The organism is Lacrimispora xylanisolvens, from assembly GCF_002934545.1.
GTDB classification, from domain to species: Bacteria; Bacillota; Clostridia; order Lachnospirales; family Lachnospiraceae; genus Lacrimispora; species Lacrimispora xylanisolvens.
Window position 1 is genome coordinate 288,358 of the sequence record NZ_PTJA01000003.1, and the last position, 115,343, is coordinate 403,700.

Consider the following 115,343-nt stretch of genomic DNA (forward strand, 5'->3'; position numbering starts at 1 on the left):
CGAACTTTCTATCACTGGAAAAGATATGGAGGTTACAAATGCTGTTACAGGCACCCGTGAGACCTATGGTGAGACCGCTGATTCAAGAACAAATCCGGTGGGATCCGCCTGGATCACAAAGCAGCTTTATCATGCAGTTACCTTTCCAGAGAGGAATGCTGCATATGGAAATAAGGAAAACTTACTTCTTCTTGAAACAAAATCAAAGGATGCTACCAATGGTTATAATGTAGTGCTTGATGGAATCCCGGAAGGCGCAGATATCTACATAAATAACGTCACATTAAAGCCGGTAGTAATCCAGCAGGTGGATGGAGGAAAGTGGGTTGATGCAAAAGAGGCCCCTTATTATCAGACGGCAGAATCTCAATCTGTTTATAAGCGTGATATCAATGGAAATATGATTGAAAAGCCTGGAGTAACTGCGACTGTAAAGGTTCCTTATGAAGCAACTGGAACTGAGGCGGATAAACTTCCGACAGAAAGTACTGCAGTTGCCAGTGATCCGGCAAGGTTTGCCAGTGCATTTACCAATTCAGAAAGCAACGTAAAGTATGTGAAAGCCGAACTGGAGCAGATGATGCGTGATTCACTGCAGATGGAAACTCCGAAAGATGGTGATTATTCCACAATCAATACTCCAGTCTATGATGAAAAGAGGACGGTGAATGGAAAAACCGTCTACGGAAAGCCGGAAATTGTTCTTGAAATTGAAAATGTCACAACCAATAAATCCATTATCGAAGCCATTTTAAATTATTACATCAACGAAAAAGTATTTACTTATGGAGGGCTTCAAAAAATTGAATACAGTGGTGGAAAAGCAATTGTGACAATTGTTGTCGGCATGACTCCGGCCAGGACTTTACTGTATCAGACAAATTCCAGTGGTGATGTGGTTGCCGCTTACTTAACAAAACTGAATACAACCTATGGAAGATATGTCATAAGAAAATACACAGGAGATGAATTAAATGCTGCAAAAGTGGAGGATACAGGCAAATACATAATCAATGTAACGCCAGATTTTGAAGTCGGTGACGATGGAATTCCCACAGACAAAACAATTTATCCCTCAGACAGTGAGAGATACCTTCATTACGCTGCAGGCGAAACCCTTTACGATTACTGGTACTTAAATGGTGATACATATGTTGGCCATGCTCCTGTAACCAGAAAAGTCTGGGAGCCTAATTACAAGGAAGTTACTGTAAATGAGGAGAATGTAAGTTCCTCAAAGATTCCCAAGGTAAACTCCATGGAAGAAGTGACTGACCAGACTGGTAGCACTTATTACTACTATGATCAGGTGGCAAAGCAGTATACCATTCATGTTGGATCCAAGGATATGGATCTTAGAGGGGTTAAATCAGGAAACTTTACTATAGCACTAAATAATGGAAAAAGTGTAATAACCAATGAAGATATAAACACGATTGGCTCCAATAATGTATGGGGGTATGCAGCTGGATCCAGCATATCCAATGCAGAATATGTCATTCGTGTTTCCGGTGCCGGAGCTGGAGCATTTACTTCCGCAGATTTTGATAATAACAAAACTTTCATAAAGAATCAGCGATTGATTAGCAATGGTTATCACGACTTGAATGAGGATGGAAACACAAGAGAAACACCGACTCCAATTGAGGAGCGTATTATTGGGCAGCAAATTAAGGTTACTAAAACCATAGATGAAAAATCATATGAAAATACCAACACCTATGGCGCAGCCCATGAGGACTGGTTTACCAGAACATTTGGCGGGCATTTTGGAAGGAATATGGTGGCCAGGAAGATGGACAACTTCCGGTTTAAGGTGTACTTAAAATCAAACCTGGAACGCTTGCACCGGGATCATGATGGGAATGTCGTATGGCAGGACCGGTTAGGAAATGAAATAAATGTAAATGACAAAAATGAGAGATTTCCAGCCCTGGTAAATAAGGTTTATACGAAAGTCCAGCACCTTACCTCTCCTTTATATAAAAATTCAGAAGATGCAGTTGTAAGCAACGATTCCTTATACAGCTATTCCGATGGTTTCATAAATCAGAGCCAGAATAACGGCTATACTTCCGTACTGGAAACCATATCTGTAAAGGCGGATAACGGTAGCGAAGCAAGAAATATCTCTGTTTATAATTACGATAAGTTTTTTGATGCCATAAATGTGGCCAATGCGGATAAATGGGATCATACAGAAAACAGCAGCACATCCTTTAAGCCTTTTGCTCTAATAAAGAAGCTCCTGTTTGGAACAGGAGGGGCAGAAAATCAATATCCAGCGGGACATAACAATGCAGACATTAAGAATAATATCAACACCTCAGATATAGCTGCAGATAATGCACTCCGCTCAGACAACGTCCGCCAGTTTGCAATTACCTGGTATCTGGATGACGAAGTTGCAAAACTGGTAAAAAAGAATCAGTCTGAGGAAGCAGAAAGTGCTGCAGGAAAGAGTGTGTATTTCGATGAAGTTTATGACAAAGCCCTTTCAGAAGCAATAAAAAAGGCAGAAAACTATTTAAAACCGTTCTTTTCCTATGACCTTGACCGGATTTATTCCATTGAATGGGACAGTGCACAGGAAGGCGGGGCAGATAAGGATCTTACGACACTTTCCGCAGATACATTATTTGGTGATACTGCAGGAAACAGCGATGGTTATTATTTTGCCACATCAAAATATCTGCCATATGGAACCTATGTGGTGGCAGAACAGCAGCCAAAATACAGTAACCTGGGAGATTTAAAGAACAAACATTACCAGATTGACAAGCCAAGAGAAGTCTCGCTCCCCTCTGTATATGCAAATTATGATGGCTCCCAGGCTGTTCCGGAAGTGACTAATCATTATTACAATTATTCTGCCGGAACAACACAGCCTGAGATGGAGAGTAAGTACAGGATCCGCCTCAATGAGGAACATATAAACATTATCAAGGGCAGAAATGCGGATGGCGACTTTGAAGTTTATAAGTATGGCATGGACATTGATAATATTAGAAATGGCATGACTGGAACTGGATCAGGTGATTATTTTGCCCTGAGCCAGAACGGATTCAAGCCCTATAAAAACTACTACAATGAGCAGGATGCCAGGATAAGTGGTGAGGTTCCCTATTATCTGTCAGAGGGCTTAAGTGGTAGAGATGCGGTATCAAAATATTACCGGTTCAGCTCCGTTGCAGAAAACAAAGGGATCGCAAATGATGTCCCATTCCCTGGAGGAACCAGTACAGAAAGTAATGGTGCTGGAATCCAGTACAAAGATAATGTAATGACCATGCAGGGCGCGCGGATTGCCTATGATGGAAATTATGCCCCTATGCTTGTACCGTGGACGGTAGTGGCCTCTGACAATGCAGTTACAGAGGTGGCAGACAGCGCCCTTTCTCCAAATGGGGAGAGCTTATATAAAGGGTTTGGTTATACGAAATTTAATAACAGGTTTTATAAAGCCAGGCTGAGAATCGAAAAATTAGATTCAGAAACAGGTGAAAATATCCTTCACGATGGTGCAATGTTTGCATTGTATGCAGCGTCCAGGGAGGACGGGGCAAATACAGACGGAAAGGTAAACTTCTATGAAACAGATACCTGGATCGAAGGCTCTAAGGAATTTTTAGAAGCAATGGGAGCTGCCGGGATCTCTCAATCAGGTGAGATCTTTAGCGGATTGGTTCCAGCCGGCACCCCGATCTGTGAGGAAGGAGAACAGATATTTCTTTCTGATAAAGAAGGAAGAAGGACCGGTCAGTTTGAAGCCTTTACAACAATGAGAGATGGGTTACAGGCACAGGAAGGGAATCTGGCTTCCACCTCCTATCAGGATCAGAATACAGGATATCTTGTTACACCCCAGCCGTTAGGTGCCGGGACCTATGTTTTATGTGAAATCAAACCACCTGCTGGCTATGTAAGAACAAAGCCGGTAGCCATTGAGATCTATTCCGATCAGACCACCTATTACCAGGACGGAAAGCGGGATGAACGAGTGGCTGCAGCCATTTATGAAAATAAAGCATTAGATGAGGATACCGCAAGGATCTATGTGGGAAATACCCCGATTCGCTTAGAAGTATCCAAGATTAAGGATTCAGCTTCCACCGTTACCTATCAGACCGAAACCAGAGTGGAAGGAACGGAACTGGAATTAAAGCAGAGATACGGGGCGGAAAACCTGGAGTTTGGCTATAAAAACGGAACCTACTTAGGGTATGCCTGGTTTAAAGGAACCTTAGAATCTCTTCAAGCCAGAAAAGAAGCGAGCGAGAATGTCGAGCCAGTTTACTTAAATGGTGTATTTGCCGGGTATGGTCTGGTCTTCAGAACACTGGATACTGCGGATGATAAGAACCGCTATGCAGTTGGGGCAAAAATGGCACTCTACGATGCCATTGAGGTCAAAGAAAACGGAGACAGCGGAGATTACGGATATGACGGCGTGGAAGTGGAGAGAGACCGGAACAATAACGTCCAGTCCATCAAAGTGAAAAAAGGATATGCTGGAAGCACCGTAGAATTTATTAATAAGCAGGATCCGGAAGGAAATCTATCCGGAGAAACTGGGGAAGGTACCTGGACGTATGAGACCATTGACCGGGAGGATACCGACATTCTTTTTTATTCCCTGGCAGATCTTACGGTCACAGAGATCGGAGCAGATGGAGCCGTTTACGGTTATGACAGAAACAGCAATAAGGTATCTGTAAAAAACCGGGAATCCATCTTTGTGTTAAAGGCAGGAAAACCAGTCTTTGAGCTTGAAGGAGGAGATTTAACCAAGGTTCGCTATACAAAAGCAGACAAGCTACTGGCACTACCTTCTGAAACAACACTCTATCACCTGGATTCGGAAGGAAACCGGGATGCATATGTCGACCCGACCACAGGAATGGCTTACACCAAAGAGGAAAATAAGCTCCTGGTATGGCCGGTAAAGATTTCGCAAAATAAGACTGGGGCTGTCATTGCCAGGGAAAAGATTAAAACCTTCCGGATTGCTGCTGTGAATGCAGATACCGATCAGGAGTACACAACCGGGACGTACCAGGGAAAAACTTTTAGAAAGAGCATAAACCCGGTTCTAAATGGTCATGGATTGCCGGAGTATTACCAGAAGTCAGAGGAAACCTATAAAAAGGGTGATCCCATTTACGATATTGACGGGGATTATGTGCGCTATAAATACGATGATTTACTGGAAGCTTATAACCGGGCGGCTTACCGGATTAATGATCATTCCGGAAGAGATGCCATAGGTTCCGAAGAGGATATAACAGACGATCCGGGGCTATACCATCGTCAAGGAGAAGCCTGGGTAATAGAAAACATCTGGATTACTGGAGAAAAATATCCAAATGATCCTTTCCAAACGGTTATGACAGCAGGACAGGCAGATATGTTAAAACGTGTAATTCCAGGGACTTACATCATGGAAGAGGTAACGTCTCCTTCCGGCTACCAGAAAGGGTTTCCACAAGGGATTACCGTAGAAGAAACAAAAGAAGTACAAGCAACCGGCATGGAAGATTTAAAGATTAAGGTGGAAATTACAAAGACTGATGCAGCCAACCAATACCGGATACCAGTTATTAGTGATTACCAAGATGGTCTTGTTGTAACGGAACCCAAAGGCGCTTACAGCTATCAACAGATCACCGGTGCACACCTGGCACTTTACAATGCTAAGAGAGTTTACACCACAGACAGTAACACCTATCCCAAAGGTTATTACCTGGTCAAAGCAGAAAACAAACCGGCTGAATGGACCGTAGAGAGTACCGCAGACAATGCGCCGGTACGGATTGTAGCAGACTGGATAACCGAAGGAAAAGCCAAATATTTTGAAGGTATTCCGGCTGGAGATTATATCCTGGAAGAATCCGAAGCAGCAAGCGGGTATGTAAGAACGTCCATGGAGATTACGGTAAAAGCAGCCGGTGACGTTCAGACCATCAATGTAACCAATGACCATACGAAACTGGAGGTTTATAAGTACTTCTTAGACAGTAAGGGAGTAAAAACTCTTTTGCCAAATGATCATTCGGCTGAACTGGCCTTATATGAGGCAAAGACAGACCAGGACGGAACTATTTTAACGGAAGGAGGAAAGCCCCAGTACGATGAGTCAAAGAAAGTAGATCAGTGGACCACAGATGATTTAACGGAATACACGGAGCTGACAGAAAGGAGTAAGAAGCTTGCGGATCGCTTAAAAGGTTTCCTGGGTCTTACCATTAACAAATCCAGCTTTCTGACAGATTTTGAAGCCGCTTACAGGGAAAAAGGAGAAGGTTTCACCTATCTTACCTGGTACACCAAAGATGGGGAACGGAGTGCAGAACGGACGGAGAGCATATCGACTGAAAAGGGAGAGAATATCACTCAGATCTGGACTACCGATACCGGAGCTGCGATCCGAATCACCATTTACCGAAATGTGACAAACGGTTCCCTTGATACAGACGGTCAGCTGCCTCTGGTTTTTGAATATCAGTTTAACTATAAAGAAAATGGGGGGATCAAAAGCTATGACACCTTAGAGGGAATGCACCGTTTTGATTATCTGCCTTTGAATGTAGAAATGAACGGGAAAAAAATAGGCGCCTATGTCCTGGTGGAAGAAAAGGTCCCGGATGGGTTTGAAGCAGCCGATCCGAAGGCAATTGTCCTGACAGAAACCGGAGATGTGCAAAGAATTAGCCTTGAAAATGAGGAAAAGTACATCAATGTCTTAAAGGTAGTGACAGATGGAACGGCAGAATATGCAGCCACCGGTGCCGAGCTTGCCTTATATCGTTCGGATGCAGAGGGGAATCTTTTAGAAGATGAAACACACTTGGTTGAGACCTGGATATCCGGATCGGACGGGACCTATACGGAAGAGGATCAGTTTAATGGAAATATGCCCGATAAAGCGGGGCACGCTGTCCCGGAAGGGCTTTCTAGAGGAGATTTAAAACCTCATCGAATTGATAAGACCGCTTACGGAATTTACTATATAGTGGAAACAAAAGCACCAGCCTACATGCAGAAAGCAGATCCGGTAAAGATTACGGTTGGAGCTGAAAAGATACCATTTTATAAAGTGGTGAATACCCCTGCCATCGGTAAACTGGAGATAAAAAAGAAAGCCTCCGATACAGGGGGAGGATTGGAACATGCAAGGTTTGAGGTGACAAACGAAGAGACTGGTAAAATTTGGTACATTACTACCAGCACGGATGGCATGGCAGAATTATCCGGGCTTCCAGTAGGAAAGGTCCAGACGGATGGAACCATGAAAGCTTACACCTATACGGTAAAAGAAATTTCTCCGCCCGATTTATATCAGATTACCGAGAGAATCAAGAAATTCCAATTTGACGGGACAGAGAACGTAAATGAAGTGCTCTATCATTATGAGGTTTATAATGACCCAACAAAGATCCTTTTCAAGAAAACAAACTTTGACACCGGCATGGCAGTGGAAGGAGCAGAGATTGCTGTCTACAAGGCGGTAGCGGTGAACGGCGAATATGAAAAGAACGGAGAAGCCATAGCAACAACCATTTCAGGACCCAACGGTTTCACCCTGACAAAGAAGCTATCAGCAGGACAGGTTTATATTATGGATGAGTTAAAAGCTCCAGCCGGATACGTTCTTTCAGCACCGGTGATCTTTACTGTAAATAAGTCAGGAACAGGAATCTTAAATGTATCCAATGATTTCAGTGTTTTAAAACTGGCAAGTGAGAACGGCGCCATAGAAGCCCTTACCATAACCGGAAGAGTTCCGGTAAAAACCTACCTTATCTTAAAGGATTTAGACACCGGGACAGAGCTTCCAGCCTTCATGGGAACAGGAAGCAGCCTTATCTTGACAGCTGATGACGGGATCACGGACGGGCATTTATATGAGATTAACGAGTATACCAGGTATTCAGACGGCCAGACAGAAAAATCCGGAAAAGAAACCAGACGGATCTATCTTAATGAACAGGGAACCTACTCACTGGATTCCAGAACTTATTTAGAGACCAGGCAGGAACTGACCGACTCTGAGGGAAATGTACTGGCAAACTGGATCGTCAGTGATCACACCCACGATTACACCATAACCAATCCGGTAACGAAAGAAAGTCCAATTGCCAAGGTGACAAGCCGCGTTGGGGCAGATCACAGTGCAGTAAAGACAGGAAGCGTTATGAAATACACAATTACCTATACCAATCCATACAGTTATCCGGCAGATATAAAAGTAAAAGCAATTCTCCAAGAGGGCCTTGATTATTTACGCTCCACCTCCTATGGTGTTGAATTAAACGGAAACGTCTCTTGGAATCTAACCAATATAGCAGCCCATGAAAGCGGAACCGTGGATGTGGTAACTGTAGTTAGCGGAGAAAATGGAACGGAAGCCAAAGCAAACTTTATTACGACAGTCGGAGCGGTTACAAAAAGCACGAACCTCTGGAACCCGATTGTCCCGGATGGTTCCATCAGTATCATAAATAAACTGACAGGGACAGGAAAGAGCCAGGCCGATGCATTTACCTATCATGTGAAATTCACAGATCAGGCAGGAACGGCCTTAATTGGATATCAGGCGTTTTCCGGTTCCAAAACAGGAAGAATCAAGGGGGAGGGTGATATCACTCTTACCGGAGATGGATTTATTACCTTTTACGGTCTGCCCTATGGAACCAGATATGAAATCACCAAAGTGGGAGCAGATGGATATGAACCGGGAGAGAAAATCGTAACCGGAGAAATCCAGAAAAACTTCCAAAGTGAAGTGTTTGAAAGCAATTATAATAACAAAGCGATCCGGGAAATCCTGACAGCCGGAGGAAGCTATCAACTTATGGAGACAACCTCTTACAGCGATGGGAACAGCCTCATAAGCGGTGCGTACCGATTTGAAGTAAATGCTTTAGGAATGGTTGATAACGTTGATATGGAAGACCGGACGGTGCGGCTGTATTTTTCCAAGATTGACAGGAATACTGGTAAGGAAATAACCGGAGGCAGCTATCAGCTGATTGATGCAGAGACAAATGAGATGATTTATGAATTTACGAAGGAAGGAGAGAGGGTTCAAATCCCAGCAAAACTTGCAATACCAGGTAAAGAATATATCATTCATGAGGTCAGTTCTCCGGATGGATACGCTTATGAAGATGATATTAGATTTACTGCAGAAAACAGCGGAATTTCTGAGACTATTATCATGGAGGATCAGAAAACAGAAGTGAATTTTTTTAAAATGGATGCAGAATCAGGAGAAATTTTAAGCGGTGGGCGGTTTGCTATCAGGGAAAAGGATACTGGCACATTGATCAAAGAATTTACACCAGCCGGAGAACCAGTTATTTTTACAGGACTTTTAATTGCCGGCAGAATTTATGAACTTTCTGAGGAGGAGCCTCCTGCCGGGTATGCCTGCAGTGAGAGTGTGACATTTACTGTACCAAAAGAAGCGGAAATGATAACCGTCACTATGAGAGATCAAAAAACGGAAGTTGAAATTCAAAAACTGGCCAAATCTTTGACGGAGAGTACTCTTTCTGAAGCAGCACGTCCATTATCCGGAAGTACGCTTCAGATCTTAAATGAGGATAAAACAGCTGCAAAGGCTATATGTGATGGAAATGGTATAATAACCGGTGAGGATTTAATCTTCACAACAGGAAGCCATTTCGAAGTGATAAAAGGGCAGCTGATTGCCGGAAAAAATTACTGGCTTCATGAATTGAGACCAACAGATGGCTATGCTTATGCAAAAGATGTGGCATTTACAGTGAGTTTAAGCGGACAAAGGAATACTGTGATTATGATTGATGACCCGACCCATGTGATCCTTTCTAAAAAGACAATTACGGGCAGCGAAGAACTTCCCGGGAATCGTCTGAGTTTAATAGATAATGAAGGAAATCAGATAGAACAGTGGATATCTGGGGAACAGCCTCATGAAATGATAGGAAAACTAATAGCCGGAGAAACTTACCACTTTAGTGAAGAAAAGCCGGTAGATGGGTATGCCTATGCAAAAGATATTTCCTTTACTGTCAGCAAGACTGGGAGCATTGACCAGGTAGTAATGAGTAATGATACAACCAGAGTCTGTATCAGAAAAGTAGATTCATCTGGTCGTATTTTAAAAGGAGCCACTTTACAGATATTGGATCAGCAAAAAAACGTAGCTGTTCCAGACTTCGTATCAACAGATGAACCGATAGATATCATAGGTGAATTAGTAGCAGGAAGAACTTATTATCTTCATGAGGTAAATGCACCAGCTGGTTACCTTCTATCCTCTGATATAGCCTTTACTACACCCAAAAGTTCCCAACTATTGGAGGTTACTATGACGGATCCCAGTCAGCAAATTCCAGGCTCGGATAAAATGTATCTCTACAAGACTGATGAGGCAACAGGACAGGGGATTAAAGGAGTGGAATTTTCTATTTACCGCCCTAACGGAAACTTATATCTGACTGTAAATACTGGTGAGGATGGATATGCAAAATTTGATATGCCAGAAAATGGTACCTATACTTACAAAGAGACAAAGTCAGCTCCTGGCTACCTTGCAACAGATCATACTTACGCCTTCACTATTAAAAATGGAGAGGTAGCAGAAAACAGTATCGTATCAGTTGTTAATTACCGTTCTCCGGAAGTGATAATCCAAAAGGCAGATACTGAAACAATGGAAAAATTAGCCGGAGCTGAGCTGGAGATCAGAGGTGAAGCTGGAGAGCCGGTATTTAAAGGAATAACAGATAAAAATGGAATCATTTCATTCCGTCCGATTCGTTCTGGACAATATACGGTTCATGAAATAAAAGCTCCGGCAGGGTATAGAAAGATTGATTCCTTCCTGACTATTTGTATAACGGACGACGGAATCGTTACAGGAGAACTTACAATGTTTAATAGTCCGGAGCGTAGAAATAGAAAAGGCATAATAACAGCTAAATATCAATCAGACTTAAATTGTCTTGGAATTATCAGCCATAGAGGAACAGGGTTTTGGAACTGGCTAAGCAAATTACCTGGGACAGGCGATGCAGGTCTTGGAAGTGGGATACTATTGAGTCTGGGTCTGTTGACTCTTGCATGTGGAATTACGATCGTGAGAAGAAAAAAATAAGTAAGGTGAAATGCAAGTATAATATAGTTGCGATGGTCTCAGATGGGATTCGTGGGAATGCAGTCACACCTGTACCAATCCGGGCACAGCAACAGCCGGGCAGAGCATGCAGTCATAAAAAGTTCGGGGATAGAAATTTATATATGCAAAATTGTAAAACTATTTCTTTTGTGATAAAATGTAACTAATTTCCAGATAAAGAAGGAGGAACATCGTAATGAATAAAGAAGTATTAAATTATGTAGTTGAAAAATCACATGAATTAATCAATGCACCATCTTGCAGCAAGGAAGCAAAAGCTGCCGCACAGACATGGCTGGATGCAATTGGGACGGAAGAGGAAGCAGCTGAAACAAAAAGATACATAAAAGAACTGGAGGCAGATATTATACCGATTGATGCTTTAATTGGTTTTGCAGAATCTGATCATGGAATTCAGATTTTTGGAGAGGATACCGCTAAGAATATTGCAGGACATGCAAAAAAAATTAAATCTGAAGGCGCGATCTATTGTGATTGCCCGGCTTGCTCAGCGGCAACAGCAATAGTTGAAAAGAAAGAACTTATTATTGAATAATTAAATTTAAATACTTAAAGTATTAGGAAAAAACCTCGCGGATCGAATGTCACCAGCAAGCTATGCTATTTTGTTTTGCTTATTGGAAATCACATTAAATACGGGAGGTTTTTTATTATCCCGACATCAATGATTATCTGTAATGGAAATGTGCATCTATGCTTTATACCTTGCTATAAAAGCACTAAAGATTTATTTTGAAAAAACATGATATTTTCATGCCGACAGAATTAATTAAAATAAAAAAACCCCGTAAACACGAGGTTTTCCAACAGCTTCCGGGGGGACTCGAACCCCCGACCCACGCATTACGAATGCGTTGCGCTACCAACTGCGCTACGGAAGCAATCCGGCTATTCGGCACAGTGCCGAACCTTTGACAGTATAACAAAAACAGGGTGAAAAATCAACCCCTTTATGAAAAAAATCTTAGATTATGTAATCGTTGCCAAACGTTCCATAAAAAGCTATAATTAACATAAAAGAACAAAATGTAAGCTTTCGTTACAAGGAGTGGGACTGTTATGCATGTGAGGGAAAATATCAGAATTAGAAAATTTGATATGGCAATTCCTGTACTCCTATGGCTGTTTCTGATTATTTGCTGCATCAGCTTTCTTCTTTATATGGTGCAGAAGAATGATATAGAAAATAATAATTATTATAATAGCGTATCCAAGCAAAACCAGTTAACAGTCAAAGGCCGGATAGAAGGGGATATCTACCTGCTTAAAACCATAGCAGCAGGTTTTGGAGGCATGGATTCTGATCATGCCAGACAGCTGCCAGATATAGTCAGCCGTATGAAGCTTTCCATGGAAGGTATGAGGGTGGAATATTCCAAGCAGCTTGACTGGATAAGATTAGACAGAGAAGATTATTATTTAAACGTTTTAATAAAGGGCAATGAAAACCAGCCCCTGGGTTATCTTTACGCAGGAAATGTATGCCATGTACTGAATGAGTTGCTGAATACGCAGATTTATGCAAGTTTAGGAATTTGCGCAGTTTTTGACAACCGCGGAAATTTAATCGCAGCATCAGGTAATAGAAGTGATGAGCTTGCGGGGAGTGATATAAAACATAAAATTTACGATATGATTTCCAGTGGTCAGCAAACTTCTTCCAAATTAAAAATTGGAGTCAGGGGGCAGGAACATGCTGTATTATTACCCCTTGAAATCAATGACTGGTATCTTTTAAATACATTTCCCAGATCCGATTTGGAAATCAGATATATGGAAACGACTGTTGGGATCGGAATTTTGATATTGTTATCCTCCGGATTGTTTTTTATATTTTATTTCAGACAGTACAGAACAATTGCGGCGAACCAGAAAACTCTGGTTAATATTGCCTATACGGATTCACTTACCCGCTGCCATAATTTTTATGCATTTAAAGAAGAAGCGGAACGTATTCTTAAAAATGCGGACATGAAAAGCTATGCGGTATGGTACTGTGACATTAAAAAATTTAAGTTTATTAATGATGTGCTGGGATATGAGGAAGGAGACCGGATTCTTATCACCATTGCCAATTTACTGCAAAAGTGCCCGAAACAGAATTTTCTGTTTTGCAGAGTGTCAGCGGATAATTTTGCAGGACTCTGTCAATATGAATCCAGGGCAGAACTGCAGAACTGGTTTCAGAAACTGGTTCAGGCTTTCCGCCAGCAGGAGTTAACCAATAATAAACGAATTGCAACCGAACTATGTATGGGAGTATATTGCTTGGAAGAGGAAGATCGGAATGTTTCTATCGATAATATTGTGAATCGGGCAAACATTGCGCAAAAATACATAAAAAGCTTACCCGGAGATCAGTTTGGTTTCTATAATAAGGAAATACGGGACAAAGTTGTGGATGAATCTGAACTGGAATCGGAGATGGAAGGAGCCATAGAAAGACAGGAGTTTCGGATTTTTGTCCAGCCTAAGATCTCCATTCAGAATAACAATCGGATTGTGGGAGGAGAAGTCCTGGTCCGATGGGATAATCCTCGTAAAGGAACCATTCTGCCTGGACAGTTTATTTCGATTATGGAACGGGAAGGAAAGATTATCCTGTTGGACCGCTATATGTTTGATCTTTCCTGTAAATGGCTTCATGAATATTTACAGTCTGGAAATCCACCTATAAACCTTGCTGTCAATGTTTCCAAAATGGGCATACTGAGGGAAGATTTTGTAGATTACTATGGCAGTATCAAGGAAAAGTATGAGATTCCCGACGGTTTACTGGAACTGGAATTTACTGAGACAGTGATGCTCTCGGATGATACAGTATTTAACGGTCTGGTGGCAAAACTTCATGAAAGAGGATTTATCTGTTCCCTTGACGATTTTGGAGCAGGTTATTCTTCTTTAAATCTCTTGAAGAATCTTTCCATTGATATTGTTAAGCTGGATATTATGTTCTTTAGAAAAAGTAATGATATCAGGAGAGAGCGAATCGTCATTTCCAACATCATTAATATGGCAAAGGAACTTCATATTAAAACCATTGCAGAAGGTGTGGAGTTTACGGAAACGGTTGAATTTTTAAAATCAGCTGGATGCGATATTATACAGGGATACGTATTTGCCAGACCGATGCCGTTAGAAGATTTTGAACGGCTTCTTGGTGAAACAAAATCACTGTCTCCCACAGATGAAAATAAGGCGGTGAATATATGCACAGAGAAATAATAAGAGAACACATTTATGTCGATGGAAGAGTCCAGGGTGTGGGCTTCCGTTTTCGAACCATGCAATTTGCCACTCAGTTAAAACTGACGGGATGGGTGAGAAATCTTGATGACGGTCGTGTAGAGATGGAAGTACAGGGTGAACGGGAGAAAATTGATCATTTATTTGAGATATTGAGAGGGGAACGTTTTATAGAAATTCATCAGTGCGAGGTGGATTTAATACCTGTAAAGCATGAGTCTGGGTTTCAGGTCAGATGAAATAGAAAATTCTTATAATCCCGGTATTTACAAGGAAACTTGTATTTACCGGGATTTTTGTGTTTCAAGAATGTGTACAGACTATGAACTGCAACATCGGATTTTGAACATGGGATAGACGGATATTGCATTTACGGTCATTCATTTATCCCGTATAATGAACCCATAAACAAGAAATGGGAGGAAACATCTTATGAGGTTAAGAAGAATTGGAGCAATTACACTTGCTGCACTCATGACAGCGGGTACGCTGGCAGGGTGCTCAGGCAAAACAGCAACGACTGAAACAACAAATGCCCAGACGACAGCAGCACCGGAAACAACAGCGGCATCATCTGACACAAAGGCGGCAGGCGGGGAGAAAACCGTGATTAACATCTGGTCGAAGGATCGCCATGATGCATCCTATGTACAGGGAAAGGTTGATCAGTATAACAAAACCAACACAGATAATATTCAGGTAAATTACCAGCTCTACACGGACAACTATGTTCAGGCCATTGATATGGCAGTACAAAGCGGTGAGCTGCCTGATATCATGGTACAGCAGGATCAGATGTTTGATAAATACGTGAATGAAGGTCAGTGGGCAAACCTCTATGACTTTATGGATGAAGATATGAAGACGTATTTCAAGGACGTCATCTTTCCAGGTTATAACGAACTGGATGAAAAGCTTTACTTTATTCCCACCACTGGAACGACCTGCCGCCTCTTCTATAATAAAGAAATATTCGCACGTGTAGGGATTGCAGAGCCTCCAAAAACTCTGGAGGAAATGGTAGCAGATTCCAAACTCATTACTTCCAAGCTGTCTGGTGAGGGAATTTATGGATTTGCTGAAAATATGAAGAGTGCAAGCTCTGGTTTACAGCGGTCCTTATTGATCGGGCTTCAACGTGAAACAGGACTTGTAAATGGATACGACTTTGCAAAGGGAGAATATGATTTTACACCATGGGCAGAATCTCTCAAATTATGGAAAGAACTGCTTTCTGAGGACAGTGCATTCCCAGGATGTGAATCCCTTGATATTGACCCGTTAAGAACGCAGTTTGCAGCAGGAAAAATAGGTATGTACATGTCTTACAGCCATGCAGAGCCAGGAGTATACCAGAATCAGTTCCCTATGGATTCTGATAAGTGGGATTGTGTGCCCATTCCAACCGTTGGAGGCAAAGCAACTGGAAAACAGCTTTTCACCGGGACCGGCGGATATGTTATTAATGCAAAGAGTCCCAATTTAGAGAAGGCATTTAAAGTATATAAAGATATTTTCACAAATGAAGATTATCTGGTTGGCTACTATGAAGGCGGTTACGGTGTGAGTATTCTGCCGAGTGTTATTGCAAAAGCAAAACCAAGTGTTGATTTCCAGAATAAGAAATGGCTGCTGATATCCGATATAGACGCACTTCTTCCAAAGCCACCTCACTCAGCATTTGCTTCCGGCATGGTCGTGGAAGGCGAGGATATGTTTAAGACCTGCGAATCAATTTACTATGGAGATGCAGATCCAGATACTGCATTAAAGGATTTAACTGATCGCTATAACAAGGCCTATCAGGCTGCTATTAAGAATAACACAGGATATGAAGTGAAGATTCCTGGTTATGATCCCATGAATCCTAAATTGCAGTAAATAAGTAAGGGAAAAGAGGGGCCACTTCAAAAAAGAGGCAGCCCCTCTTTCGTTAAGAAAGGAGTACACAGATGAAAGAAACGATAAGCAGGAATCTCAGAATAAAGAAGACTTTAAAACACAACCTGCAGACATATTCTTTTTTGCTGCCAAATCTGGTTCTTTTTACAGCCTGTTCTCTGTATCCGGTTGTATGGACGTTAAAGTATGTATTCTATCAATATGGCGGCTATGGAACCGGAAAGCCGATATTTGTAGGTATTGCTAATTTAGCAAGAGTATTTCGGGATAAAGTGTACTGGGAAAGTGTACTTCATACGTTTACTTACGGATTTGGAAAAGTTCTTATTATTATCCCTCTGGCCTTTTTCCTTGCATTTCTTTTAAATCAGCAGAAACGCGGAAATGGAATCACCCAGAGCATTATGTTTCTTCCTACAATCATGAGTTCTGCCGTCATGGGCCTTGTATTTTACTTGTTGTTTAATGCTTATAACGGTGAAGTTAATAAATATCTACTGGAATCGGGAATCATCAGCCGTCCTGTTAACTGGCTTGGTAAAGATCACGCAATGAAGACACTCATTCTGACAGCCGTCTGGGGCGGTGTCGGAAACTATATGGTTTATTTTATAGCAGGAATCCAGCAGGTATCGGAGGATGCCATTGAAAGCGCCAGAATAGATGGAGCGGGTAAACTTCAGACGATCTGGTATATCATTGTTCCCATGCTGGGACCAATTCTAAAGATCATTATGATGCTTGCAATTACATCTGCCTTCAATGATATAACCAATGTTATGGTACTTACCGAGGGCGGTCCCAATAATGCGACCATGGTCATGTCTCTTTACGGATACCGGTATTTCTTTCCGATTTCAGCTGCGGAAGCAACGGTCCCCCAGTATGGATACGGTGCGGCAGTCAGCGTAGTTTCTGCTGCTATTGCAGGTGTGGTTACGGTGATTTACTTAAAGGTTTCTAGGAAACTGGATGATATTTATTAAGGAGGCAGATTATGACAGAAGCATATGCACCGAATAAGAGAATGAAAAAAGTACATCTGTCTGACAAAGCCCGGGCTGCGTTGATTTTAAAATGGGTCTTTTTGGGGGGTATGATTGTTTTCACCCTGTATCCGGTGATTTATACTGTTCTTGGATCGTTTAAGACCAATGCCGAACTGACCCAGGGAGGCGGTTTCTTTCCCAGTGTCTGGCATTTTGAAAACTATTATAAAGCGTTTATACAGGCTGATTTTACTAAATATACGTTAAACAGCGTTGTGGTCAGCGTATCGGTGACGATTCTCGCAGTGGCTACCACTTCCCTTGCCGGATTTGCTATGGCAAGAAAAGATTTTGCAGGAAAAAAGATTCTGCTTGCACTCTATATGTCCATGATGTTTGTGTCACTGGGCTCCGTTACTCTCTATCCCATTTACGAACTGCTCCGTGCACTGAAAATAAACAAAACCATGTTTGCACTGGTGATTGCACTGACTGGGGGCCAGGCGACCAATGTGTTTCTGGTCATGGGATTTACCAAAGGAATTCCAAGGGAATTAGATGAGGCTGCAATTATTGACGGATGCAGCATATACGGGGTATATTCCCGCATTATTCTTCCGTTGAGTAAGCCCATTCTGGCAGTAGTGGCGTTATTCTCCTTCCGGAACGCCTGGAATGATTACATCACCAGTTTAATCATGACAATTTCCATACCAAAGCTTCAGACTTTGACTGTTGCAGTGGTTCAGCTAAAATATTCCGTTAACTCAGCAGCGGAGTGGCATATTATGCTTGCAGGCGCTTCCATAGCGATTATCCCCATCCTGATCGTATACATGTTTTCCAATAAACAGTTTATTGCAGGGCTGACGGCCGGTGCGGTAAAAGGTTAGTCCTTCCATTTTTAGCCGGAACAGTCTGTGTTCTGGCTATTCGGTCTTCCGGATGTTATGATAGAATAGTACACGTACATATCAGGAAAGGCGATAAAAGAAGAAAAATGATGATAAAAAAAGTATATAAAAACCTGCGGTTTCGAAGCAAGATTATTTTGATATTTGGAATTATGTTCTTTTTAACAACGGCAATCAGTGGTTTTTCTTATTATCGGTATACCTCTCATGACATCGAGGAGAATTTCAGGGTCGGTGCAGAAAGTGTACTGACACAGATTGTGGATACCCTTGATATGCGGCTTGGAGTGATCAGGCAGAGAGCCCAGGGTATGCTGACCAATTATACCTTTGTAGTCAGCTTTTCTGATTATTTAAACAATCCAAATGATTTGAATTTGATAAAAACCATGGGAACCGTATCATCTTTTTTAAAAGATTTGGAGACAGGGGAAAATCTGCTGCATTCCTCCTATATCTATACAGACAAGCGGGAATTTGACAATTTTGTCCGGATGAGAAACTGGCAGTTTCAGTTTAAAGAGTCGGAGTATTATAGTTCCTATATCGGAGGACCGGGGAAAGCCATCCAGTGGTTCCCCACACAAACAGACCAGATCTTTCAGGATACGGATCAGATTATTCCCTGTGTAAGAAGGTTTAGTGTGGAAGGGTATAAGGGCAGTTTATATTTAATCCTTCAGTTAAAGACAAAGGAACTGGAACATTTACTGGCAGGTAAATATGAATTTTTCGACAAGATTATTATTCTGGATCAGGATGGTAATACAATTATCGGCTCAGAAGGTATTGACTCTGCAGAACTGATGAAACTGGTCCCAAAAGAGGGAGAAAAAGGAGCGGTCTTCACCAGTGATTATGAGTATGAAGGAAATACATATTTAGTGACTTACAATCAGCTTTCTGAAAATGGCTGGCAGATCTTTGGATTGAAATCAAGAGAAACTCTGCTGGGCAGCTTACAGAGTTTAAGAAATGTAATTTTAGAGACTTTGGGAGTGATCTTTTTGGTTGGTGTGGCTGCCATCCTGTTGCTATCCTATCAGTTGACCAACTCTTTGAGAAAACTGGAAAAGCGCATGAGCCTGGTTGAAAAAGGCGATTTTAATACCCGCTTTTTTTATCCATACAAAGATGAAGTGGGGAGTCTTGCGAAAAGTTTTAACTATATGATTGGAGAAATCCAAAACCTGGTTAGAAAGCAGGAGGAGACAATCGAAGAATTAAAGTGGGAGCGGGATCATGCAGCCGAAGTACAAAAGCAGAAGAGAAAAGCGGAATTAAAGGCATTGCAGGCTCAGATTAATCCTCATTTTCTCTATAATACGTTAAATGCCATAACATGGCAGGCTGCCGATCAGGGGGCTGAGGAAATCAGCATATTGTCTAATTCTCTCGGGAAATTCTTTCGGATTTCACTGAGTAAAGGTGCGGAAATTATTACCTTAAGGGAAGAAATAGAACATGTCACCAGTTATCTTGATATTCAAAAAATCCGCTATCATTCCAAGTTAAATTACCAGATTGATGTAGAGGAGCAGTGGCTGGACTTAAAAGTAATCAAACTGATTTTACAGCCGTTAGCAGAAAATTCGATTTATCATGGTATCAAAGAGAAGAAGGGAACGGGACTGATACGGATTTACGAGGAATCACAGGGAGAAGGAACACAGAAAATAGTAAAGCTGGTTGTATGGGATAATGGTGCAGGGATTCCAGAAGATAAGTTAAAGATTCTCAATGAAACACTAAAAAAAGGGGTAACGGACCGTTTGGAAGGTTACGGAATTTATAACGTAAATGAAAGGCTCCGCTTATTTTACGGAGAGAATTACGGACTTCAATTTGAGAGTGTAGAAGGTCAGTGGACCAAAGCAATGCTTACACTTCCAGTCACAGATGGGGAGATGGATTCATGTATCGGATCATGATTGTAGATGATGAGGACTATGTTAGGGATATACTTGTAAAAAACATTCGCAGTTCCTCGTTAGCTGTGGAAGTGGTTGCAGTTGCGGGAGATGGAAAAGAAGCTTTAAAATCAGCTCTTCAATTAAAACCGGATATTCTAATCACGGATATATCCATGCCTTTCATGAATGGATTGGAACTGATTAAAGAGATGCAGAAAGCCAGACTTTTAAGCAAATATGTTGTAATCAGCGGATACGATGAATTCGATTATGCCAGACAGGCTATTTCACTTGGTGTAAAGGATTATCTGCTAAAACCGTTTCTGCCCCAGGAGCTTGATGAAGTTTTAGTGAAGATGATAAACGAGTTAGACAGTCAGAAAACTCTTCAGCAAAATATGAGTCTGCTTCGGGAACAGGCGATTATCAGGGAAGGTCTCTACAGGGAAAAAGTATGTAAGGATCTGCTGGAAGGGCGTGAGTGCAGGGAAACGGACTATAAGCAGCTTGGTATGGATTTAACAGGAGACTATTATCTGGCAGGCATACTCCGTCTTGCAGGGGGAACCTGGGATTTTAAAAGTCAGGAAAGTATAGAAGAGTTTCTGCTTTTGATACGGGATGGTTATTTTCCTGCTGACATCAGTCTTTATGGTGTCAGTTTTGATGGAGCCCATCTGGTAATAATCTGGTGCGGGTCAGGAAACGGAAAAGCTGCATTTACCGGTAAAATTAAAACAGGTATGGAAAAGATACAGGTAAGCCTGAAAAAGTATTATCAGATCCAGCTTACTTCTGCCATAGGCTCTCCTTACAAGAGCAGGGAGGGGCTATGTGCTTCTTATCAGGAAGCCATGGCGGTCTGGCGGGGAATGATTAATACAGAACACCCTGTTTTATTTTATGGAGAAGAGCATGAAAAACAGGAGGAGGGCAGCAGCTCGTCAATCAGAGACTGGAAAAATCAGATTCGTCTTTCCGTACGGCTGGGGCAAAAAGATGAAGCACTGTTACAACTGAAAGGGTTAATTAAAAGCTATGCTTCTCTGGCCAACAAAAAAAATGACTACATCAGTGTGTCGGTAAAGGAACTGATTTACGCAATCCAGAATGATATGGAACATGCCGGTTTTGATCGGGAGATTCTGGAGCCTGCAGCCTCTATGCAGGACAGGATTCATTATGGCAGCCTTATGGACATGAAGGAAATGCTGGAAAGCTATATAGAAACCTGCTGCCTGGTGATCTCTGAGTATTCAGAGGAAACAAAAGCCAGTACTGTGGTAAAACAGATAAAGCTGTTACTGGAAAACAATATAAAAGACTGCAAAGTGGACTTAGAGTGGGTTGCTGACAAGGTACATTTTAGTTCCAGCTATGTCCGCCAGATTTTCAAACAGCACACAGGTGAAGGGGTTGGGGAATATCTGATACGGAAACGGATGGAGCATGCCGGAATGCTTCTTCAGAACACCAGTTTAAAAATACAGGAAGTGTCAGAAGAGTGCGGATATGAGAATCAAAGGTATTTTGCAAGCAGTTTTAAGAAATTTTATGGCTGTACGCCAACTGAATTTAAAAAGGCAGTAGAAGAAGAACGGTTATATTAAGGGAGGGATTTTATGATACAGTTTACAAAAGCACAAATTACCCAGCTTCAAAAAAAGGGGGAGCTTTGGCCTGAAGCAATCAGTCAGTTAAAAGAGGAAGTAAGTGAGGTAATGGCAGAGCCGGTTCTTGTTCCTGAAACTGGAATCGCAAACTGGTTTCTCTATTATTACTGTCCCAAATGCTCGGTTCAGCTGGAATTTAACAGAATGGATGGGCATTATCACAAATGCCCGGCCTGTGGTCAGGTATTTACAGGGGAGCCTTACGACAGCACCTGGTGGGGAATCATAAACTCCAGAAACTATACTGCTGCATTTAAAATGGGACTTTTATATCTGGTTACCAAAGAAGAGTGTTATGCAAAAAAAGCAATCTCTATCATGACGGAGTATTCCAAATATTATAAAGATTACGAGGTGCATGGCGATATTCCTTACAATGGTCCTGGGAAATCAGGCGCTCAGACTCTTGATGAGGCCAATTTTCTCAGAAGCTTTGCTATGACCTATGATCTTTTATCCGATGCAATGACGGAGGCAGAGCAGATTTTTATCCGGGATGGTATGCTGCTTCCAGGTGCTGAATTTCTCATGGAACACCGCCATAAACAGTTGCATAACCACGAAGTAATTATTAATTCTGCCATAGCCATTATCGGATTGATTTTTCATGTGGACTCCTATGTAAATTTTTCCGTTTATGAACCGTATGGCCTTCTTTATCAGCTGGAGCATGGAATGCTTCCCAATCATATGTGGTTTGAAGGGGCCTTTGGTTACCATTTTTACGCATTAACCAGTTTTTTTGCATATGAAAAGTTTGCTCTGCATACTCCCCACAGCCATATCAGTCATCCCAATTATAAGGCCATGATGGAGTTGTTAGTGGATTATTTAGAGCCGGATTTTAGGATTCCAATGTTAAATGATACAAACTATGGACATACATCTTCCAGTCTTTATCTCTACGAGTTTGCTTATCGTGAGATGGGAGGGGAGAAACTTTTGTATATTTTAAACCAATTATATAAAAATGAAAAACGGGATAATATGGAAGCCTTTATCTATGGTGTGGATGAGCTGTCCTCATGCAGTCATTTGTTTGAAAATTATCATATAGAAGAAGGTCTCAGTGGTAATACCATTTTAAGAGGTTCCAATGGGCGGTACCTGCTGTTTAAGCATGACAGCTATGGCGGTGAGCACGACCATTACGACCGGCTGGATATTAGTTATCTGGCATATGGTAAGCGAATCTCTCCCGACCTTGGTACCACTGGATATGGTGCCTTAATGCATTACGATTATTATAAAAATACAGGGTCCCACAACACCGTGATGATTGGGGAAGAGAATCAGGCACCGGTAAATGCAGTCTTAAAGCGGTATGAGGAACTGAATGGGGTGATTTATGCAGAGGCAGAAGCAGACTGGACTGCTCCTTATACCATGCCTGACAGCTTTACCATTGTACAGTGGAAGGAAGAACATTACAGATCTGTTAAAATGACAAGAAAAATCGCCTGGACGGATGATTATTTTGCAGAAGTGTTTCTGGTAACAGGAGCAGATCCTGATTTAGCAATTGACTGGGTGATGCATGTTTCAGGAGAGAATGTGTTAACGTTTAACGGCCGGTCAGCAGAAGGCCTTTCGATAAAAAAGCCATTTAAGCATCTTCATTCCGTTCAAGAGACCATAGCAGACGGTTCAATCGTAACTGCTTATCAGGATGGGGAAGTGACAACTCATATATTTGGTTACGGATTTGGTCAGACTGTATTTAGTGCAAAAGGACCGGATAATCCTTCGGTGTCGGATATTAATTACAGGATTGAGCGCTGTTTTGGAGGAGAGGCAATGTTTGCTCATGTGATTACCAGCAGCGACGGAGCCTGTAAAGTGGACGCAGTATCATTTGAAGCGTCAGACGGAATTATGATGATTCATGTAAAGGAGGCAGACGGAGGAGAAAGGAAGTTAATGTTATGATTGACTATGGTATTGAATTCCACAATGTGGATCATTTAGAAGAAGTGGGCGGAATGGGAGGAAAGAAACTTTGTCGCTTTCCCCGTGATTTAAGCCGAAGCCTGGGAGTGGCGGAAAACAGGAACGCAAGATTCCGGGCTGACAGGGCCCACGGTTGTGAACTCCGGTTTGTAACTGAGTCTAAATACTTTGATGTCGCGCTGACAGCGGTGGAACAGGATATTGATGTGCTCATTTATAAAGGAGATTTACTCCATAAAAAAGAAGTACTAAAGGCAGGAGTCTGCACCGTACTTCATGTGGAAGATCCTCCTGTTTATGAGATTGTAAATAAAAATATGATGACAGGAAAACAATTTGCCCCATGGATCTGGCGGATTCAGTTTGGAATGAATGGAGCCATCTATTTTCATTATATTGATACTTATGATAACACACTAAGGCCGCCCAATAAGGAAGAAAAACCAGCTGTTTCATGGGCAGCTTACGGATCATCCATTACGTGCGGAAGTGTGACGAACCTGTATTCCAACAGTTACATAAACCAGGCGGCGGTGACAGCAGGCTGGGATGTGATGAACAAAGGTCTTTCTGGTTCCTGTTTATGCGAAAGGGAGGTGGCTGACTATCTGGCAGAACTTTCAGTGGATGTTCTTTCTTTGGAGATTGGGGTCAATATGGTGCTGTTTTTTGACGAGGAAGAAACCTGTAAGCGTGTGGAATATCTTCTGGAGATTTTAAAGAAAAGCCGGGCCAGAGATATTTTTGTGATTGATATGTTTCCGAACAAAGGACTTATAGCACTGGATCAGGATTCCGCTTATTACCGGCATTACCGCAGCTTTAAGGAAATAGTAAGACAGGCGGCATTAAAAGTAGATGATCACAGATTTCATCTGGTAAAAGGGGAAGAGATATTAAAGGATATCACGTATCTGAGCACGGATCTGCTTCACCCTTCTGATAACGGTCATATACGTATGGGGGCAAATCTGGCAGACCATTTAACAGGAAGAGGAAAAGGAGTTTTGCAGCATGAAAGATCAATATGATGTAATCGTGGCAGGAGGAGGTCCATCAGGCGTGGCAGCGGCTGTAGCTGCCTCCAGAAATGGCTGTAATACATTGATAATCGAGCAGGAAGCCTATTTCGGAGGTATGGCAACCATCGCTGGTGTACCTGCTTTTGGTCCTTTTACAAATGGTGAACAGGATTTAATTGGGGGAATTGGACGGGAAATTTTAGAGGCGTTAAAAAAAGACGGATATAAAAGTCCTTTTTATGACCGGAAGCCAGACCGCATAGAAGGAATAGACTGGTATTCCATCGATCCGGAGCATTTAAAACGTGTCATGGATGATCTGGTATTGGAAAGCGGCTGTGATGTGCTGTTTCACACAACAGTCGCAGAAGTCAGATATAAAGATGGTAAAATCGAAGCAGTCAGAGTCTGTAACAAAGGGGGATTTAAATGGATTGAGGCTGACTACTTTATCGACTGTACGGGAGATGGGGATTTAGCCGCGATGGCTGGAGCGCTGTGGGATTATGGAGATGAGGACGGCAGGGTACAGTCAGGGACACTTTGTTTCCGTGTTGCAAACATCGATGTGAATCGGTTCATGGACTACGTGGATAAAGAAGGGGAAAACGGAAATCTTTCGGTTGCATCGGAAAAGGCAAAAAAAGACGGGCGTTTTCCATTAAATGAGACCAAGGTAGGGGGGATGGCTTTACAGGCAGATGGAATAGCAGGATTGAATTTCGGTCATGTATATGATTTAAAGCCTTTAGACCCATGGAACAAAAGCCAGGCTGAAATGGAAGCCAGAAGAAACTTACCAGAGCTCATAACATTTTTAAGAGAATACGTCCCGGGGATGGAAAAATGTGTGCTGGCTTCAAGTGGTCCCGGTCTGGGAATAAGGGAATCAAGAAGAATAAAGGGTGGCTATACATTGACAAAAGAGGATTATTTAAACAGAGCCGATTTTCCGGATGCAATTGCGTACTATTCCTACCCAATTGACATTCATGCAGCGCTGCCTGAAAAAAGCGGAAAGAATGAGAAACTTTATCAGACTTCCAAGTATGAGAATGGCGAATGCTATGGCATTCCATACCGTTGTTTAATCCCCCAGGGGCTTAAGAATTTAGCTGTTGCAGGACGGATCATCAGTGCAGATCGCATCATGATGTCTTCCATACGTATTATGAGTGCCTGTTTTGCTACCGGGCAGGCAGCAGGTACGGCTGCGGCGCTGGGGATAAAAGCAGGAGGAATTGACCTTTTAGATATTGATACCGATATACTAAGAAAATGGTTAAGGGAACAGAAATTTCCCGGAGAAGAAGGGTTAACTTATTAGAGTACATAGAATGTTACTGTTGATAGTTTACAGGTTTGATGGTATCCTGTTCTATAGACAAACAGATAAGAAATGTATTTAAAATGGAGATGAGTTTATGGAATATTCGCAGATAAGAAAGAACTTTGAGCGGCATGGATTTACAACACAGTTTTTTTCTACAAAGGAAGATGCCTGTTGTTACCTTACCGATCTTTTACAAAATCAAACCATCGGATTTGGTGGAAGTGAAACTTTGAAGGAAATGGGATTGTTTGAGGCCCTGCAACAGAGAAATGCTGTTGTATGGCACAATAAGGTTCCTGGCATGGCAGTGCGAAGACTTGCAAATTGCGCAGACATTTATATATCCAGTGCAAACGCAATAACCGAGACTGGGGAGATAGTAAATATCGACGCTACAGGTAATCGTGTTGCAATGACTGCTTTTGGACCCCAATCCTGTTACATCATTATAGGCAGAAATAAAATTACAGCAAATATTGGTGAAGCTTATTCCCGGTGTAAAAATATAGCGGCCCCCCTGAATGCCAAACGATTGGGAGCAAAAACGCCATGTGCGGTTAAGGGAGATAAATGTTATGATTGTAACAGTCCTAACCGGATTTGCCGTATTATATCGGTAATTGAACGTGTACCATTGAGTATGAAGTGTGAAATTATCTTTGTGGATGAGGAGTTGGGGTATTAATCTAACTGACAGGAAAATTTGTTGAGTAATAAAAAGGAATATGTTACCATAGTGGTATGGAGCAATCGTGTCACTGCAAGGGTGTTGACCTTCCATCATACATAGATGGGAGGTGGTGCGGATGAAATATGACTTTAAAGACCTTATGGCCTTTGGTATGTTCATAATCGCATTACTTACCTTTATTTTCGTAAATTGTAAGTAGCGTTTTCTAAAGTCCCAGAAATGGGCAATAGAAAATCCCCCTTGTATACTTGGCTGGTATCGGGGGATTTCTATCTTCTTATAGGCCAACCCCTTGTATTGGGGCGGTTGTTCCTTTTGTAATTCCAATAAGCATATCTGGAAAAACATTTCAAAGGTTAAAGCAGATAACGGGAATCGGACCCGCCTCCTCAGCTTGGGAAGCTGATGTTCTACCAATGAACTATATCTGCATGCTGTTGTTTGACACATTCCGTATTATACCACAATAGACTTTATTATTTCAATAGGTTTTTCTGAAAATTGGTAAAAAATCCCCCATAAACTTGCCAAAAATGGAAAAACCATTGTATAATGGGTATTGATAATACAAGATGTGGAGGAGTAACATGGCGAAAACGCAGTATAACGCGGACAGTATTACCGTGCTGGAAGGCCTTGAGGCGGTACGGAAACGTCCGGGAATGTATATAGGAAGTGTTGGGACAAAGGGACTGAATCATCTGATTTATGAAATTGTTGATAACGCAGTGGACGAGCATCTGGCAGGTTTCTGTAATCAGATCTGGGTGACACTGGAGGCTGATGGGTCCTGTACAGTCAAAGACTCTGGCCGTGGTATTCCGGTTGAGATGCACAAAAAAGGTGTTTCAGCGGAACGAGTGGTTTTATCTACCCTTCATGCAGGCGGTAAGTTTGACAACGATGCATACAAAACCAGCGGAGGACTTCATGGTGTAGGTTCTTCCGTGGTAAATGCCCTGTCTGATTACATGAGTGTCAAAGTATATAAAGATGGTCTGATTCATTATGACAAATACGAGCGGGGCATACCAACGGTGGAGCTGGTGGATGGCCTGCTTCCTACGTTGGGAAAAACCAGAGAGACAGGAACGGAAATCAATTTCCTACCTGATGAGACTATATTTGAAAAGATACGGTTCAAAGCGGAGTGGCTGAAAAGCCGTCTTCACGAAACGGCATACTTAAATCCCAATCTTCATATCTCTTATACTAACAAGAGAGCAGGAGAACAGGAAAAGGTGGAATTTTATGAGCCAGAAGGAATCGTTGCTTACGTAAAGGAATTAAACGCTGGAAAAGAAGCTGTCCATGACCCGGTTTATTTTAAAGGGATTGTTGATAAAGTGGAAGTGGAAGCAGCCATACAGTTTGTTGATACCTTTGAAGAAAATATACTTGGTTTCTGTAACAACATATTCACCCAGGAGGGCGGTACCCATTTAGCCGGTTTTAAAACCCGTTTTACCCAGTTGATTAACAGTTATGCCAGAGAACTTGGCATATTAAAAGAAAAGGACACGAATTTCACAGGAGCTGACACGAGAAATGGTCTGACTGCAGTGATCGCAGTCAAGCATCCCGATCCAATTTTTGAGGGGCAGACAAAAACAAAGCTTGCCAGCGCAGACGCTACAAAGGCAGTTTTTACTGTGACAGGCGATGAGCTGCAGAGATATTTTGACCGGAACTTGGAAGTGCTTAAATCCGTTATCAGCTGTGCGGAAAAGTCGGCTAAAATCCGTAAAGCAGAAGAAAAGGCCAAAACCAATATGCTCAGCAAGTCAAGATTCTCTTTTGACAGCAACGGCAAGCTGGCTAACTGTGAAAGCAGGGATGCTTCCAAATGTGAAATATTTATTGTCGAGGGAGATTCGGCCGGCGGCTCTGCCAAGACGGCCAGAAACCGTCAGTACCAGGCCATACTGCCCATTCGCGGTAAAATTTTAAATGTGGAAAAGGCTTCCATCGATAAGGTATTGGCCAACGCCGAAATTAAAACAATGATTAATACCTTTGGGTGCGGTTTTTCTGAGGGTTATGGCAATGATTTTGATATTACAAAGCTTCGTTATGATAAAATTATTCTTATGACCGATGCCGATGTGGATGGCAGTCATATTGATACGCTGCTGTTAACATTTTTATACCGGTTTATGCCCGAATTAATTTACGATGGCCATGTTTATATCGCCATGCCGCCACTGTTTAAAGTGATTCCAAAGCGCGGAGAGGAACAGTATCTCTACGATGAAAAAGAGCTGGAACGTTACAGAAGAACACATACCGGCGAATTTACCCTTCAGCGTTATAAAGGTCTTGGAGAGATGGATGCAGAACAGCTTTGGGAAACAACTCTGGATCCGGAACGGCGTGTATTAAAGCAGGTTGAAATTGAAGATGCACGGATGGCCTCAGAAATAACGGAAATGCTTATGGGAAGCGATGTACTTCCCAGAAGACAGTTTATTTATGAGCATGCGGATGAAGCGGAGATCGATGCGTAAGGAGAAGGAATATGGCAGAAAAAATTATTAAGACAGAGTATTCCGAGGAAATGCAGAAAAGCTACATGAACTACTCCATGAGTGTCATTACAGCTCGAGCGATCCCGGATGCAAGAGACGGATTAAAGCCGGTGCAGCGCCGCGTACTTTACGATATGAGCGAACTGCATTTAAATCATGATAAACCACACAGAAAATCAGCACGAATCGTAGGCGATACCATGGGTAAATATCATCCCCATGGTGACAGCTCCATCTACGAGACTCTGGTTGTGATGTCCCAGGTATTTAAAAAAGGAGTTCCCCTGGTAAACGGGCACGGAAATTTCGGCTCCATTGAAGGCGACGGAGCAGCGGCCATGCGATACACCGAAGCAAGACTGGAAAAGTTTGCCGAAGAGGTTTATTTAAAAGACCTGGATAAAACTGTAGAATTCATTCCCAATTATGATGAGACGGAAAAAGAACCGGAAGTTCTTCCGGTTCGGGTTCCCAATCTGCTGATTAATGGTGCGGAAGGAATTGCAGTCGGCATGAGTACCAGCATCCCCCCCCACAATTTAGGCGAAGTGGTGGACGCGGTTCAGGCTTATATAGATAATCCGGATATTTCTGTAAGGGAACTTATGGAATACCTGCCGGGACCTGATTTCCCGACAGGCGGAATTATTGCCAACAAAAGCGATCTTCCCTCGATCTATGAAACAGGAATGGGGAAAATAAAGCTTCGGGGAAAAATTGAAGTAGAGCTTGGTAAGCGAAAGGCAGATAAGGACAAGCTGATCATTACCGAGATTCCATATACCATGGTTGGAGCCGGAATCAATAAATTCCTTATAGATATTGCTGATCTGGTAGAGAATAAAAAGCTTACTGATGTAATTGATATTTCCAATCAGTCCAACAAAGAAGGAATCCGTATCGTCTTAGAACTTCGTAAAGATGCGGATGTAGAGAAAATCCGAAACATTCTTTATAAAAAGACAAAATTGGAAGATACCTATGGCGTCAATATGCTTGCAATAGCGGATGGACGCCCGGAGATCCTGAATTTAAAAGGTATTTTAAAGAATTATCTGGACTTCCAGTACAAAAATGCAACCAGAAAATATCAGGTTCTTCTGGATAAAGAACTGGAAAAGAAGGAAATAAAAGAAGGTCTTATAAAGGCCTGCGACATTATTGATTTAATTATAGCAGTTTTAAGAGGATCGAAGAATTTAAAGGATGCAAAAAACTGTCTGATGACAGGCGACATCTCGAATATCTCTTTCCGCGTCAAGGGCTTTGAAGAAGATGCAAAAAAACTGTGCTTCACTGAAAAGCAGGCAAGTGCGATTCTCGAGATGCGGTTATATAAGCTGATCGGACTGGAGATTCTTCAGTTGGAAAAAGAATTCAAAGAAACACTGGCAAAGATTAAAGAGTATGAGAAAATACTTTCCAGCAGAAAAAATATGGATGAGGTCATTAAAAAGGATCTGGATTATATAAAGGCAGAATACGGTACCCCCAGAAAGACTCTGATTGAAGACGGAAAGGAAGCCGTATACGATGAAGCAGCAGTAACTGTTTCAGAAGTTACCTTTGTAATGGACAGATTTGGCTATTGTAAGATACTGGATAAAAATACTTATGACAGAAATAAAGAAACCATTGAAACCGAGAATCCTTTTGTGGTAAACTGTCTGAATACGGATAAAATCTGTATTTTTACTAATACTGGAAACTTACATCAGATAAAAGTATTGGATATACCAGGTGGAAAGCTTCGCGATAAGGGGACTCCCGTTGATAATTTAAGTAAATATGACGGGGCAAAGGAAGAGATTATTTATTTATCCCATGCAGGCGGATTAAAAGGAAATAAATTTTTGTTTGCAACCAGGCAGGCTTTGATTAAGATGGTTCCAGGAGAGGAATTTGAAACCAATAACCGTACTGTGGCTGCAACCAGACTGGTGGATGACGACATGGTAATTTGTGCACTGCCATATGGGGGACAGACGGATGTAGTCCTTCAGACTTCTTCCGGGGTATTTCTGCGTTTTGCCTCCGATGAGATTCCAGAGATGAAAAAGAATGCCAGAGGAGTTAGAGGAATAAAGCTGTCTCCAGGTGAGAGTCTGGAAGCGGTCTATCTGCTCGGAGATGAACCGGTGATACAATACAAAGAAAAAGAAGTACATTTAAACCGTTTAAAGATTGGCAAAAGAGATGGAAAAGGCAGTAAGGTTCGCCTTTAATGCTTTACTGTAACACACATTTTAAAGAAATGTCTTCCTGACACGCACAAATGTATTTTTCTGACGAATAAATATTGATTTTTTTTTCACTTTGTTATAGGATAGTTAAGAATTTAGCGTATTATAGTATTACAAAATGAAAAGAAATGAGGAGAGTGCGATGGAAAAGAAGTTGCGAGTTGGTATATTGGGAGCTACCGGTATGGTTGGTCAGAGATTTATATCTCTGCTTGAGAATCACCCATGGTATGAGGTGGTGACTGTGGCAGCCAGTCCCCGTTCAGCAGGAAAATCATATGAAGAGGCAGTTGGGGACCGTTGGAAAATGACAACTCCCATGCCGGAAGCAGTAAAACACTTAACAGTCATGAATGTAAATGAAGTTGAGGCAGTTGCAGCTGGCGTGGATTTTGTATTCAGCGCAGTGGATATGACAAAAGATGAGATCAAAGCCATAGAAGAAGCATATGCAAAAACTGAGACACCAGTTGTTTCCAACAACAGCGCCCATAGATGGACACCGGATGTTCCTATGGTCATCCCGGAGATCAATCCAGAGCATTTTGAGATAATAAAAGACCAGAGAAAGCGCCTTGGTACAGAGCATGGATTTATTGCCGTAAAACCCAACTGCTCCATCCAAAGCTATGCACCGGTTCTGACTGCATGGAAAGAGTTTGAACCATACGAGGTGGTAGCTACTACCTATCAGGCGATTTCAGGTGCAGGAAAGACCTTTAAGGACTGGCCGGAGATGGAAGGAAATATTATTCCTTATATCGGCGGTGAGGAAGAGAAAAGCGAGCAGGAGCCCCTTCGTTTATGGGGAACGATTGAAAATGGTGAGATTGTAAAAGCACAGGAGCCGGTAATTACCTGCCAGTGCATTCGTGTTCCCGTTCTCAATGGCCACACTGCAGCAGTTTTCGTTAAATTCCGCAAGCAGCCTACTAAAGAGGAATTAATTGACCGTCTGGTGAACTTTAAGGGGCTTCCCCAGGAACTGGATCTTCCAAGTGCACCAAAGCAGTTTATCCAGTACTTAGAAGAAGATAACCGTCCTCAGGTTGCCCTTGATGTGGATTTTGAAAACGGAATGGGAGTTTCTGTAGGTCGTTTAAGAACAGATTCTGTGTATGATTATAAATTTATTGGTTTGTCTCACAATACAGTTCGCGGGGCAGCCGGCGGCGCAGTACTCTCTGCAGAGCTTTTGACTGCGAAAGGGTATATCAAAGCCAGAGATTAACTGGATTATGAGGCTCTCTCTGTCCAGGAGAGAGCCTTTATAAAATAGGTATATGGAGGAAGTAAGATGGCATACAAAAAAGAACTTTGGGGAAACATGCCGGATGGCAGAGAGGTGTATTTATATACACTGGTAAATGAAAATAAAGTATCTGCTTCATTTACAAATCTGGGTGCAGTTTGGGTAACCATGAATGTGCCTGATCGGAACGGAAAGGAAACGGATGTGGTATTAGGGTATGATAGTGTATCGGATTATCTGCTCAACCCGCCTCACTTTGGTGCTCCCATTGGAAGAAATGCCAACCGTATTGCCGGTGCAAAGTTTATGTTGAATGGGAAAGAATATAAGCTTACAGCGAATAACAGCACCAATAATTTACACAGCGGTCCCGATCTTTACCAATCACGTCTTTGGGACAGTGAGGTAGAAGAAAATGATATGGGAACCAGTGTGAGTTTTTCCCTGTTTTCACCAGATGGAGATCAGGGATATCCCGGCAATGCCAATATTACCATAACATATACTCTCACACCAGACGACGGCTTAAAGATCGATTATCACATGATCTGTGATGAGGATACGGTTGCAAACTTTACCAACCACAGCTATTTTAATCTGAATGGCCATGATAGCGGAAGTGCATTAGATCAGAAAGTATGGATTGATGCCGATACATATACCAGGGCTGATGAAATTTCAATTCCAACAGGCGAATTTACACCGGTAAAAGGAACACCCATGGACTTCACTGTTATGAAGACAATCGGGCAGGATATCAATGAAGATTATGAAGCACTTGTTTTTGGAAGCGGCTATGACCATAACTGGGTCTTAAATCATCCGTCAAAAGAACTGGCTTTATGCGCAGCTTCAGAGTCTGATAAGACAGGTATCAGAATGGAAGTGTATACCGATCTTCCGGGAATGCAGTTCTATACTGCAAACTTTTTAAATGACCAGATGCCAGGCAAGGGCGGTGCAGTTTACAGCAAACGCTGCTGTTATTGCTTTGAAACCCAGTACTATCCCAATGCGGTGAATACTCCTGAATTCCCTTCCCCTGTATTAAAAGCGGGACAGGAATATCAGACAACCACAATATATAAGTTTTCAACAATTTAGAGAAGCATTGATATAAATTCAGGGACGCAGACTATTGCGCCCCTGAACGCTTGTGAAAGGACATAATTGCATACTTATGAATAAAACGAATGAAAAAGGGATAAAAGCACTGTCAGTTATGGGACTGATTATCACCACGGTAATTTGGGGAAGTGCTTTTGTGGTAATGAAAAATTCAGTGGATGTCATATCACCAACCTATCTGCTGGCACTGAGGTTTACCATTGCTTTTGCAGCACTTACAGTGGTATTTTGGAAGCGCTTGAAGAGGGTGGGAAAGACAGATATTATCTGCGGCCTGGTTTTGGGATTTTTTCTGTTTATCAGTTATTTCTTTCAGACCTATGGATTGAAGTATACCACTGCCAGTAAAAATGCTTTTATTACTACATTATACGTCATTCTTGTTCCTTTTTTGCACTGGTTTTTTAATAGGAAAAAACCGTCAAAGAACAATGTGGGAGCAGCAGTTATCGCAGTCATTGGTCTGGGATTTATTTCCCTGGAGGGTGACTTGAGAGTGAACATTGGTGATTTTATGACTCTTATCTGTGGTATATTTTTTGCTTTTCATATTGTATTTGTTGACCGTTATACAGAAACCCATGATCCTATTATACTAACGGTGATGCAGATGGCAGTTGCGGCCGGATTAAGCTGGGTGGTTGCTCCGTTTTTAGAGGGAGGACTGGATCTGTCTGTAATTGATTACTCTATGACGGTCAGCCTTCTTTATCTTGGCATTTTCAGCACAATGATCTGTTTTCTGCTTCAGAATATGGGACAAAAGCATTTAAGCCCCAACACTTCTTCCATTATTCTGTCTTTTGAATCCGTATTTGGTCTGCTGTTCTCCGTTTTTTTGCTGGGAGAGCCGGTAACTTTAAAATTACTCACAGGCTGTGCTTTGTTGTTTCTGTCGGTTATATTATCAGAATTCAAAAAACAAACTCCCGCTGCTTAAATCCAGCGGGAGTTATGTTTTAAAAAAAGCTGTAGATCGCCTCCCATATGATATATCCATATCCTGCTCTCAGTATGATTAGCAGACAATCTGAAATGATCAATGGAATAATACTTTTTCTTGAAAAATAGTATAAGTAATAGCAATAAAGAACTGTTGTAATAAATGCTCCATACATATTTAATCCATTAAAGCTTAAAGTCTTAGACAGATTCATAACATAAATAAGTAAGAAACTGATAAGAATGACAGCCCATTTAGAAGAAAGCAGCTGATTTAATTTTGTGAAAATGTATCCTCTGAATATGACTTCATCAGTAATTTTATTAATAAATGAAAGGAAGAGAAGGGTGTATAAATAAGGCATTTCACTAAATGGTAGAGGGCGATTAGCAGTTACGGACATATTTGTAAATAACTCGACCGGAACGGTATAAAGAAGGTAAAGAATAACGCCCAGAACTACACCATGTACAATATCCATAATAGAAACGTTTCGCAACCCAATACTGCCAAGCGGCTCTCCATCCACTTTTCCCGTTATGTAGCAAATCATTGCAATCTCAAAAATACTGATAAAGATTATGATCCATTGATAATGGTTATTTGTTTCGTAATTTCTCAATAGAAAACCCATCAGTAACACAAAAATATAAATAGATGCAATCTGTAATGTTATTTTGTTTTTTGCTGTCATAAAAAATCCCCCCGGTTTTATTTTCTTATATTAATTGGAAACTTCAACACCTTTACACACATCAACCCATTCTTTCGCCTGGGCAAATAAAAACAGTTCTTCGTTGGTCAGTTCGATGGCTGAATTAGAACTGCCGGCTGCCGGAAAAACAGAAGAGAATCTTTGAAGAGACACATCTAAGTAAGTAGCGGCACAGTCAGGATTGGCAAAGGGGCATACGCCTCCGATTTCATGACCAGTGAAGGCAGATACTTCGCCGGCGGACAGCATTTTTGATTTAATCCCGAATGTTTTTTTGAACTTTGCATTGTCGATTTTCATATCTCCGGCCGTAACCACCAGGATACAGCTGTTTTCTTCACTACCGTGAAAAGACATGGTTTTAGCAATCCTTGCCGGAATCACATCAAGGGCTTTTGCTGCTAATTCTACGGTTGCACTGGAAACAGGAAACTCCATAACCTGGCAGTCCCGGCCAGATTCTTTGAAGTATTCTTTTACTTTTTGTACAGACATAAGAAAAACACTCCTTTGTATTCATGTAATGGAATTTTAAGTAAATTGTTAATTATTGTACCATTGATATTAAAATTTATCAATGTTATAATAAAATTTGATATGCCTTTTGGTGAGAGTTGTCAGAAATATTTGCTATTCATGAAGTTTAATGGTATAATAGAACGGTTACTATCACAAAGCAGTAGGGAGTTATATGTCGAAATCGTTATACATTGCAGAAAAACCAAGTGTGGCTCAGGAGTTCGCAAATGCGCTTAAGATTAACGCAAAACGCAGCAACGGATACATAGAAGCAGATCAGGTGATTATTACCTGGTGCGTGGGACATCTGGTTACGATGAGCTATCCGGAAAGCTATGATCCCAGATATAAGCGATGGAGCTTAGCCACCCTGCCGTTTCTTCCAAAAGAATTTAAATATGAAGTAATTCCAAGTGCAGCCAGACAGTTTGAAGTTGTAAGCAGTCTGCTAAACCGTCCTGACGTGGATACAATCTATGTTTGTACTGACTCCGGAAGAGAAGGAGAATACATATACAGGCTGGTTGCCCAGATGGCGGGGGTAAGTGATAAAAAGCAGAAGAGAGTCTGGATTGATTCCCAAACGGAAGAGGAAATTTTAAGAGGCATACGGGAAGCAAAAGACGAGGCGGAATATGATAATCTTTCGGCTTCTGCGTATCTGCGTGCAAAAGAAGATTATCTTATGGGAATTAATTTTTCCCGTTTGCTTACACTAAGATATGGACAGAATATTTCAAATTATTTAAAGAGCGGGAAGAATACTGTTATTTCCGTAGGCCGGGTCATGACCTGTGTAATGGGAATGGTGGTGCGGAGAGAACGGGAAGTCAGGGACTTTGTAAAGACGCCGTTTTACCGGGTTATCGGTACATTTACCAGAGAAGATCTGGATTTTGACGGTGAATGGAAAAGCGCTCCGGGGTCTAAGTTTTATGAATCACCATACCTCTATAAAGAGAATGGATTTAAAGAAAGAAAGCATGCCGAAGAGCTGATTGGAATACTTTCTGCATCAGATCCCATGGAAGCAGTTGTAGCATCAATTGAGAAAAAGAAGGAAACGAAGAATCCGCCGCTGCTTTACAATCTGGCTGAACTTCAAAATGACTGTTCTAAGATGTTTAAGATCAGTCCTGATGAGACTCTCAAGGTAGTTCAGGAGCTTTATGAGAAGAAGATGGTCACTTATCCCAGAACAGATGCCAGAGTTCTTTCCACAGCAGTAGCAAAGGAAATCTATAAGAACATCAGTGGTCTGAAAGGCTTTGAGCCTTTAAAGGACGCAGCAGAGGAAGTATTAAACATAGGATCCTACAAATCAATTGATAAAACAAGATATGTCAATGATAAGCAGATTACGGACCATTATGCCATCGTACCCACTGGTCAGGGTCTTTCCTCGTTAAGAGGCTTAACACCTCTTGCCGCTAAGGTTTATGAAGTGGTTGCAAGAAGGTTTTTAAGTATTTTTTATCCGCCGGCCATTTATCAGAAATATGCACTTGAGCTGGTTGAAGAAAAAGAACACTTTTATTCCAACTTCCGGGTAATGCTGGAAGAGGGGTATTTAAAAGTGGCAGATGTTTCCGGCAGCAGAAAAAAAACAGAGGAAAAGACGGAAGAACCTCTCCCTGACAGTGAAAATCAGGATGAGAATAGTTCTGAAACATCACAGAAGCAAATGGACAATCCAGCTTTTATTGCCATGCTTGGTTCATTGAAAAAGGGAATGCAGCTGCCTGTGAAAAAGCTGATTATCAAAGAAGGTGAGACTTCTCCGCCGAAGCGCTATACATCAGGATCCATGATTCTTGCTATGGAGAATGCAGGTCAGTTAATTGAAGATGAAGAACTCCGTGCCCAGATTAAGGGGAGTGGTATTGGAACCAGTGCCACAAGAGCAGAGATATTAAAAAAGCTTTTTAATATAGAATATCTCTCTTTGAATACGAAGACCCAGGTGATTGTGCCTACGCTGTTAGGAGAGATGATCTATGATGTAGTGAATGCCTCCATAAAACAGCTGCTTAATCCGGAACTGACAGCCAGCTGGGAAAAGGGATTAACTTATGTCTCAGAGGGAAGCATAACCTCAGAAGAATATATGCAGAAACTGGAGAATTTTGTTGCCGGACGTACCGCTTGGGTACTGAAGCTGAATAATCATTATGATTTGCGTAATGTATTTGATGCTGCGGCAGCTAATTATAAAAAACAAAAATAGGAGATTATTAACATGAAAAAAGAAGATATGACAAACCAGGACTTATTTGATACCAATCATACAGTGGCCAAATTATTATTTGAACAGACCACCTATCCGTGGGAAATTCTTCCTAAGATCAGCGAATTTATCGTTTCTCTTGGAGAGCGTCTTCCAAAAGATGAATATGTTCATGTGGGAAAAGCAGTATGGATTCATAAGTCTGTAAATCTTCCGCCAACAGCTTGTATGGGCGAGCATGTAATTATCTGCAAGAATGCACAGATCCGTCATTGCGCATTTATCAGAGGCAACGCGATTATCGGCGAAGGTGCAGTAGTTGGAAACTCCTCAGAAGTAAAGAATTCTATTCTTTTTGATGGCGTACAGGTTCCTCACTTCAACTATGTTGGAGATTCCATTTTAGGATATAAGTCTCACATGGGTGCATCCTCCATTGCTTCCAATGTTAAAACAGATAAATCCCTTGTTACCGTACATGCAGAAGATGGAGATATTGAAACAGGGCTTAAGAAGTTTGGCGCAATCCTGGGTGATTTCGCAGAAATCGGCTGTGGAGCTATTTTAAATCCTGGTACCGTGATCGGACCGAAAGCAGATATTTATCCGCTTTCCTGTGTCAGAGGCTGCGTAGAGGGGAATTCCATCTACAAAAAGCAGGGAGAAATCGTAGAAAAGAAAATTACTGAGGAATAAATAAAACATGAGCGAAAGTAAACATGCCCAGGCAGGAAACGGAAAATTCGGTTCAAGAATTGGATTCATTCTGGCTTCTGTTGGTTCCGCAGTTGGTATGGGAAACATCTGGATGTTTCCCTATCGGCTGGGACAATATGGAGGAGCCGCTTTTTTACTGGTGTATTTTGGTTTTGTATTTTTATTTGGTCTGGTTGGTTTGTCCGGAGAGTTTGCTTTTGGCAGGCTCACCGGTACAGGTCCCATTGGCTCCTATGATTATGCTCTAAAAACAAGAGGAAAAAAAGGCGGTTCCTTTCTGGGCGCCATTCCTCTGATTGGTTCCTTTGGTATTGCAATTGGATATGCAATTATAGTGGGCTGGGTTTTAAGATACATATGGGGCGCCTTATCAGGGGCTATGCTGAAGGAAGAGGCTGCAGAATATTTTTCCCAGGCAACCGGACATTTTGGAAGTGTACCATGGCATCTGCTTGTTGTTATATTAACGGTTGTTATATTGGCAGGCGGAGTCTTAAAAGGCATTGAAAAAGTAAATGCAATTATGATGCCTGCATTTTTCATTTTGTTTTTGTTAATTGCAGTTCGTGTATTCTTTCTTCCCGGAGCATTGGAAGGATATAAATATCTGCTGGTGCCAAGGTGGGAGTTTCTGCTGAAGCCGGAAACCTGGGTCATGGCGATGGGACAGGCTTTCTTTTCACTTTCCATTACAGGCTCCGGTATGGTAATTTATGGAAGTTATCTGGATAAGAATGAGGATATACCAAAAGCTGCGGTTACAACGGCTCTGTTAGACACAGTTGCTGCTCTTTTGGCAGGATTTGCTATTATTCCTGCTGTGTTCGCTTTTCAGATGGATCCGGCAAGCGGACCCCCACTGATGTTTATAACACTGCCTAAGGTATTTGCGCAGATCCCGGCAGGCCGAGTGATTGCAGTGTTGTTTTTCCTGTCAGTATTATTTGCAGGGGTAACCTCTCTGGTTAATATGTTTGAAGTTTGTGCGGAAGCGCTTCAGACACATCTGCATTTTCCGAGAAAGGCCGCTGTTGCTTTTGTAGGCGCTGTTGTCTTCCTTGCAGGTCTTTTTATCGAATACGAACCATATATGGGAGCCTGGATGGATTATATTACCATCTATGTGGTACCATTCGGTGCAGTTTTATGCGCTGTTATGATCTATTGGGTATTAAAGAAAGAGGAGATTCTCAAAGAATTAAACCGTGGCCGTAAGAAACCCCTTGGCTCTTATTTCATATTTACAGCCAAGTATCTCTATGTTTTTCTGGCAGCATTGGTATTAATATTAAGTATTGTATATAAAGGAATTGGCTGATTGAAGTTCAGCAGTGAAACAACCCGGTATTTCCATGTCATAGACAGGAGATACCGGGTTGTTTTGATTTATTACTTGTTTTATTTAGTACCGAATATACGGTCGCCAGCGTCGCCAAGACCTGGACAGATATACGCATTTTCATTCAACTGACGATCCAAATGTCCTACATAGATCTGAATATCCGGATGTGCCTCGTGAAGCCGTTTTAAACCTTCTGGAGCCGCAATGATGGCCATGAACTTAATGTGCTTTCCGCCGTACTGCTTAATAAAATCAACGGCTGCAGTTGCAGAACCGCCGGTAGCCAGCATGGGGTCGGTAACAACAATGGTTCTCTGCTCAATGGGACTTGGAAGTTTGCAGTAATATTCATGGGGCTCATGAGTTTTTTCATCCCGATATAAACCAATATGTCCTACCTTGGCAGATGGTACAAGTGCCAGAATTCCGTTAACCATACCAAGTCCTGCTCTGAGGATCGGAACAACTGCCATTTTTTTACCGGCAATCATGGGAGTCATACAGGTCTCAATTGGGGTTTCAACCTCTACATCCTGTAAGGGAAGATCCCTTAATGCTTCAAATCCCATCAGCATGGCAATTTCTTCTATGAGCGCGCGGAATTCATTGGTTCCGGTTCTCTTGTCTCGTAAGATTGAAATTTTGTGCTGAATCAGCGGGTGGGTAAAAACAGTTACATTGTCCATTAATAAATCCATAATAGTTTTAATCCTTTCTTAATCTCTTGCTGTATCAGGGGTTTCAGGCAGTATCAGGTTCATAAAGACACCTATGATAACAGCGATGAAAAGACCTGAAATGTTTAATGTGATAGTTCCGATTGTGACATTAAGTCCGCCAACCTGGGCAAATCCAAGACCGAATACCAGGATCAATCCGACGATGCTTAAGTTTCTGCTGTGTGTAAAGTCCAGGTTTGACTCAGCCAGGGAACGAATGCCGACAGCAGCAATCATACCGAAAAGCATGATTTCTACCCCTCCCTTTACAGGTCCGGGAATTGTCTGGAGAATTGCGCCAACTTTACCGAAGAGCCCGAGGATAACAGCAAATACGGCAGTGATACGAAGAAGCTTCGGATTGTAGTTCTTGGTAGTTGCCAGAACGCCTGTATTCTCTGCATAAGTAGTATTGGCAGGACCACCCATAAAACCTGCAAGTAATGTGGCAAGACCGTCGCCCATTAGTGTGCGGTGAAGACCGGGATCTTTTAAGAAGTCCTTTCCTACAACAGTTCCGTTGGTGGTGATGTCTCCAATATGCTCCATAAATGTAACACAGGCAATGGGGGCGATAGAAAGAATGGCACCCAAGCTGAATTGTGGAACAGACATAAATGGTACATTATTAAGATCCTTTGTTACAAAAGGGATATTAATCCATGCAGCAGATACGATAGCTGAGTAATCCATATGGAAGATACCGAATGCCCCTAATATGATACACAGAAGATAACCGGCAGATATTCCAATCAGGATCGGAACCAGCTTGAAAAATCCATGAGCAAAAATTGAACACAGAATAACTACGAATAATGTAAATATCGCAATTCCCAGATTCAGGGCAATGTCAGGTGTTACACCATCGGCAAGGCTTAAATTGCCGGTAGCATCGTTAATTGCAGTGCCAGCCAGATTAATTCCGATGACCACGATTACCGGACCGGTTACAACTGGAGGAAAAATCTTTTTGATTTTCTCTGCACCAATACGATAAGCGATGAACGCGAAGATCAGATACACCAGACCGGCAAAAATAATTCCACCCTGTGCTAAAGGTACGTTCTCAGGGATCACGGTTCCTTCCGGTCGGATAATTGCGGTAACCGCGGCCAGAAAAGCGAAGGAGGAACCGAGAAACACAGGAACCTTAAATTTAGTACAGCAGTGGAATATTAAGGTGCCAACGCCTGCAGAGAATAATGCCAGCGATGGATTGAGACCTGTCAGTAAGGGTACCAGCACGGTTGCGCCGAACATGGCGAAGAGATGCTGAATGCTGAGCAGATAGTCTCGGGTTGTCAATTTTGCGTTGTTACTCATGAGAATACCCCGTTTCTTTTTATTTTTCCGTCCTATTTTATCAGAGAAAGGGATAAATGGCAACTCTTTTTGTTATTTTGTCTCAGGAGTATATTCAATTAACGCAAAATCCCCCAAAGCATGAGCAACAGGTATGGAGACAATAATGACTCCCTGATCCTCATAGCTAAAGGATTCCGGAAATTCTGAGGCCCCTTTTTCCAGCTGTTTTGATGAAAAATCTGCATTTTGAAAAATGTCGGTATATGTCTGTTCATCCATATCGGTCCGCGCGCTCATCAAAGCTTCCTTAAGCTCGGGAGATGTGTTGTAAAATTTACACTGATCAGACAGTACATATTGAGCCAGCAGTTTTGGATCGACGTAATCCGTCAGCCTGATGTTCTTCCCGGTCTTTAAGTCAATAACGCTGGTGTAATAAACATTGGTGGGATGTGCAGCCCCCTCAGAAGAAAGCACGCCTGTATAGGCGACGCTGATCCTGTTCCTGTCAGCTGAAATGATGTCAGCACTGACAGTAAGAGTATCCTTCAATGGATCAATGGAATAAGCATTGATAATTTCCAGTGCATTGTCTTTTAACAGACTGTTGACGGCTTCTAATTTCGATTCATCAGATAATTGTTTAAGAACCGGATATTCAATGGTCACCTTGTCATTCTTATAAACGTATATCGAAGCGGCTGTTTTTGATTCGGGATCTGTACTTAAACTGCCGGAGCTCTCAGATTCATTCTGAACTTCTATCACAGACGTTTCGGCGGAGGCAGTTGTTTCTTTGATATTTGTTGTCTGAATGTCTGACAAATCTGGTTTTACATAATTTCGGTGACCGCAACCATTAAGAGACAGAGATAGAAGTGCAGCCATGAAAAGAATATGACGTTTCGTAAAATCACCTCGGATCTGATTTGTTTTTTCTGAAGTTAGTATATCATAATACCAACTGGTTTTCCTAGATCATTATGTAAAATTAAGGGAATTGTAGGAAAAATATGAAGACATAGAGAAAAGACTCCCCAAAGTCAGAATAAATCCGCTTTGGGAAGTCTTGCTCCCTGCCAAGGGTGTAGTGCCGGCAGTGGGACTTGAACCCACACGATGTTGCCATCAACGGATTTTGAGTCCGCCTCGTCTGCCATTCCGACATGCCGGCTTGCACTTACAACGTTCATTATTCTATCACAGGATTTTCCATTTGGCAAGTATTTAAATTGAAAATCGGCAAAATAAATTCCCGTCAATGGGAAAGCAGTAAAAGGATTCTCCCTGTCTGTGTAATTGAGTATGAAAACATCAGGCAGGGAGAAGAGAGGTTATAAACATTTATTATACTGTTCAATAATATATTCGGCCCGCTGTTTGTAGGTATGGTTCTGTACGCTCAGCGCCGCATTTTTTCGTATGTTCATCCATTCATCTTTGTTTTTCTTATAGTATTCCACCAGTTCCAGGGTCTGTTCGGGGGAAGAGGATACAACCAGATCACGTCCCGGAGTAAACAGGTTTCTGATCTCAGCATTGTCGGATGACAGAACAAAACCGCCGGAACCCAGTATCTCAAAGGTACGCTTGGTTATGGTCTGCTGGTGATTTTGCGTTACAAGATTGATAAAACTGCTGTTATATGCTGCGCAGGTGCGGTCATAGGCCATACCCCCATGATAATGGATCTGAGGTGTATCCATGGCTAATATTTGTTTGATAAGGGGCAAATAGCCCGGGTCTCCGTAAAGCTGTATCTGGTATCCGTTTTCCAGAAGCGGTTTTAAGAGTATCTGCAGTGATTTATAGCGGTAGTGTTCCGGATGGAACGGGTATATCATTGCGTAAGAATTGCCGATCAAATTAATAAATTCATCTTTTGTATTAAGGCCTTCCATTGGATGATGAACGACCGGACAGTAGGCGTAATACATCATCTCGCAGGGGAACCCCTTTTTCATAATAAACTGGCGCATTTCCGGACACATGGTAAGCACCAGATCAGGTTTTGATGCATAAATGATATCCATCTCAATACCGTCTCCTGTTTTTGAAAGGAAATAGGTACTGGATATGCCATCGGTGTCCCAGTGTATATGCTTCAGAGACTTAGGGCGGTTATTTCCCAGATATGACATGACATCATGTTTGAGTTCCAGAGGTGCTCCCAGAGTGATAATGAGGTCAGCGTCACAATTTGTTAAAATCTGCTCCATCTGATTCACGGTGTTAGCCGTGAGGACGGAGGCTTCGTAGCCTGCCTGCTTAAATCCCCACTGCATATCGTACGAAAATAGTCTGTTTCCAAGAATGAGTACTTTCATTTATTTATTCAGTCCTTCCTGATAACGGGTTAAAAAATATTGTTTGTGCCAGGGACTGCCGTGCAATTCGCTTAAAGCTTTGAGTCCCATGGTGCCGTATTGCTTTACCAGGCCGTCATAATTGTCTGCGGATTTACCGCCTGCTGTCATCCTCTGACCGGCGATTTCGTGATATACCACGGAATTATAATTGACTTTTGGATACCAGCCCCGTTTAGTTCCATAATAGTAGTAGTAGCCAAGAAGCATACTGTCATCTTCAAAGCATTGGCGTCCCTTTAAAAACGCTGCGTTATAGCCGCCTGTTTTCTTAAGTATTTCAGAAACGTGAATACATGGATTCGTAAATCCCTGAACTACGCTGTCAGTTCGCAATCCCAAAAGAAAGTCATCGTATTGTGATAACTGTTCAGGCAGAACAGCGGTTTTATTTAAAAAGGGCATCGCCCCTTTTTTATCCACAATGCCGCAGCTGATCAGAGGTTCTTCATTATTCTCAAGATAGGTGACCAGTGGAGTCTCCCAGTTTGGAGAGAAGACCATGTCTAAATGCAGTTCGCTGATATATAGTGTATCCGGTATATTTTTCCAAATGTATTCAAAACATTTCTGCCGACCAACTGTTGTACCTACATTTGTGCCGTCCCCAATAATGTGACAGTCAAGTTTGAAATTTTCTTTTAAAAAATTTTTCAAATTATCATTGGTCAGGTCTCCCTGATTGTAGACGACAATTGTTTTGTAGGTGCTTTTTTCCAGAGATTTTAAACAGCTGAGGGCGAATTTCATATCCTGTCCCTGTCTTAACATAAAAAGCAGAGTGTGTACAAGACTCATTTTATTCACCTCATATAGTTTTTTTCCATATATTCTGATTGATAATTTTGGTGTAGCTTTCAATGATTTTGACTACTTTACAGGAAACATTGGTATCTGTATAGTCGGGAATCGGAGCAATAGATTCCTTATTGGTTCCCATGGATACAGACAACGCCAGAGCCTGAAGGATGTCTTTTTCGTTTGTTCCCCCTATAATGACAGAGCCTTTGTCAAGGGCCTCGGGCCTTTCCGTGGAAGTTCGAAGAAGTACTGCGGGAAAACCGAGAATCGCGCTTTCTTCGCAAAGAGTTCCACTGTCGGACAATACACAAAAAGAGTTTTTTTGCAGCTGGCAATAATCCAGAAAGCCGAAGGGTTCCATGCATCGTACAAGCGGATCAAAGACAAAGCCGTAATCTTTAATTTTTTTCTGACTTCTGGGATGCACCGAAAAAATCACAGGCATCCGGTAAGTCATTGCGGCCGCATTGACAGCCTGCATAAGTGGAATAAATGTGCCTTCTGCATCAACGTTTTCTTCTCTGTGAGCGGATACTACAAGATACCGGTTCTGTTCCAGCATGAGCCTGCTCAGTATGCTGCTTTGGTCGATTTTCTGCCTGCAACTTTCAAGTACCTCAGTCATGGGAGAACCAGTGACAAAGATATGCTCTTTTGTAATCCCTTCAGACAGAAGGTACCGCCTGGCATGCTCTGTATAGGCCAGGTTTATATCAGATACGTGATCCACAATCTTGCGATTGATTTCCTCAGGCACATTTAAGTCAAAGCAGCGGTTGCCCGCTTCCATGTGGAAGATGGGTATCTTAAGGCGCTTGGCGGAGATGACTGACAGTGCTGAATTGGTATCTCCCAGCACAAGCAGGGCGTCGGGTTTTTCCTTTTGTAAAATCCGGTAGGATTCTGCAATAATATTGCCAATGGTATCCCCAAGAGTTTCACCAGGGCATGAAAGGCAGTAATCAGGCGTACGGATTTCAAGATCATCGAAAAAAACATCATTTAAGGATTTCGCCCAATTCTGCCCGGTATGAACCAGAATATGATCAAAATACTGGTCGAAAGCTTTGATACAGGCGGACAGCCTGATGATTTCCGGTCTGGTTCCCAGTATGGTCATCAATTTGAGTTTCTTCATTGCTTACTCCTTTTTCCATGAATTATCATTAATTTCAGCAGGATACGTATCCGGATGCACAGGGTCGTAAAGCTGGCTGGCCCAGATCAGTAACACCAGGTCACTGCTGCCTGTATTGGTTACATCATGGATATAGCCGGGCGGAATGTCGACTACCTCCAGTTTTTCTGATGATATGGGATACTTAAGGATATCCCCACCGCCCAGTTTCTGAAAGCGCAGGAGGCCACAACCGTTTACGGCGATGAATTTCTCTGTCTTGGTATGGTGCCAGTGACCGCCCTTTGTCATGCCGGGTCTTGTAATATTTACGGAGATCTGGCCCCCTGCTGCTGATTTAAGGCATTCAGCAAAAGCGCCCCTCTGATCCCGGTGTTCCTTAAGCGCATAGCAGAATTTGTCATCAGGCAGATAGCTTAAATAGGTGCTGTACAGTTTCCGGGTCAGTGGTTCTGCCATGTCCGCCAGCTCAAGGTTCTGCCTGCTATCCCGAAAACCCCTGATGGTTTGTTCCAGCTCCCTGACCGTAGTGTGATGAACGGGCTTTACCTGACAAAACCCGTTCTGTTTCGTGATATCACCCTGCAATGCCGCTGTAAATCCCTGGAGCACATCATCGATATAGACCAGTGAAATTTCTGCATCGGGATCATCCATGCGTACGGGTAAATCACGGGCGATGTTGTGACAGAAGGTAGCCACTACACTGTTATAGTTAGGTGCGCACCATTTGCCGAAAACCCCGGGCAGGCGGAAGATATAAATATTGGCTCCTGTTTCATGGGCATATGCCTTTACCAGATCCTCTGCTTTCCGTTTGCTTCGGCCATAAGGATTATCAAGCTGCGCCTGTATAGAGGATGACATGAGCACAGGCGTATTTTTACCGCTATTTCTCAAAGCCTTTAACAGCTTACTGGTAAACTTATAGTTTTCCTCAAACTCTGAGGGATTCTCCGGTCTGTTAACGCCGGCCAGGTGAAAAACAAAATCACAGTCTGCTGCATAGCGTTCTAAAAGCTCCGGGCTGGTCTGTATGTCGTATTTAGAGAGTTGGCAGTCTCCCAGGGCTTCCAGCTGGACACACAAATTTTTTCCGATAAATCCGCCTGAACCTGTAACCAGTATTTTCATAGATGGTTCCACTCCTTTAATTCATTTGCCACATAACTGCAGCCTGACAACGTTTCTTTCAGTTCTTCCGGGGTCAGCCGGTGGGTATTACTTGAGTTGTACTCCTGTATGGTTCCAATATCCCGGTTCCCATCGCTAAAATATTTTGCATAGTTTAAGTCGCTTTCATCTGCGGGAATGCAAAAATAATCTCCCATATCCATTGCTGATGCCATTTCCTCCCGGGTAAGCAGCGTTTCGTGCATCTTTTCCCCCATTCTTATGCCGATGTTTTGAATTTCGTTATCGGCATGGAACAGGACCTTGAGTGCCTGAGCAAGATCACCAACGGTAGCCGCCGGGGATTTTTTCACCATCCGGTCCCCGGACTTTCCGTTTTCAAATGCGTAAAGCACCAGTTCAATGGCATCGTCCAGATTCATCAGAAACCGGGTCATATCCGGATCCGTAACCGTGAGCGGCTGTCCGTTTTTTATCTGCTCAATAAACAGAGGTATCACGGAACCCCGGGATGCCATGACGTTGCCGTACCTGGTACCGCAGATCACTATATTTTCAGCTGTTCTGGCTTTGGAGATAAAGGTTTTTTCCATCAGGGCCTTGGACATGCCCATTGCATTTATTGGATAAACGGCTTTGTCGGTTGATAAGCAGACCACTTTCTTAACGCCTGCTTCCACGGCAGCACTCAGTACATTTTCTGTGCCTAAAATATTGGTTTTGACCGTTTCTAACGGAAAGAATTCACAACTTGGGACCTGTTTGAGGGCGGCTGCATGGAAAATATAGTCCACTCCCCGCACGCAGTTTTTTACGCTGGTAATATCCCTTACATCACCAATTAAAAACTTAATTTTTTTGTTATTATATTTTTTTCTCATATCATCCTGTTTTTTTTCATCTCGTGAAAATATTCTGATTTCTCCTATATCTGTATCGAGGAGCCGATTAAGCATGGCATTCCCGAAGGAACCGGTCCCTCCTGTTATGAGCAGAGTCTTGTCTTTAAACATAAGTCTCGTAGATCTCCAATCTAAAGTTAAGTCAGTTATAGTATATGTCTGTTAATCTGGATTTGTTTTTTTTGATGGTGTGCAATGACGGGCACCTTAGAAATCATCTGGTATTTAAATTGAAAATCGGTAAAATATATTGTATGATAGTAAAAAGCTATGGTTAAGGAGGTGTCTGGGCGATGACATGTAAGGAAGCAGAACGTCTGGTCATTCCATATATAAATGATGAACTGACAGATGAAGAACTGAAAGAATTTTTGGAACATACGCAGACCTGTTCAGATTGTATGGAAGAACTGGAAATATATTTCACCATAGAAGCAGGAATCATGCAGTTGGATTCTGAAACAGGGAATTATAATATCAAGGGGGCACTGGAGGCGGCTCTGGAACAGTCCAGACAAAGACTTCAGTTCATTCAGCTGATAAAAATAGCAAGATATGCGGTATCCACCGTGTGCGTCATGGCACTTGTCATTACAGTCCTTCTTCAGTGCAGAATCTGGCTGCAGTTGGGCTTGCTTGGATAGGAGAACAGATGAACAGAAAAAAAACAGTACTGATTGACGGAACCAGCATGCTGAAAGAGGTTTATTATGCAGTTCCAGCCAATTGTGTAAAAGGAATACGCAATGTGGTGGTTCGTATTATAGAAGAAAAACAAACGGATTATATTGCAGCGGTATTTGGCGGTATGAACGAGAATGGGATAGCAGCCCGGGATTTGATTGAAAATGAAACCAGATTAAAGGAAGCACTGGCTTCTTTAAAAATTCCTGTTTTTGAAAAAGAGGGGGTCCGTTCTCTGGATCTTATTTGTTCTCTTGCAAAAAACTGTGAGTCGGATGAAAAAGATGTTTCCGTACTGACTGCTGATGAGAACTTTTTAATGGCGGTAAGCGAGCATATCTCTGCCTTGATTCCTGGCATGGGAGAAGAAGGGGCAGAGTTAATAACCTGGACAGTGGAGGCTGTAAGGAAGGAGTTTGGTCTTGAACCGGAACAGTTAAAAGAGGTGTTTTCATTGGAACGCGGTGCAGGCATTGGCCGAAAAACTGCATGCCGTCTTATTTCTCAGTATGGTTCCCTGCAGGCAGTCTATGGGCAGAAAGAGGTAATTGAGTCTGATCAGATCCGGGAAGCATTAACGGAGTATGAACAGAAGATCGACAAAGAAGCGCAATTTCTTTGTCTGAAAACAGATTATGATGTTCATCTCGATGAGGTCAAAACCATTGCAGAATCAGAAATTGCAGAAATTATGGATATGGATTTTGAACCTGCAGGTTTCCCGGATGAAGTGGAAGAGATTTCCTCTGATGGCTGGATGGGCAAAATAATTACAGAGCTTGCTGATGCAGAGGCAGTTTTTTCAAGATGTGCTGCTGGTACAAGCCTGGGTCTGCAGGTGACAGGAACAGATAAAAAAATCACAGCTCTGGCTTTATGTCTGTCAAAAGAGGAGTGCTGGTGTTTGATTGCCCAGGGGAATTTAACGTCAGAATATCTGAAAGAAAAGGCAGAAGAAGTGATAAGCCACAGAGAAAATGTTATGGTTCTGGATCTGAAGAGCCAGCTTCCATTTTTGAACGTGGCTGATGAAAAAACAGTGCTTGATGCTTCCCTGGCAGCTTATTTAATTGATCCGTTAAAAAGCTCCTATGAATACAATGATCTGGCCCAGGATTATCTCCAGTTACCCCTTCCTTCCAAAACAGAGTTGTTGGGAAAACGTACGTTAATCCAGGCACTTTCAGAAAATCAATCTCAGGCAGTAACCTGTATGTGTTCTATGGCTTATGTTGCTTTTATGTGCGGAAGCATTTTAAAAGAAGAACTCAAAACAGCTGAGATGGAACGGCTGTTTTATGAGATTGAGATGCCTCTCGTATATAGTTTATTTACTATGGAAGAAACAGGAATCCGTGTGGAGAGAGACAGGCTGAAAGAATACGGGGACAGATTAAAGATTGGGATTAAGGAAACAGAACAGAAAATATATGAACAGACAGGAGAAACCTTTAATATTAATTCGCCCAAACAGCTGGGTGAAATCCTGTTTGAAAAGATGAAACTGCCAGGTGGAAAAAAAACGAAAACCGGCTATTCCACGGCTGCTGATGTACTTGAAAAGCTGGCGCCTGATTATCCGGTCATAGAACAGATACTGGATTACAGACAGCTGACTAAGTTAAATTCCACCTACGCTGATGGACTGGCTGCCTATATTGGTTCCGATGAACGGATTCACGGCACCTTTAATCAGACAATTACTGCAACCGGCAGAATCAGCAGTACAGAGCCTAATTTACAGAATATTCCCATCCGTATGGAGCTGGGAAGAGAGATCCGGAAAGTTTTTGTTCCACAGGAAGGCTGCATTTTTATAGACGCCGATTATTCCCAGATTGAACTGAGGGTTCTGGCTCACATGTCGGGAGATGAAAGGCTGATCGGTGCCTATCAGCAGGCTGAGGATATTCACGCAATCACTGCTTCAGAGGTTTTTCATGTACCTTTGACGGAAGTAACCTCCCTGCAGCGACGCAATGCCAAGGCGGTCAATTTCGGGATTGTATATGGAATCAGTTCATTTGGTTTAAGTGAAGGCTTAAGTATTACCAGAAAAGAAGCGACCGAATATATTGATAAGTATTTTGAAACCTATCCAGGGGTAAAGCTGTTTCTGGATAAACTGGTGACAGACGCAAAAGAAACCGGGTATGCAGTCAGCATGTTTGGAAGGCGCCGTCCCGTGCCTGAACTGAAATCATCTAATTTTATGCAGCGTTCCTTTGGGGAACGTGTAGCGATGAATTCTCCGATTCAGGGAACGGCGGCAGATATCATGAAGATTGCCATGATTCGGGTTGACCGTGCCCTTAAAAAACAGGGTCTGCAATCGAAAATTGTTCTTCAGGTTCATGATGAACTTTTAATTGAGGCCCGGTTGGAAGAACTTGATCAGGTGAAAAAACTGTTGGTGGAAGAGATGAAGAGTGCAGCCAGTCTTGCTGTGCCGCTGGAAGTTGATGCCAATGTTGGGGAATCCTGGTTCGATGCCAAATAATAGGATGGTGGATCGTATGAAAGTAATTGGACTTACTGGCGGAGTGGGGGCTGGTAAAAGTCTGGTTCTCACCATATTAAAAACAAAATATAATGCAGAAGTGATGGAAGCGGACAAAGTTGCCCATGAACTCATGGAACCGGGAGAAGAAGGATATCTGGGGATAAAAGAAACTTTTGGTGAAGCCATTCTTAATTCAGACGGCACCATTAACCGTACTGCACTGGGAAAAGTGATTTTTGACAACGAATCTGCCAGAGAACAGATTAATTCAATGATTCATCCCCTGGTGTGGAAAAGAATCAGACAAAAAATTTCCGCTTCCCAAGCCGGGCTTATTGTGGTAGAATTTGCAATTATGGGTGAAGAAGCGGAAGACATCTATGATGAGATGTGGTATGTACATGCATCGGAAGAAGTCAGAATGAGACGGCTTTTAAAAAACAGGGGCTACTCAAAGGAACGTTCGGAAAAAATGATCAGAAGCCAGGCGTCGGAACAGGAATATGCAAGGCGCTGCGACCGGATAATCGAAAACCATGGTTCTGTTAAGGATTTAGAGGATCAATTGGCGGAAATATTAAAAAGCAGGGGATAGAAAACGATGAGACTGGTAAGCATTGCTAGCGGGAGCAGCGGAAACTGCATTTATGTAGGTTCTGACACGACTCATGTTCTGGTAGATGCCGGAATAAGCAATAAAAGAATTGAACAGGGATTAAACGAAATTGGATTAAAGGGCAGCGAACTCACAGGAATTGTAATCACTCATGAACACTCGGACCATACCAAAGGGCTTGGAGTGCTGGCAAGAAAGTATGGCGTTCCCATCTATGGAACAAGGGAGACGCTTGAGGAGATTTCCAAGCAGAAGTATCTGGGAGAATATCCCCGGGAATTGTTTTGTGCCATTCGCCCGGATGTGGATTTTTTCCTTGGAGATTTAGAGGTCAAACCGTTTTCCATTGACCATGATGCGGCAAATCCGGTTGCATACCGGATACAGCATGAACATAAATCGGTTGCAGTAGCAACAGATATGGGGCATTACAATCAGTACATTATCGAGCATCTCCAGGGACTGGATGCTGTTTTATTAGAATCCAACCATGATGTGAATATGCTTCAGGCAGGACCATATCCTTATTATTTAAAGCGAAGAATATTGGGAGATCATGGTCATTTATCCAATGAAAATGCAGGACGGCTGCTGTGCTGCATTCTTCACGAGAACTTAAAGAAGATTCTGCTGGGCCATTTAAGCAAGGAAAATAATTACGAAGAGCTTGCTTATGAAACCGTAAAGCTTGAAATCTCAGAGGGAGATAATCCATTTAAGGCATCTGATTTTTCCATAGCCGTTGCAAAACGGGATCAGATGTCGGAAATTATCACTATATAAAGAGGAGATGCATGATGAATAAGACGATTATTACAGTAGTTGGCAAGGACACAGTAGGGATTATAGCAAAGATTTGCACTTATCTGGCAAATAACCAGGTAAACATATTAGATATTTCCCAGACCATTGTACAGGGATATTTTAATATGATGATGATTGTTGACATCAATGAAGCAGCGAAGCCTTTTGGAGAGCTTGCGGATGAACTGGAACAAATTGGAGACGAGATTGGTGTAAAGGTAAAATGCCAGAGAGAAGAAATTTTTACTAAAATGCATCGGATCTGATTACTGCAGTGAGGCTTAAGAAAAGGATGGGTTATCGATATGTTGAATATGTTTGAAGTAAATGAGACCAATAAGATGATCGAGCAGGAATTGCTGGATGTGCGCACTATCACCATGGGTATCAGTCTCCTTGACTGCTGCGACAGTGATTTAAAAGCGGTGAATGAAAAGATATACAACAAGATCACCACGGTTGCTAAAAATCTGGTATCTGTAGGAAAAGAGATAGAGAAAGATTTTGCAATTCCCATTGTAAATAAACGTATTTCCGTAACCCCGATAGCAATGGTAGGAGCTGCTGCCTGCAAAACTCCTGATGACTTTGTTACCATAGCACAGACCCTTGACCGCGCAGCAAAAGAAGTTGGTGTTAATTTCATTGGCGGATATTCTGCACTTGTCAGCAAGGGAATGACAACGGCTGATAAAAATCTGATCTGCTCTATTCCAAAAGCTCTGGCCTGTACAGACCGTGTCTGCAGTTCTGTTAATGTAGGTTCTACTAAGACAGGAATTAATATGGATGCAGTAGCTCTTATGGGCAAGATTGTTCTGGAAACAGCAGAAGAGACCAAAGATAATGATTCCCTTGGCTGCGCAAAACTGGTAATATTCTGCAATGCGCCGGATGATAATCCATTTATGGCTGGTGCATTCCACGGTGTTACAGAAGCAGATGCAATTATTAACGTAGGTGTCAGCGGTCCGGGTGTAGTAAAACGGGCGATTGAGGCTGCAAGAGGAAAGGACTTTGAAGTTCTTTGCGAGACCATTAAGAAAACTGCATTTAAGATTACCCGAGTTGGACAGCTGGTTGCTCAGGAAGCATCCAAAAGACTTAACATACCATTTGGAATCATAGATTTGTCTCTGGCTCCCACACCTGCAATCGGTGACAGTGTAGCTGAAATCTTAGAAGAGATTGGTCTGGAACGGGTTGGTGCTCCAGGCACAACGGCTGCCCTGGCTCTGCTCAATGACCAGGTAAAAAAGGGAGGAGTTATGGCTTCATCCTATGTAGGCGGTTTAAGCGGTGCGTTTATTCCGGTCAGTGAAGATCAGGGAATGATTGATGCAGTCGCCATGGGTGCATTAAACCTTGAAAAACTGGAAGCAATGACCTGTGTCTGCTCCGTTGGTCTGGACATGATTGCCATTCCAGGTGATACTCCTGCCTCTACCATTTCCGGAATCATTGCTGATGAATCTGCAATCGGTATGATAAACCAGAAGACAACAGCAGTTCGTATTATTCCGGTTATCGGTAAGTCTGTCGGTGAAACCGTGGAATTCGGCGGCCTTTTAGGATACGCTCCTGTTATGCCAGTTAATCAATACTCCTGTGAAAAGTTTGTAAACCGCGGAGGAAGAATTCCTGCGCCTATTCACAGCTTTAAGAATTAGCCATGGAACAGAACGATAAAAGAGAAGTGACGGATGCACTCAGGGAATTTCTTGATGAATATCTGATTCGTATGATTATCAGCAATCCGGTTGAGAAACAGGGAATGTCCAAAGTGAAAATTCGTCCTCTTAAGCAAAAGGATTTATTGCTGTTTCAGGCCGAAGAGTTGGTTGGAAACCAGGCATTTCATAAAAACCTGACAAAAGAGGAATGTGCAGACTATGCAGCAGATTTACTGGCTGGATCATTTCGGCAGCTGGAACTGGAATCAGCAAAAGGCCAGGTCAGAATTCTGATCAGCAAAAAAGGAGTTCCTGGTATTAAATTGAAACGTATACCGCAAAAAATTACAGCTCTTCCTGTAGTGACGGATCACAACAGACAAAAAAATTATATTTTAAAAGAAGGAACCCCCATACCATTTTTAGTTGATTTGGGAGTCATGTCGGAAAATGGAACCATCATAAAATCAAGATATGACAAATTCCGCCAGATTAACCGGTTTCTTGAATTTATTGAAGATATACTGCCCAGACTTCACAAAGACAGAGAAAATGTGATTATTGATTTCGGCTGTGGCAAATCCTATTTAACATTTGCCATGTATTATTATCTTCATGTGCAGAAGGGGTACTCCATCCGCATTATTGGTCTTGATTTAAAACAGACGGTGATTGATAACTGCAACCGGTTAAGTGAAAGCTATGGGTACGAAAAACTCAGATTCTATCACGGAGATATTGCATCATACGAAGGCGTCAGTCAGGTGGATATGGTGGTTACACTTCACGCCTGTGATACAGCCACTGATTTTGCTCTGGCAAAAGCCGTTTCGTGGGGGGCATCAGTCATTTTATCCGTACCATGCTGTCAGCATGAACTTAACAAACACATAGAGAACAGTCTGATGGCGCCTGTTTTTCAGTATGGTCTGATAAAGGAACGAATGGCAGCTCTGTATACAGATGCCCTTAGGGCGGAGATACTGGAAAACCAGGGATACCGAACCCAGATTCTGGAATTTATTGATATGGAGCATACACCGAAGAACATATTAATCCGTGCTGTTAAGCAGGGAGAAAAGAAAAATAACCGAAATCAAATTGATGAAATTCTGGAATTTCTTCATGGAAATCTGACTCTTTATGATTTGTTTTACAAAGAATAAACTAATATAAAATAATGAGTGAAATATGCTGTCATATATGTTATGATATAAGCAATAATTAAAGGAGGAAAGTCCATGCCTTTTATTAATTCAAAAGTAAATGTTGCGTTATCCGAAGAAGAGAAAGAACTGATAAAGGATAAACTTGGCCAGGCAATCAGTCTGATTCAGGGAAAGTCAGAAAGCTGGCTGATGGTTGGTTTTGAAGATAACTATTCTCTTTATTTCAAAGGAAAGAACAATACGAAGCTTGCTTTTATAGAAGTTAAGATTTTCGGGCATGCTTCTGACCGTGATTTGGATCACTTAACTGCTGAGATTTCCAGAATTTTTAAAGAAGTACTTGGAATTGCCCAGGATAAGATCTATATTAAATACGAAGAAGCAGAGCACTGGGGCTGGAATGGAGCAAACTTCTAAATTTAACTGTTGACACGTCAGACAGGGGAGCGGCTTATGGAGCTTTGGGATATCTTCGATGAAAACAGAGCGGCAACAGGAAGGACTCATGTCCGGGGAGTTCCGCTGGAAAAAGGGGAATATCATCTGATCGCTGATATCTGGACCGTAAATCACAGCAATCTGATTCTACTGACCAGACGGCATCCGGATAAGCCTTACGGATTAATGTGGGAGTGTACCGGCGGTTCGGTTCTTGCCGGTGAGACCACGGTGGAAGGGGCTATAAGAGAACTTTGGGAAGAAGCCGGAATTCATGCAGAAAAAGAGGATTTAACACTGATTCACAGCATCCGGCAAAGGGAACGGTTTGTTGATACTTATATCAACAGGCAGAATATTACCAAAGACGATCTTAAGTTACAGGCAGAGGAAGTTGTGGATGCAAAGTTTGTGACTTTTGAGGAACTTCTTGATCTGTGGAAGCAGGGAATTGTAGTTCCCAAATCCCGGTTTCTTCTATATAAAGACAGGATCAGAGAATTTATCAATCCGCCGTCATAATATGACGACGGATTGTGTAAATTCATTTTTGATTTTTATACCATATTTAGCTTGTAATACTGTCTGATAAATGTGAGAAGAATAGAAATCATGCCGGAGCATAGCGGCAGCTGCTCCCGTTAAATTGGTTTCTGCGCCGGCAGTTTTAGCGATGAGAGGGATGCTCCCTCTCTTTTTTATTTCTCCCATCAGGGATACGGATTCTTTTTTGAATCCCAGTATTCTGGCATAAGGAGCATAGCCTGCCCGCCGGGCATCTTCCGTCAGCTGGCAGGTTGTCCCCAGCAGAATGTGGAGTAAAGCACGGCTCACTCTTGTATAGGTATATTGTCTGGTTTTTAACTGGTTGATCTTTTCTTCAAATGAATGATAATCAGGAAGCTGCTTTGTAATTCTTGCAGCCAGTTCATCTGACACATCGGAAAAATTATTAAATGGGATTCCTTCCATAGACAGCCTTAGGAGAGCAGCGTTTAAAAGGAGACTGAAATCGTCGCAGTAAAGAGGTTTGCTTTCCTGTATTTTTAATTTTACCGGATCTGGTACATAATCGAAGACTGTGTTCTCCGTCTCATTGTAATGTTCTCCCGATTCCCTTAATGCCTTTCTAAGTCCGGTTGCAGAGCAGAAACGATCGGGCATAAGCAGAGGATCGTGATAGCCGCTTCCATTTCTTGCTATGGTCAAAGGTGTTAAAGAAGCGTTTTGCCGGTAGATGGCCTTTAAATATTCAATTCCCAAAATGTTGTTGGGAGAGGCCAGAATCGAGGCATCTTCTTTTCCTACAGCTCCGCTGGTGACAAGAGCGGTGTTCCTTGCTTCTGGAAAAGTAGCCCCCTTTTTCAGTTCTTTACGCAACTCATCTGAATAAACAGCAGGTTCGTTGGCGAGAATAGTAGCAATAGCGGAAAGTTTTTCCATATCCCCGCTTTCACTGCCAAAACACACAGTATCAACTGCCCCCAGACCGTTCAGCAATGCCACAGAGGAGGATGCAAAGTCTTCTGCGCTTCCGGAAGCAAAAACAGATGGAATTTCCAAAACCAGATCGGCTCCACAGGAAAGTGCCATGGCAGTCCTTGTATACTTATCATAGATAGCAGGAGCTCCCCGCTGTACAAAATCTCCACTCATGACTACCACAGCATATTCTGCATTTGACAGTTCTTTCGCTTTTCTGATATGATAGGCGTGGCCGTTGTGAAAGGGGTTGTATTCAGCGATAATACCTACAGCATGCAAATTTTTCTCTTTTATCATAAAAAACGTCCTTTTTCTTTTTTTCAACCTATATTATGCTATTGTTTCGCAAAAAATGCAAATTATTTTGCCACAACACTTGAAAATTTTCAGGAATGCTCATAGAATAGAGTGAGAATCAAGAAGAAGCATTGATCAATTAGAACAGGAGAATAGATAAGTATGAATTTTATCGTTGAAACATCAGCTCGTCATGTACATTTATCTCAGGAACATCTTGAGATTTTATTTGGACAGGGATATGAATTAACCAAGAAGAAAGAATTATCCCAGCCAGGTCAGTTTGCTTGCGAGGAGAGAGTTACTGTTGTGGGATCAAAAGGTGAGTTCAAAGGAGTTTCCATTTTGGGACCAGTCAGAAAATCTACTCAGGTGGAACTTTCTCTGACAGATGCCCGTTCTGCAGGAATCGCCGCACCAGTAAGAGAATCCGGAGATATTGCAGGCAGCGGACCATGTAAGATTGTCGGACCGGCAGGTGAGATTGATATCACAGAAGGTGTAATTGCAGCAAAGCGTCATATTCATGCAACGCCTGCAGATGCACAAAATCTGGGAGTTGAAAACGGCGAAATCGTTTCTGTGAAAATTGATACCAATGGCAGAAGTCTTGTTTTCGGAGATGTAGTTGTACGTGTAAGCGAGTCCTATGCTCTGGCTATGCACATTGATACGGATGAATCTAACGCAGCAGGCTGCGGCAGAGAACAGTACGGCGAAATTGTAAAATAATTGAAGGAGAATTTAGTTTTATGAAAATTTTAGTTATCAACTGCGGAAGCTCTTCCTTAAAGTATCAGTTAATTGATATGGAAAATGAGGGAGTTTTAGCAATAGGTTTATGCGAAAGAATTGGTATTAACGGATCCAAACTGACTCACAAAGCAGAAGGAAAAGGCAAATTTGAATTAGAAGAAGAGATGCCTAACCACACTGTAGCAATCAAGCTGGTTATGGATGCCCTGGTTAATCCTGAGCATGGAGTAATCAAAGATACCAGTGAAATTTCTGCAGTAGGACACCGTGTTCTCCATGCCGGTACTATTTACAGTGATTCCATCGTTGTAAATGAAGATGTTAAAAAAGTGATCCGTGACTGTTTCGATTTAGGACCTCTGCATAACCCTGCAAACTTAATGGGTATTGAGGCATGTGAAGCAGCTATGCCAGGAACACCAAACGTAGCTGTTTTTGATACTGCATTTGGTATGGGTATGCCGGAGAAGGCTTCTCTTTACGCAATTCCTATGGAATATTATGAAAAATACAGCATTCGCCGTTACGGCTTCCATGGAACAAGCCACAGCTTTGTTTCCAAAGAAGCACTGGGCTTTTGTGATCTGGATTCCAACAATGGTAAGGTTATTGTCTGCCATTTAGGAAACGGCGCAAGCATCTCTGCTTCCATCGGAGGCAAGTGCGTGGATACAAGTATGGGTCTTACTCCTCTTGAGGGTCTTATTATGGGAACCAGAAGTGGTGATATTGATCCGGCTGTGATTCAGTTTATCTGCAACAAAGAAGGAAAGACAGTCAACGAAGTGCTGGATATCTTAAATAAAAAATCCGGTATTCTTGGTATGTCCGGCGGAGTCTCCAGCGATTTCCGTGATGTTCAGAAAGCACAGGCTGAGGGAAATCACCTGGCTGATACAGCAATTAATGCATATATCTATCGTGTTGCAAAATACATCGGCGCTTATACTGCAGCTATGAACGGAGTAGATGCCATCGTATTTACAGCAGGTGTAGGCGAGAATGACAAGCCGATCCGTGCAGGAATCTGTTCTTATTTATCCTACCTTGGCGTAGAAATTGATGCAGAAGCTAACAGCCACAGAGGCGAACGCATGATTATTTCCACACCTGATTCCAAGGTAAAAGTATGTGTAATTCCTACAAATGAAGAGCTTGCAATTGCAAGAGAGACAAAAGCTTTGGTATAATTCCTTAAATATTAGCACATTATAGTTTTTATAATGTGAAATATGGAAATATTTTGTTGACAAATAGTGCGCCCCTATGTATAATTACATAGGTGCGTATTAGGAGACTATAATATGCTTATTAATTTAACCGAGTTGTTTACCCTGGAAGGGAAAGAGAAAACCTACACACTTGATATAGAGATGAAGACTTATCATGGACCCTACGGAGATTATGAGATAGCAGATGCCAAACCGGTAGTGCTGCGGATCATGAATCTGGGTGGAAAGAAACTGGAGCTGGAAGGAAAAGTGGAACTCACTTTACTGATTCCCTGTGATCGTTGTCTGGAGCCTGTCCCCAATGAGCTGAGTTTTGATGTCATTCGAATGGTTGATTTAAGTGAAACCAGAGATGAGAGTGAAGAGGATCTCGAAGAACAGCCATATGTAATTGGTTATTGTCTGGATGTAGACCAGTTGGTTTGTGATGAACTCATACTGAATCTGCCTATGAAGGTTCTCTGCAGTGAAGACTGTAAGGGAATTTGTAATAGATGTGGAACAAATCTCAATCATGAGACTTGTGACTGCGATGTTAGGTCGCTTGACCCGAGAATGGCAGTCATCCAGGATATTTTTAAACAGTTTAAGGAGGTGTAACCATGTCTATCTGTCCAAAGAATAAATCTTCTAAAGCTAGAAGAGACAAACGTAGAGCAAACTGGAAGATGAGCGCTCCGAACTTAGTGAAATGCAGCAAGTGCGGTGAGCTTATGATGCCACACAGAGTATGCAAAGCTTGCGGTTCTTATAACAAGAAAGAAATCATTTCTGTTGCTGAATAATTTCAGTATGGAAATAGCTCAAAACATAAAAAGGCAAGGAATCTGATTATTCAGGTCCTTGTCTTTTCTTGTTGTGGGGAAAAGGTGAGCTATACAGCTAATATTGATAATAAGGACGCAAGTATTTTGTTTTTAATCATCCGGTTCTATGCTATACTGAAAGAAAAATGACCAGCTTATGGGGGTATAATATGGCACAGATAAAATTACCGGAAATATTTCAGAACGGAATGATCATTCAGCGGAATAAGACGATTAAAATATGGGGAGAGGCTGAGGGGACGGACAAGCTGAGAATCACCTTCTGCGGTGACAGCATTTCTGCAGATATAAAAGAAGGGAAGTTTTATTGCGAATTAGCGGCAAAGGAAGCGGCATATGGGCAAAAATTAGAGATTTTCGCTGGTGAAAAAGAAGAACCTGATGTGGTTCTGAAGGATGTCTGCATTGGTGATGTCTACATAGCAGCCGGTCAGTCCAACATGGAATATTTTTTAAGATACGATGCCCACTGGAATGAGATAAAGCAGTGGGAGCAAAACGATATGATCCGCATGTTTAACTGCAAAAGGATTGCTTTTAACGGCCAAAACAGAGATCTTCCTGAATGCGGCAGCTGGTTTAAAGAACAGGAATATCAGTGGGAGAGTTTCTCTGCTCCAGGCTATTGTTTTGCCAGATCCATTCAGCCGGTGATTGGTGTTCCAGTTGGTATTATAGGCTGTAACTGGGGCGGAACTCCGGCCTGTGCATGGATGGAAGCTTCGTATTTAAATGATCCGCCTCTGTCTGTATTTATAAAAGAATATGAGGATGCTGCAGGGGCTGTTGATGAGGATGAAATGAGACGGCTCAGCCTTGAGGCCTGGGAGTATGAAGATTCCTACCTTCATCAGGTTGCCTGGAGAGCAATGATGTACGGCATGAACCAGCAGGATCAGGAGCGCTGGATGGATGAAACTGCGAATGCACCGGTTCTTCCTATGGGGCCTTATCATCACTACCGGCCTTCCGGATTGTATGAAATGATGCTGAAAAAGCTTGCACCCTTTTCTGTGAAGGGAGTTTTATGGTATCAGGGAGAATCAGATGCAGGCCATGGGGAGATATATGATAAAACCTTTGCTTCTCTAATCCGCTGCTGGAGAGACTTGTGGCAGGATGAACTGCCATTTCTCTATGTTCAGCTGGCGCCGTTTGGTAAATGGCTTGGAATCGGAGGAGAGGATTATCCGGTTGTAAGGGAGAGTCAGGAACGGGTATTAAAAAACGTACCCGGTACAGGTATGATCTCTATTATGGATCTGGGAATGTATGAGGATATCCACCCGAAAAGAAAGAAGGAAGTAGGGGAACGTCTGGCACTTCTGGCAAGAGGATTGATCTACGGGGAAGACATCTTATGTGAATCTCCGGAATTTACAGGAGGAGAGCGGGAAGGAAACCAGATTCGTCTGCATTTTTCCCATACCGGATCAAAATTACACGTAAACGGGAACGTTATTAATAGCCTGTATGTAGAACAGGGCGGTAATTTAATTGGAGTAAAGGATTTTCAATTGGATCAGGGTTTGTTGCTGAATTTTGAAACGCTGACAGAAGAACCGGTTGAAATCAGGTTTGCAAAAGAGGGATACTGTGAAGTTAATCTGTTTAACGAGGCAGATCTTCCTGTAAGGCCATTTTCCGCTGTGGTTATTTAGGAGGCTGCCATGGTAAAAATAATCAATCCAATACAAAAAGGCTTTTATCCTGATCCATCCATATGCAGAGTTTCTGATGATTACTACATGGTTCATTCTACCTTTGCATATGCACCTGGTATCCCTGTATTCAAAAGCCGTGATTTAAAGAACTGGACTTTAATCGGACAAGTTCTGGAACGGAAAGAACAGCTTCAGCTTACCGGAGCCAGAGTTTCCCAAGGTATTTATGCGCCCACAATCAGGTACCACAATGGATTATTTTATGTAATTGCCACCAATGTATCTGCAGGCGGGAATTTCTATGTGACTGCCACAGATCCAAAAGGCCCATGGTCAGACCCGGTTTTTCTTGAGAATGCGCCAGGAATTGATCCAAGTCTGTATTTCGAAGAAGATACCTGCTATTATATCGGACAGCGTACAAAGGAACATCCGGCTTATTACGGGGATTGTGAGATATGGATTCAGGAGCTTGACATAAAAGAGAAGAAGCTGGTGAAACAACCAGTTGTATTATTTGATGGAAGCATGAAACGTACGATATGGGCGGAAGGACCTCATCTGTACAAAATTCGCGGCATGTATTATCTTCTTCTTGCAGAGGGAGGGACGGAGTTTAATCACAGTGTAACCGTTGCCCGGAGCCAAAGTCTTTTTGGCCCCTATGAAGCATGCCCCAATAATCCCATTTTAACCCACCGACACCTGGGACATAATTATCCGGTGCAGTGTATCGGGCATGGAGATCTGATTGAGACTCCTTGTAATGAATGGTTTATGGTGATGCTTGGTACAAGACCTTTCAATGGCTGTGCTGAATTAGGCAGAGAGACATTTCTTGCAGAGGTTATATGGGAAGATGGCTGGCCGGTAGTGAGTCCCGGTCTGGGTAAAGTTCCTGAGTGCCTGGAGTTTTCCACTTTGGAGAAAGAGCAGGAGGTCTTACCGTCTGAGCCCGATATTCAGTGGACAGATCCCCTTGACACGCGCTTAATTGGTTTAAGAGATCACCCTTCCCGGCTGCCTATAAAAATCACCGGGGATGGCAGTCTGCAACTTCCTTATCTTCCTGAAACCATAGAAGATTTGTCCGTTCCTGCCTATGTAGGGACCCGGCTTTTATCCAGAACTTTCCATATCCGGGTATTGATCGAGTCCGAGCCGAAAGGGGCGGAGGAAGCAGGACTTGTCTATTTTTACAATGAAACCCATTATGTAAAAGTTGTCATTTGTGAAAGAGATGGACAGCTGGAAGCGGTAACAACCATTCGAAAAGGAGAGGACTGGGAAGAGAAAAGCAGAATAGAAGTCACCGGCAAAATTCATGAAATTAAGCTGTTGGGGCATGACCAGGCACTGTCTGTTGAGATTGATAATCGCACCACAGGGCAGCCCTTCCATATAGGTGATCTCTGCTCACAAAAAGCCGGTGGATTCACCGGCTGTACTGTAGGGGTATATGCTTCTGCCGTACATGAGGCTTCTGACCGTTTTGCAGTCTTTGGACCGCTTCATGTCCGCTTTTTTGATTAATCCTGGATATACATCTGGCGAAATTCTGTAGGTGTACAGGATTTAATGATCTTAAACATACGTATAAAGGCGGAGGGGCTGGAAAAGCCGGAGCGCAATGCCACTTCAGTAACAGAAAGCTGAGGGTTAATGAGCAGGGTTTCGGCAACAGCTATCCGCTTTTTATTGACATATTTATAAAATGAAATATTAGCAAATTGTTTGAACAGCCTGGAAAAATGATATTTGCTGAATCCAAGGAGAGATGCAACTTCCTCTAAGGTTAATTCTTCTGTGCAATGGCTGCTGATATAATTGCAGATGTAAATGAATTTCTCTGCATATTTTTTCTGCTGAATGTTGCCTATATCCAGAGAACTGACCTGCTGGGTGTGGTTGCGCCCAATCAGAGCAAACATTTCCAGAAGCCTTGAGTAGATCTTTGTTTCTGTGAGAGGCATGTCTTTCCTGTATTCTTCAAAAATTTCCAGCATATACTGATGGAGCTGGTCATGGATAGATGGATAAAGTTCCGGCGTAACAAGGAACGTAGGATTTAAAAGCGTAAGTATGGATTCCAGCTCTTTGATTTCATGAAACATGGGAAGTTCAGCCTGAAAAATAATCCGCCGTCCTGATTTCGGCGCTTTTAAGGCGTGAATGACTCCCGGACAGATCAAAATAATATCGCCTGGTTTTAATTCAATGGTGTGAGTGCTTAAAACGATGGTGTATTTGCCGGTAAGAGGCATAATGATTTCAAGGGGAGTATGCCAGTGAGAAGGATAGTCTTCCGCCTGGGTGTTGTCATACAGGCGGATATTGGTATATTCTTTATAATTTACAGTCTCATGAGTACCTTTCAGATTTTCAATCAAAGTAAAACCTCCCCATAATATTAATGATAATGAATAATTGCTTTTGTTGTTTGTAAAAATTATAAAATATACTCCAATAAATATCAACATAAAATAGTAAAAAAGGCATATTTTAATTTTTGGTAGTTAAATAACACAAATAAACCATGATTTAAAAAGTGTATTATGTATATTACGTTTAAAACAAAAGTATGTACAAAATTTACAAATAGCAATATTTGATAATAGACAGGCAATAATTATAAAGAAAAACCGAGAAAATTCTGATACAGTTAATACATATCATAATTGCTTCAAATAATGTGAAGATTGTTAAGGAGGAAAGGTATGGTAAAGAGATTTGTTTCGGGTTTTTTGGCAGCTGCACTTGTATTGGGGTCACTTTCTGGATGTTCAGTATCTACAGATACTGGCGGAGGTGCAGGATCATCAGGCGCCACCACAGAGACTACTTCCGGATCTGTTACTGCAACGGGGAAAGAAGAGCAGATTACATGGATGTTCTGGGATGATTTAAATGCCACCGAAGATTTAGTCAGCAAGGGGTACAAGCAGGTTATAGACCGGTTTAATGAACAGTATAAGGGGAAATATTACTGTAATGTTGTCACTACCAATCTGGAGGAATACCCGACAAAATTAAATGCTTTGGTTACTTCAGGCAATACACCCGATGTATTTATCTGTAATCCAGGGCCTAATTTAACTCAATATGTGGAATCTGGTGCAGCAGCAGATTTGACCGATATTTTGAAAAACCAGGAGTCACAGTGGTATGGTAATTTTACAGATGGTATCTTTGAGCGTATTACATATGACGGAAAGATAATGGCAATTCCTACTAACTTTGCAGCTGCCTGCGTATTCTATAATACAGACATCTTTAAAAAGGCAGGAGTTGAGGTGCCAAAGACCTATGATGAACTGCTTGCAGCATGTAAAAAAATCAAAGAAGCTGGTTATACACCAATTTCCTGTTCTGCAGGTACTGCATGGTGTCTTTCCATGATAGCCGGTTATCTCTGTGACCGTGAAGGCGGACCGGATAATCTGGTTGATGTAAATGCAGGAAAGATTGAATGGACCAGTAAAACATTTGTTGATGCAGCAACCAAGTTAAAAGAACTTTCCCAGTATTTCCAGGACACTGCAGCTGGAGATTCCAATGATCAGGCAACTGCAAACTTCTACAATGGAGACGCAGCCATGCTGGTACAGGGTTCCTGGGCAATTGCTCAGATCAACGGAAATAATCCGGAATTTGAAGACAAATGCGGCGTATTCCAGTTCCCGGCTATTGAGGGTGGCTCAGATCCAAACCGTATGATCGTAAAAACAGATAATCTCGTTATGAGTTCAACCACAAAGCATAAAGAAGCAGCCCTTGCACTTATGAAGATGTTCACCGATGACACTGCTCAGAAATATACGGCTGAAGTAGCTGGCAAGATTCCGGTTACCAAAGTGTCAATTGACTATGACAAAGCTCCAAAGCAGTTTGCTTATATCAACGATATCTTAAAGAACGTAACCGGTACATTAGGATTTTATAATGAATCACTGGCAAGCGTAGAAGCAGGAGATACCTTTGATGCAGCCATGGTAGATGTATTCCTCGGTAATGCAGAACCACAGCAGGCACTTCAGAAAGTACAGGATTTCTATAATAAAAACGTCTGGAAAAAATAATTGACAGAATGATGAGGGTATGCGAAGCATAAACGCCTTTGCATACCCTCATTATAGAAAGAGAGGCAGCCATATGAACAGGCTATTGGAGGATAGAAAAGCGGCTTTTATATTTATTGCGCCGGCATTCCTTTTATTTACTCTGATTTTATTTGTTCCGATTATCCAGGTTATCTACTATTCCCTGTGTAATTATACGGGACTGACGAAACCGGATTTTGTCGGATTAAAAAATTATATTGATTTATTCACCAGTGATGAGACCATGAAAATCGCTTTGAAAAACTCCATATTTTTTATGCTCTTCTCTGGTGTGACTCAGCAGATCACCGGTTTATTCCTGGCGGTTCTACTGACCAATATTAAGGCAGGCAGGAACTTATTTAAAAATATTTACTACCTTCCCTGTGTACTTTCATCAGCTGCGCTTGGACTTTTATGGGCGTTTCTTTTTAATCCTAAAATAGGTATTAATAATCTTTTGGGTTCATTTGGTATCCAGGGACCCAACTGGCTTTTTGACACCAAAGGATTTATCCCTCTTCCTATGTGGGTGATCGGTTGTGTTGCTTTATGGCAGTACGTCGGTCAGAATATGATGCTTTATATGGCTCAGATCAGTGGGATATCCAGAGATATCTATGAAGCTTCCTATATTGACGGGGCCTCCAAAGGACAGTCGTTTCGTTTTATAACCTTACCGTTAATCAAGCCTATGCTGATTACCACTCTTTCTTTGAACTGCATTGGTTCTCTTAAATTTTTTGACCTGATTTATAATATGACTCAGGGAGGACCAAACCATCGTACGGATGTGCTGGCAACCCATTTATATACCCAGGGATTCAAGTATTATAAATACGGTTATGCAAGTGCGATTTCTATGATATTACTCATTTTATGCCTTTTTACCACATTCCTCATCAGTAAATGCATAAAAGTTGAAACGTACGAGTCTTAGAGGGAGGAAAATAATGAGAATAGAAGATAACCAGAAAAAAAAGAAAAAGATCACTGTAACCGGTGTGCTTTTATATGCATTGCTGATTGCCCTTGCTCTTGTTTATTTACTTCCGCTGGTCTGGATGCTCAGCGTTTCTCTGAAATCCAACAGGGAAGTACTGACTTCACCATTTTCACCTCCCAGTGTTCTGCAGCTGGGCAACTACATATTTGCATGGGTCAACGGACAGTTAGGAGTGGCAACTTTAAACTCTGTAATAGTGTGTACTACCGCATTGGTAATCAGTTTACTGATCGGAGCTATGGCGGCATTTGCCATCGCCAGAATGAGACTGAGCTTTCTTAAATACATGATGCAGTATTTTCTCATTGGAATGATGATACCGGTACATTGTGTTCTGATCCCGCTTTTCGTCCGGTTTTCCAACTGGCATCTGACCAATCAGCTCATTGGACTGATTATCCCATATATTACGTTTTCTCTTCCAATGACCATATTTTTAATGACAGGATTCTTTAAAAGCATGCCAGGAGAGATTTTTGAAGCAGCGTGTATTGACGGCTGTTCCATTTATGGCTGCTTTATCAGAATTGCATTACCTCTCTCCAGAGTGGGGATGTTCGTGGCAGGTATTATGACGTTTGTCGGCAACTGGAATGAGCTGCTGCTGGCGATGGTATTTATATCTGACGTAGCTAAAAAAACACTTCCCGTTACTCTGACTTATTTCGTAGGTCCCTATGCTACAAACTATGTACAGATGTTTGCGGCAATTATCATAGCAATTGCACCCACAGTTATCGTTTACAGCATTTTCAGCAACCAGATTGTAGACGGACTTACCACAGGAGCAGTAAAGGGATAAGACATCATTTTTCAGGAGGAAAGACAAGTGAATCGGAAAGAAGCGCGAAAAAGAGCGGAACAGTTAGTAGCAAACATGACATTAGAAGAGAAGGCAAGCCAGTTGCGATATGATGCGCCGCCTATACGCAGACTTAATATACCAGCTTATAACTGGTGGAATGAAGCGCTTCATGGTGTGGCAAGAGCCGGGACAGCAACCAGCTTTCCTCAGGCCATTGGTTTAGCAGCTGCTTTTGATGAAGAACTGGTGCATGAAATTGCAGAGGTCATAGCAGAAGAAGGAAGAGCCAAATACAATGCATTTACAAAACAGGATGACAGGGATATCTATAAAGGACTGACATTCTGGTCCCCAAACGTAAATATATTCCGGGACCCCAGATGGGGCAGAGGACAGGAAACCTACGGGGAAGATCCTTATTTAAGCAGCAGGCTGGGTGTTTCCTATATAAAAGGACTTCAGGGTGAGAGTGAGACCATGAAGGCAGCTGCCTGTGTGAAACATTTTGCTGTTCATTCAGGTCCGGAAGCTCTGCGTCATGAATTTAATGCAGAAGTTTCCCCGAAGGATTTAAGAGAAACTTATCTGCCTGCATTTGAAGCTGCAGTAAAAGAAGGAAAATCGGAAGCGGTTATGGGAGCTTATAACCGGACCAATGGAGAACCCTGTTGTGCCAGCAAAACCCTGATGCAGGATATTTTAAGAGGGGAATGGGGATTTGAGGGACATTACGTTTCTGACTGCTGGGCAATCCGTGATTTTCATGAACGCCATTTAATCAGTCCTGATGCAAAAACATCTGCAGCAATGGCATTAAATGCTGGCTGTGATTTAAACTGCGGCAATACCTATCTTCATATATTAAACGCCTACCAACATGGGCTGGTAACTGAGGAAGCGATAACAGAATCCTGTACAAGACTGTTCACAACCAGATATTTGCTGGGATTGTTTGATGACAATGAATTTGATTCCATTCCTTATGAGAAAGTGGAGTGTAAGAAGCATCTGGAACTTTCAGAACGAGCTGCCAGGGAAAGTATGGTTCTGTTAAAAAATAACGGGATTCTTCCTCTGGATAAAGAAGCGGTTAAAACAATCGGAGTGATTGGACCTAACGCAAACAGCAGGGCTGCTCTTATTGGTAATTATCATGGTACTTCCTCAGAATACATTACAATTCTGGAAGGGATAAAAGCGTTTGCGAAAGATGATATCAGGGTTCTCTATTCAGATGGCTGCAATATCAGCCGTCCTAAGACGGAAGCTCTGGCATTTGATCATGACCGCATCTCAGAGGCTGTGATTGTAGCTGAGCATAGCGATGTGGTTGTTCTCTGTCTGGGACTCAATGAACTCCTGGAAGGCGAAGAAGGCGATCAGGGCAATCAGTATGCTTCTGGAGATAAGGAGTCATTGCTGCTTCCTGAGTCTCAGAGAAAATTAATGGAGGCATTGTCTCATACCGGTACTCCGGTTGTGCTGTGTATGATGGCAGGCAGTGATATTGATTTAAGCATTGCAAAAGAGAATTATGACGCTATTATACAGGCATGGTATCCGGGAGCAAGAGGAGGAAAGGCATTTACAGAGCTTTTATTCGGTCTTTATTCTCCATCAGGAAAATTATGTGTAACGTTTTATGATCCGGAATGTGATCTGCCTGATTTTACGGATTATTCCATGAAGAACAGAACCTACCGTTATTTGGAAAGTAAGCCACAGTATCCTTTTGGGTTTGGTTTGACTTATGGCCAGGCCAAAATGTGTGATGCTTATTTAGCCATGGACGAGATGGAGATTGAGGCTGTCGTTGAGAATATCGGAGACAGAGCGGTTGAAGAGGTTATTCAGGTTTATGTAAAAGTTATGGATTCAGAATTTGCCCCCCTGCATCCAAGACTTTGCGGTTTTAAAAGGGTGGCACTGAATTGCGGGGAGAAAAAGAGTGTAAAAATAAAGTTGGATCAGCGGGCTTTTATGGTTGTAAATGAAAATGGGGAGTATATCAAAGACGGAAACCACGTCGAATTATATGCAGGCTTTAGCCAACCAGATGAAACAAGCATACAGCTTATGGGATGTAAGCCGGTGAAGTTGACGGCAGAGATCTAGATTCCACGGGCAAATACGGACTATCCGCTTCTTTTGATAGTCCGTATTTGTGTTTTAGCTTTATTGTTTGAATTTTATAGAAAGCCTTTACTTTATAAGGTTTTTATGTTAATATCATACATGTAACCGGTTACATAAGGAGAGCTTGAAATGAACATACGGGATATAGCAAGAAAAGCAGGCGTTTCTTCCGCAACTGTTTCCAGAGTCATTAATGAATCCGGATATGTGAAAGAGGAAACAAAGCGCAAAGTATTAGAGGCAATAGAAGAGGCTGATTACGTACCCAATGCCATAGCCAGAAGTCTCAGTATACGTGATTCTTCCAGTATTGGAGTGATTGTTCCGGATATTGCCAATGAGTTTTTTTCAGGCATCATAAGCGGAATAGGCGAAAGAGCTGCCAATAATCAGTACAATATCGTTTTGTTTGATACTGGTGAACTTCTGGAGAGAGAACATCAATGCCTTATGATGGCAGAAAGCCAGCGTCTGTCAGGGCTTTTAATCACTCCTATTTCAGAGCTTGATGAGGTGACAAGGGATAAGCTGATCCAATTTGAAAACAAAGGGATTCCAGTTGTATTAGTTGACCGCAACATCAGAAATTCCAGTCTGGATGGTGTATTTGTAGAGAACCATGATGCTGCCTACAAGGCCGTTGAGGCTCTGATTCAGAATGGACATCAAAAGATTGCAGTGATTACAGGACCCAACACCTCCATGCCTGGAAAGGACCGTCTGAAGGGCTACAAGTCAGCTCTTAGGGATTACGGGATTAGTCTGAGAGAAGATTATATGGTATCAGGCGATTTTAAGATCATGAAGGCTTATGAACGGACAAAGGAATTACTGGAACTTCCGGACCCGCCAACTGCTATATTTGCTTCCAACAACCAGACCAGCCTGGGTGTACTCAAATATTTAACAGAGCATAAGCTGAAAATTGGCAGGGATATTTCCATAGTAGGCTTTGATCAGATTGAGTCTCTTAAAATCATTGATTACAGTCTTTCAACCATTGACCGGGATGCAAGAAAGCAGGGATATCAGGCAATGGAAATGCTGATCGACAAACTGACCCGTAAGGAAAGTCAAAGCTCTGGCCGCAAGGTTTTTGTTCCATATCAGATGGTGCTTCGCGGTTCAGAAAAGATAAATAAGCTGCAGTAAGGCAGTTTATTTTTACCCTAACATGTAACCGGTTACATATTGAGAATTATAATGGAGGATGGATATGAGTATAGCAAACATGATTGACCATACAATGCTGAAGGCAGATGCCGGGGCGGAAATTATCAGGAGATATTGCCAGGAGGCAAAGGAATATGAATTTGCGTCAGTCTGTGTAAATTCCTGTAACGTACCTCTGGCAGTTTGGGAATTAAAGGATAGCAGCGTGTCTGTATGTTGTGTAGTAGGTTTCCCATTAGGAGCCATGCTCACATCTGCCAAAGCTTTTGAAGCATCAGAGTCAGTAAAAGCAGGAGCAGATGAAGTGGATATGGTTATTAATATTGGAGCATTAAAAGATAAGAATTATGATCTGGTCAGGGAAGATATCAGAGCGGTAGTTGATGCATGCCAGGGAAAATTAGTGAAAGTAATTCTGGAAAACTGCCTTTTGACAAAGGAAGAGATTGCAAAGGCCTGCCAGCTTTCCATGGAAGCGGGTGCCCAATATGTAAAAACATCCACAGGATTTAGTACCGGTGGAGCAGTAGCAGAAGATGTGGCTCTTATGAAAAAAACGGTGGGAGAAAAATTGAAAGTGAAAGCCAGCGGCGGGATCCGTACCCCAAAGGAGGCTGAGACAATGATTTTAGCAGGAGCAGACCGGATTGGAGCTGGAAACGGAATTGCCCTTCTATAAAAAAGGAGATGCTTATGGGAAAAAAGATAACGGTATTTGGAAGTTTTGTGGTGGATTTAATGGGAAGATGCCCCCATCTGCCGGTTCCGGGGGAAACGGTAAAAGGAAGCCTTTTTAAAATGGGACCGGGGGGGAAGGGGTTTAACCAGGCGGTAGCAGCTCACAAGGCAGGTGCAGACGTAACCATGGTGACGAAGGTTGGTAAGGATGCCTTTGCCGATCTTGCCATTGAAACCATGACCAGACTGGGGATGGATACAAAACGGGTATTTTGCAGTGATCAGGCAGAGACAGGCACCGCATTAATTATGGTAGATGAAAATACCAGTCAGAATGAAATCGCTGTGATCCTGGGCGCATGTGATACGATTTCCGATGAGGAAGTGGAATCGGTTTCCGATCTTCTGGATCAGTCAGATTATCTTCTGATTCAGTTGGAAACCAATGTTTCTTCCGTCAGGAAAGCGGTAGAAATGGCGTATGACAAGGGCGTTAAAATTATTTTAAACACAGCCCCGGTACAGCCTGTCAGTGATAGTATTTTAAGCCGGGTGGAGCTGATAACTCCCAATGAAGTAGAAGCTTCAATATTATCCGGAATACCAGTAACAGATGAAGAAAGTGCCGGAAAAGCAGCGGATTATTTTTTTAATAAGGGAGTAAAAAATGTGCTCATTACAATGGGAAGCAAAGGGGTATATATTGCAACCGGAAAAAGAAGGGGATTATTACCTGCTTACCAGGTAGATGCAGTAGATACCACCGGAGCAGGGGATGCATTTAACGGAGGTCTTGCAGCAGCGTTGGCAGAAGGAAAAGATTTATGGGAAGCAGCAAAATTTGCCAATGCACTGGCAGCGATTTCTGTACAGAGAATTGGAACCACTCCTGCCATGCCTGAACGGTCCGAAATCGATGCATTTATCAAATCCCATGAAATGGAGGAGCAGCCATGTTAAAGACTGGAATTTTACATCCGCAGTTATCAAGAATTATGGCAGAGATCAGACATATGGATATGCTTGTAATAGCAGATGCAGGGCTTCCTGTACCTAAGGGAGTGGAGCGGGTGGACTTAGGCTGGAAACAGGGAAATCCTGGCTATTTAGAGGTGCTGGAAGAAATTGAAAAATATATGATTACGGAGAAGGCGGTATTTGCCCAGGAGGCTCTTGTAGTAAGCGGGGAATTACATAAAGAAGCACTGGCTCTTTTACCGGCAGGAATACCTGTGGAGTATGTCCCCCACACGGAATTAAAGAAAATGACAGAAGAAGCAAAAGCAATTATTCTCACAGGTGAGTTTACAGGTTATACCAATGTAATACTGATCTCAGGCTGTGCATATTAAGACCCGTCGAGGGGAAGGGGAATTTAAATGGGAGGAAGGTTAGTATTAAAACTGGAATCAATCGTTAAGACATTTCCTGGTGTAAAGGCTCTTGACGGAGTTCATCTGGAGCTATATGAAGGCGAGGTTCATGCTCTGTGCGGAGAAAACGGAGCAGGAAAATCCACCCTGATGAAAATTATTGCAGGAGCTCAGCCCTATACATCAGGGGCCATGTACTTAAATGGGGAAAAGGTGGTATTTCACTCTGCCAGGGAAGCAGAAAAATCAGGAATTGCCATGATCTATCAGGAATTTAATATGGTGCCGGAATTAACGGTGGCTGAAAATATGTATCTTGGAAGGCTTCCTGTAAACAGCTTTAAGAAAGTGGATTGGGATAAGCTGTTTGAGGAAGCGCAGGATAATTTAAACCACCTGGGTCTGAAATTCAGTTCAAAGACCAAAGTGAAGAATCTTTCTGTTGCCGAAGTGCAGATGACAGAAATCGCCAAATGCCTTACCATAGGAGCCAGAATTATTATCATGGATGAGCCGACTGCGGCGCTTGCCGAGGAAGAAATAAAAATACTGTTTGGGATTATTGAAGAACTGAAAAAGAAAGGAATTGCCATTATCTATATTTCTCACCGTATGGATGAGATTTTTAAGATCTCAGACCGGCTGACGGTATTCCGGGATGGCAGATATGTGGCTTCCAGACAAATTAATGAGACAGATTATGATGATGTGGTATCCATGATGGTAGGCAGAAACGTTTCTAACCTGTATCCTGTCCGTAATTACAAGGTCCAGGAAGTGGTGCTTGAAGCCAAAGAGATAAACAGCCGGAATGTACATGATGTGAGTCTGAAGCTTCATAAAGGAGAAATACTTGGCATAACCGGACTTCTGGGCTCAGGAACCATTGAATTATCAAAGCTATTATATGGTGCCATACCAATGGAGCGGGGAGAAGTCTTCATACATGGGGTGAAAAAAGACTGCTCAGCACCTGTAAAAGCACTGAAAGCCGGAATTGGTTTTGTATCGGATGACAGGAAACAGGAGGGGCTGGTATTAATAAGAAGCATCCGGGAAAATATTTCCATGTCTTCCTTAAAGAAACTTACAAAAGGAATTCATTTAAATACCAGATTGGAAACAGAACGGGTAAACCAACAGGTTCAGTCACTGAATATCCGGATTAGTTCAGCTTCCCAGCTGGCTGGAAAGCTTAGTGGAGGCAATCAGCAGAAAATTGTTTTTGCAAAGGTGCTGGAAGCAGATTCCGATATTCTCATACTAAACGAACCCACTAGAGGCGTGGATGTGGGGGCGAAGGCAGAAATATATGCAATTATCAACCAGCTGACCCAAAAAGGGAAAAGTATTCTTATGATCTCCACGGATTTACCCGAACTGATCGGAGTCAGTGACCGTGTGATTGTAATGCGGGAAGGCCGTATGGTATTGGAAATTTCAGGCAAGGACATGAACCAGGAACTAATTTTAGCACATGCATCTGGAGGGGTGAGAGAAAATGAATCAAAAAGCTAAGAAACAATTGATCAATCAGATCAATATTTACCGTTCGGTTTTAATACTGCTGATCATATGCCTGTTTGCTGCATTTTTGTCAAAAAGCTTTTTAAATATATCCAATCTTTTTAACGTATTTAAACAGGTAACTGTGGCCGGTATTATTGGCTGCGGAATGACTTTCGTAATTCTGACCGGAGGAATTGACTTATCCGTTGGTTCCATACTTGGACTTTCCGGCGTGGTAGCTTCCGGGGTACTAGCTTCTACCGGAAACACATTCCTGGCTGTAGCGACAGCATTAGCCATTGGCACTGTTTGTGGGACTGCCAACGGATTCTTTATCTCTCACTGCGGAATTCCTCCATTTATTGCAACACTGGGCACCATGACTTTGCTACGGGGCTGTGTTTTGATTTATACGAAGGGTTCGCCTATTCCGGTAAAGTCTGAGGTCTATAAATTTATTGGAAAGGGTTCTTTTATAGGTGTGCCGGTACCTGTGATCATACTCATACTTCTTTTTCTGGCAGCACATTACATATTGACACAAACTCCCTTTGGAAGGAGCATCTATGCTGTTGGAGGAAACCGGGAAGCCGCCCGTCTGTCGGGAATATCAGTTAAAAGAACAGAATGGACCGCTTATATCATGAATGGATTATTAAGCGGAATCGCTGCTGTTGTACTGACTGCCAGGCTTGGATCGGCGCAATCCACCAGCGGGCAGGGAATTGAAATGGATGCAATTGCAGCGGTTATCCTTGGAGGAACCAGCCTAAGCGGAGGGACCGGATTTGTACTTCCTACCGTGGTGGGTGCCATGATTATGGGGATCATTGATAACATCCTTACTTTGATGAATGTCAATCCTCACGCAACCAGCATTGTAAAAGGGTCTGTGGTACTGATTGCAGTTCTGGTGGATAAAAAAGTCAAGGATTTATCCGCAAAAGCGGAATAAATAGAAACTATTTTAATGTATTTGAGAAGGGAAGGGCAGAATTATGATGAAAAAGAGAATTGCAGCTACAATGATGGCAGGATTTGTTGCGGTATCGCTGGCTGGATGCAGTATAAAAACAGCCACGGAGACTGCAAAGGAGACAACCCAGACAGAAACTGCTGTGACAAAATCAGAAGAGACAACAGCAAAAACGGATGCAGGAGCCAGGAAAAAATATGTAATCGGTCTTGCAATGAACACACAGACCAATCCATTTTTTGTGGACGTAAAGGATGGGGTACAAAAAGCCGCTGATGAGCTGGGCGTGGAATTATACATTACAGATGCTCAGGATGATCCGGCTGTCCAGATGAAAGATGTGGAGAACTTAATTACAAAGAAACCAGATTGTATTATTATTGATACCTGTGACTCAGATGCCATTGTCTCATCCATTGAGGACTGCAATAAAGCTGGAATTCCGGTTCTTACCATGGACCGGGAAGCCAGTGGAGGAGAAGTGGTATCTCATATAGGATATGATGCCATTAAATCAGGAAAACTGGCAGGAAAGTTTCTGGCGGATACTCTGGGCGGAAAAGGAACTATAGTAGAACTTCAGGGAATCATGGGCACCAATGTAGCCCAGAACCGTTCCAAAGGATTTAATGAAATCATAAGCCAGAATCCGGATATGAAAATTGTGGCATGCCAGGTGGCGGATTTTGACCGTGCAAAGGGCATGAGTGTAATGGAGAATATTTTACAGGCAAATGATCACATTGACGGATTGTATGCTGCAAATGATGAAATGCTTCTTGGGGCGTTAGAAGCAATTGAAGCAGCCGGACGTTTAGATGAAATCACTATGATCGGCTGTGATGCCATTGATGATACCATTGAGGCAATTAAGGCGGGAAAAGTTGAAGCAACCATTGCAGAGCCCCCATTTTTCCTTGGAAAGGCAATATTAAAAACCGCTTATGACTATCTGGAGGGAAAGAACGTAGAGAAATATGTTATTCTGGATAATGAGCTGGTTACTTCTGAAAATGTAAACGGATTAGTTACAAAAGAATAAATTTTACAGATACAGTCTGCTGCCAGATTCCCTGATGAACCGGTTTCTGGCAGCAGATTTTTTGCAACTGTTTGAAAAGAATCGTGACAAGTGGTTGAGAACATGGTAAAATACGTCTGTGCCGCATGGTAAAGTATGGCAGAATAATAAAACAGCAAAGGGTGAAGGCTTATGGAGACCGACATGACGAGAGGCAATCCGCTTCCCATCATTTTAAAATTTACACTTCCGCTATTAATCGGAAATATTTTTCAGCAGTTTTATAATATGGTGGATACAATTATTGTAGGTCGTTTTGTAGGACCGGATGCATTGGCGGCGGTAGGATCAACAGGTACCATCATGTTTCTGGTAATTGGTTTTTCACAGGGAATGAGTACGGGATTCACTGTTCTTACCAGTCAGAGGTTTGGGGCCGGGGATGAAAACGGGACGAAGCGATCGGTGGCAAATGGAATTTTACTGTCATTGTTTGTTATTGTATTTATGACATTTATCAGTCTGGCATTTATGAGAACACTTTTAAAAATTATGAATACCCCCCAGAATATTATGGAAGATGCGTATACTTATATCTCTATTATTTGCATAGGAATCTTTACAAATGTATTTTATAACCTGTTCTCTTCCTATCTGCGTTCTGTGGGTAACAGCAGGATACCGCTTATATTTTTGGTGCTTTCCGCTTGCTTAAATATCGTGTTGGATTTGGTTTTTGTTATTAATTTTAAGATGGGAGTTGCTGGTGCTGCATGGGCGACCAATGTATCTCAGGGAGTATCTGCTCTTTTATGTATTATTTATATTACAAAAAAAGTACCTGTTCTCACGCCGGAAAAGCATCACTGGAAGCTGCATGGTTATGATACGAAGATCCAGCTGTCTGTGGGGGTTCCCATGGCTCTACAGTTTGGAATCACCGCTTCGGGAACGATGATTATGCAGTCTGCAGTCAATTTATTTGGTTCCGTGGCAGTTGCATCCAATACAGCAGCCAATAAATTTCAGAGTATGGTAATTCAGGGAATGATGGCAATGGGGCAAACCATGGCTACTTATTCGGGACAAAACTATGGGAAAGGTGATATTGGAAGAATCAAACAGGGAGTCCGCCTTGCACTTACAACAGAAGTAATCTATGCCGTTGTATGCTCCGTTATTGTGGTTCTGGGACTTCCGTTTGCCCTGAGGCTGTTCTTCTCCGGTAATGTAGATCTGGCGGATATTCTTCCATGGGCAAAAACCTACAGTTATCTTTGCGCCTCTTTTTACATTCCTCTGGGGACTATTTTTATTTTCCGGAATACCATGCAGGGGTGCGGATATGGATTGCTTCCCATGCTGGGCGGTGTAGTGGAACTGGTAGCCAGACTGGTTACGGCTACGCTTGCAATAAGGTTTGTAAGCTTCCCTCTTGCCTGTGCCTGTGACCCTGCAGCATGGCTGAGCGCTGCATTGTTCACTGGAATATCTTATGTTTACGTTATAAAAAAGGTTGAGAAAAAGCTGATCAGCTAAGGCTGTTTTTTCTGCTTTTAAATTTCTAAATTTATTATTGATTTATAGTATAATATTTAGTATATTATGTAATAGATTATCTTAGGAAACACTTGAAAGGGGAATCATGATGATAAAAGTAGCTGTGGATGCCATGGGCGGTGACTATGCACCAGTACAGACGGTGGCAGGTGCCGTAGAGGCGGTAAACGCGAATAAAGAGATCCGGGTTCTCTTAGTAGGGCAGGAACAGATGATATCTGATGAACTTGCAAAATACACATTTAATAAGGATCAGATACAGATTGTGAATGCGACAGAGGTAATCGAGACGGAAGAACCTCCGGTTAACGCCATACGTAAGAAGAAAGATTCTTCCATCGTTGTGGGAATGAATCTGGTAAAACAAAAAGAGGCGGATGCGTTTGTATCGGCCGGTAGCTCAGGCGCCATACTGGTTGGCGGACAGGTGATAGTCGGACGGATCAAGGGTGTAGAAAGACCACCGCTTGCACCCCTTATTCCAACAGAAAAAGGCGTTTCCCTGCTGATAGACTGCGGCGCTAATGTGGATGCCAGACCCTCTCATCTGGTACAGTTTGCCCAAATGGGCTCCTTATATATGGAGCATGTTGTAGGCATTAAGAATCCAACAGTTGCCATTGTCAACATCGGCGCAGAGGAAGAAAAGGGAAATGCGCTAGTGAAAGAGACATTTCCGCTGTTAAAGGATTGTAAGGATATTCATTTTACCGGAAGCATTGAGGCCAGAGAGATTCCGCATGGCGGTGCAGATGTCATTGTATGTGAGGCATTTGTGGGCAATGTAATCCTGAAGTTGTATGAAGGAGTGGGCGCGACCTTGATTAACAAGGTAAAGAGTGGTATGATGGGTAGCTTCAGGAGCAAAATCGGTGCTCTGCTTGTAAAACCTGCTTTGAAAGAGACTTTAAAATCATTTGATTCATCCCGTTATGGCGGCGCTCCGCTTTTAGGGCTGAATGGTCTGGTGGTAAAGACTCATGGTAACTCAAAAGCAGCAGAAATAAAAAACTCCATACTTCAATGCGTAACCTTCAAAGAACAGGGAATTAATGATAAGATAAGAGAAAGTCTTAAAATGAAAGAAGAAAATCAAGAATAGGAGAGAGGAAGGAAAACAAATGGAATTCGAAAAATTACAGAAAATTATTGCAGAGGTATTAAATATTGAGCCGGAGGAAGTTACTATGAACTCCACATTCGTGGATGACCTGGGTGCTGACTCCCTTGATGTGTTCCAGATCGTTATGGGCATTGAAGAGGAATTTGATATTGAGATTCCAACTGAAGTGGCAGAGAACATTGTAAGTGTCAGCGACGCAGTAGAACAGGTCAAGAATGCATTAAATTAATAGATGTGGGTGCTGCTAGGATCGTTTGGTCTGACCGCAGCACCTTCTTTCATAATAGGGGGTAATCGGGTATCCCTCTATGTCCAAAGTACATGGACAATAATAAGGAACACCAGGAAAGAGGAATGAGATGAGCAGAAGTATGAAAGAACTGGAAGAACGGATCGGTTATCGTTTTTCGGACAAGCATCTTATGACACAGGCCATGACCCACAGCTCCTATGCCAATGAACACCGACTGAATAAAACAGAATGCAATGAGAGACTTGAATTTTTAGGTGATTCGGTTTTGGAAGTGGTATCCAGTGATTGTCTGTATCATAAATATCCACAAAAGCCAGAGGGGGATTTAACAAAAATCCGTGCCAGTATTGTTTGTGAGCCCACCCTTGCTTACTGTGCAGAATTGATAAAGCTTGGGGAATATCTCCTTTTAGGCCGGGGAGAGGAAGCAACAGGGGGAAGAGGGAGAGCTTCAATTGTTTCGGATGCAATGGAAGCACTGATTGGAGCCATTTATCTGGATGGTGGTTTTGCTAATGCAAAAGAGTTTATCCTTCGTTTCATCATGAATGATCTGGAACATAAGCAGCTCTTTTTTGATAGCAAGACTATCTTGCAGGAGATTGTACAAAGCCAGACGGAAGAGGCGTTAACGTATGAGCTCTTAAAAGAAGAAGGCCCGGATCATAATAAGATATTTGAGACCCAGGTAAAAATCGGGGATAAAATTATCGGACAGGGAACTGGAAGAACAAAGAAAGCTGCGGAGCAGGTGGCGGCTTATCACGGAATATTGAAGCTGCGTGGACAATAAGCGGGTATCCCTTTATGTCCAAAGAGCATGGACAATAATATGGTAACACCCTTCGGGTATCCCTCTATGTCCAAAGAGCGTGGACAATAATATGGTAACACCCTTCGGGTATCCCTCTATGTCCAAAGAGCATGGACAATAATATGGTAACACCCTTCGGGTATCCCTTTATGTCCAAAGAGCGTGGACAATAATATGGAAAAGAAAGGGCAGCTGGTGATGGCTGTCAGCGTGGAGTATGTATTTAAAAAGTATAGAGATTCAGGGGTTTAAATCTTTTGCCAACAAAATAGTATTCGAGTTCCACAATGGAATTACAGGCATTGTAGGCCCCAACGGAAGCGGTAAGAGCAATGTTGCCGATGCGGTACGCTGGGTACTGGGTGAACAAAAAGTGAAGCAGTTAAGAAGTTCCAGTATGCAGGATGTTATTTTTTCAGGAACGGAAATGAGAAAACCCCAGGGATTTGCCTACGTAGCCATAACGCTTGACAATTCGGATCACCACTTATCCATTGACTATGATCAGGTGACAGTATCAAGAAGAGTCTACCGGTCTGGCGAAAGCGAGTATATGATCAATGGAAGTGCCTGCCGGTTAAAGGATATTAATGAGCTTTTTTATGATACCGGAATCGGCAAGGAAGGTTATTCCATCATCGGACAGGGTCAGATTGATAAAATTCTAAGCGGAAAACCGGAAGAACGCAGAGAACTTTTTGATGAAGCTGCGGGAATTGTTAAATTTAAACGCCGTAAAGCCATTGCCCAGAAAAAACTGGAGGATGAAAAACAGAATCTGGTTCGTGTCAGTGATATTCTTTCGGAACTGGAAAAACAGGTTGGTCCTTTGGCAAAACAGTCTGAGGCAGCAAAAGAATATTTAAGATTAAAGGAAGAACTGAAAAAGTATGATGTAAATCAGTTCCTGATGGAAACAGAAGGACTGCGCTTTCAGATGAAAGAAGTGGATGAGAAAGAAGTTATCGTCAGCCGTGATCTGGAAGAAGCAAAAGACGCATCAGAGGGTATCAGAGAGCAGTATGAGACCCTTGATACATATTTATCCCAGTTGGATGAATCTATTTTAGTAAGCCGCAATGAAAAAAACAGTTCTGATATCGAGACTGGAAATTTACAGGGACGCATCAATGTTTTAAAAGAGCAGATCAATACAGAACAGATGAATGCGGAACACATTGCAGGCAGGGTGAGGTCCATTCACTCCGAGATAGATATGAAAAAGTCCCAGGCGTCCTCCTATGAAGAAGAACGTTCTGTCATTGCAGAATCAGTAAAGACTGCAATGGAGCAGTTAAAGCAGGGAGAAACGGTACTTGCAGCAGAAGATGAAAAAATTCACCTTCTGGAGCAAAGGATTGAATCTGGTAAGGGGAGCATTATTGAACTTCTCAATGAAAAAGCAACCTTAAATGCCAGACAGCAGCGTTATGAGACCATGCTTGAGCAGGTAAATGTACGAAGATCCGAAGTGCTCCAAAAGCTTCTTAAATATAAAAGTGATGAATCAGAACAGGATCAACAGCTGCTGGTTCTTCAAAAAGAAGCGGATGAAATTGATGCTGGTATTCTTAAGTACAATGAACTCCAGGAACAAAGCGAATGCAGAGCCGGGGAACTGGAGCATGAAGTGAAACGTCTTGGGAAGAATTTAAACGACAGACAGCAGGAATACCACACCAATTCTACCAAGCTGGAATCCCTTCGAAATCTTGCTGAGCGGTATGAAGGATATGGTGGCAGCATACGCCGGGTCATGGAAGTTAAGGACCGGGTACATGGAATTCATGGTGTTGTGGCGGATTTAATTACTGTTTCTAAAAAGTATGAAGTCGCCATTGAAACAGCGCTGGGAGGAAGCATCCAAAATGTTGTTACTGACTCAGACCAGACAGCAAAGCAGCTGATTGAGTATTTAAAGAAAAATAAATACGGAAGAGCCACATTTCTCCCTCTTACCAGTATTGGGAATAAAAACGGTTTCAATCAGGAGAAAGCTCTTAGTGAACCAGGAGTTTTAGGACTTGCAAATTCTCTGGTTGAAGCGGATCCTCAGTACCAGGGACTCTTAAACTATCTCCTTGGCAGAGTGGTTGTTGTGGATACCATTGATCATGCAATCGCACTTGCCAAGAAATTCCAGTATTCTTTAAGAATTGTTACTCTGGAAGGAGAATTGTTAAGTGCTGGCGGTTCTATGACTGGTGGTGCTTTCAAAAACACCAGTAATTTACTGGGACGAAAGCGCGAAATGGAGGAACTGGAAGCAGCCTGTGAAAAGGCGTTGAAAGAAACCGGTCAGATTGAGACAGAGCTGGTCATGAACGAAGGGCTTTTAAGTGAATGTAAAGAAGAGCTTGAAACAATCCGAAGTGAGAAGCAGAAGCTTTATTTAAGACAGAATACGGTTAAAATAAATCTGCGCAGAATTGAAGACAAAAAAGCAGAGATTGTAGAATCCTACGGTGATTTAGAACTGGAAAATACCCAGCTTGAGGTACAGAAAAAAGAGATTGGCGAAAACAGGCAGGATTTAATTCTTGCGGTGGAAAAGCTGGCTGTGCGAAGCCAGGATATAGACGGTGACCTGGAGGGTCTGAATGCTGATCTTGAAAAAGCAAAAGCCGACAGAGAAAAATTCTCCAGAGAATTGTCAGAAGCCCAGCTGGCAGCCTCCAGTCTGAAGCAAAAGGATGATTTTGAGCTGGAAAATATCCGACGGGTAAAAGATGAAATTAGCAGATTGGAAGAGGAACTGTTAAAGCTGTCTCAGGGATCCAGCGGATCTGGTCTGATTATTGAAGAAAAACAAAAGGAAATAGAATCTATCAAGGCCAGAATTGCAGAGATCAGTTCAGCCAGAGAAACACTGGATGAGGCAATTAATGAGAAACTGGCTAAAAAAGAGATGAAATCAAAGGAACAGAAAGAACTGTTCCAAAAACGGGAAGAACTTTCCCAGCGTATCAGTCTGCTGGATAAGGAACTGTTCCGCCTTCAGAGCCAGAAAGAGAAAATGGAAGAGCGTATGGATAATCACGTAAACTATATGTGGAATGAATACGAACTGACATTTTCAAAAGCGGAAGCTTTAAGAAATGAAGAATGGACATCTCTGCCGGACATTAAAAAGATGATCGGTTCCTTAAAAGACGAGATACGCAAGCTTGGCAATGTCAATGTAAATGCAATCGAAGATTATAAAGAAGTTTCAGAGCGGTATGAATTTATGAAGACTCAGCATGATGATCTGATTACTGCTGAGGGAACCTTATTAAAGATTATCGATGAACTTGATACTGGAATGAGAAAACAGTTTGAAGAAAAATTCCGGGAAATCAGAGTGGAGTTTGATAAAGTCTTCAAGGAACTGTTCGGTGGCGGACGTGGTGCACTTGAACTTGTGGAGGATGAGGATATTCTGGAGGCGGGAATACAGATTGTTTCCCAGCCACCTGGCAAAAAGCTTCAGAATATGATGCAGCTCTCCGGTGGAGAAAAGGCACTGACAGCCATAGCACTGCTTTTTGCAATTCAGAATTTAAAGCCATCTCCGTTTTGTCTTCTTGATGAGATTGAGGCCGCGCTGGATGATTCCAATGTGGATCGTTTTGCAAAATATTTGCATAAGTTAACAAAATTTACACAGTTTATTGTTATTACACACAGGCGCGGTACCATGGTGTCTGCGGATCGTCTGTATGGTATCACCATGCAGGAAAAAGGCGTCTCGACGCTTGTATCTGTTAATCTGATTGAAGAAGATTTAGAAAGTTAAGGAGGCCGACAATGGGAGAAAAAAAGGGATTCTTTGGAAAACTGGTAGCTGGACTGCAAAAAACGAGAGATAATATTATCGCAGGTGTGGATTCCATTTTCAACGGTTTTTCGGCCATTGATGATGAGTTTTATGAGGAAATTGAAGAAATTCTGATCATGGGTGATCTGGGTATCCAGACGACTACATCAATTGTGGAAGACTTGAGAAAAAAAGTAAAAGAAAAAAATATCAAGGATCCGTCAGAATGTAAACAGCTTCTTATGGACAGTATCATGGAACAGATGGATTTGGGAGAAAATGCCTATGAATTTGAGAAGCGCCGCTCTGTTTTATTAATAATCGGAGTAAACGGAGTGGGAAAAACCACTTCAGTGGGTAAGCTGGCAGGACAGATGAAAGACGATGGAAAGAAAGTGATCGTTGCAGCTGCCGATACATTCCGAGCAGCTGCAATTGAACAGCTGACCGAATGGGCCAGAAGAGCAAACGTGGATATTATTGCCCAGCAGGAAGGCTCTGACCCGGCGGCAGTAGTATACGATGCAGTTGCTGCAGCAAAATCCAGACAGGCGGATATATTAATCTGTGATACAGCAGGACGTCTCCACAATAAAAAGAACCTGATGGAAGAGTTGAAAAAAATTAACCGGATTATTGACAAAGAATATCCCGAAGCATATCGGGAAACTCTTGTGGTCTTAGATGGAACTACCGGTCAGAACGCTCTTGTACAGGCGAAACAGTTTATGGAAGTGGCGGATATTACCGGAATTATTCTTACTAAGCTGGATGGTACGGCAAAAGGAGGGATTGCGGTAGCAATTCAGTCCGAGCTGGGAATTCCGGTGAAATATATTGGTGTCGGGGAGAAGATTGATGACTTGCAGAAATTCAATGCGAAAGAATTTGTAAATGCATTGTTTCACGTAGAAGAGAAAGAAGAGGCGTAAATTATGTTGACATTGGAAAAGTTTGAGGAAGCATCAGAAGTCGTTAGCAAGGTTACCCTGGAAACAAAGCTTATATACAGTGAGTATTTTTCTGCTCAGACTGGTAATAAGGTGTATTTTAAGCCGGAAAACATGCAATATACAGGGGCCTATAAAGTAAGAGGTGCTTATTATAAAATCAGCACTCTGACAGAGGAAGAAAAATCAAAAGGTTTGATTACCGCCTCTGCCGGCAATCATGCACAGGGTGTAGCCTATGCTGCAAAGCTTGCCGGGATTCCCGCTACCATTGTCATGCCTACAACAACTCCTCTGATGAAGGTTAACCGGACCAAAGGATACGGAGCAGAAGTAATTCTGGAAGGGGATGTTTTTGATGAAGCCTGCAATCATGCTTATAAGCTGGCGGAAGAAAGAGGACTTACCTTTGTACATCCGTTTAATGATTTAGATGTGGCAACCGGACAGGGCACCATAGCAATGGAAATCATCAAAGAACTTCCCACTGTTGATTATATTCTGGTTCCAATCGGAGGAGGCGGTCTTTGCACAGGCGTTTCCGTATTGGCTAAGATGTTAAATCCCAAGATTAAGGTAATTGGTGTGGAGCCTGCTGGTGCTAACTGCATGCAGGAGTCAATTCGCCAGGGAAAAGTCGTATCTCTTCCAACTGTCAATACAATCGCAGACGGTACAGCTGTTAAATGTCCAGGTGACAAACTTTTCCCCTACATCCAGGAAAATGTGGACAGTATTATAACAATTGAAGATTCGGAACTGATCGTAGCATTTTTAGACATGATGGAAAATCATAAGATGGTGGTTGAGAATTCCGGACTTCTTACGGTTGCCGCTTTAAAACATATTGATGTAGATAATAAAAAGATTGTATCCATCTTAAGCGGCGGAAATATGGATGTCATTACAATGGCCTCTATCGTGCAACTGGGATTGATTCAGAGAGACCGGATCTTTACCGTTTCCATTCTGCTTCCGGATAAACCAGGAGAGCTGGCTAAAGTATCTGCGCTTCTTGCAAAAGAGCAGGGGAATGTCATCCGTCTGGAACATAACCAGTTTATCAGCATTAACCGGAATACAGCAGTAGAATTAAGAATTACACTGGAAGCATTTGGTACAGATCATAAGAATGCTATTATGGCTGCCCTTACTTCTCAGGGGTATCGGCCAAAGCTGGTGAAATCGAAAGGAACATATGGGGATTAATAAATGAATCAAAATAAGAAGCAGAAACTGGATTTATCTGGTTTCTGCTTCTTTCATTATAGACATTTTAGTGATTTATGTACTTTAGACAACAACCGAACAGATACAGAATAAGATTCCTTATTATTCATGTACAAAAGTGCCTCATCTCTTGAATATTTAATCACATGCTTCAAATTCACAATTGTGGATCTGTTGCATTGACAAAAATGGGAGTTCAAAGATGCACTCAGCTCTTTAAGAGAACCAGACATCTGACGGAAACCATTTAGTGTATGGATAACTATTTTGTGGTATTCTTCACTTGTAGTTATGGCAACGATATCATCCTGATCCATAACCAGTGAAGCTTTATCAACCTTAATGGATAAGAGACGGTCAGATGAATCTAATTGATTCCGGTATTTTGTTTCCGCATTTCTTATGCAGGAATAGATCTGTTCGGGAAGATCACTTATTTTATCCTTTACTATGAAGTCCATGGCTTCTACTTTGTATTGAAAGGTCAGATATGCCATTTCGCTGTGTGTTGTTACAAAGACAATATATCCACGGGGATCATATTTTCGGATTTCTTCTGCTAATTCAATTCCATTCTTTTTCGCTCTTAAATCAATATCCAGAAAATACAGTCCGGTAATATTAGAATCTTTTCTGACCTTAAGTAAATCATCGGGAGAAGATGCAGTGCAATACAGCAGCGACTCCGTTGAATTCATTAATAAGTATTTTTCTATAATTGATGTCCAGCGTAATAATTGTCTTTTGTCATCTTCGCAAAGATATATATGAATCATACTTGCTCCTTGTTACCATAATGCATCAGAATCAGTTCCTGAGTAAAATATGGTTCTTTATAAACTGTGTTCCACACCACATTATCATAATGATTCAGTACCATGGAAACATTGTACAGACCGACACCTCTGTTCTCCCCTTTTGTTGATATCCCCTGTTCCCGAAGCTCATATAAAGAATAATCAGGAGGGAGAGCAGTATTCTTAATAATAATATAAAGATTATCTTCTTTATAAAACATGCAAAAATGCAACTCTTTTTCATCTGTTTCCCCAGTTGCCTCAATTGCATTATCCAAAAAAATGCCAATGATACGGGATAAATCAAGAGAATCCATATACAAATTTGTAATAGGTTCTGTTAACTCAATTTCTGCTTTTATTCCTGTTTCCATGGAATAAATAAATTTTGAGGAAAGAAGGCTTTTTAAAGCAGTGTCCTTTATATTTGATAGAGTGCCAAGTTTCGTATCTGATTCTGTAAAAGCGTGACTGATCGGAATAATCTTTTCCCCATAATATTCTTTTAATCCCTGCAGATCATTTTCTTCCATAAACCCGGACATTGTTATAAGAATATTCATGTAATCATGCTTGAATTTTCGCATGGTACCGTAAGACATTTCAAGTCGGTCAGTGTAAATTCTAAGATTTTCAAATTGAGACATTCGGTGCTTATAAGCCTGCTCCCCCATAGTTGCTTTATAAATGGAGTACATTAAAAAAACAGTGATTGTAAACAGCAGTAAAAACAGTATCCCGTTCAGGGCAATTACACCATAATTGTATCCTAGTTGCTCACCGTATGAAAAATTAAAAATATAAAAGAAAACTAAAATAAAAAGGTCAGTAAAGATGGCCTTTAAAAGATGACGATTGGTTAAATAATTGGACAAACCCAGCTTTTTATGAAAAAACCAACCCAGCATTTTAGTAGTTACACCGCAAAATATGCAGTAAAGTATGGAAAACATAATTGTCAGATTATCCCGGGCTAATAATTCTGCCATATCCATACGAAGAAAATAACCAGTCAGCCACATAATAATATAATTGAATGTGACTGAATATATGTAACCAAAAAGAATGCAGGAGGAAGCAAAAAAATCAAATTTTGAAAATATCATCGCTATAATCAATATTCCTCCATAAGTTAAAAAAGTGCTGATTTGCCCAAACATTCGATTGAACAGATAAACTGTCATGAATGAGTATAAAAACAAAGTTAATTTCTTATAAACGTTTAGTTTACGAGGAAGTAAATTAACGCATGAAAAATAACTGCAAAGGCTTCCTGTAAGAGAATAAATTAAGTAAGTCATATTATGCCACCTCATCTGCCGGGTACTATTATTCTACAATTCCTGTGATAAAAAGTAAAGTGAAATTGTATTTAAAAGTTAAGAAATTGACGCTCAGGAATAAAAAAACTACGTTAATTGCAAAAACATTTGTAAGTTGGAATTTATGGTAAAATGGCATTGTTTGGTGGTGATAAAGTGATTATTTCGAGATTTTCAGCAACTCTATGTTGTTTGTTAAATAAGATCAATCCCAGAGATGAGGATGATAATATTACAATACAATACGGAGTTGAACTGATATTAGATAATTTATTAAAGCTTTTATTCATTCAATTACTTGGTATTTTATTGGGTAAGGGAGCTGAGACTTTTATTGTTTTATTTGTATTTTGCACTCTGCGCTTACAGGCTGGTGGAATACATGCAAAAACAAATGCAGGCTGCTTTATGGGTATGTTGATAATCTGGTTTTTGTCATTATCAGGAGCGGTTGTTTTAAAATTAAACTTATTAAATGTACTTGCAATTTATTTGTTTAGCCTGGCTATATTTATATGTCTGGTACCTAAAAGCAAAAATATTACTTATTTTACCCGTACAGCAATATTAAAGAAGAAAGTTGTATCAATTATATTGTTGACCCTTTTGGCATTGATCGCTATTTACAATGAGAATCTAAGAGAGTTGATCATTTATCCGGTTACTTTGGAAGTGTTAACCTTACTTCCTCCAAATAAAGATGTTATGAAAGGAGATTACAAAAATGAAGAAGAAAATTGTTGAAGGATTACAAAAGGTATTGCTTACGGTATCTGTTAATTCTGTTGGAAAAAGCATTCCAGCAACTATGTATGAAAGAGAAATACCCAAAGCGGTTCTGAAGAAACATGAAGCCGAGGCAAAGAATAACTAAATTTAAATGTTTCTTTCGTAATTCTATTTATTGGCCTAATATTTATAATCTCATTCATGTGATTTTATTGTCATTAGGCAGGGGAGTATGACCGTAATTATATCATATGAATTGGTCATCTATGAGTGTTTATATAATTGATAGTTGTGTATTAAATGTTTTACTGTGCGTTAGATTGGCTAGGAGAAAGTACAGATGAAAACAAAAATGTTTCGTAAAATTCTTGGGTTGGAATGCGAAATCTCTCATTGTCCTGTTCTCAATGAGGACACGGCGAGGGATAATAAGAGAATGATCATTCCAAGAGAGTATCTGATCGAAGTGATAACAACGATTCCTGAACGACGAGTTGTTATTGAGCATTTAGATATTTATCAAGAATAAAACAACGGATAGTGCAATGGAAAAAGCAGATAAATAAAGAGACAAGCTCTTTATTTATCTGCTTTTTTGCTTAATTATTAATCATTTCTACAAAGATTTTTGGTTCTGCAACCATAGAATAATTTGTATGATAGATGACAAAACCGGGGGCAGCTCCGGCTACTTTTTTGATCTGTTTTTTCTGTATATAATCTATCTCAACCTTATCATTTTCTCGCCCTTTGGAATAATATGCCGCAAGAGAACCTGCCTCTTCAAAGGTCCGGTCGGGAAGCTCTTTTCCTTCTGATTTGACAATGACGTGAGAACCAGGTATTCCTTTGGCATGAAACCACCAGTCATTACCGCTTGCCACCTTAAAGGTAAGCTCTTCATTCTGATAGTTGTTCTTTCCTACATACATATGAAAACCGTCAGAAGAAATATAGTGGAAGGGCTTGCTGGTAACTTTCGGTTTTTTGTCTCCACTTCTGCGATGCTTGACATATCCGTATTCCATAAGTTCTTCTTTGATCTGCACAAGATCTTCTTCCAGCAAAGCAATATCCAGTGCTGCACTGATGGACTCTAAGTGGTCAATTTCCTGCCGGGTTTCGCTGATCTGTCCTGTAACGGCTTCAAAGGTTCGCTTTAATTTATTGTATTTGTCAAAGTATTTCTGGGCATTTTCCCTGGCGGAAAGCTGGTCGTCTAAGGGAATGGTAAGCTCTTCATTGGTATAGTAGTTAAGGCAGGTAAGTTTCTTTTCACCTCCCGTCAGTTCATAACCGTAGGTATTTAAAAGCTCTCCGTATACTTTATACTTATCCTTTTTCTCCGTATCTTTTAACTGCTTTTCCTGGAGATCGTATTTTTTGTAATTACGTTCCAGAGCGGTCTGTACAATCTTCCTTAAATCAACGGATTTCTGACGAATTCTTGTTACTGCATTTTTAGAAGCATAGTAGGTCTCTAAAAGAGTACTGATGGATTCGTAGGTTTTGGCTTCATAATCGCTTCCTTCATAGCAGGTAAGAGGTACAGCTGCAAATTCTACCGGTTCCTCATTCTTATAAATAATATTTGGTTTAAATGATCCTTTTTTGATGTCTTCTATCATAAAAGAGAACATACGGTATAAATGCAAGAGTTCTGTCTCTGACAGCTCATTGGCAGAATGATCTCCATCAATAGAGGCCAGATGACAAAGTTCATGGCCAATGATGGGACTGATACCGGTCAGATTTAAATAGAGACTTTTTTGTACTGGTGCCGCCGCATGTCTGATTGTAGAAATAAACTCCTCTTCGGTAATGGTAAGGGGATCTTTCTTGTCCATGGTCTGGGGAATAAAGTATTTTCTGCCGGGCAATACCTCACGAATGGAACTTACCTGGGCAGAGATGTGTTTAATACTGTCCAGAATCATATCCTCTTCATTGCAGAAGATGATGTTGCTGTGTTTTCCCATAATTTCTATCATGAGTTTTTTCGTCCGTCTGTCGCCCAGTTCATCTAAATGTTCAATTTCCATGCAAAGGATTCGTTCCAGACCAGGCTGACTGATTCTCATGATCCTGCCATTGCCGATATGTTTTCTTAGAAGCATGCAGAAATTAGGAGCAGTCAGAGGACTTTGCTTGTTGTTTTCCGTGAAATAAACCAGTGGTAAGCTGGCACTGGCTGAAATTAAAAGTTTCCATGTATTTTTTTGATTTTTAACAGTAAACAGCAGTTCATCTTTTTCCGGCTGGGCGATTTTAGAGATCTTTCCGCCTTCCAGCCGGTCTTTCATTTCTGCCGTGAGATTTGCCATAACAATTCCATCTAATGCCATTGTTTGTGTCCTCCGGTAAGGTTTATAGATGGAGATAGTATACCACAGAAACACGGTTATGTAAAATTCAAAACCATTTGACTTGTTTTTTATTATGACTTATAATGGTTTATATCTATGGCGAAAGAGAGGCATTTGTAATGATTAAGAGCATGACAGGTTTCGGCAGGTACGAAACCGTCACGGATGAATATAAAATTTCCGTCGAGATGAAGGCTGTCAATCACAGATATTTGGATTTAAGCATAAAGATGCCGAAAAAGTTTAATTTCTTTGAAGCAGGGATCAGGAATCTGTTAAAGAATTATATTCAGCGCGGTAAAGTAGACGTTTTTATCAGTTATGAAGATTATACGGAAAACAAGCTGTGTTTAAAGTATAACAGTGCGCTGGCTGCTGAATACATGGGATATTTTGCAAAGATGGAAGAGCAATTCGGAATTCAGAACGATATCAAGGTTTCTGCACTCGCCAGATGTCCGGAAGTACTTATTATGGAAGAAGTACCGGAAGATGAGGATCAGATGTGGAAGCTTCTTTCGGAAACAGTAGAAGAAGCCGCGAAGCGTTTTGTGGAAACAAGATTAACAGAAGGCGAAAACTTAAAGGCAGATCTTCTTGGTAAACTGAATCTGATGAATGATATTCTTGAATTTATTGAAGAGAGATCTCCAAAGATTCTTGTGGAATACCGGGCAAAGCTGGAAGATAAGGTGAAAGAGCTTCTGGCAGGAGCTGCCATTGATGAAGGCAGAATTGCTGCGGAAGTAACCATTTATGCAGATAAAATCTGTGTGGATGAAGAAACGGTTCGTTTAAGAAGTCACATTGAACATACACGGTCAGAACTGGAAGCTGGAGGAATTGTGGGCAGAAAACTGGATTTCATCGCCCAGGAGATGAATCGGGAAGCCAATACCATTCTTTCAAAGGCCAGTGATTTAGAGGTTTCAGACAAGGCAATTATATTAAAGACTGAAATTGAGAAAGTACGGGAACAGATCCAGAATATTGAGTAGGAGAATCGCAGTATGAACGAACATGGCATGCTGGTAGTTGTATCCGGTTTTTCCGGTGCCGGAAAGGGCACACTTATGAAAGAGCTTCTGAACCGGTATGAGAATTATGCGTTGTCTATTTCCGCAACCACAAGAGCGCCCAGAACGGGTGAAGTGGATGGAAAAGAATATTTTTTTGTTACAGAAGAACATTTTAACGATATGATTGAAAAGGAAGAATTGATTGAATATGCACAGTACGTCAATCATTCTTATGGCACTCCCAAGGAATATGTTTTAAACCAGATGAAAATGGGGAAAGATGTTATTCTTGAAATAGAAATTCAGGGAGCTCTGAAAGTAAAGGAACGGTTTCCGGAAGCAATCCTGCTGTTCGTCATGCCACCTAATGCACAAGAGCTGAAACGCCGTCTGATCGGCAGAGGTACAGAAAGCATGGAGGTAATTAATGCCAGACTTCGCAGAGCTTCGGAAGAAGCACAGGGCATGGAGGCTTATGATTATATTTTAATTAATGATGAGATCGACACATGCGTGGAGGAGATGCATCTTATGATTCAGGTACAGCATAAGCGTGCTTCCAATAATATGGCATTTTTATCCCAGATCCGGGAAGAATTAAAGAATATATAAACTGGTTTGAGAAAGGGGAATGGAAGATGTTACATCCATCTTATTCAGATTTGATTAATGTAGTAAACAGTGAGGTTGAACCGGGAGATGCTCCGGTTGTACAGAGCCGTTATTCTATCGTGATTGCCGCAGCAAAGAGAGCAAGACAGATCATCGGAGGCTCTGACACTGAGATTCCGGGAGCCGGCAAAAAGCCGCTTTCAGTTGCCGTAGAAGAGTTATATGAGGGCAAAGTGAAGATTTTAAGCGAAGCGGACGCAACAGAAGAAGACGATAATTAAGAAGAGGGCCGTCTCCGTTATGGTAGATGGCCTTTTCTTTCAGGAAAAACGAATGACAGGAGTTTAAACATGAAGTTATTATGCATATCACTGGGCTGTGATAAGAATCTGGTTGATACGGAGATGATGTTAGGCCTTTTAAATAGAGACGGTTATACTTTTACGGATGACGAGTATGAGGCAGATGTCATTGTAATCAATACCTGCTGCTTTATCGGCGATGCCAAAGAAGAAAGTGTCAATACCATTTTAGAGATGGCACAGAGAAAAATAGACGGCAACTGTAAAGCGCTGATTGTTACAGGCTGCCTGGCACAGCGTTATAAGCAGGAGATCATTGATGAGATACCGGAAGTAGATGGTATTCTGGGAACATCAACCTATGATGAGATATCCAATGTTTTAAAGAAGGCATTGGGAGGCGAGGGATCTGTATCCTGTTTCCATGAACTGGATTTACTTCCCCAGACAGAAACGGACAGAATCCTTACCACAGGAGGCCATTATGCCTTTTTAAAAATTGCAGAGGGTTGTGACAAGCATTGTACTTACTGTATCATCCCAACTTTAAGAGGTAACTATCGCAGTGTCCCCATGGAAAATCTGATTAAAGAAGCAGAGAAACTGGCTGATAAGGGCGTGAAGGAGCTGATTTTAGTAGCTCAGGAGACCACTTTATACGGTGTGGACTTATATGGTAAAAAATCTCTTCCTGAATTATTAAAGAAGCTTTGCCGCATATCAGGGATTCAGTGGATTCGCATCCAGTACTGTTATCCAGAGGAGATTACAGATGAGCTGATTGCAGTTATGAAAGAAGAAAGTAAAATCTGCCGTTATCTGGATATGCCCATTCAGCATGCAAGCGACCGGATCTTAAAACGCATGGGAAGAAGAACCTCAAAAGAGCAGCTGAAAGACATCATTAACAAGCTTCGCAATGAGATTCCTGATATTGCACTGAGAACCACACTGATCTCCGGATTTCCGGGAGAAACAGAGGAAGATCACGAAGAACTGATGGAATTTGTGGATGAGATGGAGTTTGAACGGCTTGGGGTATTCGCCTATTCAGCAGAGGAAGATACACCGGCTGCAGAATTTCCTGATCAGGTTCCACAGGAGATCAAAGAGGATCGCAGAGATGCAATTATGGAGCTTCAGCAGGAGATTTCCCTTGATCTTTCCCAGTCTATGGTTGGAAAAACACTGGAAGTGATGATTGAGGGAAAAGTTGCTGATGAGAATGCATATGTAGCAAGAACCTATATGGATGGTCCGGGAGTGGATGGAATGATTTTTGTTCAGACAGGTGAGGAACTGATGTCTGGGGATTTTGCAAAAATCCGTGTTACCGGAGCAATGGAGTATGATTTAATAGGAGAGTTGGAAGATGAATTTACCGAATAAACTGACTGTTTTAAGGGTTATCATGATTCCGTTTTTTGTTCTTTTTTTACTGCTTGACGGCGGTACCAATGTGACTTACCGCTATATCGCTGCAGCTGTATTTATTGTTGCAAGCTTTACCGATATGCTGGATGGCAAGATTGCAAGAAAGTATAATCTGGTAACTAATTTTGGGAAATTTATGGATCCTCTTGCGGATAAACTTCTGGTATGCGCAGGTTTGATCTGTTTCACTGCACTTGGACAGCTTCCGGCCTGGATCGTGATTGTAATTATCAGCCGTGAGTTTATTATCAGCGGATTCCGCCTGGTTGCTTCTGATAACGGAGTTGTAATTGCGGCAAGCTATTGGGGGAAATTTAAGACAGCTTCCCAGATGGTGATGTCAGTTCTGCTGATTTTAAACATACCTGCGCTATCGATCGTTACCAATGCCTTTATCTGGATTGCGGCAATACTCACAGTGGTTTCACTTGTTGATTATATAGCAAAAAATTATGGCGTTCTTATGGAAGGGAGTATGTAAACATGGTAGTTGAACTGATTTCAGTCGGAACAGAAATTCTTCTTGGAAACATCGTTAATACAAACACCCAGTATCTCGCGGAAAAATGTGCTCTTTTAGGACTTTCCATGTATCATCAGGTGACGGTTGGGGATAACAGGGAACGGCTCTTTGCAGTACTTGAAACAGCACTGAATCGTTCTGATGTGGTAATTCTTACCGGTGGTCTCGGACCAACAGAAGATGATCTGACTAAGGAAGTATGCGCAGAGGTAATGGGCTTTGATCTGGTTGAAGATGAACATACCAGAGAGCGGATCAGTAAATATTTTAAAAACAATATATATAAAGAAATCCCGGACAATAACTGGAAACAGGCTATGATTCCTCAGGGGGCTACTGTGCTTGATAACAATAACGGAACTGCCCCGGGACTTATTATGGAGAAGGACGGGAAAACTGCGATACTGCTTCCGGGACCTCCTAATGAGTTAAAACCCTTATTTACCGAGCAGGTATTCCCTTACCTGCAAAGCCGCCAGCCGGAAGTAATCCGGTCCCAGATGGTTAAAATATGCGGTTATGGTGAAAGCCAGGTGGAAGATAAGCTGATTGATTTAATTAATACCCAGACCAATCCTACCATTGCCACTTACGCCAAGACAGCAGAGGTTCATTTAAGAGTAACCGCTAAGGCTGCCAATGAGGATGAAGCAAAAACCCTTCTTAAACCTGTTGTAAAAGAGATAAAGAGCCGGTTTGATAATGCTGTATACACAACCAAGGAAGAAGAAACTCTTGAGATGGCAGTTGTACGGCTTTTAAAGAAGCACGAACTGACTGTTACAACGGCGGAATCCTGTACAGGCGGTCTGATTGCTGGCAGGCTGGTTAATGTACCAGGTGCATCAGAGGTTTTCAGAGAAGGCTTTATCACTTATTCCAACAAAGCAAAAAGAAAATATTTAGATGTCAGCAAGGGCACCTTAAAAAAATATGGGGCAGTCAGTGAACAGACAGCCAAAGAGATGGCAACCGGAGGTGTATTTGCTTCCGATGCAGATGCCTGTATCGCAGTTACTGGTATTGCCGGTCCGGACGCAGATGGAGAAAAGCCTGTGGGACTAGTCTATATTGCCTGCTATATGAAGGACAAAGTAAAGGTGGAAGAATACCATTTTAAAGGTAACCGTGAAAAAATCAGGGAGCAGTCCGTTGTAAAGGCCCTTGATTTCCTGAGGAGATCTATTTTATCCAATTATCATTAATACCCCCGAGAGGAGACAACACGTGGAAACCCGTTTGATGAAAAAACAGATGACTGCTGCTTATCAGTATTCTTATGTAAGACTTGTGCTAAACTACTATACAATACTGGAGACTGTTGCAGATGAAGCACCCCAGACCCAGCAGATGACTGATTACTTAAAACGGTTAAACAGCCTGATAGGAGAATGTATTTCCGGAAAGGAAGTAAACAAGGATCTGCTGGCACTGAGGAAGGACATGACTCACGAAGTAGAGGTTCTGACTTCCTATGCCGACTGTTTTCAGATTTTTGAGTATATATTAAACCGCATGGAACGAAAGTTTATTTCTTCCGGCAAAACAAATGACGGAGACGAAGCATTTATAAAACGGCTGATGGGATTTATTACTGACACCAGTGACTCCGCTGTTATGAACGGACGGATCAAACAGATTATCGGGCAGCTCCCGATACGGCTGACAAAACAGAAGTTTTACAGTCTTCTTATGGAGGGACTTTCCGTTTATCTTGGTTCTCCAAGGGAGAATCTACGGGATATGATGTACACCCTCCGGACGGAATCCATGGTTTCACTTCCTGAAGGGATGGATGCTGGTCATAAGGATATTTACGAAATTTTACAGCAGTTTAAGCGTATGGATTACCGGGATATGACCTTTGACAGCTTCGAAGAAGCTTCCGCAAAATTGTCCTATGCAAGTCAGGTTCTTACAGATGAGTCTGGTTTTTATGTGATGCTTCAGGATGTAATTAATGATTTATGTGTATTGATGTTTGCTAAGCAGGACGCTGTCATTGACATCAATGAAGAGGAATTTTACCGATCTGTAATAAGCAGCATACAGGTGAAACTGGATCAGGAAGATTTTACCGTAGGGGAAGATGAATTTCTTGACCAGCTTACCCAGTTAGAAGGCAGGCAGGAAACTTACTACGAACGTTATTTAAAAGTTGAAGTTCTTAAGGAGAACGAAGAGTCTGCTGATGATGGGGACTATATTCGTTCCATGAATGTAGACAGGCTGTTATCTGGAAGCAGCTTTGCTGAACTTATAAAAGAGGAAGGCAGAGAGACACTTTCCGGGGAAGAAAGCGCAATCGTTGATAAGTCTTATTTAAATCAGCAGGCACAAGCTTATATACAGGAGCTGGAAGAACTATTTGCAGATGCGCCAAAACCGGTGGTTCGTGCTGTTATGGCCAAGGTATTATCGGATCTGCCTGTTTATTTTAATTCGATTGATGAAATCCAGGAATACGTAAGAGGCAGTTTTTCAAGCTGCTTAGATCGCGCTGAAAAAGAAACATGCATGGAATTATTAGAAGAGCTGATGGATTATGAAAATAAGCTGGTATAACCGTTTATACGTCGGAGAGAAAGCGAAGAAGAAACGATACCGGATCATTCAGGGAATCAGGAAGGGGAAACCCGGTTTGGATATTTATGTGATTACACCTGCTTCAAATGGGAATAATATACTTGATATCTTTCCAGCTGCTGAAATAATATCTCCATTTTATAAGGAAAAAGAGTTCTTTATCCTTGGTATAGCCTCTGATTACTGGGAGGCAATGGAAGTGGCTGGACGTGTGATTCATGATTTATACCGGAAAACAGAAGGATTTAATCTGTCTGATTTTTTGAAAAGTGACCGGTAAGATGTGAGGTGTTCATGCTTCATGTAATTTTATTTATTTTAAAGCTGTTAGGAATTCTGATCCTGATTCTTTTAGGACTTATTATTCTGGCAGTTCTTCTGGTGCTGTTTGTACCGGTTCGTTACCGTGGAGAAGGATCTTATTTTGAAAAAGTGAAGGGAAATATGAAAATTTCCTGGCTGCTACATATCCTTTCTGTCACGGTTCGGTATGAAGAAGAAGTTGTCATTTCAGTCCGCCTGTTTGGATTTCGAATTATGAGACCAAAGAAAATGGATGAAGAGCTAAAAGAGGCAGAAGAAATCATGGTTCAGGCAATGGAAATAAAAGAGCCGGAAACCATAAAAGAAGCAAGACAATTAGGTCAGGATGTGAAAAAAACTGTCCAGGGAGAACCTCTGTCCCGGCAGCCAGTACAAAAAGAGAGCAGACAGACAGAACAAACACAAACAGAGCATATTTCCTGGCTTCAGAATTTTTATAATAAGATAAAGAAGAAAATAATCCATATTCTGGAAAAAATTAAGTACTTATACCGGAAATTTTGTGATACACTGAAAAACATGAAAGAGAAGAAAGATGAAATACAGGCTTTTCTTTCCAACAGCGAAAATCAGAAGACCGCAAAGCTGCTTTACAGACAGGTAAAACGTCTGATTCGTCATATTTTCCCTGTAAAGGGGCACGGTAACGTGACATTTGGTTTTGAAGACCCGGCACTGACGGGACAGGCACTTATGGCAGCCAGTGTACTGTATCCCTTCATTCATAAATATTGGAATCTATATCCGGTTTTTGATGAATCTGTGTTTACCGCAGAAGGAACTTTTCGGGGAAGAATACGCCTGGGGACAGTCCTGATCATCGGCTTACGGATGCTTCTTGATAAAAATTTCAGAGTTCTGTTAAAGAGATGGCTACGATAAAGGAGGAATTGCGTTCAATGGCAGATAATTATTTTACGTCTACAGTAGAGGCATTGTTTAAAGGTATGGATGCCTTTGTGGCGACAAAAACAGTTGTAGGAGATGCGGTTAAGGTGGATGATACCATTATTCTGCCTTTGGTGGATGTGACCTGTGGAATGGCTGCCGGATCCTTTTCGGAAAATGCCAAGGAAAAGGGTGCGGGAGGTATGCATGCGAAGATGAGCCCAAGCGCCATACTGATTATTCAAAACGGTGTGACAAAGCTGGTCAACATCAAGCAGCAGGATGCAGTGACAAAGATCCTTGACATGGTTCCGGATTTTGTTAATAAGTTTACATCAGGAAACAAGGATGTATCACCGGAAGCGATTAAAATGGCAGAGGAGATGGCTGCGGCGGCAGAGAAAGAAAAAGCAGAAGAATAAGAAAGGGATAAGCCGCATAGGATATTATATAGCCTGAATGGATTGAGGGATGATATGAGAAGAGTATGTGGACTTATGCTGTTCTGTTTTGGAGCAGGTATGGCAATCCTACTGTTTATCCCGGCGACGATCGTTACAATTCTGTTTATAATTGGATGCCTGGTACTGGGATATAATCTGTTTTGCTGCTGACAGCGAAAACTGTTGCTATCATTGAGACCCGATTGAATCAACCGGGTCTCATAATTATAAAAAAAATACTCCTGACTGATATCAGCCAGGAGTTTCCTACGATTAAGCTCTTTCAACTAATCCGGATCTTAAACAGGAAGTACATACGTACATCTTCTTAGCGCCGCCTGTTACTTTAACTTTAACGGACTTTACATTTGCTTTCCACATCTTATTGGATCTTCTATGGGAATGGCTCACTGCGTTGCCAAAGTGAGCAGCCTTTTCACAAATTGCACATTTAGCCATGATTGCACCTCCTTAAAAGTAACTTGGATTTTTTATTGGTTGAAAAATCCACAACAAGTGTATGATAACAGAAATTACAGCGATTTGCAAGTGAAAAATAAAAATTTGTTTCTTTTTTTGGAAAAATCATGTATAATCATTACAGACAGAAAGAACGGAGGTAGAGACTATGAAGGGTTATATCAATAATAAACTGGGCGAGATCCAGGTAAGCCCTGATGTTATCGCTATGTACGCCGGAACCACAGCAGTTGAGTGCTTCGGTATTGTCGGTATGGCGGCTGTCAGCATGAAAGACGGACTCGTTAAGTTATTAAAACGGGAAGGACTGACACATGGAATTAATGTGATGATTCAGGACAACCATATCACCATTGATTTTCATGTAATCGTAGCATATGGAATCAGCATTTCTGCAGTAGCCGATAATCTGATTGAAAATGTAAAATACAAAGTAGAAGAATTCACCGGTATGACGGTAGATAAGATTAACATCTTTGTCGAAGGCGTAAGAGTGATTGATTAAGGAGGAAACTACCTGTGGGTATGAAGTATATAGACGCAAAGATGCTGCAGAAAGCATTTTTAGCAGGTGCAAAAGGACTGGAAGCCAAAAAGGACTGGATTAATGAATTGAATGTATTTCCAGTTCCAGATGGAGATACCGGAACAAACATGACGATGACCATCATGTCAGCGGCAAAAGAAGTGGCTGCCATAGAGAATCCAACCATGGAATCTTTGGCAAAAGCAATTTCTTCCGGTTCTTTAAGAGGCGCAAGAGGAAACTCCGGCGTTATCTTATCCCAGTTATTCCGAGGATTTACAAAAGAGATCGCAAGCGCTGACCAGGTGACCGTTACTATTTTGGCTAATTCCTTTGTGAGAGCCACAGAGACAGCTTATAAGGCAGTCATGAAGCCCAAAGAGGGAACCATTCTGACAGTAGCAAGAGGAATGGCTGAAAAAGCGGCTGAGCTTGTAACTGAAACAGAAGATATTCTTGAATTTTGCAGCCAGGTTGTAGAACAGGGCGATTACGTGTTAAGCCAGACTCCGGAGATGCTTCCGGTATTAAAGCAGGCAGGTGTTGTGGATTCCGGCGGTCAGGGTCTGATGCAGGTGGTGAAGGGTGCTTTTAACTTCCTCTCAGGGAAAGAAGTTGACTTAACCGTAGAAACCGCAGTACGTGTGGAGCCGGTTGTCTCTATGGAAGGAAGTACACTGAAAGAAGCTGATATTAAATTCGGCTACTGTACAGAATTTATTGTTAATTTAGAAAAGCCTTATAACGAAAAAACAGAACAGGAATTTAAAGGATATTTAGAATCCATTGGAGATTCCCTTGTAGTTGTTTCCGATGATGATATTGTGAAAGTTCATGTTCATACCAACGATCCCGGACTTGCCATTCAAAGGGCGCTTACCCTTGGCTCTTTGTCCCGCATGAAGATTGATAATATGAGGGAAGAGCATCAGGAGAGACTGATTAAAGAATCAGAAAAGCTGGCAGCACAGCAGAAGGCAGAAGGAAAGAAATCAGAGCCAAGAAAGGCTTATGGCTTTATCTCTGTATCAGCTGGTGAGGGGCTTGATGAGATCTTTAGCGGTATTGGAGCGGATTATTTAATTCAGGGCGGCCAGACCATGAATCCTAGTACTGAGGACATGTTAAACGCCATTGACCGGGTAAATGCAGATACAATCTACATTCTGCCGAATAACAAGAACATTATTCTGGCTGCAGAGCAGGCCAGAAGTCTGGTAGAGGATAAGAAAGTAATCGTCATTCCTTCCAAGACGATTCCACAGGGTATTACTGCAATTATTAACTTTGCACCTGATTTATCTCCTGAGGAAAATGAAGCAATTATGACGGAAGAGATGAGCCGTGTAAAGACCGGACAGATTACTTATGCAGTCCGTAATACCACCATCGATGATATCGAAATTAAAGAAGGCGATATCATGGCTCTGGGAGACCATGGCATTCTTGCTGTCGGGGAAGAGATTGAAGCAACTGCACTGAAATCACTGGAAGCTATGGTAGAGGAAGAATCAGAACTGATTACCATTTATTATGGTAAGGATGTGAATGAAGAGGATGCCACAGCACTGAAGGAAAAAACAGAAGAACAATTTTTAAACTGTGAAGTGGAGCTTCATTGCGGTAGTCAGCCGATTTATTATTATCTGATTTCCGTGGAATAAAAAGGAGTCGAAGCTGTATGATTCCGGGCAGACGTGACTCTCGTCTGCCCGGTTTTTTAATATTCGGGAAAACAAAATGAAAGGAGGCGGGTGAACGGATGAACCAGAAACCCATTGAATCCCTGAAAGGGATTGGAGAAAAAACCGGGAAACTGTTTCAAAAGATTGGAGTGGACACAATAGAAGATCTTCTGGAATATTATCCAAGGGCATATGATACGTATGAGGACCCCTCACCAATTGCTGAAATTAAACCGGACAGCATTATGACCGTGGCCGGGATGCTTGAGAGAACACCGGATGTAAAACGATACAGTCGTGTACAGGTTGTTACAGCTCTTTTAAGAGATGGATCTGGTACCATGCAGCTGATCTGGTACAATATGCCTTATCTGCATGCTACGTTAAAGGCTGGAATGCGGGCTGTTTTTCGTGGAAAAGTTATTAAGAAAAGCGGCCGTCTTATCATGGAGCAGCCTGAAGTTTATACGGCAGAGGCTTATGGAGAGATCATTCATTCCATGCAGCCTGTTTACGGCCAGACAAAGGGCTTAAGTAATAAGACCATTGTCCGGGCACAAAAGCAGGCACTCAGTGCCCGTCTTATGATCAGGGATTATCTGCCTGCCGATCTGCGAAGGAAGCACGAACTGGCAGAATATAATTTTGCAATTGAACATATCCATTTTCCGTCAGACAGGAAAGAACTTTTGTTTGCCAGAAAACGACTGGTCTTTGATGAATTTTTCCTTTTCTTAATGGCTGTCAGACGTTTAAAGGACAAAAGAGAGAATAAAACCAGCCCGTTTGCAATCCAGTTATCAGAGGAAGTGAAATCATTTCAGGAAAGTTTGCCTTATTCTTTGACAGGTGCCCAGCAAAAAGTACTTCATGAGGTATATGCAGACATGACAGGCGGTCTGGTTATGAACCGGCTGGTGCAGGGAGATGTTGGATCAGGAAAAACAATCATAGCCATACTGGCATTGCTTCAGGCAGCCTGTAACGGTTATCAGGGAGCTCTCATGGTTCCCACGGAGGTTCTTGCCAGACAGCATTATGAATCCATAAATGAGCTGTTCTTAAAATACCAGATTAATAAGGTACCGGTTCTTGTTACCGGATCCATGACTGCTAAGGAAAAAAGAATTGCTTATGAGAAAATAGCAAAACACGAGGCTGATATCATAATAGGAACACATGCACTGATTCAGGAAAAGGTCATTTATGATAAACTGGCTCTGGTCATTACAGATGAACAGCACCGCTTCGGCGTAGGGCAAAGAGAACTGCTGGGAAAAAAAGGAGAAGAACCTCATGTAATGGTAATGAGTGCGACTCCCATACCAAGAACCCTGGCTATCATCATTTACGGAGATCTAGATATTTCCGTGATCGATGAACTTCCTGCCAACCGGCTTCCCATTAAAAACTGCGTGGTGGATACCGGATACCGAAAAAAAGCTTATGATTTTATGAAAAAGGAAGTTGCAGCCGGACGTCAGGCTTACGTGATCTGTCCTATGGTGGAAGCAAGTGAGATGATCGAAGCAGAAAATGTGGTGGATTATACTGCTGCATTAAAAGAAGCACTTCCTGGAATGAGTATTGAATATCTTCATGGGAAAATGAAAGCAAAAGAAAAGAACAGCATTATGGAACGGTTCGCTTCCGGGGAAATTTCAGTTCTTGTTTCTACAACTGTTGTGGAGGTTGGAGTTAACGTACCAAATGCTACCGTTATGATGATAGAAAATGCGGAGCGATTCGGTCTTGCCCAGCTTCATCAGTTAAGAGGCCGGGTCGGGCGTGGCAAATATCAGTCCTACTGCATTTTGGTAAATGGCTCGGATCAGGATGGTACGAAGGAACGGCTGGATATCTTAAACCGGTCTAACGACGGCTTTTTTATTGCCTCGGAAGATTTAAAGCTGAGAGGGCCAGGTGATATATTCGGCATTCGTCAAAGCGGAGAGATGGAATTTAAATTAGGAGATATTTTTACCGATGCCAATTTATTAAAGACGGTATCAGAGGAAGTAAAACACATTTTTTCAGAAGATCCTGATCTGGAAAAAGAAGAGAATACAGAACTGAGCAGAAAGCTTAGTGAATATCTGGAAAAAAGTTACGACAGGCTGAATTTGTAATTGATGAAATTAAACTATTAATCAGGAGGCAGCAGTATGAACAGAGAAGTGTTAAAGGCAGATGCTAAAAATGCCATGAAACAGGCATTAATAAGCCCATATCTGGTTACTGTAATTATGGGAATCATTCTTACGGTTTTATCAGTGATTCAGATGTTTCTGGATAAATGGCAGAAAATACTGGAAGACAGTGGCGCTGGAGCCGATCAGTGGCGGTCCTATATCTTATTTAGTATTGTTTTTTTAATCGTATATTTCATTATTAGTATGCTGTTGGAATTCGGTTATCAGTCTTACTGCTTAAAAGTGTCAAAACGTGACGAATCCATGTCTTATGGTGATTTATTTTCCAGTGCTTCCTATTTTTTTAAAGCATTTGGTCTTTATTTTATGATAGGAGTGTTTGTAACTCTTTGGTCTCTATTGCTCATCATACCAGGTATTATAGCCGCACTAAGGTATTCACAGGCAATCTTCATTATGGTTGAAAATCCGGAAAAAGGGATTTTTCAGTGCATTGAAGAGAGCAAAGATATGATGGATGGGCGGTTATGGGAATATTTTGTTTTGGAATTGTCCTTTATCCTGTGGCATTTACTGGCACTTGTCACCTGTACTCTTGCTTATATTTATGTTTATCCCTATATGACTGTAACCCTGGCAAATTACTATAATGAAATAAAAGAATAAGAACAGATACAGAGAGAAAAACCATTGAATTCATCCGGTCTTTCTGATAAAATAATTTTTGTGTGTACAGAACCAGATTAGTGGAGGATTGCGGAAGATGAATTGTATTATAATAGGAATTGCCGGAGGTACCGGTTCAGGAAAGTCAACATTTACCAACCGGTTGAAAGATGCATTTTGTGAAAATATAGCAGTTCTTTACCATGATAATTATTATAAGCGGCAGGATGGGGTTCCTTTTGAAAAAAGAAAAAAGATGAATTACGATCATCCGGAAGCATTTGAGACAGAACTTTTGCTCAATCAGCTGGCTGCACTGCGAAGCGGAGAGTCAGTGGAGTGTCCGATTTATGATTATTCCAAACACAATCGTTCTGACAAGTTCGTTAAAGTAGAGCCTAAAAAGGTTATTTTAGTCGAAGGAATATTAGTTTTTGCTGATGAGCGCTTACGAGATATGTTTGATATTAAGATTTTTGTTGAGGCGGATGCAGACGAGAGGATTTTACGCCGGGTAATCCGTGACGTAAAAGACAGGGGCAGAGATATTGAAGGAGTTGTGGAACAGTATTTAACCACGGTAAAGCCCATGCATTATCTTTACGTTGAACCAACAAAGCCTCTGGCTGACGTAATTATTAACAGCGGCATGAATGAAGTGGCCTTTCAGCTGGTCAAAACAAATATAGAAAAGATACTAAACGAGGGCTGATTTGCTTTACAGCATCATAAATAACATGAAGTGGTTCATTTTTTTCCTGAAAATAACATTTTACGAAAAACCTTCTAGTGTATTTCACCTTATTAAAGCCATAATAGGAGTGTAGCACAAAACACACCATGAAAAAAGATTTACGAACATGGTGAATAGATGAAAAGGAGGCATTTAATTATGTCAGGAAAATCTAACACTACAAATGTACCAGAAGCAAAAGAAGCAATGGATCGTTTCAAAATGGAAGTAGCAAACGAATTAGGTGTACCGTTAACAAATGGATACAACGGTAACTTAACTTCCGCACAGAATGGTTCCGTAGGCGGATATATGGTTAAGAAAATGATCGAAGCCTATGAAAGACAGATTGCAGGAAAATAATCTGTAACAATTCAAAAGGAGCTACAGCCAGTAATCATTCATTTGATTACAAAGGGGCTGCAGCTCCTTTCTTTTTTTTGTTGTATAATTTCCGTATTCATACTATAATAGTCTGGAAAAATAATGTGAGGAACGTAGTATATGAGAGTAATTGCTGGAAAAGCCAGAAGGCTTATTTTAAAGACCATAGAAGGTCTGGATACAAGACCGACAACCGACCGGATAAAAGAAACACTTTTTAATATGATACATGACAGTCTTTACGACTGCAGCTTTCTGGATTTATTCTCCGGAAGCGGAGCCATTGGAATAGAAGCCTTAAGCAGGGGAGCAAAGCTGGCAGTTTTTGTGGAACAAAACCCAAAAGCGGCAGAATGCATCCGGGAAAACTTAAAGACTACCAAGTTGGAAACCGATGCCGTGGTGATGAACTGCGATGTACTGACTGCAATGAAGCGACTGGAAGGCAAAGACTATCAGTTTGATGTAGTCTTTATGGATCCTCCATACCGCATGGAATGGGAGAAGAAAGTCCTGGAATATTTCACTGAATCATCTCTGATTGGAGAAGAAACTACCATCATTATTGAAGCGTCCCTGGATACGGATTTTGATTATCTTGACTCTATGGGCTACGAGATTATGAAGGAGAAAAACTACAAAACAAATAAGCATGTGTTTGTTAAAAGAACAGAAAAAGAATAAATAAAAGGAAGTAACAATATGAAAAAAGCAGTTTATCCGGGAAGCTTTGATCCGGTGACTTTTGGCCATCTTGATATCATTGAGCGCTCGGCAAGAATGTGTGACCATTTAATTATCGGGGTTTTAAATAATTATTCAAAAACTCCGTTGTTTTCTGTAGAAGAACGTGTTAATATGTTAAAGAGCCTGACTAGTAATTTTGCTAATGTTGAAGTAAAATCCTTTGGCGGGCTGATGATAGATTTTGTACGAGCCAATCAGGCGGATGCGGTAGTCCGCGGACTTCGTGCTGTAACAGATTTTGAATACGAATTGCAGATTGCACAGACAAACCGGGTGATTGCACCAGAGGTGGATACTGTGTTTTTGACAACGAATTTAAAGTATTCCTATCTTAGTTCCAGCATTGTGAAGGAGATTGCCTCTTATGGCGGTGAGATAAACGCGTTTGTGCCGGAAGAGATTGCAGAACGTGTAAGGGAAAAAATAGAAGATAGAACGAAATAAAGCAAGGAGTGTCCGTATTATGATGAGCAGAATTGAACAGTTAATCGGTGAAATCGAAGAATATATTGACAGTTGCAAGTACCAGCCCCTTTCTAACAGCAAGATTGTGGTAAACAAAGATGAACTGGAAGAGCTGCTGGTGGAACTTCGCCTTCGAATTCCGGATGAGATCAAGCAGTACCAGAAGATTATCAGCAACAGGGATGCCATCATGGGCGAAGCACGTCAGCAGGCAGATTCCATTTTAGCCCAGGCCAATGCCCAGACCAATGAACTGGTAAATGAACACGAGATTATGCAAAAAGCCTATGCTCAGGCCAATGAGATTATTGAACAGGCTCAGGTTCAGGCTCAGCAGATCGTTGAACAGGCTGTTGCCGATGCAAACGGCATTCGTCAAAGCTCTGTTCAATATACAGATGATATGTTAAAGAGTCTGCAGACGATTATCAGTCACTCCATGGAGGGCGCACAGGGGCGTTTTGACGCTTTTATGACTTCCATGCAGTCAAGCTACGATATTGTTTCTTCTAACCGTCAGGAACTGACAGGAGCTGTTATGCAGACGGCAGAAGGATTGGAAGACGGGTCAGCAGAATAAACAGTAGAATTGTCAGGAGAGTATGTATTGCTTTCCATACTACATAGTGCCGGATGGATAATCCGGCATTTTTTATGACACTCTTTGTCTGAAATACACCGGATAAACCTCCGAAGGCAGTAGCCCCGCTGATCCATAAACCGCCCATAGTACCCGCGAATACATGGGAAACAGCCTGGATTCCTGTGGTGATTTCCACAAAACCAAGAAGTACCGCTTTATATTCAGAACAAAGGATGGGAAGCTTTGTAATATAGAAAGCCAGGATGGAAAAAAGCATAATATATCCGCCGATTTTTACCATTACCTCGCAGGAACCCATAAGACTTTCATCAAAGGATTTTATGGATTCTTTTGAGACCGGCATGGATCCGAACGGACGATCCACCTTGTAACAGAACCGGGCTGCCAGGGCTACTGGTATGACTGGGGCATAAATGCAAAGCAGGAGAATCCAGACCGGTACACTCTTTGGCAGGCCAGAGGCTGCATATCCCAAAAGAAACATGGGACTGGGGTGGTTACAGATTGCTAATAAGTATTTTCCTTCCTTTTGTGTAATCCGGTCGGCATCCATAAATTCGCTGCAGGTTTTAGCACCCATGGGATAACCGCAGAGCAGTCCGGAGACAAAGGTGTAGCACCCTGCATCAGACAGGCAGAAGAAACGGTGCAGTAGCTGTCTGACCGGAAAAATCAGAATATGTATTGCATTTAGGGAAACAATTACATTGGAACAGATCATAAACGGCAGGAGAGTGGGCACTACCACGCTGCCCCAGAGAATCAGTCCGCTTTTTGCTCCTTCAAATGCGGTATCATGAAAAAGGAGCAGCGCAAAGAGTGCGGCTACAGAAAGAAGACGGAAAAAGGATTTTTTCATACGCACCTGAATAGATTGTTTTATACAATTATATTGAGAAGGCAAGATTGATATGATGGTGATTGTTTTTTTAATCCTGATCCTTTCTGTGTTTCATGTGACCATGATTGATTATCTGTATAATAATCCGACGTTTTATCAGCTGAATGCCTACACCTGGGAGAGTGATGATTTCAGGAGTATGCAGCTTGGAGCAATCGTCGCTGATTTAGATGACATCGACTACGATACACTGACCTCACTGATGGTAGAGCATCAGTATGATTTAACAAAAGTGAAAGATTTAACCGTACATACCGACAGACTTTTAAAAGTGAAGCCCGCAGAGTACCGGAAGTTAAAAAAGGCCTATGAAATCATACTTGGTGATTTAAAGTATTTTCCGGTTCCTGAAAATTCGAACCCTGATTTTCCTGATGTGAAATTTCAGAACGGCTGGATGGAAAGCCGCAGTTATGGTGGAGAGCGGGGACATGAAGGTTGTGATGTGATGGGAAACACAAAACCCAGAGGAACATATCCCGTAATCAGTATCAGTGACGGAGTGGTGGAAAAGGTGGGCTGGCTGGAAAAAGGCGGCTGGCGGCTGGGGATACGGGCTCCGGGAGGGGCATATTTATATTATGCCCATCTCTACAGTTACAGCAGAGAGTGGAAAAAGGGTGATAAGGTGAACGCAGGAGATTTGCTGGGGTTTATGGGTGATACCGGGTACAGTAAAGTGGAAGGTACCACAGGTAATTTTGACGTACACCTTCATCTGGGAATTTATATCCGGACGGACAACAACGAAGAGATGAGTGTGAACCCTTACTGGGTATTGAAATATCTGGAGAAATACCGGTTGAAATATTCATATTAGTATATTAAGATTGCTTACATAGAGATGAAATGGGAGTAAAAAAGTGAAAGAAATTAAGATTTCGGAAGAATTTTTAAACAGAATGAGGGACTTGCTGGGAGAAGAGGATTATAATGCCTATCTAAAAAGCTTTGAGGAAGAGCGCCTTTATGGACTGCGTGTCAATACATTAAAGGTTTCTCCCGAAGCCTTTGTTAAAATGACATCGTTAAAGCTTCTGCCGGTTCCATGGATCAGCAACGGATTTTATTATGATGGAGAGGAACGTCCTGCAAAGGATCCTTATTATTACGCCGGACTTTATTATCTGCAGGAGCCCAGCGCCATGACACCGGCACATATGCTTCCGATCGTGCCTGGAGATAAGGTTTTAGATCTTTGCGCGGCTCCGGGAGGCAAAAGCACAGAACTCGGGGCAAAGTTAAGGGGTAAGGGACTTTTAGTATCCAATGATATCAGCAATTCCAGGGCTCGTGCACTGTTAAAGAATCTGGAGCTGTGGGGAATTGAAAACATCTGTGTTACCAGCGAGGAGCCTCAGAAGTTAAAAACCACATTTGCTGGTTTCTTTGATAAAATTCTTGTTGATGCGCCCTGTTCCGGAGAGGGAATGTTTCGAAAAGACGCAGATATGGTAAAAAGCTATGAGGAGCATGGTCCGGAATACTATGAGGCGATTCAGAAAGAAATCGTCGGACATGCAGTGGATATGCTGGCTCCTGGCGGACTTATGATGTATTCCACCTGTACGTTCTCAATTTGTGAGAATGAAGATATTATCCGTCTGATACTTGAAAACCATACGGATATGGAACTGGTAAAGCTGCCGTTGTTTGAGGGAGCTTCAGATGGAATTGGTCTTTCTGGCTGCCTGCGTCTGTTTCCTCATAAAATCAAGGGAGAGGGCCATTTTATGGCACTTTTAAGGAAAAAGGGCGGATCAGTTGGGACAGAGGAAACAAAGACCGGAAGGAAAAAGGAAAAAGAGCTTCCAAAAGAGCTTTCCCAGTTTCTTTCCCTGATATCAAAACCCCTCATCACCTCCCGCATCGAGATAAAGAATGACTGCGTGTATTATCTTCCGGAATATTTTCCGGAAAACGGAGGAAAACTCCGTTATCTGCGAACAGGCCTTTGCCTTGGAGAGATGAAAAAAGAACGGTTTGAACCTTCTCAGGCACTGGCACAATCTTTAAAAATGGAAGAATTTAAACAAACTCTTTCGTTTCAAAAAGAAGATGAGAGAGTGATCCGGTATCTAAAAGGAGAAACTGTTTTTTTAACAGAAATGGAAGAACGAATAAAGGGCTGGTGCTTAATCTGCGTAGACGGATTCCCGCTGGGATTTGCAAAAGGCAATGGCGATACCCTTAAAAATAAATACTATCCGGGATGGCGGTGGCAGTGATGAAAGAGATTCGATTAGATAAATATTTAACTGAAATGGGAGAAGGAACAAGAAGTCAGATCAAAGAGATGGCAAGAAAAGGCAGAATTACCGTTGACGGAATTCCAGAGAAAAAATCGGAGCGCAAAATTATACCGGGCCAGAATGTTATCGCTGTTGACGGAAGAACCATCTCCTACGCAGAAGTTGAATATTATATGCTGTGCAAGCCCCAAGGGGTTGTATCAGCTACGGAAGATAAACGGTATCAGACAGTGATTGACTTAATTAGCGATCGAAAGCGGGGAGATTTATTCCCGGTAGGAAGACTGGATATTGATACAGAAGGCCTGCTTCTTATTACCAATGACGGAGATCTGGCTCATCAGCTTTTATCTCCCAAAAAGCATGTGGATAAGGTGTACTATGCAAAAATAGACGGAGAGATTCCTGCAGATGCAAAGAAGCGCATGGAGGAGGGAGTGGAACTGGAAGATGGGACTTTAACCATGCCTGCCAGTCTTGAAATTCTGGAATACGGAAATCCATCTACCATTCTTCTTACCATAAGAGAAGGAAAATTCCATCAGGTAAAACGAATGTTTGAAGCGCTGGGGTGCAGTGTGGTATACTTAAAGAGACTCTCTATGGGAAGTTTAAAGCTGGATGAGAGTTTACAGCCGGGAGATTACCGCCCGCTTACAATAGAAGAGATTGACTTATTAAAGCGCCATGGAAAGGAAGAAAAAACAAAAGATGTTAAATGAGAAAAAAGCCGTGATTTTTGATCTGGATGGGACCCTGGTGGATTCCATGTGGATGTGGAAATCCATTGATATAGAATTTTTAGGAAGCAGGGGCATTCCCTGTCCGGAAGATTTGGAAAAAGAGATTGAAGGAATGAGTTTTACGGAAACTGCCTTTTATTTTAAAGAGCGTTTTAAGCTTACAGAATCTCTGGAAGAGATCAAGGGAATATGGACGGATATGTCTCTGGATAAATATAAGAACGAAGTCCCTTTAAAAGCAGGAGCAGGAGAATTTCTGGCTTATCTGTCATCTCAGGGGCTGTCCATGGGAATTGCTACCAGCAACGGCAGAGAGATGGTGGATGCGGTGATTGATTCCTTAAAAATCGGGAAGTATTTTAATGTAGTAGCTACTTCCTGTGAGGTTGCAGCTGGGAAGCCAGCACCGGATATTTATTTAAAGGTGGCAAAGGAGCTTAACGTCATACCGTCACAGTGTCTGGTGTTTGAAGATGTTCCGGCAGGAATACTTGCAGGGAAACGTGCCGGAATGACAGTCTGTGCCATAGATGACGGATTTTCCAAAGCAATGGAAAAAGAAAAACGGGAACTTGCCGATTATTTTATTTACGATTATTACCAGCTGTTAGAAAGAAATGGAGTTCAATCATGATGCACGACTATCTACCGATCACCAGGGCGGACATGAATATCCGGGGGTGGAAACAATGTGACTTTGTCTATGTAACAGGGGATGCCTATGTAGACCACCCGTCTTTTGGACACGCCATAATCAGCCGTCTGTTAGAGGCACATGGATATAAGGTGGGAATCATAGCACAGCCCGACTGGAAGGATCCATCAAGCATTTCTGTTCTTGGTGAACCAAGGCTTGGATTTCTAGTTTCCGGCGGAAATATGGATTCTATGGTGAATCATTATTCCGTTTCCAAGAAAAAACGTCAGCAGGATTCCTACACTCCAGGAGGAGTCATGGGAAAGCGTCCGGACTATGCCACTACGGTTTACTGCAATCTCATTCGTTCTGTTTATAAGAAAGCACCTGTTATAATCGGTGGAATTGAAGCCAGTTTAAGGCGTCTGGCTCATTATGATTACTGGTCAGACCGACTGAAACACTCCATTTTGATTGATTCTCAGGCAGATTTAATCTCCTATGGAATGGGGGAGAAATCCATTGTTGAAATCGCAGATGCCTTAAACAGCGGCATTGACATCCGGGATATTACCTTTGTAGAAGGAACGGTTTACAAAACAGACAGCCTGGAATCGGTGTATGATGCACTGGTTCTTCCATCATATGACAGCATGAAAAAAGATAAGCTGGAGTATGCAAAGAGCTATTATATTCAGTATGGCAATACAGATCCTTTTATTGGAAAGCGTCTTGTGGAACCCTACAAGGACAATTTATACGTGGTTCAGAATCCACCGGCAAAACCGCTGTCAACAGAGGAGATGGACCAGGTTTATTCTCTGCCTTATATGAGAAATTATCACCCTTCCTATGAAGAACTGGGCGGAGTACCGGCGATCAGGGAAATCAAGTTCAGTCTTATCAGCAACCGCGGCTGTTTCGGAGCCTGCAGCTTCTGTGCCCTTACGTTCCATCAGGGACGGATTATACAGGCCAGAAGTCATGATTCCCTGATTGAGGAGGCCAAATGGCTGACCAATGAACCGGATTTTAAAGGCTATATCCATGATGTAGGCGGTCCCACCGCGGATTTCCGTTATCCAGCCTGTGAAAAGCAGATCGGGAAAGGAGCCTGTCCCAATAAGCAGTGTCTCTTCCCGGAACCCTGTAAGAATTTAAGGGCAGACCATTCCGATTATATTGAGCTTTTGAGAAAGTTAAGAAATTTACCCAGAGTAAAGAAAGTATTTATCCGTTCAGGAATCCGTTTTGATTACGTCCTTGCAGATCCGGGCAAGAAATTCTTAAAAGAGCTTTGTGAATACCATGTCAGCGGTCAGTTAAAGGTAGCACCGGAGCATGTAGCGGACAATGTTCTCAGCAAAATGGGAAAACCAAGAAATGATGTATATCGTAAGTTCGTAAAGGAATACAACGACATGAACGGACGTCTTGGTTTAAAACAGTATCTGGTTCCATATTTAATGTCCTCCCATCCGGGATCGGGATTAAAGGAAGCCATTGAGCTTGCGGAGTATTTAAGGGATCTTGGATACATGCCGGAGCAGGTTCAGGATTTTTATCCT

The 115,343-nt window shown here is 41.9% G+C and carries 99 protein-coding genes and 3 tRNA genes (2 of these 102 only partly in view); 82 read left to right on the top strand and 20 right to left on the bottom strand.

The genetic code is table 11. From position 1 onward, the window contains the following. A protein-coding gene (locus BXY41_RS06960; protein WP_104436099.1) for a SpaA isopeptide-forming pilin-related protein crosses the window boundary here: on the top strand, positions 1-11,146 show its 3' portion. It extends 2,927 nt beyond the left edge of the window; the window shows 11,146 of its 14,073 coding nt (coding positions 2,928-14,073); its start codon lies beyond the left edge, outside the window; its stop codon occupies positions 11,144-11,146. Positions 11,147-11,363: 217 nt separating this feature from the next. Then, entirely contained in the window at positions 11,364-11,723 is a 360-nt protein-coding gene (locus BXY41_RS06965; protein ID WP_104436100.1) for a molecular chaperone Hsp90, read from the top strand. A gap of 273 nt (positions 11,724-11,996) precedes the next feature. Here BXY41_RS06965 and BXY41_RS06970 read toward each other — a convergent pair. Further along, positions 11,997-12,069: transfer RNA gene (locus tag BXY41_RS06970), tRNA-Thr, on the bottom strand. Positions 12,070-12,247: 178 nt separating this feature from the next. Between BXY41_RS06970 and BXY41_RS06975 the strand changes: the two genes are divergently transcribed. The 11 genes from BXY41_RS06975 to BXY41_RS07025 all read left to right on the top strand — a co-directional run bounded on the left by BXY41_RS06975 (position 12,248) and on the right by BXY41_RS07025 (position 26,815). Continuing rightward, positions 12,248-14,413, top strand: a complete 2,166-nt coding sequence (locus BXY41_RS06975) for a putative bifunctional diguanylate cyclase/phosphodiesterase (RefSeq protein ID WP_104436101.1) — start codon at positions 12,248-12,250, stop codon at positions 14,411-14,413. Beyond that, positions 14,398-14,673: an acylphosphatase gene (locus BXY41_RS06980; protein ID WP_104436102.1), complete on the top strand. Its 276-nt coding sequence runs from the start codon at positions 14,398-14,400 to the stop codon at positions 14,671-14,673. Before BXY41_RS06975 ends, BXY41_RS06980 begins: the two co-directional genes overlap by 16 nt. Before the next feature lie 193 nt (positions 14,674-14,866). Further along, entirely contained in the window at positions 14,867-16,315 is a 1,449-nt protein-coding gene (locus BXY41_RS06985; protein WP_104436103.1) for an ABC transporter substrate-binding protein, read from the top strand. A 71-nt stretch (positions 16,316-16,386) separates the two neighbouring features. Continuing rightward, the gene (locus BXY41_RS06990) at positions 16,387-17,322 is read left to right on the top strand and encodes a carbohydrate ABC transporter permease (RefSeq protein ID WP_104436104.1); all 936 of its coding nucleotides are present in this window, start codon (positions 16,387-16,389) and stop codon (positions 17,320-17,322) included. An 11-nt stretch (positions 17,323-17,333) separates the two neighbouring features. Next, positions 17,334-18,218 carry a carbohydrate ABC transporter permease gene (locus tag BXY41_RS06995; RefSeq protein WP_242980079.1) on the top strand — a complete coding sequence of 295 codons (885 nt, stop codon included), beginning with the start codon at positions 17,334-17,336 and terminating at the stop codon, positions 18,216-18,218. Positions 18,219-18,325: 107 nt separating this feature from the next. Further along, on the top strand, positions 18,326-20,170 hold the full coding sequence (locus BXY41_RS07000) for a sensor histidine kinase (RefSeq protein WP_104436105.1): 1,845 nt from the start codon (positions 18,326-18,328) through the stop codon (positions 20,168-20,170). Beyond that, entirely contained in the window at positions 20,155-21,762 is a 1,608-nt protein-coding gene (locus BXY41_RS07005; protein ID WP_104436106.1) for a response regulator, read from the top strand. Before BXY41_RS07000 ends, BXY41_RS07005 begins: the two co-directional genes overlap by 16 nt. A gap of 12 nt (positions 21,763-21,774) precedes the next feature. After that, entirely contained in the window at positions 21,775-23,754 is a 1,980-nt protein-coding gene (locus BXY41_RS07010) for a heparinase II/III domain-containing protein (protein ID WP_104436107.1), read from the top strand. Then, positions 23,751-24,806, top strand: coding sequence for an SGNH/GDSL hydrolase family protein (locus BXY41_RS07015; protein ID WP_104436108.1), 1,056 nt, complete (start codon positions 23,751-23,753; stop codon positions 24,804-24,806). The genes BXY41_RS07010 and BXY41_RS07015 overlap by 4 nt, the downstream gene beginning before the upstream one ends. Continuing rightward, entirely contained in the window at positions 24,790-26,124 is a 1,335-nt protein-coding gene (locus BXY41_RS07020) for an FAD-dependent oxidoreductase (protein ID WP_104436109.1), read from the top strand. Before BXY41_RS07015 ends, BXY41_RS07020 begins: the two co-directional genes overlap by 17 nt. Positions 26,125-26,221: 97 nt before the next feature. Then, positions 26,222-26,815, top strand: coding sequence for a lactate utilization protein (locus BXY41_RS07025; RefSeq protein WP_104436110.1), 594 nt, complete (start codon positions 26,222-26,224; stop codon positions 26,813-26,815). A 366-nt stretch (positions 26,816-27,181) separates the two neighbouring features. On the opposite strand, the gene BXY41_RS07030 is transcribed toward BXY41_RS07025, so the two are convergent. Next, positions 27,182-27,252: transfer RNA gene (locus BXY41_RS07030), tRNA-Gly, on the bottom strand. A gap of 156 nt (positions 27,253-27,408) precedes the next feature. Here BXY41_RS07030 and BXY41_RS07035 point away from each other — a divergent pair. The 5 genes from BXY41_RS07035 (at position 27,409) to BXY41_RS07055 (ending at position 34,912) form a co-directional block, all read left to right on the top strand. Beyond that, the gene (locus BXY41_RS07035; protein ID WP_104436111.1) at positions 27,409-29,328 is read left to right on the top strand and encodes a DNA gyrase/topoisomerase IV subunit B; all 1,920 of its coding nucleotides are present in this window, start codon (positions 27,409-27,411) and stop codon (positions 29,326-29,328) included. Between the two features lie 11 nt (positions 29,329-29,339). Next, on the top strand, positions 29,340-31,574 hold the full coding sequence (locus BXY41_RS07040) for a DNA gyrase/topoisomerase IV subunit A (protein WP_104436112.1): 2,235 nt from the start codon (positions 29,340-29,342) through the stop codon (positions 31,572-31,574). 160 nt (positions 31,575-31,734) lie between these two features. Continuing rightward, on the top strand, positions 31,735-32,823 hold the full coding sequence (gene asd, locus BXY41_RS07045) for an aspartate-semialdehyde dehydrogenase (RefSeq protein ID WP_104436113.1): 1,089 nt from the start codon (positions 31,735-31,737) through the stop codon (positions 32,821-32,823). 66 nt (positions 32,824-32,889) lie between these two features. After that, complete coding sequence (locus BXY41_RS07050; protein WP_104436114.1) at positions 32,890-33,948, top strand: aldose epimerase family protein; 1,059 nt, start codon at positions 32,890-32,892, stop codon at positions 33,946-33,948. A 76-nt stretch (positions 33,949-34,024) separates the two neighbouring features. Then, positions 34,025-34,912: a DMT family transporter gene (locus tag BXY41_RS07055; protein WP_104436115.1), complete on the top strand. Its 888-nt coding sequence runs from the start codon at positions 34,025-34,027 to the stop codon at positions 34,910-34,912. A gap of 19 nt (positions 34,913-34,931) precedes the next feature. Here the strand turns inward: BXY41_RS07055 and BXY41_RS07060 are convergent, their stop codons facing one another. Beyond that, complete coding sequence (locus BXY41_RS07060) at positions 34,932-35,609, bottom strand: CPBP family glutamic-type intramembrane protease (protein WP_104436116.1); 678 nt, start codon at positions 35,607-35,609, stop codon at positions 34,932-34,934. A gap of 30 nt (positions 35,610-35,639) precedes the next feature. Beyond that, on the bottom strand, positions 35,640-36,125 hold the full coding sequence (locus BXY41_RS07065; RefSeq protein ID WP_104436117.1) for a YbaK/EbsC family protein: 486 nt from the start codon (positions 36,123-36,125) through the stop codon (positions 35,640-35,642). Between the two features lie 196 nt (positions 36,126-36,321). On the opposite strand from BXY41_RS07065, the gene BXY41_RS07070 reads away from it, so the two are divergent. Genes BXY41_RS07070 through BXY41_RS07080 form a run of 3 tightly spaced genes read left to right on the top strand, consistent with a single transcriptional unit; the run spans position 36,322 to position 40,411 of the window. Next, positions 36,322-38,376: a DNA topoisomerase gene (locus tag BXY41_RS07070; RefSeq protein ID WP_104436118.1), complete on the top strand. Its 2,055-nt coding sequence runs from the start codon at positions 36,322-36,324 to the stop codon at positions 38,374-38,376. A gap of 12 nt (positions 38,377-38,388) precedes the next feature. Further along, entirely contained in the window at positions 38,389-39,072 is a 684-nt protein-coding gene (locus tag BXY41_RS07075) for an LbetaH domain-containing protein (protein WP_104436119.1), read from the top strand. 7 nt (positions 39,073-39,079) lie between these two features. Then, positions 39,080-40,411, top strand: coding sequence for a sodium-dependent transporter (locus BXY41_RS07080; protein ID WP_104436120.1), 1,332 nt, complete (start codon positions 39,080-39,082; stop codon positions 40,409-40,411). An 80-nt stretch (positions 40,412-40,491) separates the two neighbouring features. Here the strand turns inward: BXY41_RS07080 and upp are convergent, their stop codons facing one another. The 9 genes from upp to BXY41_RS07125 all read right to left on the bottom strand — a co-directional run bounded on the left by upp (position 40,492) and on the right by BXY41_RS07125 (position 48,911). Beyond that, positions 40,492-41,121: a uracil phosphoribosyltransferase gene (gene upp, locus BXY41_RS07085; RefSeq protein WP_097006321.1), complete on the bottom strand. Its 630-nt coding sequence runs from the start codon at positions 41,119-41,121 to the stop codon at positions 40,492-40,494. A 30-nt stretch (positions 41,122-41,151) separates the two neighbouring features. Further along, positions 41,152-42,477, bottom strand: coding sequence for a uracil-xanthine permease family protein (locus tag BXY41_RS07090; protein ID WP_104436121.1), 1,326 nt, complete (start codon positions 42,475-42,477; stop codon positions 41,152-41,154). Positions 42,478-42,549: 72 nt separating this feature from the next. Continuing rightward, the gene (locus BXY41_RS07095) at positions 42,550-43,284 is read right to left on the bottom strand and encodes a DUF4163 domain-containing protein (RefSeq protein WP_146088557.1); all 735 of its coding nucleotides are present in this window, start codon (positions 43,282-43,284) and stop codon (positions 42,550-42,552) included. 266 nt (positions 43,285-43,550) lie between these two features. Beyond that, positions 43,551-43,633 (bottom strand) — tRNA-Leu (locus BXY41_RS07100). A gap of 160 nt (positions 43,634-43,793) precedes the next feature. Beyond that, positions 43,794-44,786 carry a CgeB family protein gene (locus BXY41_RS07105; protein WP_104436123.1) on the bottom strand — a complete coding sequence of 331 codons (993 nt, stop codon included), beginning with the start codon at positions 44,784-44,786 and terminating at the stop codon, positions 43,794-43,796. Next, positions 44,787-45,623: a glycosyltransferase family protein gene (locus BXY41_RS07110; protein WP_104436124.1), complete on the bottom strand. Its 837-nt coding sequence runs from the start codon at positions 45,621-45,623 to the stop codon at positions 44,787-44,789. A gap of 10 nt (positions 45,624-45,633) precedes the next feature. Beyond that, positions 45,634-46,764, bottom strand: a complete 1,131-nt coding sequence (gene wecB / locus BXY41_RS07115; protein WP_104436125.1) for a non-hydrolyzing UDP-N-acetylglucosamine 2-epimerase — start codon at positions 46,762-46,764, stop codon at positions 45,634-45,636. 3 nt (positions 46,765-46,767) lie between these two features. Next, positions 46,768-47,898, bottom strand: coding sequence for a polysaccharide biosynthesis C-terminal domain-containing protein (locus tag BXY41_RS07120; RefSeq protein ID WP_104436126.1), 1,131 nt, complete (start codon positions 47,896-47,898; stop codon positions 46,768-46,770). Continuing rightward, a complete protein-coding gene (locus BXY41_RS07125) occupies positions 47,895-48,911 on the bottom strand; it encodes a polysaccharide biosynthesis protein (protein WP_104436127.1) in 1,017 nt (338 codons plus the stop codon). The genes BXY41_RS07120 and BXY41_RS07125 overlap by 4 nt, the downstream gene beginning before the upstream one ends. A gap of 182 nt (positions 48,912-49,093) precedes the next feature. On the opposite strand from BXY41_RS07125, the gene BXY41_RS07130 reads away from it, so the two are divergent. The 9 genes from BXY41_RS07130 to BXY41_RS07170 all read left to right on the top strand — a co-directional run bounded on the left by BXY41_RS07130 (position 49,094) and on the right by BXY41_RS07170 (position 57,209). Beyond that, the gene (locus BXY41_RS07130) at positions 49,094-49,444 is read left to right on the top strand and encodes an anti-sigma factor family protein (protein WP_104436128.1); all 351 of its coding nucleotides are present in this window, start codon (positions 49,094-49,096) and stop codon (positions 49,442-49,444) included. An 8-nt stretch (positions 49,445-49,452) separates the two neighbouring features. Continuing rightward, positions 49,453-51,984 carry a DNA polymerase I gene (gene polA, locus BXY41_RS07135; protein WP_104436129.1) on the top strand — a complete coding sequence of 844 codons (2,532 nt, stop codon included), beginning with the start codon at positions 49,453-49,455 and terminating at the stop codon, positions 51,982-51,984. 16 nt (positions 51,985-52,000) lie between these two features. Further along, positions 52,001-52,582 carry a dephospho-CoA kinase gene (gene coaE / locus BXY41_RS07140; protein WP_104436130.1) on the top strand — a complete coding sequence of 194 codons (582 nt, stop codon included), beginning with the start codon at positions 52,001-52,003 and terminating at the stop codon, positions 52,580-52,582. A gap of 6 nt (positions 52,583-52,588) precedes the next feature. After that, complete coding sequence (locus BXY41_RS07145; protein WP_104436131.1) at positions 52,589-53,386, top strand: MBL fold metallo-hydrolase; 798 nt, start codon at positions 52,589-52,591, stop codon at positions 53,384-53,386. 14 nt (positions 53,387-53,400) lie between these two features. Next, positions 53,401-53,673, top strand: coding sequence for an ACT domain-containing protein (locus BXY41_RS07150; protein ID WP_104436132.1), 273 nt, complete (start codon positions 53,401-53,403; stop codon positions 53,671-53,673). Between the two features lie 39 nt (positions 53,674-53,712). Further along, entirely contained in the window at positions 53,713-55,077 is a 1,365-nt protein-coding gene (locus BXY41_RS07155) for a PFL family protein (protein ID WP_104436133.1), read from the top strand. 2 nt (positions 55,078-55,079) lie between these two features. Continuing rightward, complete coding sequence (locus BXY41_RS07160) at positions 55,080-56,246, top strand: class I SAM-dependent methyltransferase (protein ID WP_104436134.1); 1,167 nt, start codon at positions 55,080-55,082, stop codon at positions 56,244-56,246. Positions 56,247-56,321: 75 nt separating this feature from the next. Then, a complete protein-coding gene (locus BXY41_RS07165; protein ID WP_104436135.1) occupies positions 56,322-56,666 on the top strand; it encodes a phenylpyruvate tautomerase MIF-related protein in 345 nt (114 codons plus the stop codon). Between the two features lie 36 nt (positions 56,667-56,702). Continuing rightward, on the top strand, positions 56,703-57,209 hold the full coding sequence (locus BXY41_RS07170; RefSeq protein WP_104436136.1) for an NUDIX hydrolase: 507 nt from the start codon (positions 56,703-56,705) through the stop codon (positions 57,207-57,209). Here the strand turns inward: BXY41_RS07170 and BXY41_RS07175 are convergent. Further along, the gene (locus tag BXY41_RS07175) at positions 57,204-58,469 is read right to left on the bottom strand and encodes a nucleotidyltransferase (RefSeq protein WP_104436137.1); all 1,266 of its coding nucleotides are present in this window, start codon (positions 58,467-58,469) and stop codon (positions 57,204-57,206) included. The two genes, BXY41_RS07170 and BXY41_RS07175, sit on opposite strands and share 6 nt — an antisense overlap. Before the next feature lie 162 nt (positions 58,470-58,631). On the opposite strand from BXY41_RS07175, the gene pduL reads away from it, so the two are divergent. From pduL to BXY41_RS07205, 6 genes are all read left to right on the top strand, one after another. After that, positions 58,632-59,201, top strand: coding sequence for a phosphate propanoyltransferase (pduL, locus tag BXY41_RS07180; RefSeq protein ID WP_104436138.1), 570 nt, complete (start codon positions 58,632-58,634; stop codon positions 59,199-59,201). Positions 59,202-59,221: 20 nt separating this feature from the next. Further along, entirely contained in the window at positions 59,222-60,415 is a 1,194-nt protein-coding gene (locus BXY41_RS07185) for an acetate/propionate family kinase (protein ID WP_104436139.1), read from the top strand. Between the two features lie 114 nt (positions 60,416-60,529). After that, a complete protein-coding gene (locus BXY41_RS07190; protein ID WP_104436140.1) occupies positions 60,530-61,057 on the top strand; it encodes a YceD family protein in 528 nt (175 codons plus the stop codon). Between the two features lie 2 nt (positions 61,058-61,059). Then, positions 61,060-61,242 carry a 50S ribosomal protein L32 gene (rpmF, locus tag BXY41_RS07195; RefSeq protein ID WP_097006282.1) on the top strand — a complete coding sequence of 61 codons (183 nt, stop codon included), beginning with the start codon at positions 61,060-61,062 and terminating at the stop codon, positions 61,240-61,242. Positions 61,243-61,433: 191 nt separating this feature from the next. Beyond that, complete coding sequence (locus tag BXY41_RS07200) at positions 61,434-62,945, top strand: sialate O-acetylesterase (RefSeq protein WP_170072251.1); 1,512 nt, start codon at positions 61,434-61,436, stop codon at positions 62,943-62,945. Positions 62,946-62,954: 9 nt separating this feature from the next. After that, a complete protein-coding gene (locus BXY41_RS07205; protein WP_104436142.1) occupies positions 62,955-64,481 on the top strand; it encodes a glycoside hydrolase family 43 protein in 1,527 nt (508 codons plus the stop codon). On the opposite strand, the gene BXY41_RS07210 is transcribed toward BXY41_RS07205, so the two are convergent. Further along, positions 64,478-65,338 (bottom strand): helix-turn-helix transcriptional regulator, encoded by an 861-nt coding sequence (locus BXY41_RS07210; protein ID WP_104436143.1) that lies wholly within the window; start codon positions 65,336-65,338, stop codon positions 64,478-64,480. The two genes, BXY41_RS07205 and BXY41_RS07210, sit on opposite strands and share 4 nt — an antisense overlap. Positions 65,339-65,665: 327 nt before the next feature. Here BXY41_RS07210 and BXY41_RS07215 point away from each other — a divergent pair, with 327 nt between their 5' ends. From BXY41_RS07215 to ilvA, 18 genes are all read left to right on the top strand, one after another. Then, complete coding sequence (locus tag BXY41_RS07215; RefSeq protein WP_104436144.1) at positions 65,666-67,027, top strand: ABC transporter substrate-binding protein; 1,362 nt, start codon at positions 65,666-65,668, stop codon at positions 67,025-67,027. A 73-nt stretch (positions 67,028-67,100) separates the two neighbouring features. Beyond that, complete coding sequence (locus BXY41_RS07220) at positions 67,101-67,988, top strand: carbohydrate ABC transporter permease (protein WP_104436145.1); 888 nt, start codon at positions 67,101-67,103, stop codon at positions 67,986-67,988. Between the two features lie 13 nt (positions 67,989-68,001). Then, entirely contained in the window at positions 68,002-68,856 is an 855-nt protein-coding gene (locus BXY41_RS07225) for a carbohydrate ABC transporter permease (protein WP_104436146.1), read from the top strand. Positions 68,857-68,883: 27 nt separating this feature from the next. After that, entirely contained in the window at positions 68,884-70,974 is a 2,091-nt protein-coding gene (locus BXY41_RS07230) for a glycoside hydrolase family 3 C-terminal domain-containing protein (protein WP_104436147.1), read from the top strand. Between the two features lie 150 nt (positions 70,975-71,124). Continuing rightward, a complete protein-coding gene (locus BXY41_RS07235; RefSeq protein WP_104436148.1) occupies positions 71,125-72,147 on the top strand; it encodes a LacI family DNA-binding transcriptional regulator in 1,023 nt (340 codons plus the stop codon). Positions 72,148-72,211: 64 nt separating this feature from the next. After that, positions 72,212-72,847, top strand: coding sequence for a deoxyribose-phosphate aldolase (gene deoC / locus BXY41_RS07240; protein WP_104436149.1), 636 nt, complete (start codon positions 72,212-72,214; stop codon positions 72,845-72,847). 14 nt (positions 72,848-72,861) lie between these two features. Then, the gene (rbsK, locus tag BXY41_RS07245; protein WP_104436150.1) at positions 72,862-73,806 is read left to right on the top strand and encodes a ribokinase; all 945 of its coding nucleotides are present in this window, start codon (positions 72,862-72,864) and stop codon (positions 73,804-73,806) included. Further along, positions 73,800-74,198, top strand: a complete 399-nt coding sequence (gene rbsD, locus BXY41_RS07250) for a D-ribose pyranase (protein ID WP_104436151.1) — start codon at positions 73,800-73,802, stop codon at positions 74,196-74,198. The genes rbsK and rbsD overlap by 7 nt, the downstream gene beginning before the upstream one ends. Positions 74,199-74,225: 27 nt before the next feature. After that, positions 74,226-75,737, top strand: coding sequence for a sugar ABC transporter ATP-binding protein (locus tag BXY41_RS07255; RefSeq protein WP_104436152.1), 1,512 nt, complete (start codon positions 74,226-74,228; stop codon positions 75,735-75,737). Further along, a complete protein-coding gene (locus BXY41_RS07260) occupies positions 75,721-76,683 on the top strand; it encodes an ABC transporter permease (RefSeq protein WP_104436153.1) in 963 nt (320 codons plus the stop codon). The genes BXY41_RS07255 and BXY41_RS07260 overlap by 17 nt, the downstream gene beginning before the upstream one ends. Positions 76,684-76,729: 46 nt before the next feature. Continuing rightward, positions 76,730-77,746 (top strand): substrate-binding domain-containing protein, encoded by a 1,017-nt coding sequence (locus BXY41_RS07265; RefSeq protein ID WP_104436314.1) that lies wholly within the window; start codon positions 76,730-76,732, stop codon positions 77,744-77,746. A gap of 171 nt (positions 77,747-77,917) precedes the next feature. Continuing rightward, the gene (locus tag BXY41_RS07270) at positions 77,918-79,264 is read left to right on the top strand and encodes an MATE family efflux transporter (protein WP_104436154.1); all 1,347 of its coding nucleotides are present in this window, start codon (positions 77,918-77,920) and stop codon (positions 79,262-79,264) included. Between the two features lie 109 nt (positions 79,265-79,373). Continuing rightward, positions 79,374-80,387, top strand: coding sequence for a phosphate acyltransferase PlsX (gene plsX / locus BXY41_RS07275; protein ID WP_104436155.1), 1,014 nt, complete (start codon positions 79,374-79,376; stop codon positions 80,385-80,387). Positions 80,388-80,406: 19 nt separating this feature from the next. Further along, complete coding sequence (acpP, locus tag BXY41_RS07280; protein WP_104436156.1) at positions 80,407-80,637, top strand: acyl carrier protein; 231 nt, start codon at positions 80,407-80,409, stop codon at positions 80,635-80,637. A 130-nt stretch (positions 80,638-80,767) separates the two neighbouring features. After that, positions 80,768-81,454: a ribonuclease III gene (rnc, locus tag BXY41_RS07285; RefSeq protein ID WP_104436157.1), complete on the top strand. Its 687-nt coding sequence runs from the start codon at positions 80,768-80,770 to the stop codon at positions 81,452-81,454. 238 nt (positions 81,455-81,692) lie between these two features. Continuing rightward, complete coding sequence (smc, locus tag BXY41_RS07290; protein ID WP_104436158.1) at positions 81,693-85,253, top strand: chromosome segregation protein SMC; 3,561 nt, start codon at positions 81,693-81,695, stop codon at positions 85,251-85,253. 11 nt (positions 85,254-85,264) lie between these two features. Further along, positions 85,265-86,206: a signal recognition particle-docking protein FtsY gene (gene ftsY / locus BXY41_RS07295; protein WP_104436159.1), complete on the top strand. Its 942-nt coding sequence runs from the start codon at positions 85,265-85,267 to the stop codon at positions 86,204-86,206. Positions 86,207-86,209: 3 nt separating this feature from the next. Further along, positions 86,210-87,433 (top strand): threonine ammonia-lyase, encoded by a 1,224-nt coding sequence (gene ilvA / locus BXY41_RS07300; protein ID WP_104436160.1) that lies wholly within the window; start codon positions 86,210-86,212, stop codon positions 87,431-87,433. A 56-nt stretch (positions 87,434-87,489) separates the two neighbouring features. Here the strand turns inward: ilvA and BXY41_RS07305 are convergent, their stop codons facing one another. After that, entirely contained in the window at positions 87,490-88,230 is a 741-nt protein-coding gene (locus BXY41_RS07305; RefSeq protein ID WP_104436161.1) for a LytR/AlgR family response regulator transcription factor, read from the bottom strand. After that, positions 88,227-89,369 carry a sensor histidine kinase gene (locus tag BXY41_RS07310; RefSeq protein WP_170072253.1) on the bottom strand — a complete coding sequence of 381 codons (1,143 nt, stop codon included), beginning with the start codon at positions 89,367-89,369 and terminating at the stop codon, positions 88,227-88,229. Before BXY41_RS07310 ends, BXY41_RS07305 begins: the two co-directional genes overlap by 4 nt. Positions 89,370-89,705: 336 nt before the next feature. Here BXY41_RS07310 and BXY41_RS07315 point away from each other — a divergent pair, with 336 nt between their 5' ends. From BXY41_RS07315 to BXY41_RS07325, 3 genes are all read left to right on the top strand, one after another. Further along, on the top strand, positions 89,706-90,317 hold the full coding sequence (locus BXY41_RS07315) for an accessory gene regulator B family protein (RefSeq protein ID WP_104436163.1): 612 nt from the start codon (positions 89,706-89,708) through the stop codon (positions 90,315-90,317). Next, positions 90,298-90,447 (top strand): exodeoxyribonuclease V subunit alpha, encoded by a 150-nt coding sequence (locus tag BXY41_RS07320; RefSeq protein ID WP_104436164.1) that lies wholly within the window; start codon positions 90,298-90,300, stop codon positions 90,445-90,447. Before BXY41_RS07315 ends, BXY41_RS07320 begins: the two co-directional genes overlap by 20 nt. A 195-nt stretch (positions 90,448-90,642) precedes the next feature. Next, positions 90,643-90,831, top strand: coding sequence for a hypothetical protein (locus tag BXY41_RS07325; RefSeq protein ID WP_104436165.1), 189 nt, complete (start codon positions 90,643-90,645; stop codon positions 90,829-90,831). A gap of 70 nt (positions 90,832-90,901) precedes the next feature. On the opposite strand, the gene BXY41_RS07330 is transcribed toward BXY41_RS07325, so the two are convergent. Next, positions 90,902-92,647 carry an Rqc2 family fibronectin-binding protein gene (locus tag BXY41_RS07330; RefSeq protein WP_104436166.1) on the bottom strand — a complete coding sequence of 582 codons (1,746 nt, stop codon included), beginning with the start codon at positions 92,645-92,647 and terminating at the stop codon, positions 90,902-90,904. A gap of 140 nt (positions 92,648-92,787) precedes the next feature. Here BXY41_RS07330 and BXY41_RS07335 point away from each other — a divergent pair, with 140 nt between their 5' ends. From BXY41_RS07335 to BXY41_RS26660, 11 genes are all read left to right on the top strand, one after another. Then, positions 92,788-93,666 carry a YicC/YloC family endoribonuclease gene (locus BXY41_RS07335; RefSeq protein WP_104436167.1) on the top strand — a complete coding sequence of 293 codons (879 nt, stop codon included), beginning with the start codon at positions 92,788-92,790 and terminating at the stop codon, positions 93,664-93,666. 12 nt (positions 93,667-93,678) lie between these two features. After that, positions 93,679-94,299 carry a guanylate kinase gene (gmk, locus tag BXY41_RS07340; protein ID WP_104436168.1) on the top strand — a complete coding sequence of 207 codons (621 nt, stop codon included), beginning with the start codon at positions 93,679-93,681 and terminating at the stop codon, positions 94,297-94,299. A 26-nt stretch (positions 94,300-94,325) separates the two neighbouring features. Then, entirely contained in the window at positions 94,326-94,580 is a 255-nt protein-coding gene (rpoZ, locus tag BXY41_RS07345; protein ID WP_104436169.1) for a DNA-directed RNA polymerase subunit omega, read from the top strand. Positions 94,581-94,649: 69 nt separating this feature from the next. Continuing rightward, the gene (rimO, locus tag BXY41_RS07350; protein ID WP_104436170.1) at positions 94,650-95,990 is read left to right on the top strand and encodes a 30S ribosomal protein S12 methylthiotransferase RimO; all 1,341 of its coding nucleotides are present in this window, start codon (positions 94,650-94,652) and stop codon (positions 95,988-95,990) included. Next, complete coding sequence (gene pgsA, locus BXY41_RS07355) at positions 95,974-96,516, top strand: CDP-diacylglycerol--glycerol-3-phosphate 3-phosphatidyltransferase (protein ID WP_104436171.1); 543 nt, start codon at positions 95,974-95,976, stop codon at positions 96,514-96,516. Before rimO ends, pgsA begins: the two co-directional genes overlap by 17 nt. A gap of 2 nt (positions 96,517-96,518) precedes the next feature. After that, positions 96,519-97,763: a competence/damage-inducible protein A gene (locus BXY41_RS07360; protein ID WP_104436172.1), complete on the top strand. Its 1,245-nt coding sequence runs from the start codon at positions 96,519-96,521 to the stop codon at positions 97,761-97,763. A gap of 22 nt (positions 97,764-97,785) precedes the next feature. After that, positions 97,786-99,123 (top strand): hypothetical protein, encoded by a 1,338-nt coding sequence (locus BXY41_RS07365; protein ID WP_104436173.1) that lies wholly within the window; start codon positions 97,786-97,788, stop codon positions 99,121-99,123. Next, positions 99,104-99,424: a hypothetical protein gene (locus BXY41_RS07370; RefSeq protein ID WP_104436174.1), complete on the top strand. Its 321-nt coding sequence runs from the start codon at positions 99,104-99,106 to the stop codon at positions 99,422-99,424. The genes BXY41_RS07365 and BXY41_RS07370 overlap by 20 nt, the downstream gene beginning before the upstream one ends. A 14-nt stretch (positions 99,425-99,438) precedes the next feature. Next, positions 99,439-100,350 (top strand): DUF2953 domain-containing protein, encoded by a 912-nt coding sequence (locus BXY41_RS07375; protein ID WP_104436175.1) that lies wholly within the window; start codon positions 99,439-99,441, stop codon positions 100,348-100,350. A 17-nt stretch (positions 100,351-100,367) separates the two neighbouring features. Further along, positions 100,368-100,778 (top strand): GerW family sporulation protein, encoded by a 411-nt coding sequence (locus BXY41_RS07380; RefSeq protein ID WP_104436176.1) that lies wholly within the window; start codon positions 100,368-100,370, stop codon positions 100,776-100,778. Between the two features lie 54 nt (positions 100,779-100,832). After that, on the top strand, positions 100,833-100,970 hold the full coding sequence (locus BXY41_RS26660) for a hypothetical protein (protein WP_013272624.1): 138 nt from the start codon (positions 100,833-100,835) through the stop codon (positions 100,968-100,970). A gap of 102 nt (positions 100,971-101,072) precedes the next feature. Here BXY41_RS26660 and rpmB read toward each other — a convergent pair whose 3' ends face one another. Next, positions 101,073-101,258 carry a 50S ribosomal protein L28 gene (rpmB, locus tag BXY41_RS07385; RefSeq protein ID WP_097004294.1) on the bottom strand — a complete coding sequence of 62 codons (186 nt, stop codon included), beginning with the start codon at positions 101,256-101,258 and terminating at the stop codon, positions 101,073-101,075. A gap of 169 nt (positions 101,259-101,427) precedes the next feature. Here rpmB and BXY41_RS07390 point away from each other — a divergent pair, with 169 nt between their 5' ends. The 9 genes from BXY41_RS07390 to BXY41_RS07430 all read left to right on the top strand — a co-directional run bounded on the left by BXY41_RS07390 (position 101,428) and on the right by BXY41_RS07430 (position 109,218). Next, the gene (locus BXY41_RS07390; protein WP_104436177.1) at positions 101,428-101,784 is read left to right on the top strand and encodes an Asp23/Gls24 family envelope stress response protein; all 357 of its coding nucleotides are present in this window, start codon (positions 101,428-101,430) and stop codon (positions 101,782-101,784) included. A gap of 14 nt (positions 101,785-101,798) precedes the next feature. Next, on the top strand, positions 101,799-103,469 hold the full coding sequence (locus BXY41_RS07395) for a DAK2 domain-containing protein (protein WP_104436178.1): 1,671 nt from the start codon (positions 101,799-101,801) through the stop codon (positions 103,467-103,469). 98 nt (positions 103,470-103,567) lie between these two features. Continuing rightward, positions 103,568-105,619: an ATP-dependent DNA helicase RecG gene (gene recG, locus BXY41_RS07400; protein WP_104436179.1), complete on the top strand. Its 2,052-nt coding sequence runs from the start codon at positions 103,568-103,570 to the stop codon at positions 105,617-105,619. Between the two features lie 36 nt (positions 105,620-105,655). After that, complete coding sequence (locus BXY41_RS07405) at positions 105,656-106,309, top strand: DUF975 family protein (protein ID WP_104436180.1); 654 nt, start codon at positions 105,656-105,658, stop codon at positions 106,307-106,309. Between the two features lie 97 nt (positions 106,310-106,406). Further along, entirely contained in the window at positions 106,407-107,021 is a 615-nt protein-coding gene (gene udk, locus BXY41_RS07410) for a uridine kinase (RefSeq protein ID WP_104436181.1), read from the top strand. Positions 107,022-107,201: 180 nt separating this feature from the next. Then, the gene (locus BXY41_RS07415; protein ID WP_104436182.1) at positions 107,202-107,405 is read left to right on the top strand and encodes an alpha/beta-type small acid-soluble spore protein; all 204 of its coding nucleotides are present in this window, start codon (positions 107,202-107,204) and stop codon (positions 107,403-107,405) included. Positions 107,406-107,546: 141 nt separating this feature from the next. After that, entirely contained in the window at positions 107,547-108,110 is a 564-nt protein-coding gene (gene rsmD, locus BXY41_RS07420; RefSeq protein WP_104436183.1) for a 16S rRNA (guanine(966)-N(2))-methyltransferase RsmD, read from the top strand. An 18-nt stretch (positions 108,111-108,128) separates the two neighbouring features. Continuing rightward, on the top strand, positions 108,129-108,617 hold the full coding sequence (gene coaD, locus BXY41_RS07425) for a pantetheine-phosphate adenylyltransferase (RefSeq protein WP_104436184.1): 489 nt from the start codon (positions 108,129-108,131) through the stop codon (positions 108,615-108,617). A 19-nt stretch (positions 108,618-108,636) separates the two neighbouring features. After that, positions 108,637-109,218, top strand: coding sequence for an HrpE/YscL family type III secretion apparatus protein (locus tag BXY41_RS07430; RefSeq protein WP_104436185.1), 582 nt, complete (start codon positions 108,637-108,639; stop codon positions 109,216-109,218). Here BXY41_RS07430 and BXY41_RS07435 read toward each other — a convergent pair. Further along, on the bottom strand, positions 109,175-110,101 hold the full coding sequence (locus BXY41_RS07435) for a nucleoside recognition protein (RefSeq protein WP_104436186.1): 927 nt from the start codon (positions 110,099-110,101) through the stop codon (positions 109,175-109,177). The genes BXY41_RS07430 and BXY41_RS07435 overlap by 44 nt on opposite strands. Positions 110,102-110,153: 52 nt before the next feature. Between BXY41_RS07435 and BXY41_RS07440 the strand changes: the two genes are divergently transcribed. The 5 genes in view from BXY41_RS07440 to BXY41_RS07460 are tightly spaced (at most 43 nt apart) and all read left to right on the top strand, a layout consistent with a single transcriptional unit that may run on beyond the window. Then, positions 110,154-110,963, top strand: a complete 810-nt coding sequence (locus BXY41_RS07440; RefSeq protein WP_104436187.1) for a M23 family metallopeptidase — start codon at positions 110,154-110,156, stop codon at positions 110,961-110,963. 43 nt (positions 110,964-111,006) lie between these two features. Then, positions 111,007-112,371: an RsmB/NOP family class I SAM-dependent RNA methyltransferase gene (locus BXY41_RS07445; RefSeq protein ID WP_104436188.1), complete on the top strand. Its 1,365-nt coding sequence runs from the start codon at positions 111,007-111,009 to the stop codon at positions 112,369-112,371. Beyond that, positions 112,371-113,117: a pseudouridine synthase gene (locus BXY41_RS07450; RefSeq protein WP_104436189.1), complete on the top strand. Its 747-nt coding sequence runs from the start codon at positions 112,371-112,373 to the stop codon at positions 113,115-113,117. Before BXY41_RS07445 ends, BXY41_RS07450 begins: the two co-directional genes overlap by 1 nt. Further along, positions 113,107-113,772, top strand: a complete 666-nt coding sequence (locus BXY41_RS07455) for an HAD family hydrolase (RefSeq protein WP_104436190.1) — start codon at positions 113,107-113,109, stop codon at positions 113,770-113,772. The genes BXY41_RS07450 and BXY41_RS07455 overlap by 11 nt, the downstream gene beginning before the upstream one ends. Then, positions 113,769-115,343: the 5' portion of a YgiQ family radical SAM protein gene (locus BXY41_RS07460; RefSeq protein WP_104436191.1), read on the top strand. Its footprint extends 360 nt past the window's final position; only the first 1,575 of its 1,935 coding nucleotides appear in the window; it begins with the start codon at positions 113,769-113,771; its stop codon lies off the right edge, out of view. Before BXY41_RS07455 ends, BXY41_RS07460 begins: the two co-directional genes overlap by 4 nt.

Bases quoted from the DNA above. Each gene is read 5' to 3' on its own strand.
- BXY41_RS06965 (WP_104436100.1), top strand. From the start codon at position 11,364: ATGAATAAAGAAGTATTAAATTATGTAGTTGAAAAATCACATGAATTA.
- BXY41_RS06975 (WP_104436101.1), top strand. From the start codon at position 12,248: ATGCATGTGAGGGAAAATATCAGAATTAGAAAATTTGATATGGCAATT.
- BXY41_RS06980 (WP_104436102.1), top strand. From the start codon at position 14,398: ATGCACAGAGAAATAATAAGAGAACACATTTATGTCGATGGAAGAGTC.
- BXY41_RS06985 (WP_104436103.1), top strand. From the start codon at position 14,867: ATGAGGTTAAGAAGAATTGGAGCAATTACACTTGCTGCACTCATGACA.
- BXY41_RS06990 (WP_104436104.1), top strand. From the start codon at position 16,387: ATGAAAGAAACGATAAGCAGGAATCTCAGAATAAAGAAGACTTTAAAA.
- BXY41_RS06995 (WP_242980079.1), top strand. From the start codon at position 17,334: ATGACAGAAGCATATGCACCGAATAAGAGAATGAAAAAAGTACATCTG.
- BXY41_RS07000 (WP_104436105.1), top strand. From the start codon at position 18,326: ATGATGATAAAAAAAGTATATAAAAACCTGCGGTTTCGAAGCAAGATT.
- BXY41_RS07005 (WP_104436106.1), top strand. From the start codon at position 20,155: ATGTATCGGATCATGATTGTAGATGATGAGGACTATGTTAGGGATATA.
- BXY41_RS07010 (WP_104436107.1), top strand. From the start codon at position 21,775: ATGATACAGTTTACAAAAGCACAAATTACCCAGCTTCAAAAAAAGGGG.
- BXY41_RS07015 (WP_104436108.1), top strand. From the start codon at position 23,751: ATGATTGACTATGGTATTGAATTCCACAATGTGGATCATTTAGAAGAA.
- BXY41_RS07020 (WP_104436109.1), top strand. From the start codon at position 24,790: ATGAAAGATCAATATGATGTAATCGTGGCAGGAGGAGGTCCATCAGGC.
- BXY41_RS07025 (WP_104436110.1), top strand. From the start codon at position 26,222: ATGGAATATTCGCAGATAAGAAAGAACTTTGAGCGGCATGGATTTACA.
- BXY41_RS07035 (WP_104436111.1), top strand. From the start codon at position 27,409: ATGGCGAAAACGCAGTATAACGCGGACAGTATTACCGTGCTGGAAGGC.
- BXY41_RS07040 (WP_104436112.1), top strand. From the start codon at position 29,340: ATGGCAGAAAAAATTATTAAGACAGAGTATTCCGAGGAAATGCAGAAA.
- asd (WP_104436113.1), top strand. From the start codon at position 31,735: ATGGAAAAGAAGTTGCGAGTTGGTATATTGGGAGCTACCGGTATGGTT.
- BXY41_RS07050 (WP_104436114.1), top strand. From the start codon at position 32,890: ATGGCATACAAAAAAGAACTTTGGGGAAACATGCCGGATGGCAGAGAG.
- BXY41_RS07055 (WP_104436115.1), top strand. From the start codon at position 34,025: ATGAATAAAACGAATGAAAAAGGGATAAAAGCACTGTCAGTTATGGGA.
- BXY41_RS07060 (WP_104436116.1), bottom strand. From the start codon at position 35,609: ATGACAGCAAAAAACAAAATAACATTACAGATTGCATCTATTTATATT.
- BXY41_RS07065 (WP_104436117.1), bottom strand. From the start codon at position 36,125: ATGTCTGTACAAAAAGTAAAAGAATACTTCAAAGAATCTGGCCGGGAC.
- BXY41_RS07070 (WP_104436118.1), top strand. From the start codon at position 36,322: ATGTCGAAATCGTTATACATTGCAGAAAAACCAAGTGTGGCTCAGGAG.
- BXY41_RS07075 (WP_104436119.1), top strand. From the start codon at position 38,389: ATGAAAAAAGAAGATATGACAAACCAGGACTTATTTGATACCAATCAT.
- BXY41_RS07080 (WP_104436120.1), top strand. From the start codon at position 39,080: ATGAGCGAAAGTAAACATGCCCAGGCAGGAAACGGAAAATTCGGTTCA.
- upp (WP_097006321.1), bottom strand. From the start codon at position 41,121: ATGGACAATGTAACTGTTTTTACCCACCCGCTGATTCAGCACAAAATT.
- BXY41_RS07090 (WP_104436121.1), bottom strand. From the start codon at position 42,477: ATGAGTAACAACGCAAAATTGACAACCCGAGACTATCTGCTCAGCATT.
- BXY41_RS07105 (WP_104436123.1), bottom strand. From the start codon at position 44,786: ATGAAAGTACTCATTCTTGGAAACAGACTATTTTCGTACGATATGCAG.
- BXY41_RS07110 (WP_104436124.1), bottom strand. From the start codon at position 45,623: ATGAGTCTTGTACACACTCTGCTTTTTATGTTAAGACAGGGACAGGAT.
- wecB (WP_104436125.1), bottom strand. From the start codon at position 46,764: ATGAAGAAACTCAAATTGATGACCATACTGGGAACCAGACCGGAAATC.
- BXY41_RS07120 (WP_104436126.1), bottom strand. From the start codon at position 47,898: ATGAAAATACTGGTTACAGGTTCAGGCGGATTTATCGGAAAAAATTTG.
- BXY41_RS07125 (WP_104436127.1), bottom strand. From the start codon at position 48,911: ATGTTTAAAGACAAGACTCTGCTCATAACAGGAGGGACCGGTTCCTTC.
- BXY41_RS07130 (WP_104436128.1), top strand. From the start codon at position 49,094: ATGACATGTAAGGAAGCAGAACGTCTGGTCATTCCATATATAAATGAT.
- polA (WP_104436129.1), top strand. From the start codon at position 49,453: ATGAACAGAAAAAAAACAGTACTGATTGACGGAACCAGCATGCTGAAA.
- coaE (WP_104436130.1), top strand. From the start codon at position 52,001: ATGAAAGTAATTGGACTTACTGGCGGAGTGGGGGCTGGTAAAAGTCTG.
- BXY41_RS07145 (WP_104436131.1), top strand. From the start codon at position 52,589: ATGAGACTGGTAAGCATTGCTAGCGGGAGCAGCGGAAACTGCATTTAT.
- BXY41_RS07150 (WP_104436132.1), top strand. From the start codon at position 53,401: ATGAATAAGACGATTATTACAGTAGTTGGCAAGGACACAGTAGGGATT.
- BXY41_RS07155 (WP_104436133.1), top strand. From the start codon at position 53,713: ATGTTGAATATGTTTGAAGTAAATGAGACCAATAAGATGATCGAGCAG.
- BXY41_RS07160 (WP_104436134.1), top strand. From the start codon at position 55,080: ATGGAACAGAACGATAAAAGAGAAGTGACGGATGCACTCAGGGAATTT.
- BXY41_RS07165 (WP_104436135.1), top strand. From the start codon at position 56,322: ATGCCTTTTATTAATTCAAAAGTAAATGTTGCGTTATCCGAAGAAGAG.
- BXY41_RS07170 (WP_104436136.1), top strand. From the start codon at position 56,703: ATGGAGCTTTGGGATATCTTCGATGAAAACAGAGCGGCAACAGGAAGG.
- BXY41_RS07175 (WP_104436137.1), bottom strand. From the start codon at position 58,469: ATGATAAAAGAGAAAAATTTGCATGCTGTAGGTATTATCGCTGAATAC.
- pduL (WP_104436138.1), top strand. From the start codon at position 58,632: ATGAATTTTATCGTTGAAACATCAGCTCGTCATGTACATTTATCTCAG.
- BXY41_RS07185 (WP_104436139.1), top strand. From the start codon at position 59,222: ATGAAAATTTTAGTTATCAACTGCGGAAGCTCTTCCTTAAAGTATCAG.
- BXY41_RS07190 (WP_104436140.1), top strand. From the start codon at position 60,530: ATGCTTATTAATTTAACCGAGTTGTTTACCCTGGAAGGGAAAGAGAAA.
- rpmF (WP_097006282.1), top strand. From the start codon at position 61,060: ATGTCTATCTGTCCAAAGAATAAATCTTCTAAAGCTAGAAGAGACAAA.
- BXY41_RS07200 (WP_170072251.1), top strand. From the start codon at position 61,434: ATGGCACAGATAAAATTACCGGAAATATTTCAGAACGGAATGATCATT.
- BXY41_RS07205 (WP_104436142.1), top strand. From the start codon at position 62,955: ATGGTAAAAATAATCAATCCAATACAAAAAGGCTTTTATCCTGATCCA.
- BXY41_RS07215 (WP_104436144.1), top strand. From the start codon at position 65,666: ATGGTAAAGAGATTTGTTTCGGGTTTTTTGGCAGCTGCACTTGTATTG.
- BXY41_RS07220 (WP_104436145.1), top strand. From the start codon at position 67,101: ATGAACAGGCTATTGGAGGATAGAAAAGCGGCTTTTATATTTATTGCG.
- BXY41_RS07225 (WP_104436146.1), top strand. From the start codon at position 68,002: ATGAGAATAGAAGATAACCAGAAAAAAAAGAAAAAGATCACTGTAACC.
- BXY41_RS07235 (WP_104436148.1), top strand. From the start codon at position 71,125: ATGAACATACGGGATATAGCAAGAAAAGCAGGCGTTTCTTCCGCAACT.
- deoC (WP_104436149.1), top strand. From the start codon at position 72,212: ATGAGTATAGCAAACATGATTGACCATACAATGCTGAAGGCAGATGCC.
- rbsK (WP_104436150.1), top strand. From the start codon at position 72,862: ATGGGAAAAAAGATAACGGTATTTGGAAGTTTTGTGGTGGATTTAATG.
- rbsD (WP_104436151.1), top strand. From the start codon at position 73,800: ATGTTAAAGACTGGAATTTTACATCCGCAGTTATCAAGAATTATGGCA.
- BXY41_RS07255 (WP_104436152.1), top strand. From the start codon at position 74,226: ATGGGAGGAAGGTTAGTATTAAAACTGGAATCAATCGTTAAGACATTT.
- BXY41_RS07260 (WP_104436153.1), top strand. From the start codon at position 75,721: ATGAATCAAAAAGCTAAGAAACAATTGATCAATCAGATCAATATTTAC.
- BXY41_RS07265 (WP_104436314.1), top strand. From the start codon at position 76,730: ATGAAAAAGAGAATTGCAGCTACAATGATGGCAGGATTTGTTGCGGTA.
- BXY41_RS07270 (WP_104436154.1), top strand. From the start codon at position 77,918: ATGGAGACCGACATGACGAGAGGCAATCCGCTTCCCATCATTTTAAAA.
- plsX (WP_104436155.1), top strand. From the start codon at position 79,374: ATGATAAAAGTAGCTGTGGATGCCATGGGCGGTGACTATGCACCAGTA.
- acpP (WP_104436156.1), top strand. From the start codon at position 80,407: ATGGAATTCGAAAAATTACAGAAAATTATTGCAGAGGTATTAAATATT.
- rnc (WP_104436157.1), top strand. From the start codon at position 80,768: ATGAGCAGAAGTATGAAAGAACTGGAAGAACGGATCGGTTATCGTTTT.
- smc (WP_104436158.1), top strand. From the start codon at position 81,693: ATGTATTTAAAAAGTATAGAGATTCAGGGGTTTAAATCTTTTGCCAAC.
- ftsY (WP_104436159.1), top strand. From the start codon at position 85,265: ATGGGAGAAAAAAAGGGATTCTTTGGAAAACTGGTAGCTGGACTGCAA.
- ilvA (WP_104436160.1), top strand. From the start codon at position 86,210: ATGTTGACATTGGAAAAGTTTGAGGAAGCATCAGAAGTCGTTAGCAAG.
- BXY41_RS07305 (WP_104436161.1), bottom strand. From the start codon at position 88,230: ATGATTCATATATATCTTTGCGAAGATGACAAAAGACAATTATTACGC.
- BXY41_RS07315 (WP_104436163.1), top strand. From the start codon at position 89,706: ATGGCATTGTTTGGTGGTGATAAAGTGATTATTTCGAGATTTTCAGCA.
- BXY41_RS07320 (WP_104436164.1), top strand. From the start codon at position 90,298: ATGAAGAAGAAAATTGTTGAAGGATTACAAAAGGTATTGCTTACGGTA.
- BXY41_RS07325 (WP_104436165.1), top strand. From the start codon at position 90,643: ATGAAAACAAAAATGTTTCGTAAAATTCTTGGGTTGGAATGCGAAATC.
- BXY41_RS07330 (WP_104436166.1), bottom strand. From the start codon at position 92,647: ATGGCATTAGATGGAATTGTTATGGCAAATCTCACGGCAGAAATGAAA.
- BXY41_RS07335 (WP_104436167.1), top strand. From the start codon at position 92,788: ATGATTAAGAGCATGACAGGTTTCGGCAGGTACGAAACCGTCACGGAT.
- gmk (WP_104436168.1), top strand. From the start codon at position 93,679: ATGAACGAACATGGCATGCTGGTAGTTGTATCCGGTTTTTCCGGTGCC.
- rpoZ (WP_104436169.1), top strand. From the start codon at position 94,326: ATGTTACATCCATCTTATTCAGATTTGATTAATGTAGTAAACAGTGAG.
- rimO (WP_104436170.1), top strand. From the start codon at position 94,650: ATGAAGTTATTATGCATATCACTGGGCTGTGATAAGAATCTGGTTGAT.
- pgsA (WP_104436171.1), top strand. From the start codon at position 95,974: ATGAATTTACCGAATAAACTGACTGTTTTAAGGGTTATCATGATTCCG.
- BXY41_RS07360 (WP_104436172.1), top strand. From the start codon at position 96,519: ATGGTAGTTGAACTGATTTCAGTCGGAACAGAAATTCTTCTTGGAAAC.
- BXY41_RS07370 (WP_104436174.1), top strand. From the start codon at position 99,104: ATGAAAATAAGCTGGTATAACCGTTTATACGTCGGAGAGAAAGCGAAG.
- BXY41_RS07375 (WP_104436175.1), top strand. From the start codon at position 99,439: ATGCTTCATGTAATTTTATTTATTTTAAAGCTGTTAGGAATTCTGATC.
- BXY41_RS07380 (WP_104436176.1), top strand. From the start codon at position 100,368: ATGGCAGATAATTATTTTACGTCTACAGTAGAGGCATTGTTTAAAGGT.
- BXY41_RS26660 (WP_013272624.1), top strand. From the start codon at position 100,833: ATGAGAAGAGTATGTGGACTTATGCTGTTCTGTTTTGGAGCAGGTATG.
- rpmB (WP_097004294.1), bottom strand. From the start codon at position 101,258: ATGGCTAAATGTGCAATTTGTGAAAAGGCTGCTCACTTTGGCAACGCA.
- BXY41_RS07390 (WP_104436177.1), top strand. From the start codon at position 101,428: ATGAAGGGTTATATCAATAATAAACTGGGCGAGATCCAGGTAAGCCCT.
- recG (WP_104436179.1), top strand. From the start codon at position 103,568: ATGAACCAGAAACCCATTGAATCCCTGAAAGGGATTGGAGAAAAAACC.
- BXY41_RS07405 (WP_104436180.1), top strand. From the start codon at position 105,656: ATGAACAGAGAAGTGTTAAAGGCAGATGCTAAAAATGCCATGAAACAG.
- udk (WP_104436181.1), top strand. From the start codon at position 106,407: ATGAATTGTATTATAATAGGAATTGCCGGAGGTACCGGTTCAGGAAAG.
- BXY41_RS07415 (WP_104436182.1), top strand. From the start codon at position 107,202: ATGTCAGGAAAATCTAACACTACAAATGTACCAGAAGCAAAAGAAGCA.
- rsmD (WP_104436183.1), top strand. From the start codon at position 107,547: ATGAGAGTAATTGCTGGAAAAGCCAGAAGGCTTATTTTAAAGACCATA.
- coaD (WP_104436184.1), top strand. From the start codon at position 108,129: ATGAAAAAAGCAGTTTATCCGGGAAGCTTTGATCCGGTGACTTTTGGC.
- BXY41_RS07430 (WP_104436185.1), top strand. From the start codon at position 108,637: ATGATGAGCAGAATTGAACAGTTAATCGGTGAAATCGAAGAATATATT.
- BXY41_RS07435 (WP_104436186.1), bottom strand. From the start codon at position 110,101: ATGAAAAAATCCTTTTTCCGTCTTCTTTCTGTAGCCGCACTCTTTGCG.
- BXY41_RS07440 (WP_104436187.1), top strand. From the start codon at position 110,154: ATGATGGTGATTGTTTTTTTAATCCTGATCCTTTCTGTGTTTCATGTG.
- BXY41_RS07450 (WP_104436189.1), top strand. From the start codon at position 112,371: ATGAAAGAGATTCGATTAGATAAATATTTAACTGAAATGGGAGAAGGA.
- BXY41_RS07455 (WP_104436190.1), top strand. From the start codon at position 113,107: ATGTTAAATGAGAAAAAAGCCGTGATTTTTGATCTGGATGGGACCCTG.